We start from the raw sequence: 114,810 nt of genomic DNA, 5'->3' as shown, positions 1-114,810 counted from the left end.
GAAGCGAGTGAAAGTGATCCCCTCGCAAGGAGCCGACCACGCAGCAGTGCGAGGCGACAGTGCTGCGCCGATCGCGCAGAGCCCAAGTCGGTGGCGCAACCTTCAGCCTGGCTCCGTGGCGATCCTACCCAGAGCCTCGTAGATCCACGCTGAGAGAGCTCCGTGCCCAGCTCGTGCACCGCTCGTGCCAGGGAGACATCGACGCGACGGCCTGAATCGCCCAGTGCGGCGAGCTCCGCCTGAATGCAGCACGTGCGGGCTGGTCGGATTGCCGCGAGTTCATGACGGATTGAGGCGACGAGGTCCGCCTCTACCCGACTCATCGTGTGCGTCGAGGCTCGCGCAGTGGGAGGCGCAAGAGCGCGCGAGAGAGGAGGTTCGGCTCATGCAGGTGCGGCGTTCGCCGGGAGGCAATATCGCGAACGAAGAGTGGTGGACGCTTACGACCCTCCGCATCGGTGGTGTGGTGCAGCGTTGGCGCGATTGGCACGCCGCCGACCGCTCCAGCGCGGCGCGAACTTGCAGAGGTGGCGAGGATGCCGTCAATGAGGCCCGACGCTCCATGCGCCTCGAGTGCTGCAAGATGAGCATCAAGATCCATCCCCTCGGTCTCCCCCTCTTGCTCGTCAACGTTCGCAACCCACACCAGCGGCGCGCGCCGTGCCTGTAACGCTGCAAGAATTTCCGGAACAAGCAGATGTGGGATCACGCTGGTGTAGAGAGAGCCTGGGCCAAGCACGATTAGGTCGGCCTGCTGAATCGCCGTAATCGCTGACGGAGTTGCTCGCGCCCCTTCAGGTGTAATGCGCATGCGGTCGATGTGGCGTGTGCGTGCCAGTTGGGCCTGACCACGAACGGTTGCGCCGTCGGTCGTGGTGCCGACCAGCTCCAGCGCGACAGTTGTTCCAGGGATCACCTCTCCCCGAACATTCAGGATGCGATGTACACGCGCAACGCCACGCTCAAGGTCTCCCCCCTCTTGGTGGATCGCAGCGGCGAGCAAGAGATTGCCAATTGCGTGCCCGCGTGCTGCGCCAGGCTCAGCAGGGAGTCGAAAGCGCAGAAGATCGGCCGCTGTCGACTCCGAGTCCGAGAGTGCGACGAGGCAGTTCCGTAGGTCGCCCACGGGCGGGATTCCAAGTTGCTCTCGCAGAACACCCGAGGATCCGCCGTCATCCCCCATTGAAACGATCGCGGTGAGATGCGCGGTCTCAAGCTTCAGGCCACGAAGAGCAGTCCCTAGCCCCGTTCCTCCACCGAGCACCACCACGCGACGCCCGCGAGCCAGCCGACGACGGCGCTCGAGGAGCTCAAGCAGGGAGACCCCCGGTCGATCTGTGCGGTACGGCAGGATCGCTGCCCGCGCAAGCCCACCCAGCCCAACCCCCACCAGAAGCAGTCCTAGGGCGGCCGCAACGGCGCCACGAACCATCGGATCGAGATCGCGCAGGGCCATCGCTTCAGCGATTTGGACCAGTGGGTCTGGGAGCTGCGCCCCTGTGGCGAGTGCGCGGATCCCGCTCAGGACACCGAGCGCGATCGTCCCGGCACCGAGGAAGGCCAGGAGCAGCCAGCGCTTTACCCCAAGCCCAGGCTTCAGCCAGCCGAGTCGACCCACCGCTTAGGTGCGCTCCACATCGCGGTGGTGAACATGGACCGTGTGCGCTCCAGCCTGCGCCCGCAGTTTCGCAGCCAACGACTCGCTGATCGCCACCGAACGATGGCGGCCGCCTGTGCAGCCGATCGCGATGCTCAGACGACCACGACCATCACCGAGGTAGGTCTCTAGCGTGGCAACGACAAACGCCGCGATTGACGCCTCAAGGGACGCTCCGACTGGATCGTTCAACACGTAGGCGGCAACGTCGCCGTCACGACCATCCTTCGGCCGCAGCTCTGGGACCCAGTGCGGATTCGCTACCGATCGCACATCAAAGAGCAGATCTGAATCGAGAGGGATCCCATGCTTGTAGCCGAAACTGGTGAGGTGAATGGAGATTGACGCGTTGTCACCTAACACCTCTTGCACCAGCCGATCGCGCAACTCGCGGGCTGAGAGGTCGCTCGTATCAATCACGGCATCGGCAATCTCGCGTGACGCGCTGAGTAGGTCCCGCTCGGATCGGATGGCCCCTGCAACATCGCTTGGCGCATCAATTGGGCCGCCGAGAGGGTGACGATGCCGAGTCTCGCTGAAGCGCCGAATGAGCACATCGTCGCGCGAATCCAGGTAAATGACACGACTCTCAAGGCCAATTGCTGCGCTCGCATCTCGGACCGCATCAATGCTGGATCGCGGATCACCATCGCGGGCATCAATCACGAGGCAGAGGCGCGCGAACCGATAGGGCTGGAGTCGAATCCTTTCAAGAAGCGCAGGGATTAAATCGTTCGGCAAATTGTCGATCGTCCGAAATCCGACATCTTCTAGAGACTTCGTCGCGGTGCTCTTCCCCGCACCTGACAGCCCCGTAAGCAACACGATCTTGTGCGGCACGGCGGCGGTCGCCACTAGCGCCCCCCTGCCCGAACGAGCCAGATCGAGAGCTCATAGAGCACGTAGAGCACAACAGAGAGGACGATTGGGCTGACAAGATCAGTCCCCGGAGTGGCGAACGCGCCCACGACCACGGCGAGCACCAGCGCGTTCCGTCGCCAGCGGCTGAGCTTGGTCGAGGTGACGATGCCTACGCGCGAGAGGAAGACCAGGAGGATTGGGTACTCCGTTGCCAGCCCGAATACGAGCATGAGTGAACCGACAAATCCAAAGTAGCGATCAGCGGCAATGAGTGGGGTGAGATCGTCGGTAGCAAAGGAGAGGAGGAAGCTCACCGCAAACGGCAAGACGACCCAGGCCACCGCAACGCCAACGACAAAGAGGAGGAGCGCGAGCGGAATCCAGGGCCGCGCCGCACGACGCTCCGAGTCTGTAAGGCCTGGCCTTATAAACGCCCACGCCTGCCAGAGCCAGATCGGCATCGCCAGAGCCACGCCCCCGATGAGGCTGAGTTGCATGCGAATCCCAAATGCGTCGCCAATGCCGACGAAGTAGAGGGGGGTGCCACCGAGTGGTGTGCGCAGGAGTGCAATGAGGGCATCGCACCAGGCGAAGGTGAAGATTGCACCGACGACAACGGCGACAAGGGCGATACCGACACGGCGACGGAGCTCCTTGAGATGGTCGAGGAGCGGCGCAGGTGCGTCGCTTAACTCACGGGAGCGAGGCATGATCGGCTCGAACCGACGTTACGCCTTTCGCTTTGAGCGTGACGCCACGGCGCGCTTTGTCGCCTTCTTGGCACGTGGCTTGGCAGGCGCCGCGGAAGTTCCCGACGTTGCATCCTTGAATTCACGGAACGAGGTACCCACGGCCTTTCCAATCTCGGGGAGCTTTCCTGGTCCGAAGACCAAGAGTACGACGGCGAGGATTAGGATCAGCTCAGGGAATCCGACGTTTGGCATATGAAACCTCCTCGTAATGGGCTGGCGCCCTTAGGAGGGGAGTATAGCGAGGCGACGCCCCCGCGCGAGGGTAGGGCTGGACTCGCGAGCCGAAGGGGAACTAGGGCGAGGGGCTCCCACTCACACGTGCGGTATCCAGGCTTCCCCATGCGGGTCGCACATTGGGATCAACCGGATCGCGGAGGGGACTCAGGATCACTGGTGGATTAGGAATACCTGATGGTGAAACGCTAAATGAGGCGAGATTGAGACTCGCTAGGGTCCCGCTAGCCGATAGGTAGGCGAGCTGTGCACCCGTCGGTGACCAGGCTGGGGCCCACGACTTGCCCGTACGAGTGATCTCAAGCACGACCTCACCAGTCGCTGCCCTCAAAATCACCACATCGGTGCCGCGCGCCGAAATGCGCGTCGCCGCGATCCATCGGCCATCTGGACTGACCGCAGGCTGCACGAAACCCTTCGCGCCAATTTGTGTCGTGGTCTTCTTGGCGATGTTGTAGCGAATGATTCGCGACGACGAGGTCCCCTCAGCGAGGCCATTCTGAACGTAGTAGAGGGCGGTGCCGTCAGGGCTCCAGACGGGGTCCTGGTGACCGAATGGCGCAACGTGCGGAAGTGAAAGCGTCGAAATTGCTGACCCATCACTGCTCAAGACGCGAACGACCACATCGGTGCCAATGTCGCGGCCACGGTAATCCGTTGCGACGGCGATGCGACCATCACTGGCAAGGGCCGGTCCATACATGAAGCCAGACCAGTTTAGCGCAGGACGCGATCCGAGGATCAGACCATCAAAGATCACCTCTTCGCCGCCACCAAATGCCGAGAGGCGGAGGAGGGTGGGAACGTTCATCTCGTATTTCTGCACGCTTCCGCTTCCGAGAAAGCGACCGCCAGTTTCTGTCCGGTGTCGGATGGCATAGAGCCAGACGCCGTCGGTGCTCCAGGCAAGGTCTGAATCGGTGGCCGCGGTAGTGAGCTGACGCAGTCCGGCTCCGCTCACGCTCCAGACCGAGCCGCCACGACCGAAGGCAATCGTTCCAGCAACGGTGATACCTTCCGTCACCTCAGGCCCGCTATTGGGAATATCTGAGGGGGCTGGGGTACTCAGCGACAGGCCGACGAGGCTCCCGGCTGCAAGTAGCACGAGCAAGAGGGCCGCAACGATCGGAGCTGGGCTAGACGAACGCCGCTGCGCGCCGTCTCTACTCATCAAGTCGCGATTCGTTGGTGGCTTCGCGCCATGGAATGGCTGCGGGGCAGCACGGCGGGTGCGCGGCAGGGGGCGAAGCGATCGTTTCTCACTCATACGCTCTCCCCCAGCACAGCGGGCCGAAAATCTACAACGTGCACCTCAATCCGTGACGACCCACGATAGGTCCGTTGGGCTGTTCGCACGACAAGATCGATAGTGCTCCCCGCCAGCTGGTCGGCATCGGGCCGACCGAATGCCATCGCCTCGACTGCAAGGCCGTCCAGAGAGAGCGTCAGCCGTGCGTGGCGGCCATCCCCCACCAGGCGTACCGCGGTGAGTGGGATGCCCCGCAGGAGGAAGGTGGGCTCCGGGTTCCCCATCCCTGTCGGCGCGAGGTGATCCGCGAGCGCGGCAAGGTCGATTGGGGTGCGACCGCCGATGGGCGCCGCGAGGTCAACGGATAGCTCTGGTGTGCGCGCCTTCGCCTGTCCTGCACAGGTGGCGCTTAACCGAGGGAGGAGTCTCCCCCACACCTCGGCCACAAACGAGCAGCCACCCGCACCGTCGTGTCCACCGTGGCGAATCAAGGCGTCACTCGCCTCCTGCAGTGCCGCGGCGACAGCGAAGCCCTTCGGCGCGCGTACCGATGCACGCAGCGGTGCCCCACTTCCATCATCGTGCGCCACAAGTGCCGGTCGCCCCGTCTCTTCGCTTAGACGACCAGCGATCAAACCGATAAGCCCAACCGACCATGGGCCACGCACCGCGACGAGGCCATCTCCGAGAAAGGCACGATCCTCATCGCGTTCCGATCCCGGTACGAGTCCGAGGAGTGCCCGCGCCTCGTCAATTGCAACCTTCGTCAACTCTTTCCGTTCGAGGTTGATCCGCTCTAGCAGCGCCGCTAGTTCAGCAGCCTCGGCGGGATCATCGGTCGTGAGTAGCGCCAGGCCTGGAGCGGCGTCGCCGATGCGCCCCGCAGCATTGACGCGTGGCGAGATCGTGAAACCAGAAACCTCTGCACGATAGGGTGGCTCTGCGCCGGCCGCACGAAGGAGCGCTGCGATCCCGACAGGCATCGTGCCAGCGCCATTCATCACCTTCAGCGCAGAGCGCACAATCACCCTGAACTCATTGGCAACCGGAACCATATCGGCAATGCCACCAACCATTGCGAGCACGGAGAGCTCTGCCAAGATCTCACGGCGTTGCGGGTGATCGGCAAGTACTCCTTGGGCAATTTTGAAGGCGAGTCCGCTCCCCGCCAAAAATGGGAACGGATAGATTGAATCAGGTCGATTCGGATTCACCAGCCAAGCCGCCTGCGCCGGCTCAGGTGGCACCGCATGGTGATCGATGATGCCGACAAGAATCCCCGCTTCGAGTGCTTCCGCTACACGTGCGCGATCGGCAGTGCCGCAGTCCACCGCGAGGATCAGCTCAACTCCGTCTTCCAATGCGGCGGCGATCGCCCCTTCGGGAATGCCGTGACCATCGCCGTCGCGTTGTGGGATGTACCCCTCAGCGATCGCGCCGATCGCGCGGAGGGCTCGGATCATGATCGCCGCTCCAGTGAGTCCGTCTGCATCAAAATCGCCGACTACAAGGACAGGCTCCCCCTCGTCGCCGGCGGCGCGTAAGCGCGCAATCAACCCCGTTGCATCGGGGAGGAGGTGCGGATCATGCAAGGTGCGGTCGTTGCGATCTAAAAATTGGCGCGCATGGATCGGGTCAGCTAGGCCGCGGCTATGGAGGAGTGTCGCGAGCGAAAGGTGCAGGTTCTTGGGGATGAGCAGATCGGTAAAGAGTTGCAAGAGTTCTGGGCTTACCTGGAGTTCGCCGTCGGCGGCAGGGAGAAGGGTCGCGACCGGCTCAAGGCGCCACGCCCGCGCTGGCACCCTACGCCGTGCGGGTTCGCGCCGCTGCCGCCTTGCGCGCCTGAGCGCGCTCCTCCCACCAGACGAGCAGTGGGCTGGCGTTAAAGATCGACGAGTATGTGCCCGAGAGAATGCCGATAAAAAGGGCGAGCACAAAGGTGCGAATCGATCCCCCGGCAAAGACGAGCAGGGTGAGCAACGTGATCAAAACGGTCGCCGTGGTGTTGAACGAGCGGCCCAGCGTCTGCACGATCGAGTGGTTGACAATATCGCCGAACGGAGCGCCAGCATGGCGGACGAGGTTTTCGCGGATGCGGTCAAAGACCACAATTGTGTCGTGCACCGAGAAGCCGATGATCGTGAGCATGGCGGTCACAAAGAGGGCATCGATCTCAATCCCAGCAAAGGTGCCGGCGATGGCGAAGAAGCCGATCGTCACGATGACGTCGTGAAGGAGTGCCGTGAGGGCCGCGATTCCAAAGCGTAGATTGCGGAAGCGGTAGGTCATCCAGAGCAGGATTCCAATTGAGCCCAGCACGACGAGCAGGAGCGCCTGCTGCGTGAGGTCCTGGCTAATGACCGGGCCAACGGTGGAGACGGAACCCTCCTGGGCGATCGGCCCAACCGCCGCAATGACCGCCTCGCGAATCGCTTGGAGCTCCGCTCCAGCATTCTCAATCTGATCTTTGCCGGTCTGTAGGTCAAGAGGCTTCGTGCGCACAATCAGGAAGCCGGTTCCCGCCTCGGTCACCGTCGCCTCCTCGTGGCCAGCGCTGGCGACCGCCGCCTGCACCACCAGCGGATCAGCCGGGCTCTCTGGGCGGAACTCCCAAATCGTGCCGCCCGTGTAGTCGATGGAGAACTTCAGGCCAACCGCGCCGCCCGAGATTGGGGTCGCCAACGTAAAGAGGAGGCCGGGAACAGTGATGAGCAGGGAGAAGAGGAAGAACCAGCGCTTGCGCGCAATGATCTTATCCATTGATGGCCCCCCGATCGAGTGCGTCAAGGTCACCCTTCGCCACTCCGTAGAGGTACGGCGAGGAGAGGCGCTTCCGCGCGATTACGGCGCGCAAGATTAGACGCGTCACCGTTACGGCGGTGAAGAGCGAGCAGAGCACGCCGATAATCAGCACCAGCGCAAAGCCCTTGATCGTTGACGAGCCGAAGTAGAAGAGGATGAACGCAGTAATCAAGCTCGAGACGTTGGAGTCAAGGATTGAGTTCCAGGCTCGGCTGAATCCAGCCTCCACCGCCGGCGCAATCCCCTTCCCAATGCGAAGCTCCTCTTTCGTGCGCTCGAAGATCAAAATGTTCGCATCCACCGCCATGCCGATGGAGAGGACAAATCCAGCGATGCCGGCGAGGGTCAACGTGACAGGGACGAGGCGGAAGATCGCCAAGACGATCAGCACATAGAAGAGGAGGGCGACATTGGCCACCGCGCCTGCGAGCCGGTAGTGCAGGAGCATGAAGAGGAAGACCAGCAGGATGCCAACCGCACCAGCGAAGAGCGCCTGACCTAGAAAGGCGGCGCCAAGCGTTGCCTTCACATCGGTGACACCAATCTCTGCAATCGGGAATGGGAGGGAGCCGAACTTCAAGATGGTGACTAGGTTCGTCGCATCGTTAGCTGCGAAGCCGCTTGCGCCGCCTCCCGAGATCTGTGCCTCGCCACCAGTGATTGCGCTTTGAATGTAGGGGGCCGACTTCACAGCCCCGTCCAGAACGATCGCGAAGTAGGAGCCAATATTCGCCTTTGTCCAGGTGGCAAAGAGGTCCGAACCCTCAGCCTTTAGTTTGAACGAGACGACGCGCCTTCCTGAAGAGTCAATCTGCACGGCAGATGATTCAATCTGATCGCCCGAGAAGAGCGCCTTCAGGGTTGTGTCGCTAAGCGTTTCACCCTCGTTAGGTACCGGCTTTACCCCTTCGTGAGGCTGGCCTGTTGCGGCATCAAAATAGCCGTAGGCCTCACGCGGGAGTGGCACGAGGTCGAGGCGCCCGGTCGTACCCAACAGGGCGCGAATGGAATCGGGATTGGTGACACCAGGCAACTCGACCACGATGCGATCGGTCCCCTGCGTCTGCACGAGCGGCTCTGATACACCGGTGCTGTTGACCCGACGCTCGATGATATCGCGGATCGTGGCGAGGTCAGCAGCGGTGGCGCTGACGCCGCCGACTGGCTGCACTTGATACTCCACGCGCAGTCCGCCGCGCAGGTCGAGGCCGAGCTTGGTTTCGATTGGGCGCGTGCCACCGGCTGCTCCGCTGGCGGGGAGACTTAAATTTGGGAGTAGGTCAATAGCCAGCGCCAGAAGGGCTGTGGCCAGGATCAGGTACGGGGTGAACTTACGCATTGACGCGAATCCTAGCAGGGGTGCCCGTCAGCACCGTTCAGCCACGATCTGCACCAAGAGCCGCCAGTATTCGGGCGGCAAGGGCTTCATCTACCCCTGCGACCTCGGCGAGCGACGCAACGGGAGCGGCAGCGATCCCTGCGGCTGAGCCGAACCTGCGCAGGAGCGCCTTCCGCTTCGCTGGGCCGAGCCCTCGGATCCCGTCAAGGCGGCTCGCCGTCGCAGCCCGGCTACGGAGCGTCCGGTGATAGCCGACCGCAAATCGATGGGCCTCGTCGCGCAGTCGCTGCATGAGGCGCAGGCCAGGGTCGGTGGCGGGGAGAAGAATCGGCACCGTGGCGTCCCGCATCCAGAGCTCCTCGCGCTCCTTGGCGAGGCCAACGAGTGGGATCGTTAAGCCTGCAGCATCCAGGACGGCGGCTGCAGCGGAGACCTGCCCGCGACCACCGTCAATGACAAGAAGGTCGGGCAGACTCCAGGCACGTGACTCGGCCTCACCGCTCCGTTGCGTCCCATCCGCCACGGATCGGGCGAAGCGGCGGGTAAGCGCTTCGGCGTGTGCTGCAAAGTCATCCTGACCAGTCACTCCTTTGATGCGGAATCGGCGGTACTCCTTCGGCGCAAGTTGACCCTCTTGCGCGACGGTCAGCGACGAAACGGTGAATGCTCCCTGGATGGTGCTCACATCGACGCACTCAATGCGCGCTGGCGATGCATCGAGGCTGAGAGCGACGGCGAGCGCCGAGAGTGCCGCATCAGCACGCTCACGATCGGCATCCTCTTCGGCCTCGCGGCGAATGAGCCACTCCTCCGCATTGCGCTCGGCCAGCCGCAGGATCCGCGCGCGATCGCCACGCTGTGGCACGCGCATCTCGACGCGACCCTCACGACGCGCCGAGAGAAACTCGAGGATCTCCGGGTCACTCAGCTCGGCAGCGGTTGCAATTGAGGGTGGGATCTCCCCGGCGCGGGCATAGTAGCTTGCGGCGAACCCTGCGAGCAGCTCTGCATCGCCTGAATCTCCCGCCTCCACACGATGAACATCGCGTCCCACCAGCGCCGAATCACGAATCTGGAAACAGGCGATAGCAATATGGCGCCCATGGCGAGCGATACCCAGTACATCCTCATCGGCTCGCCCTGACGTCGGCACCTTCTGTTCGTCAAAAGTAGTCTCGAGGGAGAGCACAGCATCACGAATGCGCGCGGCGTCTTCGAAGGCTTCGCGCTCGGCTGCGGACTCCATGCGCGTGGTGAGCAAGGTGATGGCGGCACGGGCGCGGCCGCCGAGAAAGAGTTGCACCCCGTCAATCTCGCGCTGGTAGTCGGCCACCGGAATGTTGCCGAGGCACGGGCCCTGGCACCGCTTCAAGTCGTAGAGGAGGCAGGGGCGCTCGAGTGCGCGCTCCATTGGCTTGATTGCTATCTCGCAGGTTCGGAATTGAAAGAGGCGCCTGATCGCCTCCATTGCAGCGTTTACGGAACCGGGTGTGGTGTACGGCCCAAAGTAGCGTGAGCCATCACGAACCAGGCGGCGGGTACGCTCCACGCGCGGATACGGATCTGCGGTGACGCGAATGTAGGGGTAGCTGCGGTCGTCACGAAGACGAATGTTGTACTTCGGGAGATGTCTACGTACCAGTGTCGCCTCAAGGAGGAGCGCCTCTTTCGTGGAATCGGTGACCGTCCAGTCGAGTGTCGCAACTTCTGCGATCGCATCGCGAATGCGGTGTGCGCCTGGCTCCCCACCCGCCTGCCAGTAGCTGCGCACGCGCTGCGTGAGATGCGTCGCCTTGCCCACGTAGATAATCTTCCCTGCGCTATCCGAGAAGAGATAGACACCAGGCGCGTCGGGGAGAACCTTGAGCGCCGCCGCAATGACGCCAGGAACGCTCGGCGCTGGTAGCCGCTCAGGCGCCATCACGCGCCCCATTGTGACCACGAAGTGCATCTCGGCGATTCAGGATGCGCAGGATCTCGTCGAGCGCCTCGCGGAGCTCGACCACCGCCTCACCAGAGGCGACGTCTGCAAGGCCATCCCCTGGCCCAAGGGCGGCGCGCACGGCGACAACACCCTTGCGCAGGGCTGCACCGTGAGCATCGCGAAGCTGCGTCGTCCAGGCGCGGTACGGCAGAAATCTAGCGCGGGCACGCTCGTCACTCAGCTCATCAAGGATGCGCTCAAGGAGTTTTGCCGCACGGAGTCCGGCTTGGTCGAGCGCTGGATCGGCGTGTCGAGGGAGGTGCGGCTCAGCCATCGCTACTCCAGCGAGTGGATCGGCTCGCCCTTCAGCGCGAGGGCGAGATAGCGACCTGTGTGGCTGCGCTTCACCTTTGCAACCTGCTCAGGCGTCCCCTCTGCGATGAGTTCGCCACCGCGGCTCCCGCCGTCAGGTCCAAGATCGATCACCCAATCCGCCGTCTTAATCACATCAAGGTTGTGCTCGATGACGATGACGCTGTTGCCGCCATCAACAAGTCGATGCAGAACATGCAGCAGGCGATCGACATCGGCGAAGTGCAGCCCTGTGGTCGGCTCGTCGAGGATGTACATCGTGCGGCCAGTTGAGCGCCGGGCCAGCTCAGTGGCGAGCTTGATGCGCTGCGCCTCGCCGCCCGAGAGCGTCGTTGCCGCCTGTCCGAGACGGAGATATCCGAGGCCCACCTCGCTTAGCGTCTTCAGTCGATTACGAATCGCAGGCACCGCAGAGAAGCGCTCGAGGGCATCTTCCACCTGCAGCTCCAGTACATCAGCGATCGTCATCCCCTTCCAGGTCACCTCGAGCGCCTCGCGGTTGTAGCGCTTTCCCTGGCACGTTTCGCAGGGGACATACACGTCGGGGAGGAACTGCATCTCAATCTGCAAGATGCCGTCGCCAGAACAGGTCTCGCAGCGGCCCCCCTTTACGTTGAAGGAGAAGCGGCCCGCCGCATAGCCGCGGAGTCGCGCCTCTTGCGTGGCAGCGAAGAGCTCGCGAATTGGCGTGAAGAGTCCCACGTACGTCGCAGGATTCGAGCGCGGCGTACGGCCGATTGGGCTCTGGTCAATCTCGATCACCTTGTCGATCTCATCGAGGCCCGTGATGCGATCGTGCGCCCCTGGTCGATCTTTCGCGCCATGCAACCTGCGCGCAAGCGCCTTCTGCAGGATGTCGGTGACAAGGGTGCTCTTGCCGCTCCCCGAGACGCCAGTAATGGCAACGAATTCGCCGAGCGGGAAGGCAACATCAAGCTCGCGCAGGTTATGTTCACGCGCACCCTTGACGGTGATCGCCTTGCCACTCCCCTTGCGACGCGACTTCGGCACCGCCACCGAAAGGTCGCCACGGAGGTAGGCGCCCGTGATGGAGTCTTTCGCTGCGAGGAGCTCCTTGAACGTGCCGTTCGAAATCAAGCGGCCGCCATGTTCACCTGCACCAGGGCCGATATCTACGACCCAGTCGGCGGTGCGAATCGTCTCTTCGTCATGCTCAACCACGAGCACCGTATTGCCCAGGTCGCGCAGCCGAATCAGCGTGGCGATCAGGCGAGCGTTATCACGCTGGTGCAGGCCGATCGATGGCTCATCAAGGATGTAGAGGACGCCGACCAAACGTGAGCCGATCTGCGTCGCCAGGCGAATGCGCTGCGCCTCGCCACCAGAGAGCGTCGTTGCGGAGCGGTCGACGGTGAGGTAGTCAAGACCAACGTCAACGAGAAAGCCGGCGCGCTCGCTGATCTCCTTGATCACCGCCTTGGCGATCCTGCGTTCACGTTCACCGAGCGCCTTCGAGAGGGTGTTGATCCACGGCACCAGTTCGCCGATCGGCATGGAGGCCACCTCGGCGATGTTGCGCCCGTCCACGCGCACGGCGAGGATTTCGGGCTTCAGGCGGCGACCCTTGCAGTCGGGGCAGGGCCTGCTCACCATGTAGCGCTCAATCTCTACGCGCACCAGCTCAGAGTCCGTCTCTTTATGCCTGCGCTCAAGGTTCGCGATGATCCCCTCAAACGCAGCCTTATAGGTGTTGCTGTAGCTCGAGTTCTCGTAGGTGACCGTGTAGCGGTCCTCGCGCTCGGCGTGCAGCAGGTAGTCGAGTGCACCCTTCGGGAGATCGCCCAGCGGTGTCTTGGGATTCCACTTGTTCGCCTTCATCGCTGCAGTGACCACCTTCAAGTACCAGCTCCCCTCTGGTGAGCGAGACCACGGGATCAAACCGCCGGTGAGCACCGACTTCTCAGGGTCAATCACGCGCTCCTCATCGACCTCGAGGCGGAAGCCGAGGCCGGTGCAGGTTTCGCAGGCGCCATGCGGAGAGTTGAAGCTGAACGAACGCGGCTGCAGGTCGTCCACCACCGTACCGTCGTAGGCGCAGCCGAGCTTCTCGCTGAAGAGCCGCTCTTCGAAGGCTGGCTTCTCCTTCTCGGCAGGTGCTGGGGCAACAATGGCGAGTCCCTCTCCGAGCTTGATCGCCGTCTCTACAGAGTCGGCGAGTCGGCTGCGATCGGGGATCGGCAGAGGCTTCCCCTTCTCGTCAACCGGATGCTGCACCACGAATCGGTCGACGATCACCTCAATGGAGTGCCGCCTCTTCTTGTCAAGCTTCGGCAGGTCATCGGCACTGAGGTCGTACTGGACGCCATCAACGCGCACGCGGCTGAATCCGGACTTGCGGGCCTCCTCGTACATGCGCTCACCTTCGCTCTTACGATCGCGCAGGAGTGGGCCGAGCACTAGGATGCGCGTTCCGTCAGGGAGCTTGAGGATCTCTTCGACGATCTGGTCAAGTGAGACACGACTGATTGGACGGTCGCACTTTGGGCAGTGTGGGGTTCCGGCACGCGCGTAGAGGAGTCGAAAGTGGTCCCAGATCTCGGTGATCGTGCCGACGGTCGAACGCGGATTGCGCGACGAGCCCTTCTGGTCGATAGAGATGGCCGGCGACAGCCCATCGATGGAATCGACGTCTGGCTTCTCCATCTGCCCAAGGAACTGGCGTGCGTAGGCGGAGAGGCTCTCGACGTAACGGCGCTGACCCTCGGCGTAGATCGTGTCGAAGGCGAGGCTCGACTTGCCTGAGCCGGAGATGCCGGTGACAACGACAAGCTGGTCGCGGGGAATGTCGAGATCGATCCCCTTAAGGTTGTGCTCGCGGGCGCCGCGAACGGAGATCTTGTTCTGTCCCACGACTACCCCCTTCGCTTCGGCCGCTCGCCACGGCGCTTGATCACATTCGGCGTCACGCTCGGATCCCAGGTGCGTCGACGTACCGGCGCCTCAGCCACTGGGGGCGTACCCGCATCGGGGATCGTAGCGGTCTCCTCCTCATGCTCGTCGCGAAGGCCTGGGAGCCAGTCGGCGGCGGTATCAAGCGCAGGGGCGAGGAGCGTGCGGGCCGCGGCGCCGATCCCCTGGGCAGCTGTCTTTGCGTAGGCGCCACGTCGGCTTCCACCTTGCGCTTCGCGGGCTGCACGCTCTGCTGCGCGCTCAATCGCCGTCGCCGCATCCTCCTCGAGCACCGACGTTCGGAGCATGCGGATCTCATCGCGGATAGCCGCCGCGCGCTCAAACTCCAGCGCCTTGGAGGCGATCTTCATCTGTGCCTCAAGCTGCTTCACGAGCTTCTCGATCTCGCTGCGTCCAACCTCACTCAAGGCACCGCCGCGCTTCCCGCCGGCATAGGTGTCCGCCTTTTCGGCAACGCTCTTCAGCCGATCGTTCAGGTCTCGGATCGGCTTCGAGATGGTGGTGGCGGTGATGCCGTGATCAATATTCCACTGCTCCTGGATCGCACGTCGTCGATCCGTTTCGGAGATCGCCACCTTCATGGATTCAGTCATCTTGTCGGCGTAGAAGACGACCTCGCCCCCCGTATTGCGCGCCGCGCGTCCGACCGTTTGGATGAGCGCCCACGCTGAACGCAGGAAGCCCTCCTTGTCGGCATCCAGAATCGCCACCAGCGTCACTTCAGGAAGGTCGATCCCCTCGCGGAGTAGGTTGATGCCCACGATCACGTCAAAGACGCCGAGGCGCAGGTCGCGCAGGATCTCAATGCGCTCAAGCGTGTCAATCTCGCTATGGAGGTAGCGCACGCGGATCCCCGCCTCTTCGAGGTACGACGAGAGCTCCTCGGCCATGCGCTTCGTGAGTGTCGTAACGATCACGCGCTCCTTCTTCTTCACGCGACCTTGGATGCGCTCGAGAAGATCGTCGATCTGCCCCTTCGTCGGGAGCACCGTGATATGAGGGTCTACAACTCCTGTTGGCCGGATCAGCTGTTGCACAACCTTGTCGGCGCGCTCTCGTTCGTAGCTACCCGGAGTTGCGGAAACATAGATCGCTTGTCGCACGCTCGTCTCAAACTCCTCAAAGGTGAGTGGGCGATTGTCGAGAGCGCTCGGAAGTCGGAATCCGAAGTCTACGAGAATCTCTTTTCGCGAGCGGTCATTCTTGTACATGCCCACGACCTGCGGAATGCTCATGTGGCTTTCATCAACGACAAGGAGCCAATCAGCCGGGAAATAGTCCAATAGGGTCCACGGCCGGGAGCCAGGCTCGCGGCGTGAGAGGTGGCGCGAATAGTTTTCAATGCCAGAACAGAAGCCAACCTCACGCATCATCTCCAAGTCGAAAGTGGTGCGCTGGCGCAGGCGTGCCGCCTCCAAGACCTTACCTGTCGCCTCTAGTTCGCGGCAACGCCCCTCCATCTCCACCTCAATGTCGCGAATCGCCTCAGAGAGCTTCGCCGCTGGCGTCACATAGTGGGTGGCCGGATAGATCGTCATCTCGTTTCGCTCTGCAAGGATTTCTCCCGTCAGAGGATCCACTTCGGCGATGCGCTCCACCTCGTCACCGAAAAACTCCACACGCAGGATCGTCTCCTCACCAGCGGGCTGCACCTCGAGCGTGTCGCCGCGCACACGGAATTTGGCGCGACCGAGGGTGGCATCGTTGCGCTGGTACTGGAGGTCAACGAGGTGGCGGAGGATGGCATCGCGGCGATACTTCCCCGACTTACGCACTTTGAGCACGGTAGCGCCGTAGTCCACCGGTGCGCCGAGGCCGTAGATGCAGGAGACCGACGCCACGATGATCGTGTCGCGACGCTCGAAGAGCGCCTTGGTGGCCGCGTGTCGCAGCTGGTCGATCTCATCATTTCGGCTTGAATCCTTCTCAATGTAGGTGTCGGAGCGTGGTAGGTACGCCTCTGGTTGGTAGTAATCGAAGTATGAGACGAAATATTCGACGGCGTTTTCAGGGAAGAACTCCTTCAGCTCGGCATAGAGCTGAGCGGCGAGCGTCTTGTTATGCGCAAGGACGAGCGTCGGGCGCTGCACCTGTTGGATCACGTTGGCAATCGTGAAGGTCTTCCCTGTTCCTGTCGCTCCGAGGAGGACCTGGTGATGGAGGCCATCGGTGAGCCCTTGGACGAGTTCGACGATGGCGGTTGGCTGGTCGCCCGTTGGGACGAAGTCGGAGCGCAGGGCGAATGGGCGCCCCGCAGAGGGAGCCAGTTCCGCCGTGGGCTCAGTCGATGGATTCACCCTGCAAGCATAGGCGGCGAAGCACGAGGATCGCCGCGTGCACGGTCTCAGGCAGCGGGCCACTCCCGTCAATCGGAGCCGCCCCGATCCCCGCCATCTCCACAGGGATCCCCGCCTGTGCGGCGTTCCGCAGCTGGAAATCCTCCTCGTTGCCGCCACGGGTCACAAAGCGCTGGCGGCGGACCGCCTCAGCAACCTGAAGGTAGAGAACTCCGTCGAGCACCTCGGCGAGGCCAGAGCGCCCCAGCGCAATGGCCTCGACCAGCAAGAGGCGTACCCCCAACGCCTTCGCCGCTCGGCTAGCCTCACTGAGCGCTTCGCGGACGAGCGGCCACTGCAACTCTTCAAGGCGGCGCATGACTGCAGGATCGGCAAACGCCACGCCTGCGAGGGCCTTCGTGTCGAGGCTCCCGTCAGCGCGGCGCGCATCTGGTGCGGCGGTGAGGATGGCGTCGCGAAGTACTACATCGGACGAACGCGCTTCGCGAAGGAGCGCATCAACATCAAGATGCACAATCGCTCCGCCAATCGCCTCCTGCAACTCGGCACTCTCGCCGAGGGCTACGGCGAGACTGCTCTTCCCTGACGCGATGAGCCCACCAAGGCCAACGCGAACGAGTCCACCACTCACTTCGCCACCTCCCCCTCGAGAGCGAGCCATGCCTCTTCAGCCCCTTGGAGCGCCGCCGTCACGTCGGCTAGCTCGCTCGCCACCTTTGCTAGTTCGGTATACGAGGCGAGGACGTTCGGGTCAAGCATCGCGAGCTCCAGGTGTCCCTTCCGCAGTCCATGTCGCTCGAGGTCTGCCTCGATTGCGGAGCGACGTCGTCGCGCCTGCTCCTTGCTGAGACGCTGCGGCTTCGGTGCGGCACTCTTCTTCGGCGCGGGCGCGGCAACCTTTGGCTGAGGCTTGGTGAGAATCGTGTGCTGCGCAGTAAGGGCACTCGGTGAACCGAGGCGTCCAGCAACGAGAGCGTCGGCATCCTTTGTGCTCCAGCCGCCGGCCACCGCCTCTCGCCATGCGGTATACCCGCCGTCGAAGGCGGCGACGACGCCATCTTCAACGACCCAGAGCGATGTGCAGATGCGCTCAAGGAGTCGACGATCGTGGCTTACGACAAGGAGTGTTCGCTCGCCATCAAGAAGGAATCGCTCGAGCGATTCGCAGGCATCAATATCGAGGTGGTTCGTCGGCTCGTCGAGCAGGAGCAGGTTTGCCGGCATGAGACCGAGAATGGCAAGCTCCAGCCGGCTGCGCTCGCCGCCGGAGAGCACCGCGACCTCCTTCCCCACCGCATCACCGCGGAAGAGGAACTTCGCGAGATGTGCCCGCGCTTCGGAATCCTCGACAGGTACAGCGGTGCGTAACGCCTCGAGCACCGTAGCGCCATGGAGTCCTGCGGCGCGGACCTGGGCGAGATACCCAGGCACCACCCCACCGGCAATCTCCACGTTTCCGTCGAGGGCTGGAAGGAGGCCAGCGATTGTCTTCAGCAGCGTTGATTTGCCAGCGCCGTTGGGGCCCACGATCCCGACGCGCTCGCCGCGGCGAAGGGCGAGGCTGCGCGCACGGGTGATCTCAACCTGCGCCGGCTCTCGATACCCGATGGACGCCTCGCTAAGCCGCAGCGGCTCTGCAGGGCCACGCCCAGCTCCTTCCGCTGCAATTGAAAGCGAGATCGCCTTGCGCTCACGAACGACCGGTTCGATCGCAGCCAGACGGCGCTCATGCTCGTGCATCTTTGCGTACTTGCGATGGCTTCGATACGTCTGAATCAGCTCACGCTCGCGCGCGATCTCCTTCTCGCGACGATCTGCGTCGCGCTCGTCCCCCTCATCAGCGGCACCGCGCTGCTTCGAATAGGCGCTGTAGTCCCCACGGAAGCGCGTCACGTGACGGGCGCGGACCTCCCAGACTCGATTGATGACGGCATCAAGGAAGGCGCGATCGTGGCTGGCGACAATGAGCGCGCCGTTGCGTGCGCGCAGCGCCACCTCCAGCCACTCAATCGCCTGAATGTCGAGATGGTTGGTCGGCTCGTCGAGCAGAAGAAGATCTGGATCTGCGATCACGAGTCGCGCCAGGGCGACGCGGGTCTGCTCCCCTCCGGAGAGGCGCGCAGGGGCCTCGTCGTGCCGTGCCGTTGGGAAGCCGAGCCCTCGTAGCGCCGCACCCACCCGGTCTTCCAGGGCGTAGCCATCGGCGGCATCGAATTTCGTCCGCGCCTCGGCGTATTCGGTTGAGCCGGCACGACCATCAAGTTCCATCTCCCGAAGCGCAGCGGCGAGGGAGACGATCTCTGCAGCGCCCCCGATCACCGCGTCAATGAGCGTTGGGGCATTCAGTAGTTCAGGGTCCTGCGCCGACTCTTGCGCGAGAAGGTTGATGCGCAGACCCTTGGCATGCTGCACGCGACCATGGTCGGGAGACTCAAGCCCCGCGACCATCTTGAGAAGGGTTGTCTTCCCTGCCCCGTTCGGGCCGACCAGGCCGATGCGCTCCCCCGCGGCAACGCTGAGCGTCACCTCGTCGAGGATGACGGCGGCGCCAATCTCGCGACGAACATCGCTCAACGTGATGATGCTCATGCCGCCTCCCCCCGGCGCGCCGAACGCCGACGTGCTGCAGCACGCTCACTGCGCGTAGCACCAACCGTCTCTGGGGTCACTCGCTCACTCCAGCGGGGTCCGCGCACGGCACGCGACGCCACGGTGCGGCCCGCACCGCGAGGTGCGCGCTGACAGGTGCGGCAGACATGGGTGCCGCGACCCCCCACGACCGAGCGCTGAATTGCTGCACCACAACGGTGACATGGCTCACCGGTGCGCTGGTAGACATCAAGACGCTCCTGCATCTCGCCATCGCCATCTGGTGCGGTGTAGTCGTTGATCGAGGAGCCGCGCGCCGCAACGGCCTCGCTCAGCACGCCGACGATCGCGAGGTGCAGCGCGTCAATCTGAACGGGACGCAACGCGCTCGCAGGGGTGAGCGGATGGATCTTCGCGCGCCAGAGCGCCTCGTCGGCGTAGATGTTGCCGATCCCAACGATGCAGCGTTGGTCGAGGAGGAGGCTCTTGATGCGTGTTCCGCGATGCGCAATGAGTGCGCAAAGGGCGTCGGCGGTGAACGCCGCTGCGAGCGGCTCAACACCATGGTCGGCGAGAAGCGGCGGCGAGTGTGGGTCAAGGCTTGAGGCGGCCTCACCGTCGCTGCGTTCCGCGACGAGAGCAACGCGCCCAAACGCACGGACATCCCGGAAGCGAAGTTCACGACCATCGTCCAACGTGAGCGAGAGACGAATATAGGGATCCCGCTCTGCCACAGCGGGCAGTACCAACAGCTGCCCGGTCATACGTAGGTGAACGAGCAGCAGGAGCCCACCGGAGAGCTCCACGATGATCCACTTCGCGCGACGGCGCGTGCCGAGGATGCGCCGGCCACGAACCGCATCGGTGAACGAGGGGGCATCAGGCGTCGCAAGATTGCGCTCACGAAAGACGTTGACACTCGTAATAGTGGCGCCGCTGACGAGTCGCGCGAGATCGCGAACGACCGTCTCCACCTCAGGCAGCTCAGGCACGGTCGGACCACGGCGTCATCTCGTCCCATCGCGGACCACTCTTCACATCAACGGTAAGTGGCACATCCAGTGCGAGCGCACCCTCCATCGTGTCAACCAGGATTGGCACGAGGCGACCAACTTCACCGTTCGGTACCTCTAGCAGTAGTTCGTCGTGCACCTGCAGCACAAGTCGCGCCGTAAGGCCCGCCTCTGCAAGTCGTGGCGCCAAACGGATCATGGCGATCTTGATCACATCGGCCGCCGTTCCTTGGATTGGGTGGTTAATGGCGGCGCGCTCCCCCGCCGCCCGCAGCGCAGGGTTCCCCGCGCGGAGCTCAGGGATCGGCCGGCGGCGCCCGAGCTGCGTTGTGACGGAGCCGTTCGTTCGCGCCTCCTCCTTGATCGTGACGATGTAGCGACGAATCCCCGGATAGCGCTCGAAGTAGCCGGCGATGAAGGACTTCGCCGCATCTCGCGAGATGCCCGCCCGCGTGGCTAAGCCGAAGTCGCCCATGCCGTAGGCGATGCCGAAGTTCACCATCTTCGCCATGGCGCGCTCATCGGCGTCCACATCGGCGGCGGGCTTCTCGAGCACACGAGCGGCGGTCGCGCGGTGAATATCCTCTCCGGCGGCGAAGGCGGCGATCAGGTGTTCGTCACGCGTGACGTGCGCCAAGATGCGCAACTCGATCTGGCTGTAGTCCGCCGCCACCAGCGTGTTCCCCCTCTCCGCAATGAAGGCGTTGCGGATCTTGCGGCCGAGGGCGGTGCGAATCGGAATGTTCTGCAGGTTTGGATCCGTGGAGCTGAGTCGCCCAGTTGCCGCCACCGCCTGCTGGAAGGTGGTGTGCACACGGCCGTCACCCTCCACGAGCTTCGGCAGCGCCTCAGCGTAGGTGCTCTGCAGCTTCGAGACGGTGCGCCACTCCATGGCGATCCCAACGATCGGATGCTCCCCCTGGATCTCCTCCAGCACGCTCGCATCGGTCGACCAGGCGCCCGTCTTCGTCTTCTTCCCCTTCGGCAGGTTCAGCTCCACAAAGAGGAGTTCGCCGAGCTGCTTCGGCGAGCCGAGCGCAACAGGGTGACCGACGGCCTGCTCGGACTCCCGCTCGAGGCGCGCAATCTCTGCAGTGAATGCCGTGCTCAGCTCACTCAGCGCGGAGCGATCAACGGCGACGCCGGCGATCTCCATGCGCGCGAGTACTTCAACGAGTGGCAACTCGATCTCGCGATAGAGACGCAGCGTGCCGGCCTCGCGCAAATCTTCGGCGAGGGGGCCGCGCGACGCTCGCGTCACGAGTGCGGCGAGGACCGCCTCCTGCAGCGGCTCGAGCCGGTCAGGGAGATCGGCGCCAAGTCGCGCGGAGGCAACCTCCACCAGCCCAGGGTTGCGCATGGTGACATTCGCAATCCAGGTGGCCAGCGCTACGTCATCAATAAGGTGCGGCGAGGCGTCTGGCCGAATGCTCACCATGGCGCCAATCAGACCCTTCACGCCGAGGCCAGCAATCTCGCGGCCCGACCCTGCCAGAGATTCCAGCAGCGCATGCACCACGGCGCCATCATCGGCGGCGAGAATCGTTCCCGCGTCATCTACGATCGCGATCGCCAGCTCGGCCTCTGGGCCACGGCGGTCCGCACCCACACCGCCAATGGCGAGGTGCCCCTGCGGCGAAAGGCCGCGGAACGCATCTCGGGCCTCGTCAGCGGCGCGCAGGACGCGAATCCCCGCGGCGGCGAGATCGCCACGCTTCACCTGCTCAATCTTGGAGTGGGCATCCGATTCATCTGTAGCGCTGCTCGCCACGTGGGTCGATCGACCCGCAGCGGTATTCCCCGCCGTCACCGCATCAAAGTTGAATCCGAGCTGCAGGTCGCTCGCAGGGCTCGCCTTCGGCGCAACCTTTGTGACCAGCGCAGCAGAGCCTCGCAGCGCAGCACCCGCCGCTGCGGCGCTGACCGCAGCATTAGCGGCGACACGGTCTTCGCCGGCAAGTGGCGGCAGTCGCTGCGCGAGTGCGCGGAACTCCAGGTCGCGGAAGAGGGCGAGCGCCGCTTCGCGGTCATACACCCCAATCTCGCCGCCTGTTGCCGGCAGGGTGAGTGGCGCATCGCGATCGATGGTCATCAGCCCTTGGCCGGCGAATGCTGCGTCACGGTTCGCAGCGAGCGACCCTCGGATGCGCACAGACTCGACCTCATCCAAACGCGCGTAGAGCTGCTCTAGGGAGCCGAAGGTTGCAATCAACTTGGAGGCGGTCTTCTCGCCAACACCTGGAACGCCAGGAATGTTGTCGGAACTGTCTCCCTTGAGCGACTTAAAGTCCACCATCTGCTCTGGGGTGAGGCCGTACCGCGCGAAGACTCGCTCTGGATCGTATTCAACGATCGCATCAGCTCCACCCTTAGCGGTGTGCATCAGGTGAACCTTTTTGGTCACCAGCTGCAACATGTCGAGGTCCCCCGAGACGATGTGCACCTCCCAGCCATCGCGCTCCGCGGCGGTGGCGATGGTGCCGATCACGTCATCCGCCTCGTAGCCGGTCGCCTCCAGGAGCGGCAGCCCCAACGCCACCACAAGGTCTCGCACGATCGGCACCTGGGAGCGCAGCTCATCGGGCATCGACGGCCGCTGGGCCTTGTACGCGGGGAAGCGCTCATGTCGATAGGTGGTGCCTGGGGCATCAAAGGCCACGATGGCGCGCTCAGGATCGACGTCGGCCATCGTTCGCAGCAGGATGCTGGTGAATCCGTACGCCGCATTGGTCAGCTGGCCGCGGCTATTCGTCAGCGGTGGCAGCGCATGAAAGGCGCGATAGATCAGCCCATAGGCATCAACGAGGAGGAGTCGGCGCTTGGTTGGCATACCGCGAGGGTACCGCAGGAGTGCAGAGCCCTTCGGCTAGGCGCGACGCCTCCGCACGCTCACGAAGGCCACCGCAAGGCTCCCCGTCAGCAGAAGCAGAGCGGCTCCAGAGACGATCGTGGCGCCGTCTAGCGTCTCCGATGTGAAGAGCTCATTGCTCACGCCGTCCGCCTTCACCGCCATCGAGGCTTCGGGGGCCAAGCTCGATGCGAGGGGGTTGGCCCCAGCCTCCAGCCGAGCTGCGCTCTCGGTGCCACCCGCCAACTGGCCAGCAACGCCGCCAAGAAGGAGCGTTACGGAGAGTGCGGCGCCCGCAAGGGCACCACGCGGCGCGGCGCTCACCCAGCCAATTAGGGCGGAGCGCCAGCCGCTTGCAGCGCGCTGGGCTCGAGCCTCAGCGATCCGTGCAATCTCGCTGCGCAGGGCGGGGTTGGCGAAGGGGTCACGGGCACGGCGGGGCTCACCAGCGCGATAGGCGCTCAGCGGATCGTGCCCAGGGGTGCCGGCGGCGTTGCTCATCTCACTCTCCCAACGATAACGGTGCGCCAGCGGTTCCCGGCCGCAGGTCGGCAAGGAGGCGGCGCAGCTCTTCGCGCCCTCGGCTGATTCGGCTCTTGATGGTTCCCACCGATACCCCCGTCAGTTCCGCGATCTCTGCATAGTCATATCCATCGACGTCGTAGAGGAGGATCGCCCGGCGTCGTTCCTCGGGAATCGCCCCAAGAGCCTTCGCCAGGGCGACGGCGAGCTCGCTCGCCTCAGCACGCTGCGCCGGATCAGAGGCCGCCCCCGCCTGCGGCTCTGCCTCAACGCGCTCACGGTGCGCACCCTCCCCCGCCTCCTCGTGCGATTCGCTCGCGAACGGGAGTGTCGGGTGCCGGCGCTCACGTCGCATCAGGTCGCGCGCAGCGTTCTCCACGATCCGCACGAACCAGCCCCGAAGGTTGGTTGGCGCAACCCGGTCGAGGGAGCGGTATGCCGAGATCAGCCCCGCCTGCAGGGCGTCGTCGGCGCTCGCCTCGCTCCCCGTGATGCGCAGCGCCATCCGCCATGCAAGGTCAAGGTCAGGGGTGAAGAGGTCGCGGAAGGCGTCCTGAGAGCCCGCTCGTGCGGCGGCGAGCAGCGCCGTGCGCTCCGCCCCCTCGCCTCCGCCTGCTCTGCTGCCTCGTGTCATGTGCCTAGTGTGCCGCGCCGCTAGGATCTATGGGTGCCGAAGTGGCGAAATGGCAGACGCAACCGACTCAAAATCGGTCGACTGAAAGGTCATGTGGGTTCGACTCCCACCTTCGGTACCAAAGCCACCGCCCCGCTACGATAGAGGGGCCGAAGTGGCGAAATGGCAGACGCATCCGACTTAAAATCGGCCGGTCGATGAGATCATGCGGGTTCGAGTCCCGCCTTCGGCACCAACCACATCACAGGGAGGCAACATGAGCGAGAAGGCATTCACCCCGCGAGCCGATCGCCCTACCCTCATGCGCGAACACGGCGCCGCCCGCGCAAAACGCGCTGCTGCCGCTGCCGGCTCAACTGAATGGCGTACCGCCGCTGCGGAGGTCGCAGCAATCGAGGTAGAGCTTGCGAAGTTTGAGGCACTGCGCGTTGCGCCAGCCCGAGTAGCTCGACCCGAGGCGAAGGGTAAGTAGCTCTCCGTTGGCTTAGCGGCCGAGGATCGCCCCAACGACGAGCCCAACAAAGAGTGCTCCCATCGCGGGGCGCGATGCGAGGAAGGCCGCACCAACATGCCAGAGCGGCCAGAGCGGATAGCCCGCGGGCGGTGCCGACGGGCGGGGCGCAGCAACGATCTTCAGTGCTGGGAGCGCAGAGATCGCACCGAGTCCGGCGAGTGGCGCCACGAACCATGGGAAGATTCCGACTGCAGGGATCGCAAAGATCGCGATCCCCAGATAGCCAGCAGAGATCAGCACCGTTGTGAATACACGCGCACGGCGCTCACCGATGCGAACGACGAAGGTCTTCACGCCGCGCGAACCGTCTGCCTCGATCTTGTCGAGATGCTTGCCGAAGAGCACGGCGGTGACGAAGAGTGCCCATGGCAGCGTGGCGATCAACGCGATCGCATCAACGCGGCCAGTTGCTGCGAGGTAGGTTCCCCCTCCCATGAGCGGTCCCCACACGATGAAGGCGGAGAGCTCACCGAGACCGCGACGCTTGAGGCGCAGTGGTGGATCGGTATAGCCCCACGAAAGGATCAGGCCGGCGATCGCAAATGCGCCGATGAGTAGTTCGTTTCGGACGACCATGGTGAAGCCACCGAGGATTGCGGCCAGGGCGGTCAGCACGCCGATCGCAACAAGCAGTGTGCGGCTCGACATGGCGCCTGAGGCGATTGGATGCGGTGAGTAGTCGGCGCGTGGGTAGCCGGGTCGATCAAGGCCGTCGTGATAATCGCGCCAGTCATTCGCCAGGTTGTTCGCCGCGTGCGCGAGGTTCGCGCCAAAGAAGGCGGCGAAACCGAGGAGGATGCCGCTGACGGCGTTGCCACCGAACGAGGCGTCACTGATCTTGCCACTCCACCAGGCGAAGAGGAGGCCCTGCCCTGCGCCGAGAATCGTCAGCGGAAGGACCGAGGCGCGTGCGAGAAGTAGCGCTCGCGCAACAACCGACATGGTCCGCCAATCAACACCCTCTGGGGCGGACTGTCGCAGGAGAACGGATGCGTAATCTTTGCTGCTCACCCTCCTATTCTCCCCTCTTCTTAAGAATTCTGCAGGGCTGGATCTTCCTCAGGTTGCAGGTGAGATCAGCTCCAACTCAACCCCGTCGCCGCCCACGCGGTCACGCAGGATCGCGGGGAGGCCCGCATCCCATGCGACACCGTTGCGCTGCTCCATCGGCAAGAGCTGGGCGCCGCCCGCCTGTGGGATATGCACCACAACACGCGTTCCGCCAGGTCGTGCACGCAGCTCCCCCTTCACGATCTCCATGGCTCGGATCGTCTCCTCAACGGACTGGCGCGCCTTGAACTTGATATGCAGCACTGCGCCTGCAGGAATCTCGACCGGATCAGGATTCGACATGGCCCCGACGAGCGGCTCAGCGGGTGGCGCCTCGACCGCAACAGCCGCGTCAAATTCGGCGGGTGCGCGCTCCGGCATCAGTGGTGCGCCCGCCTCCATCCCTTCGGGGACCATGCCCGCTGGAATCCCACCGTGCGGGAGCGGCGCGACAGAGCGCTTTGCGAAGCGCCGCCCCCCGCTCGAAACGGTGAGTTTGGAGCGGACGGCCTCCGCGCTGAGGCGCGACGCCTCCTCCCACGGAACGACGGACTCAACGAGCAGCGACCACTCTTCGCCGCGCTGCTCGGCGCGACCGGCGATGAGGATCCCCTCACCCTCAATCCAGGAACTCTTCGTTGACTCCCACACCTGCGGGAAGACTACGACCTCCATGCTCCCGGTGAGATCCTCCACGGTGACGATCGCCATGGAGGCACCCTTCTTGGTGACCATCTGGCGAATGCTCAAGACAATGGCGCCGAGTGTCGCCGTCTCATCGCGGAACGACTCATCGCTAAAGTCGCCAACAAAGGTGCCAACATACGGCTGCATTGCTGGCGCGAGAGCATTCATTGGGTGATCACTCAGATAGACGCCCATTAGCTCGCGCTCCCAGCGCAGCCGTTCACGCGTTGAGGCCTCCGTGACGTGTGGGAGTGCGGGGATCCCCGCTCCGGCAAGCTCAGGCATTGCATCAAAGAGACCAACCTGGCCCGCCGCACGCTCGCGCTGCGCACTAGAGCCGCCGGAGATCGCGTCGTCGAGAGCGAGCAGGATCTGCGCCGGGTGGCCGAAGCGGCGGAGCGCCCCAACCTTCGCCAGCGCTTCAAGGACGCGCTTGTTCGCGAGTCGAAGATCAATCCGCTCGCAGAGCTCCTGCAGCGAGGCCGCCTGCTCCCCCGCCTCACGCGCCACAACGATGGACTCGGCGGCAGTAGCGCCAACATTCTTGACCCCTAAGAGGCCGAAGCGGATCGCCTCCCCCTCTGGCTCGAAGTCGAGATTTGAGAAGTCAACGTCTGGGGGGAGCACTGGGATGCCAAGGCGACGACACTCTGCGATTGCTGCTGCAACCTTCTCCTCCTTGCTTCGAAAGGCGTTCAACACGCTCGTCATGTACTCCACGGTGTAGTTCGCCTTGAGGTACGCGGTTTGGTAGGCGATCAGGCCGTAGCAGGTAGCGTGCGCCTTGTTGAATCCGTAGTTTGCGAACGGCTCAAATGCCTCGAACACCTTTTCGATCGTGGCGCGTGCGACCCCCCGCTCAGCGGCGCTCGTGATGAACTCTTGCTTCAAGCCCGCAAGGACATCCTCTTTCTTCTTGCGCACCGCGTATCCCAGCGTGTCCGCCTTCGGGCCCGAGAATCCACCGAGCGCAGAGGCCGCGGCCATGATGTCCTCCTGGTACACGAAGACGCCGTACGTTCGCTTGAGGAATGGCTCAAGGAGGGGGTGCAGATAGGTCACCGCCTCCTGGCCGTGCTTACGACGGATGTAGGTCGGGATGTTCGCCATTGGACCCGGTCGATAGAGGGCGACCATGGCGGCAAGGTCATAGACGCTCGTTGGTCGCAGCTCCTTGATATAGCGGCGCATGCCGGGCGACTCAAGCTGGAAGATTCCGGTCGTCTCGCCTGAGGCGAGCAAGGCGAACGTCTTCGCGTCGTCCAGCGGAATCTTGTCGAGGTCGATCTCAATGCCGCGTGTCTCTCGAATACGATCCACCGCCGTTCGGAGGATCGTGAGGTTTGCCAGGCCGAGGAAGTCAAACTTCAACAGGCCGAGCGCCTCCACCCCGTGCATCTCGATCTGCGTCATGACCCCCTCAGAGTTCGTCGCACGCTGGAGGGCCATGATCTCGGTCAGGGGCTCGCGACTGATCACCACGCCGGCCGCGTGGGTTGAGGCGTTTCGCACAACCCCTTCCAGCTGTTCGGCAAGGCCGATAAGTTGGCTGTACTCCGTGCCATCGGCGTACCCCGCAAACTCTGGAGACTTTCTTGCCTGGGCCAGGCTGATGTTCAGTTGCGCAGGCACGGACTTCGCAATGCGGTCAACTTCGCTGTAGCTCTTGCCAAGCACACGCCCAACGTCGCGGATGGAGGCGCGCGCCGCCATCGTGCCGAAGGTGATGATCTGGGCGACACGGTCTTCGCCATACTTTTGTGAGACGTAGCTGATCACCTCGTCACGGCGACCATCTTCAAAGTCAATATCAATATCTGGCATGGTGACGCGGTCTTGGTTCAAGAACCGCTCAAATGGCAGCTCATAGTGCAACGGATCCACGGGGGTAATGCCAAGCGCATAGGTCACGATAGACCCAGGGGCACTGCCTCGGCAGGTGGTGGCGATCCCCTGCTCTCGCGCAAATCGCACGAAGTCCGCAACGATAAGGAAGTAGGCTGCATAACCCATCTTGATGATCACATCGAGTTCGTAGGCGAGGCGCGCGCGCGCCGCGTCGCTTGGCGTGCCGAACCGGCGCGCAAGCCCTCGTTCGGCCTCTTTCGTCAACCAGCTCTCGACGTTCTCTCCTGCCGGCACCTCAATGTCCGGGACGCGCGTTGTGCCGAGCTCGAGGTTGAAGTCCACCATCTCAGCGATGAGACGTGTGTTCTTGAGCAGTTCCGGGCGATCGGGGAAGAGTGCCGCCATCTGCTCTGGTGACTTCAGGTAGAAATCGCCAGAGCCAAACTTCATGCGACCCGGTGTCTCGAGGTTGCTCGCCGTACCGATGCAGAGGAGCACATCGTGTGCATCGCGCTGATCTGCGCGCACGTAGTGCAGGTCATTTGTCAGCACGAGCGGGAGGCCAACTTCGGGGGCGAGGCGGAAGAGTTGCTCGTTCAGGCGACGCTGCTCGGGGAGGCCGTGATCTTGCACCTCGAGGAAGAAGCGCCCCTTCCCAAAGATTTCGCCGTACTTCCCGGCGAGGGCTCGCGCATGCTCCCAGTCATCAACCTCCAGTGCTCGGGCAATCTCGCCATTCAGGCATCCAGAAAGTCCGACAAGGCCCTCTGCATGCCGAGCAAGATGCTCGTGGTCGGTACGTGGCTTGTAGTAGAGCCCATCCAGATGCGCGTCCGTCACCACACGGCAAAGATTGCGATAGCCGGTTCCGCTCGTCGCAAGGGCGATCAGGTGAAACGGCTGCTGGTCAGCCTTCCCCTCTTTGTCCCGCATGCCACGGCGAGCGACATACGTCTCGACGCCGATGATCGGCTTGATCCCGTGCCTCTTCGCCGCCTGCACAAACTGAACCGCGCCATAGAGAGCCCCGTGGTCGGTGAGGGCAATGGAGTCCATCCCGAGGCGCTTCGTCTCCTCCATCAGCGCCTCCAGATTGCTCATGCCGTCGAGCAGGCTGAACTCGCTGTGGACGTGGAGGTGCGTAAAGTCAGGCTTGGCGCTCACGTGGGGCAGTCTAGCGATCGGCGTACTATCCCTCTATGGATGAGCAGGAACGCGCACGACTACGGGCAGCCATTGAGGCCGCCGAAGGGGGCGCCCCAGATCCCGCCGCAGTGGACGCGCTCATGCGCCGCATGCTGACGGAGAGTCGCACCATTGCGGTCGTCGGCGCCTCCCCGCGCCCAGACCGCCCCTCCCACGGCGTCCTGCGCACACTCGCCGCAGCTGGCTGGCAGATCCTCCCGATCAACCCAATGCCAGAGGCGCTGCGCGACGGGGTGGCGGGCCTCCCCTGCTTCCCAACGCTGAGTGCCGCTGCCGTCTCACTCCCAGTTGGCGAGCGGATCGATCTCGTTGATGTCTTTCGGCGCTCCGAGGAGTGCGAGGAGATTGCACGCGAGGCCGTCGCGATTGGTGCAGGTGGACTCTGGCTTCAGCTTGGAGTGATTAGCCCGGCCGCTGCGCAGATCGCCAACGAGGCATCCATGCTGTTCGTACAAGACCGTTGCCCCGCCATTGAGATGCCGCGTCTCGGCATCTCTGGCCCAAACACCCGAGCCTCGGCATGACCACCAATTGGGTAGCGCTCCTACCCGCAGAGACCGCAAAGCGCATGTCACAAATCTGGATCCCCGTCGGACTACCGGGATTCTCTGGCGCCGAGAAGGCTCGTTGGAACGCACTCCTCAACGAGCGCTTCGGCACAGATGGCTGGCGGATCTCGCACCTCGTGCGAGGCGAGATCGTGCCGCGAGCCGTAGCCATCCTCGAGTACGAAGAGGCATATCGACGCTACCTGCACGACCGGCCTGATCTGGTGAACTTCTTGGTAGAGGCTTGCGGCAACGTGTACGACGACAATCCGACCAACGTCTACGACAACGATTACGAGCAGCCGCACACCGCTATGAACCACTACCAAGACATTTCGGTGCGGCGCGTCATTGCCGAACTTGTTGACAATCCCGCCTGGCCAACGGTTACGGCAACACCAGATGAGACCGTAGAACTTCTCGATTTTGGCACCGGTGAGCGTGTGACCGCGCCGCGAGCCAGCGGCTTCCGCGGCGACGGGCTGCTGCAGATCCGTGATCCCCTCTCCCCTGGGTACCTACTCAACCCGGCGGTCGTGCCCGCGCACGATCCGGCACTGATCAGCTCAGTCCCTGGGCGACGCGAGTGGTATCACGACGAAGGATGTGGCCACCTCTCCATTGAGGCGTTCTGGCAGTCGAGCAAAGTTGTAGAGGTGCGCCTAGATCGGTTCCTCGCCTCTGGTGACGACCGATCCGCGCCGCTTGCGGGGCTGTGACAAGCATCCTCTTCGGCACCGCGAGTCGCGATCGCTATCTCGAGAGCGGCCGCACCCTCCCAGGTGGAGGAGTGTTGAACATGGCGTACCACTGGGCGGCTGCCGGCAAAGAGTTCCTCCTCCAGACGCGGATCGGCTCGAGCGACCAGGACCTGTTCGTGGAGTTCCTTCAGCGCAATGAGATTCCGCATCTCCCTGCGTCCCTCGTCGCGCCTGGAGAGAGCTCCTCCATCGATATCCGTATCGGAGCAGACCGCCAACCCCAGATGGACAACTACATTGAGGGCGTGTGGGAGTTGGTGCACTGCACCACAGAAGAGCTGGCCTCGCTTGCTACTGCAACCCATTGGCATACCGTCCTCGTCGAAGGAGCCATTGACGAGCTGGAACGCCTCTCATCGTCTGGGCACCTTGAACATGTGATGGTCAGTGCCGATTTCCTTGGGTTTCGCCATTACACGCCGGAGCGCTTCCGCGAGACGTTGGTGCACATTAATCTCGCCTTTATCGGCTGGCCCGGCGCACGCGAGGACGCGTCACTCGCAGAGGTGCGCCGCTTCGTTCTCGATGCTCGGAAGGTAGCCGTCGTGACACTTGGGGCGCAGGGGGTCCTAGTCGTTGACGGTGAGAAACAGACCGAGACGTTCTATCCCACCGTGGCAGTCCCTGTGGCGGGGAGCACCATCGGGTGTGGGGATGCCTTTATCGCAGCGTTCTTGTTGGCGCACCAGGCTGGTGCCTCATTAGGTGAGTCCGTCGCCGCCGGACAGGCGGCGGGGGCTGCCGCCACCGCGTGGAGCCTCCCGCTCCCTGACGCAGCGTACGGAGACTAGGTCAACAGGGCGAGCAGGATTCCTGCGGCCGCAGCAATGCCAACGCCCGTCAGGCGGCGCAGGCGATTGACGATGAGTTCACCCTCAAGACGATCGGCAAGATCGGGGCCGCTCCCGGGTGTGCCGCGCCACGCCTCATAGCGCGTTGCTGCGCCGACGCGGTTCGCCCACTCCGTTCGCGCTCGGAGCAGAGGTGGGAGTCGACGTGCCAGATAGAAAAACCCCGCGATACCAATGCCGCCCACGAAGAGTCGAACGAGGTCGAGCACTTAGGCGTCCAGCAGGTCCTTGAAGAGAGCTCCAAGTTGGGCTGCATCCCCACGCCCCTTGCTCGCCTTCATCGCCTGGCCAACCAAGAAGCCGATCGCCTGCTGCTTCCCCGCCTTCCAGTCGGCGAGCGCCTGCGGATTCGCGGCGAGTACCTCGGCTGCGAGCTTCTTCAATGCACCGTCGTCGCTAATCTGCCCGAGGCCGCGCTCGGCGATCGCCGCGCGCACATCGAAGCTGCCGCCGAGTAGTTCGGCAAAGAGCTCCTTCCCTGTGGTGCCGTTGATCTCCTTGTGCGAAACAGCCCCGATCAGCGCGGCGAACTGGACCGGATCTGGTTCGGCAGCCCCCTCGTTTGCTGCTCGGAGATACTCGCCCGTCACCCAATTTGCGAGCGTCTTCGCGTCGATCGTTGCGTCCGCAGCGCGTGACGCCTCGAAGAGCGCAGCGGCACGTGGCTCCCCAACAAGAACGGCGGCGTCATATTCGGAGAGCGCGAGCTGCTCCACATAGCGTGCTCGCCGCGCCGATGGGATCTCTGGGATGCTCGCAACAATGCCAGCCAACCAGGCTGGCTCGATCGAAAGTGGTGGCAGGTCAGGCTCAGGGAAGTAGCGATAGTCGTGCGAGTTCTCTTTCGCGCGCATCGTGTAGGTGCTGTCGCTCGACTCATCCCAGCCGCGCGTCTCTTGCGTGACCGTTCCGCCCGACTCAAGGACTTTGGCCTGCCGCGCAATCTCAAAGGCGATCGCCTTCTCCACCGACCGGAAAGAGTTCATGTTCTTCACCTCGGTGCGCGTGCCAAACGGTGCATCTTCGCTTGGGCGGATCGAGACGTTCGCCTCGACGCGCATCTGCCCGTTCTCCATCTCCGCATCGGCGGCACCGATCGTGCGGAGCAGGAGGCGCAGCTCTTCGGCGTAGCGTCGGGCCGTCTCCGCGTCGCGAATGTCTGGTTCGGTCACGATCTCAAGGAGCGCGACACCCGATCGGTTGTAGTCGATGAGGCTGGAGCGCTTCCCGTCACCCCCCTTTTCGTGACGCAAGCGCGCCGTATCCTCTTCCAGGTGGGCGCGGCGAATGCGCACGCGACTCGTTCCGGCGCTCGTCGTGACCTCAATGGTTCCATGCTCAGCGAGCGGGAAGTCAAGTTGACTGATCTGATACCCCTTCGGCAAATCTGGGTAGAAGTAGTTCTTGCGATCCCAGATCGTGGTGGCCGGCGCGGCGGCACCGATCGCGGCACCAACGGCAAGCACCTTCTCGATCGCGGCCCGGTTCGGCACTGGAAGTGCGCCAGGGAGCCCGAGACAGGTTGGGCAGGTCTTGCTGTTTGGCAGGTCGCCCTCGGCCGGAATCGCGCAGGGGCAGAACATCTTCGTCACCGTGCGGAGCTGCACGTGCACCTCAATGCCGATCACCGCATGCCAGGTCATACCGCCACCCCGCGTGCCTTGGCAACGAACCGACCGATGCGGACAAGTGCCTCGCGTAGGTTCTCTTCCGACGTGGCGTAACAGATGCGCACGTGGCCAACGCCGCTGGCCCCGAACGAGGAGCCTGGGATCACAGCAACGCGCTCCTCGGTGAGGAGGCGCTCGGCGAACTGTTCGTCGGTGAGCCCTGTGGAGCGAATGTCGGGGAAGGCGTAGAAGGCGCCCTGCGGTGCGCCCGTCGGCAGGTTTAGGGCGGCGAGGCCATCGAGCACGATGGTGCGACGTCGCGCGTAGGCGGCGCGCATCTCTTCGAGCGCTGGCTCGCCGTTCGTGAGCGCTTCAAGGGCTGCATCCTGCCCAATCGTTGGCGCGCTCATGATCGCGTACTGGTGGATCTTGACCAAGCCCGCAACGATCTCCTTTGGCGCACAGAGGAAGCCGACGCGCCACCCCGTCATGGCGTACGACTTCGAGAAGCCGCCGATCAGGATGGTGCGCTCGCGCATCCCTGGGTAGGCCGACATTGCGCGGTGCGCCGGCCCCTCGTAGACGAGTCGGTCATAGATTTCATCGCTAATCACCAGCAGATCACGTGCCACGGCGATCTTGGCGAGCGCCTCGCGGGTTGGCTCGTCGAGGGTGGCCCCCGTTGGGTTCGCCGGATAGCCGAGGAAGAGCGCCTTGGCGCTGGCCGCCGCGGAATCTACGGCATCGGGGTGCAGGCGCCAGTTGTCGCTGCCGCTCGTCGCCACCGGTACGGCGGTACCACCCGCAAAGACGACCGCAGGGAGGTAGGCAACGTACGAGGGCTCTGGCAGCACGATGCGATCGCCCGTACCGATGACCCCGCGAACGGCAAGATCGACAGCCTCAGAGGCGCCGACCGTGATGATGATCTCGCTCTCTGGGTCGTAGCTCACGCCTGAGCGCTCCTGAATCTTCGCGGCAATAGCGCGGCGAAGCTCAATCGTTCCGTAGTTCGAGGTGTAGTGGGTGCGTCCGGCGCGCAGGCTCGCCACAGCGGCCTCAATGATGTGCGGTGGGGTATCGAAGTCGGGCTCCCCCACGCCGAGGCTGATCACGTCGCTCATCGTTGCGGCGATGTCAAAAAAGCGTCGGATACCAGAGGGCGACACCGCGTGAACACGATCAGCAAGTGCGCGCTTTGCGAAATCACTCACGCCGCACCTCCACCGAGCTTGGCGAGATCATGCGGCGCCATCGCGCGCCATGCTGCTGTTGCCGTGAGCGCCTCATAGCCGGCCGAGATGCTGAGCAGTTCGGCTTCGGACCACGCCTTACCGATCAGCTGCAGCCCCACCGGAAGGTTCTCGGAGAGGCCGCACGGGATGCTCACCCCGGGAAGGCCTGCCATGTTCGCTGGCAGGGTGCAGGCGTCAGCGAGATACATGGAGACCGGATCGCTCATCTTGGCGCCGAACTTCCAGGCGACCTGTGGGCTCGTCGGCGCAACGATGGCGTCGAAGCCCGCCGCCCAGATGCGATCAAAGTCGCGCGCGATGAGGGTGCGCACCTTCTGCGCCTTCACGTAATAGGCGTCGTAGTAGCCGGCGGAGAGTGCGTAGGTGCCCAACATGATGCGTCGTCGTACCTCTGGGCCAAACCCACGGCCGCGCGTCTCGAGGTAGCCGTTCAGCAGATCTCCACCGCCGTGCGTTGATGCGCCGTAGCGAATGCCGTCGTAACGGGCAAGGTTTGCTGAAGCCTCTGCTGGCGCAACGATGTAGTAGGTCGCGAGCGCATGCTCCGTAGTTGGGAGACTGACCTCTTCGACGATCCCGCCTGCAGCCTCAAGCGCCGCAACCGCATCGCGCACAGCGCGTTCAACACCAGCCTCCATGCCAGTAACGAAGTACTCCTTCGGCAGGGCAAATCGCTTGCCGCGAATGGCGGACGCCGCAGCATCACCGCTCGGGAGGCTCAGCAGCGCCGCATCAAGCGGACTACGCGAGCTGGTGGCATCATGCGCATCGACACCAGCAATTGTGTGCAGCAGGAGCCCTGCATCCTGCGCCGTGCGCGCAAATGGCCCGACCTGATCGAGCGATGATGCAAAAGCAACGATGCCGTAGCGCGAAACACGACCGTAGGTCGGCTTCATGCCGACAATGCCGGTGAGGCTGGCGGGCTGACGAATGGAGCCACCCGTATCGGTGCCAATGGAGAGCGGGGCATGGAACGCGGCCACAGCGGCGGAGGATCCGCCCGACGATCCGCCCGGCACGCGATCAATGTCCCACGGATTCACCGTCTTCTTGTATGCCGAGAACTCGGTCGATGATCCCATCGCAAACTCGTCCATGTTGGTCTTGCCAAGAATCACTGCACCCGCCTCCTTCAGCCGCGCAGCGATGGTTGCGTCGTAGGGGCTGATGTACCCCTCCAGGATTCGCGAGCCCGCAGTGGTGGGCGTTCCGGTGAGGTTGACGAGATCTTTCAGTGCAACGGGGACGCCAAGGAGTGCCGGGAGTTCGTTGAGCGCCGCGGCACCAGCGGCACGTGCGGCTGCGTAGCGCGCATCAGCGCGATCGGCCTCCGCGCGCGCCTCTTCGTGCCGAAGATGGAGCCATGCGCCAAGGACGCCATCCTCTCGTTCAATGGCGGCAAAGAGTTCGTCGGTGGCGGCGCGCGAGGTTGCGGCACCCGATTGGAATCCGGCACGAAGCTCTGTTGCGGTTGCGCGGCGGAGGCCCTCCCCGCTCATCCGTCGGCCTCCTCGGAGAGAATCGCCTGCACGCGCACAAAGTCGCCGCTCCGCGCTGGTGCGTTCTGGAGGGCATCGTCAACGGGGAGAGAGGGCTCAGCGACGTCGTCACGCAGCGGCATCGCCTGGACCATCGTCTGTGCGCTTGGCGGCACGCTCGAGGTGTCAACGTCGGCGAGGTGCGCCCACTGCTCGAGGATCAGGTTCAGATCACCCTGAAGCTTCCCCAACTCATCGCTGGTGAGGCCGAGGCGTGCCAGTGCGGCGACGTGTTCTACTTCGGCACGGGTTAGGTCACTCATGCGGGAATCCTACCCGCCCGACGGCTCAACCCCTAGGAGCGCGACGAATCCCACCTCATCAACGATCCGAATGCCGAGCTTCTCAGCAGCGGCGCGCTTGGAGCCCGCCTTCTCCCCTGCCACGAGCAGCGTCGTCTTTGCAGTCACCGCATCGGCAACCGTACCCCCCGCCGACTCGATCCGATCCTGCGCCTCGCGACGGCTCCAGCCTGTCGCCGTGAGGGTTCCCGTTACGACCACCACCTCGCCTGCGAGCGGACCGCCCGTCACGGTTGGCGCGACCGCGGCGGGGTGGGCGACGAGCCCGGCGTCAAACAGGTCTTCGAGTGATTCGCCCGCTAAGCCTGTGGTGAACGCGGAGGCGATGCTCTCTGCGACAACCGCTCCGACGCCTGGGATTGCGGTGAACTCCTCGGCAGACATGGAGCGCAGGGCGGCGAGCACGGCGCGACCCCACGCTGACCCACTAATTGGGGGGACGCGGCGCTGGAGTTCCGCTGCGAGATCCTTCGCCGTCGCCTCACCAACATGGCGAATGCCAAGCGCAACCAGAACACGCCACAGCTCTCGGCTTCGTCGCGCTTCGATCGTGCCGAGAACGTTGCTGATGCGATTCGGCCCCTCGCGGCGAGACCCGTCACTCAAACTCCCCATGCGGTCCAGCCCATCGAGCTGTTCGGCGGTCAAGCGATAGAGATCGCCAATGCGGCGAACCACGCCACGCTCCACGAGTTGCGCAAGCAGCTTCTCGCCGACGCCCTCAAGATCGAGCGCGCCACGACCAACTGCATAGCGCAGCGTTTCGAAATTCTGCGCTGGGCAGGCGCGGTTCGGACAGCGATGGCGCACCTCGTCTCGAACCACCGCAGCGTTGCAGGATGGACAGTGCGTTGGCATGGTGAACTCTGGTAGAGGCGAGGTCCGGCGCTCAGCAAGCCCCCGCACCACCTCAGGGATTACATCGCCCGCCTTTTGCAGTACCACAATGTCCCCAACGCGAACATCCTTGCGGCGAATCTCATCGATGTTGTGCAACGTGGCTCGACGCACGGTTGATCCGGCAACCAGGACAGGCTCCATCTCCGCCACTGGAGTCAGATAACCGGTGCGCCCCACCTCCACACTGATGCCGAGGAGTCGCGCCGTTACCTGCTCCGGCGGGAACTTGTAGGCGATCGCCCACTTTGGTGAGCGCGCGATGTAGCCGAGCTGTTCCTGGTCGGCAACCGCATCGACCTTAAGTACTGCCCCATCCGTCTCGTACTCCAGGGTGCGGCGCTTCTCCACCCACTCAGCGAGGAACGATGCGGCACTCGCTCCAGTAAGGCCAGCGCGGGCGTTCTGCTCGGTGGGGAAGCCAAACTCATGGAGCCGGCGGAGCGCTGCACTCTGCGCGGATGAAGCTGGCTCTTCGAAGAGCTGATAGGCGAAGAACGAGAGATTGCGCTTGGCCGTGATCGCAGCATCTTTCTGCCGGAGTGATCCAGCAGCTGAGTTGCGCGGATTAGCATACAGAGGGAGATCGGCGGCAGCCCGCTCCGCATTCAGCGCGGCGAATGACGACTTAGGCATGTAGATCTCACCGCGGACTTCGCAGCTCACTGGCTTCTTAAGCGTTGCAGGAATCGCCCGAATCGTCCGCACGTTCGCCGTGACATCTTCTCCGGTGGTGCCGTCTCCGCGGGTTGCGGCACGCACGAGGGCGCCGCGCTCATAAATGAGGCTGATCGCAAGTCCATCGATCTTTAGTTCAGCGACGAGCTCGGGCTCACGTCCGCCGAGTCCCTTCGCCGCGCTGGCAGCGAAGTCGGCGACCCCTTCGGGCGAGAAGGCGTTCGAGAGGCTCAGCATCGGGCGCTCGTGACGTACCTCGGTCAGCTTCACGGCCAACTCCACCCGATCATCCGCACTCGCCCCAACACGCTGCGATGGCGAGTCTGGCGTAACGAGCTCGGGATGTGCCATCTCGAGGGCGTTGAGCTCAACGCGCAGCGCGTCGTATTCTGCGTCTGCGATCGTTGGCGCATCCTCAACGTAGTAGCGACGATCCGCCTCATCAATGGCCGCAACGAGTTCGCAGTAGCGTGCTGCTGGCGCGGGTACCTTGCCGCTCATCCCTGCACCTCCAGGTTCGCAATGCTTGCCGCAAGCGTCTTCACTCCGGACCCGGCGAAGGCGATCGTGACCTCCTCATCGTGACGGGTCAACTTCGACGTGACGACGATCCCCTCGCCGAACGTCCCGTGCAGCACGCGGTCACCATCACGGAAGTAGCGCTCACCCGGGATCCGCACGCGAACTGGCGCAGCGACGCGTGGCCGCAGTGGCGGGAGCACCGGCATGCCAGCCGCCTGCGGTGGAGCACTTGCTGCGCCACGACCCGTTGCCGCCCACGGGGGAATCCGACCGACCGGCTGAAGCAGCTCAGGCGCCTCGCCAATGAATTCGTCGTCATCCGGCGCATCGTCAATCCCATCGGTATCGGGCACGCGAAGCGAGCCGGAGCGCGCACCAGCGCTGTAGGCACGCCGCCGCGCCTCTAGGTCGCGCCCAGGGCGGAATGCGCCGCTCGGCGCACCCGGTGTGCCGCTCCCCTCGCGCCACGCCTCGCCGCCAGCGAATCCTGCACGCGCCGAGCGGAAGCCACGGCCGAACCGCGTCTCGCCGTCGGCACGTGGGTCGTCGTCGTTTGCCACATCGAGCAGCTCCTCCGGGATCTCCGCGAGAAAGCGCGACGGCGCACCGTCGCCATCACCCCATCCGCGACGGAGGGCGTACGAGAGATTGAGGCGACGCTTTGCGCGGGTGATGCCGACGTAGCAGAGGCGCCGCTCCTCCTCCATCTGCTCCTGGTCCATAAGAGAACGACTGTGCGGGAAGAGCCCTTCGGTCAACCCAGAGATAAAGACGGTTGGCCACTCGAGGCCCTTCGCCGCGTGCAGGGTGATCAGCGTCACGCGTTCCGCATCGCCATCAAAGGCATCCTGATCGGCGACCAGCGCCGTGTCCTCCACGAAACGGTCGAGTGCGTCGAGTGGGGCGAGCTCCATGAATCGCCCCGAGATGCCGCGGAGCTCAAGAAGGTTCGCCCAACGCTCCTCCCCCTCTACACCCTCCGAGGCGAGATGCGCACGCAGGCCGGACTCCGAATAAACCCCATCCAGCAGTTCCGGCAGCGTTACGGCGGCAATGCGATCGCGTAGTCGGCTGATCACATCGGCGATGCCCGCAAGGGAGTTCCGTGCGCGTGTGTTCACACCAGCCACTTCGCCTCGCCCAGCGGCAGCGATGACGTGTCCGTAGGGGGTTCCGTCGGGCGCACTGATGCTCGGCGCCGCAGCGGCGCGCAGCAGTTCTATCGTCCTATCACCGATTCCCCGTGGTGGCACATTGAGAATGCGCTCATACGAGATTCGGTCAGTGTCGCTGCGCAGCACGCGGAGCCAGGCGAGTGCATCCTTCACCTCGCGGCGCTGGTAGAAGCGTGTGCCGCCGATCAGCTGATACGGAATGCTCGAGCGCAGGAGTGCCTCTTCAATTGCGCGCGACTGTGCATTGGTGCGATACAGGATGGCGATGCCGTTCAGGCTGTCGGGCTCTGGTGCATCCGCGCGACGACCGGTCACCACGGCGGAAGCCTCTTCAATGCGCCGAACGATCCAGGCCGCCTCATCTTCGGGATCAAACGCGCCATAGACGGTGATCTGATCACCACCCTCAAGATCGGTCCAGAGTTTCTTCTTCTTGCGACCCTCGTTGTTCGAGACGACGCCGTGTGCTGCATCGAGGATTGTTTGCGTTGAGCGATAGTTCTGCTCAAGTGGAACAACTTCAGCCGTTGGCCAGTCACGTTCAAAGTCGAGAATGTTGCGAATGTCAGCCCCGCGCCAGCTGTAGATGGATTGATCGTCGTCTCCCACCACACAGAGGTTCCCGTGTTTAGCCGCAAGCTCGCGAACCCAGGTGTATTGGATGCGGTTGGTGTCCTGGTACTCATCAACGTGCAGGTACTCCCACTTCGCTCGATAGCGATCGGCCACGGCGGGTGCCTCCTGCAGCAGGCGCAGCCCTTCGAGGAGCAGGTCATCAAAGTCGACAGCGTCGAGGCGCTTCAGCTCGGCGGCATAGCGACGCGCAAATCGGGCGACGAGGCGCTCGTGATGGGTGATCGCACGATCCTCCATCTGGTCAGCGTTGAGGCCGTCATTCTTGGCGCGGCTGATTGCGCCAAGGATCAGGCTCGGCTTCGTCTCGCCGGTTGCGGGGAGGTCATCCTCTTTGAGGAACCCCTTGATCACCCGCGCCTGATCGTCGGCGTCGTAGATCGTGAAGCCCTTCGGCAGCCCGATCGCCTCGCCGTCGCGACGCAACATGCGGGCGCAGAGGCTGTGGAAGGTGCCCATCGCCACATCGCGCGCCGCCTCACCTATCATCTCGTGGAGGCGATCGCGCATCTCGGCGGCGGCCTTATTCGTAAAGGTCACCGCAAGGATCTTCCACGGGGCGACGCCCTCGTGCTGGATCAGCCAGGCGATGCGGTGCGTGATCACCCGCGTCTTCCCTGAGCCGGCGCCTGCGAGCACCAGCAGTGGGCCCGCAGTTGTCGTTACCGCGCGTCGCTGCGCCTCGTTCAGCGGGGCAAGGATCCGCTCCTGAACGGCGCTGAGGGCGGCCCCCGTCAGCTGGGCGCGACGCGGGAGGGAACGCTCCGCCGGCGATGGTTCACCCGTGGGATCAAGGGGGAGGTTCACCCGAGTATTCTACCGCCCGCCACCCTCCGCCCACGAAAAACGAAGAGGACCCTCGGCCCCGCCGAGAGTCCTCTTCACTAGGTGCGAGGTAGGTGCTAGAAGTCCATCTCGCCGCCGTGGGCGTGGCCACCTGGCGCGCCAGACTCCTTCTTCTCTGGGATGTCGCTGACGACCGCCTCGGTCGTGAGCACCATCGCGGCAACCGACGCGGCGTTCTGCAGGGCAGATCGTGTCACCTTCGCGGCGTCAACGATCCCCTTCTCGAACATGTCGACCATCGTGTCGGTCGACGCGTCGTAGCCGGTCCCCTTCTTCGCCTTCAGGATTGCCTCGATCACGACGTCGCCACGGGCGCCGGCGTTCTCTGCGATCTGACGGGCTGGAGCTTCAAGGGCGCGGCGGACGATGTCCACCCCGACCTGCTCGTCACCCTCGAGCTTGATCTTGTCGAGCGCACCGCGCGCCTGCAGGAGCGTGGTGCCACCACCGGCGACGATTCCCTCTTCAACGGCCGCGCGGGTCGTTGAGAGAGCATCCTCGATGCGGTGCTTCTTCTCCTTGAGCTCGACCTCGGTGGCGGCGCCAACCTTGATCACTGCGACGCCGCCCGAAAGCTTGGCGAGGCGCTCCTGGAGCTTCTCCTTGTCGTAGTCCGACGTGGTCTCCTCAACCTGCGCCTTGATCTGCGCCATGCGCGCCTTGATCTCGGCAGGCTTCCCCGCACCATCGACGATGGTCGAGTTGTCCTTTGTTGCGACGACGCGTCGTGCGGTGCCGAGGTCCTCGGCCGTCACGCTGTCGAGCTTGCGGCCAACCTCTTCCGAGATCACCGTTCCGCCGGTCAGCACCGCGATGTCGCGGAGCATCTCCTTGCGTCGGTCGCCGAAGCCTGGCGCCTTCACTGCAAGCACCTGTACGGTGCCGCGAATCTTGTTCACCACGAGCGTGGCGAGTGCCTCACCGTCAACATCCTCAGCGATGATCAGGAGTGGTCGACCGGTGCCGACCGCCTTCTCAAGGGCTGGGAGTGCATCGGCAACGGCCGAAATCTTCTTGTCGGTAATGAGGATCGCTGGATTGTCGAGCTGTGCCTCCATGCGATCCGAGTTCGTCACGAAGTAGGCAGAGATGTACCCGCGGTCGAACTGCATCCCCTCGGTGTACTCCTTGTCGAGTCCGAGTGACTGCCCCTCTTCCACGGTGATCACGCCGTCCTTGCCGACCTTCTCCATCACTTCGGCGATCAGCTCGCCGACGCTTGGATCAGCGGCAGAGATCGAGGCGACGGCAGCGATCTGCTCGCGCGTCTCGACCTTGCGTGATTGTGCCTTGATCTCGGCCACAACGGCGGCGACCGCCTTGTCGAGACCGCGCTTGATTACCATCGGGTTTGCACCGGCGGCAACGTTACGCAGGCCCTCAGTGACGAGCGCCTGTCCAAGCACGACGGCGGTGGTGGTGCCGTCACCAGCCACATCGTCTGTCTTCGTTGCGACTTCCTTTAGAAGCTGCGCGCCCATGTTCTCGAAGTGATCTTCCAACTCAATGTCACGTGCAATCGTGACGCCGTCGTTGGTGATGGTTGGTGCGCCAAACTTCTTGTCGAGCACCACGTTGCGACCCTTCGGGCCGATCGTGACCTTGACCGTGTCGGCGAGCTTGTCGATGCCGCGCTTGAGCGCTCGTCGTGCCGCCTCATCAAATACCACCTGCTTTGCCATTGGGTCTCTCCTTCTCTATCTACGTTGGGTTACTTGGGCCTTCGTGGAATTAGTCGATGACGGCCAAGATGTCCTTGGCGCCAACGATGAGGAACTCATCGCCATCGATCTTGAATTCGGTGCCGGCATACTTTGCGTGCAGGACGCGGTCGCCCACCATCACGTCAATCGGCTCGCGCTTCCCGTCATCAAGAATGCGGCCTGGTCCAACAGCGACGACTTCGCCCTCCTGTGGCTTCTCCTGCACCGTGTCGGGCAGGATGATGCCGCTGGCAGTCTTCTCATCGCGGGGGACTGGCTTCACGACGACGCGGTCGCCGAGGGGTCGGAGTGCTGCCTTCTTGGCCATCGGTAGAACCTCCTTGTGGGCGGGTGTGCCGCCCCTGAACACTTGTGCCTGCGCGCGAGGCACGTGCGGAGATGTTAGCACTCGAGGGCTTAGAGTGCCAACTCCAAGCGTGGAGGAGCGCCGCTCCCGCGTGGAAAAATGCGGTCGAAGTTCTCCGCAATGGCACGAGCGAGCGGCTCAATCGGCTCGCCGCGACGCTCCGCGATCCACGCCAACGTCAGGGCAACGTTCGCCGGCTCATTGCGGTGCGGATCTGGTGCCCCCGGCATGGTCAGCCACGGCGCGTCGGTTTCGGTCAGAAGTCGATCGCGTGGGATCAGCGTGACCCACTCCCCCGTCGCCGACTCCTCGGGGCGGAAGGCGAGCCCCGAGATGGAGATGGCCCCGCCAAGCGCGAGTGCCTCCTCTACATAGGCGGCGCTCCCTGAGGCGCTGTGCAAAACAAATGGAGCGCGACCACCGAACGCCGTCACGCCACCAGGCGCGCCGATCGCTGAGCGCTTGAGCGTTGCCAGGAGCTCGCGCTGTGCCTCGTCACCATCACCGAGCGATCGGCAGTGCAGGATCAGCGGCTTGCCCAGTGCCGCTGCAGCATCGATGTGCGCCTCGAGGTTTTCGATCTGATCCGCGAGCGGCGCGAAGTCACGCTTCGTGTCGAGACCAGTCTCGCCAATGGCCACCACGCGAGGGTCGGTCGCCCGCGCGAGCAGCGCTGCTCGCCCTGGAGCATCGGTAACGGCGGTGTACGGATGAATGCCAATCGCAAGATCTGCCCACGGCAGATCTGGAGCGATCCGAAAGGCACCCACAGAGCTCTCGATGCCGTACGACGGAATCAGGAGTCGGACCACTCCCGCATCGCGTGCGCGCTCAGATACCTGCTGGTAGTCATCGTTAAAGCGATCGGCCTGCAAGTGCCCGTGTGCGTCAGTCAGCAGCGGCATCGAGCGCATCAGCCTCTAGTCGTGGGAAGAGTGGCTCTGGTGCGCCGAGTGGTCCAGTCGCGCCTAGTGCCCCCCAGGCGCCGATCTCATCGAGCGACGGACCGTTGTGCCCGTTCGCGTCGTACGGCCAGCTGCGACCAAGCAGCGTCCAGATCTTTGCGGCGATAGAGGGCATCACCGGCCCTGCATAGAGGGAGATAAGGCGACACGACTCGAGTAGATCGCCAAGCACGCCGCGGAGTTTCTCCTCAGCGGCGGCGTCACCCAGCTTTGCTGCCTTCGCGAGCTCCCACGGCTTTTCGGTATCGACGAACTTGTTTGCCACGCCGACGAAGCCCCAGAGCGCACCGAGCCACTCATGCAGTGCATTGCGCTCGAGCGCCGCGATCGCCTCGCGTCGCGTCTCCTCCCAAGCAGCACCGAGGGTTGATGCGGCAGCCGGGCGCGGGAGCGGCGCATCGGTGAAGGCGCGGCTCGCCAGCGTCGTCGCGCGATTGACTAAGTTCCCAAAATCATTGGCGAGTTCGGAGTTGTAGCGACGAATGATGGAGTCCCAGCTCACGTCGCCGTCGCGATCAAAGGGCACCTCGCGCAGCGCAACGAAGCGTGCCCCGTCAGCGCCAAGTGCAGCGACCGCATCATCTGGATCGAGGAAGTTGCCGCGGCTCTTGCTCATGCGCTCGCCGCTGGAGAGGAGCCAACCGTGCACCCAGATCTTCTTCGGCGCCTCAAGCCCGGCGCTCCACAACATCGCCGGCCAGAACACGGAGTGGAATCGATTGATGTCCTTGCCGATAATGTGTAGATCGGCCGGCCACCATGGCGACCCAGCAGGCTCCGCCGGGAAGCCAGCACCAGTGAGGTAGTTGATCAGCGCGTCGTACCAGACGTAGATGGTCCCCGCCGTTGGATCGCCTTCGCCAGTCGCGCTCAGTGCGCTACTCCCATCTTCGTAGATTGGGAATGGGATCCCCCACGTTGCCCCTTCGCGGCTAATCGAGAAATCTTCCAGCCCCTGTCGCACGAAGCCGAGCATCTCGTTGCGACGATATTCGGGCTGAACTGGCGATGGATCCTGCGTCAACCAGGCCTCAAGACGCTCCTGGTAGGCGCTGAGTTTAAAGAACCAGTTGCGCTCGGTGAGCCACTGCAGCGGGATGCCTGGATGGTTGGGGCAGACGGTCTTGTCGCCCTCCTTCACCACGTCATCGGCGTTGCGGAACCCTTCGTTCGGGCAGTACCAGCCTTCATAGCTGCCGACGTAGATATCTCCTGCGGCAAACGAGCGTCGGACCATCTCCTGCGCGGCGAGGGTGTGGTCGGCGTCGGTGGTGCGAATGAATCGGTCGGGGCTAATCAGCAGCTGCGCCTCGCTCGCCTGGAAGAGGGCAACCTTGGCGTCAACGAAGGCCTTCGGTGTCACCCCCTCTTCTGCGGCGCGGGCGGCGATGTTGACCGAGTACTCGTCCGTGCCCGTCAGGAAGCGCACCTCGTCGCCGCGCATGCGGCGCCAACGGGCGATGGCATCGGCGCCGATCACCTCATAGAGCGTGTGCAGGCCAGGCTTGTTATTGGCATACGCGATGGCCGTTGTTAGGAAGTACCGCATCGTCGGCGATTGTCGCAGAAGAGCGCGACCCCAGCGCGATACGCCCGCAGTATCCGCACCGTGGGAGGGTGCCAGAGCAGGCGTACGGCTCCTGCGGGTCACGTGATCCGGGCCGCCGCCGCACAAGGAGGCGCAATGAACAAGGTCATGCTCGCTGGCAGGATCACCAAGCCCGTCGAATTGAAAACGCTCCCCTCAGGCTCCAAGGTCGCGGTGGGGAGCGTCGCAACCCATGACTTCCGCGGCGGCGAGGAGCGCACGGAGTTCCATCGCCTCGTCTTCTGGGAGAAGCTCGCTGAGATTGCCGCCGCCCATCTGCAGGCCGGCTCGCTGGTGAGCATCGACGGCCGCCTTAAGACCCACGAGTGGGAGAGCGAAGGGTCGCGCCGCTGGATGACCGAGGTGATCGTTAATCGCCTGGAATTCCTCGGTCCAAAGCCGCAGTCCGGTGACCCGGTGGCACAAGGGTCAGAGCCGACTGATCTCGGTGAGGCCGAGTACGGCGAGGAGATCGCGCCAGTTCGCGCCTAGCGCTCGTCGTCGACGCTCTCTGGCGCCGCGTCGTCATGGGCGAGGTTCCAGAGGCGTCGACGCTCAAGCCCCCACAGAGTGGCGATACGTCGGATCGCCGCGCTGCGCGACTCACCCGCCTTCACAGCGCGCCCCACAAGTTCGAGTGCTGCCGCATAAGGGCCCTCGGGATCATTGGTGCTAAGTAGATCCGCAGCCGCCTGCGCACCGACAACTATGACGAACTCACCGCGCGCATCAATCTCTCCAGCGCTCACCGCCGCTGCGAGCTCGCCGAGGGTGCCACGGCGAATCTCCTCATGCAACTTGGTGAGCTCTCGACAGATTGCTCCCACGCGGTCGTCGCCGCACACGCGCGCCAGATCGACCAGTGTCGCGGCCACACGCGGCCCCGCTTCATAGATCACGGTGCCGCGCTCATCAGCCGCAATCGCACCGAGTACCTTCGTGCGGTCAACGCCACTGCGCGGCAGGAAACCTTCAAATGACCAGCGTGGGGAGGTGACGCCCACTGCGACGACCGCCGCGAGTAGTGCGGATGCGCCGGGGATAGGGATCACGCGGATCCCTGCAGCGACGGCAGCGGCAACGAGCGTTCCCCCTGGGTCACTAATTAGTGGCGTGCCAGCGTCGCTGATGAGCGCGACAGCGGTGCCAGACTGCAGCCGGGCGATGATCGGCGCAACTCGGTCGGCCTCATCAAAACCTGGAAGGGCCGTCACCTCTGTCTGGACGCCAATGCTAGCGAGGAGCGGGCGAGAGACACGCGTGTCTTCGGCAACGATCAGTCCAACCTCGCGAAGCACTGCCGCTGCGCGCGGCGTGAGATCGGCGAGATTACCGATCGGGGTGGAGACGATATGCAACGCCCCAAGCGTTGCGCCGCCGCCGCGCAGGTCGTCAGTCAATCTTCGGGCGCCGCCGAGGGTAGAGATAGTCGCTCCCACTGCTCCGCCCCCCAACCTTTGCGATTGGCGGCATCTGGCGCTTGAACTCCGATTGACGAATCATCTCACTCACCCGTAAGACAAATTCGCGATCAAAGCCCTCCGCAATCACGTCCTCAAGCGGAAGGCGACGGTCAACGATGCGGTAGAGCACGCGATCAAGGGTTGGGTAATCAAATCCACCCTCACCCTCGTCGGTCTGACCCGGCCAAAGATCGGCGCTCGGTGCCTTCTCAATGATCTGCGTCGGTACGCCGAGGTGGCGTGATAGCTCGCGCACCTGCGCCTTGTACAGATCGCCGATTGGGTTGAATGCCGAGGCGGCATCGCCGAAGATCGTGGAGTAGCCGATCAGCATCTCGCTCTTGTTCCCCGTGCCGACCACTACCCCACGGTGCACGGCGGAGCGGTCATACAGCGTGATCATTCGCAATCGCGCCGCTATATTCCCCCGACGCACTGGGGTTACGCTCTCGCCCGCGGGCAGGTTCGCGATGAGTGCCGCCAACGGAGCCTCAATCGAGATCAGTTCGCTCTGGCAGCCGAGGTCGCTCACGATCGCCTCCGCATCAGCCCTCGAGTTGGGCGATGACGCCGCGGTTGGCATCAGCACAGCCACCAGACGATCTGCGCCGATGGCTGCGGCGGTCAGGTAGGCAACCAGCGCGGAATCAATGCCGCCGGAGAGGCCGAGGAGAACTCGCTCGGCGCCGGTGCTCGCCACGTGCGAGGTGATGAAGGAGCGGCACATGGCCGCGACCATTTCGGGGTCAATCGCGAGTTCGTCGTGAGGTGCACTACCGCTCTCGCCTCTCATTAGGTTGCCTATGCCTCCTCGAGGCCGGCGCGGGTGGCGATGATGCGGTCGTATTCGCGGCGCGTCAGCTCCAGACGCTCATCACGCAGGAGTGGGAGTGCGCTGCGGGCGCGTGCCACCTCGTCAAGATCGATCTCGGCCAAGAGGAGCGCCTCTTCGAAGAGCGGCGCCTCTGCGAGCACGACACCGTCGGGCCCGATCACGCGCGAGCCACCCCAGAAGATAAGTGACTCGTCGACGCCGACCCGGTTGGTGAAGGCAACATAGGAGGTCGTGAGCGCCGCGGTCGCACGAAGCAGGGTGCCCCAGGATGCTGCGGAGCCGAGCCCCTGATCGGCATCCACGCTCGCACCGCGCGCTGGCCCCGCCGCCACGTTGATGAGGAGCTCGGCTCCGTCCTGCGCAAGGATTGACGGCAGCGTTGGATGCCAGAAGTCCTCGCAGACGCCGATGCCGATTCCGACATCGCCCTGAACCGCTGATCCACCAAGGGTCACCCGGGTCGCGCGGATTGCGTCGCCCGCCGCGAGGAAACGCCGCTCATCAAAGAGTCCGTACGTTGGTAGATAGCACTTGCGCGCCACATGTCGCACCTCACCACCCTCTAGTAGGGCGGCGGCGGCGAAGAGTCGATGGTCATCGGTCGACTCAACAAATGAGACAACCGCAGAGGGGCCGCCGCTCGTCAGCGCCGCCAGCTCCTGCAGTCGCGGATCGCTGCGTCGCATCGCAACCTCAGGTGCGAGGTCTTGCAGTTGATACCCGGTAAGGCTGAGCTCAGGGAAGATCACAATGTCGGCGCCCTCCGCACGGCCCTCTGCGATTTTCGCTTGATGCACGGCGAAGTTGTGCACGAGGTCACCAAGCGCTGGGGCAATTTGCGCGAGGGCGAGCACTCTGCGTCTCATCGGCTGCTACTTTTGCAAGTCCCACGTCTGGATTGCCCACGCGTATAACGGGCTTTGCACATCTGCTGTTTTAGTCGCCCAGGTGAAGCGGTTCCGAAGCAGCGCATAAGAGGGATCCCCCCAGAGGAGGAGATACGGTCGCTCACTCCGTCGAAGCGCTTGAAGGGTGGCGTAGATACCAACGCGAGCGCTAACGCTCCCAGCTGATAATCCTTGGGCCAGGAGCTGATCGACGCCCGAGCTCGACCAGCACACGAAGTTCTTCCCAGCAGGTGCCCCTTCGGTTGGGCAGGCGCTGGAGGCGAAGATATCCGAGTCATCGGGATCAAGGCTCCACTGCCACGCGCCGAGATAAAGATCAAAGTCGTTTGGGTAGCGCAGCCTTGGCGCGATGTCCGTGGTGAACGGAAGTTCGGCGACGGTGAGTGCGATACCGCACTCAGCAACCTGGTCAACGATCAGTTGGGCCGCACGGGTTCGCATAACCTGACCCTCACGAACGATGATTTCCGCCTCAAGTCGCGTACCACCGCGAGCGAAGACTCCATCCTGACCTGCGACCCATCCATCGGCGATAAGTGCGGCGCGCGCACCAGGAACATCGCGCGTGGCCTCTGCTGCGGCAGGGTTCTCAGCCGCCCACGAGGTAGGCGCCACGGTGCTAGAGATCTTGATCCCTGTCTCATCTGTTGCGCCTGTGATGATTGCTGGCAGGTCGACGCACGAGGCGAGGGCTCGGCGGGTAACGCTGCTGGCGAAGAGGCGCCCTTCTCGTGTGTTGAACGCAAGGTAGTTGTAGCCGCGGAGCGACGCTGTATGGAGCAGCGTGGCATCGTCGCTGACGTTCAGGCCAGCTACATCTGCGGCTCGAAGGTCAGGGGCCCAATCAATCGAGCTCCCCTGAAAGGCCTTCACCACACCGGCGGGCGATGCGAAGACCGTCAGTGTCATGCCCGACATGGGCGGCGCGCCAAGGGCGAACCCCTTGAAAGCGGCGAGCTGCACGAAGGCACCGGGCACGCGCTCCACGAATTCGTACGGTCCCGCGCCGACAGGTGAGCTCTGTACGTCAAGAAGTGGGAACGCGGCGCCGAGTTGCCCCTCAGTTGGTGCGAGGAGGAGTCCCTCCAGCGCAGCCAGCCGCACGTAGAGCGCTCGTGCGTACTGTTCGTCGTCGCGGCTCCCCGTCGGCTCGCCAGCGCTGCTGAGTTGCGGATAGCCGCGTGGGTCTGGCAGATCGAGGCCAGCGTCGGCAAGGGTGCGCTCCAACTCGGTAACGCGCGATGCATAAGTGCAGTTTGCCCCCCCCGAGGCGGCGCATCCGCCGCCGTCAATATCGGCGGCAATGTTCTCGCGGGTCAGGGAGACCGCATTGCGATCTGCCGTTTGCACCTTGGCTTGGAGTCGTGCCAGTGATGCGGTGAGGGTGGCCTTGGGGAGGATGGGGATGGTGAGTCCGCGCGTCTGCCAGGGTGCCCAAGGCGACTTCAAGGTGAACGTGAGCGCACCATCGGCCCCCGCCTCCACTGAGGCCAGGTGATTCCCAACCACGGCGCAAATGTCGCTCACAAGCGGACAGCGCGTGGAGGCTGCAAGTTCATAGCTAAAGATCACATCATCGGTGGTAAGTGGCGATCCATCGTGAAAGGTGAGCCCTGAGCGCAGGGTGACGCGCCACTTCGTGCCGCCTGCCGCACTCGAAGCGTCGCCATCGGCGAGCACTGGGGTTGGCGCGAACGCAGCATCGGCGCGGTAAAGGCCAACGTGGACCATGGAGCCAACGAGGGCGGACGCATCGTCGGAATAGGCGAGCTCTAGGCCGGCGGGCTCACCGACGATTCCAACCTGCAGGGTGCGACCGGAGATGATCGCGCAGCCGGATAACAGGGTTGCCGCCAAGAGAGCTGCCGCAAGGATCTTCAGGCTTCGATGCATCGGCATCTCCCCTCTCACACTCTCGTGGATCGGCGGGTGCCGATCTCCCCACAGGATAAGGGTTTGCCGTGCACTTTTGTGGCGGAGCCACCCGCCCGCACGGATCGCCTATGCGGCGAGGGCCGCGTAGGCGCGCTCGACAAGGCCGCACTCTGTTTGAAAGTCCAGGAGGGCAATCGCCTCCTCCATCGGTACCCAGCGCACCTCATCGAACTCGTGATCCCACTGATCGAACGAACCGCCGATCGCTTCCATCAGGTAGTAGTGCACCGTTTTGTCGATGCGCTCCCCGCCGCGCGTGAACGAGTAGTGAATCGCATCAAAATACGAGAGAATCTGCACCTCAAGGCCCGTCTCTTCGCGCACCTCGCGAAGCGCCGTATCCTCCCGGGTCTCACCCTCTTCAGGGGTCCCCTTCGGGAGTGACCAGATGAAGCCGTCGCGCTCTCGACGACGGCGCCCAATCACGATCTCTGGTCTACCCCCCACACCCCTAATGACGAGGCCCCCAGCCGACATTGCGCTGCGGCGTGTCACTCCCATGCGCTGCTCCCTCACCTAACCGATGGGCGGGCGGCCGGGGCCGTACCCGCAGTGGAGCCGATGGTAGCCTCCGCAGCGGCGGCGCGCTGCCCAAGCGCGGGGGCGCTACCCTAATGCCACGTGTGGCGACGCAGCAGCGGCCGCGCGCAATAGAGGGGAGGGCCCGTGGCAGACCACTTTTCGGCACGACGCTCGCTCGGTGCAGGCCTCCCTGACCGCATCGCCCTTGAGCTCCTCCCGCAGCCTGCAACCCCATGGGGGCAACTCCCGCTGGTACTGAAGATCCTGATCGAAGGTGCCGCCCGGCGCACTGGCGACGGTTTTGTGCAACCAGAGGACCTACACGCCTACCTGGCATGGCGGCCAGGTGCCGCCGCATCGGCGACGGGCGATGAGCGAGAGGTTCCCTTCTCCCCCGCGCGCGTGGTGCTGCAGGACTTCACCGGTGTGCCCGCCGTCGTTGACCTTGCCGCTCTCCGCAACGCAGCGGCTGAGCTGGGCATTGATCCGCATCGCATCAATCCGCAGGTTCCCGCCGACCTGGTGATCGACCACTCGGTGCAGGTTGATCGCTGGGCAACGCGCGAGGCACTCGAGCAGAACGTTGCCAAGGAGTACGAGCGCAACACCGAGCGTTATCAACTCCTACGGTGGGCGCAGGGTGCCTTCGATAAGTTCCGCGTCGTTCCGCCCGGAGCGGGCATCGTGCACCAGGTCAACCTGGAGAACCTCGCCACCGTTGTTCGCGTTGAAGAGGTTGACGGTACGCCACTCGCCTTCCCTGACACCTGCGTCGGCACCGACTCGCACACCACCATGATCTCGGGCCTCGGCGTGCTCGGCTTCGGCGTCGGTGGCATCGAAGCCGAGGCAGTCCTGCTTGGCGAACCACTCTTCTCGCCCATCCCCACCATCGTGGGCCTACGACTCACTGGGCGGCTCCCAGCGGGAACCACGGCGACAGATCTCGTTCTTACCGTGACCGAGCGACTCCGCGGGCACGGCGTGGTTGGTGCCTACGTTGAAGCGTTCGGCGACGGCCTTGCAGCGATCTCCCTTGCTGATCGCGCAACGATCGCCAACATGTCGCCAGAGTTCGGCGCAACGACAACACTCTTTCCGATCGACGAGATCACCCTCGACTATCTAACAACAACTGGTCGCAGTAGCGAGAGCATCGCCCTTGTTGAAACGTACGCCAAGGCGCAGGGCTTGTGGCGCACCGCTGGCGCCGAGCCGCTCTACGACGCAATTGTTCATGTCGATCTTGGCGGGGTGGTTCCGTCGTTGGCTGGACCAAGACGTCCGCAAGATCGCGTAGATCTGCCGAATCTCGGGGCGAGCTTCGCCGCCGCCTACCCGGATCGTGCCGGCGCAGGTGCACATCACGCCACTGCAGCGGCCACAAGCGGCAACTACGAGCTGCATGATGGCGCGGTGGCCATTGCCGCGATCACCTCATGTACGAACACCTCAAACCCATCGGTGATGATCGCCGCCGGCCTCCTCGCCCAGCGTGCCGTTGCGCGCGGCATGCAGGTGCCAGCATGGGTGAAGACGAGCCTGGCGCCAGGCTCCAAGGTGGTGACCGCCTATCTCGAACGCGCGGGGCTCCTTGCACCACTAGAGACACTCGGCTTCAATGTCGCTGGCTACGGCTGCACCACCTGTATCGGTAACTCCGGCCCACTCGACACGGGGGTCTCTGCCGCCATTGAGTCAGGTGACCTCACCGTTGCCGCCGTCCTCTCAGGGAACCGCAACTTCGAAGGGCGCATTCACCCATCGGTACGCGCCGCCTACCTCGCCTCCCCGCCACTCGTGGTGGCACTCGCACTCGCCGGGCGCGTGACGCTTGACCTCACCCAAGAGCCGATCGGTAACAACAAGAGCGGCACCCCCGTCTTCCTGCGCGACCTCTGGCCAAGCGATGACGAGATCGGCACCGCTGTTGCAGCCGCGGCCGACGCTTCGCTCTACCGCAGCAGTTACAAGGATCTCTTCGCGGGCGACGATCGCTGGCGCAACCTTGCGAGCCCAACAGGCGAAACCTACGCATGGGATGCCAGCTCCACGTACGTCTCGCGACCAGCGTTCACAGAGGGGATCACCCCCGAGCCGCAGCCGATTGCCAACATCAGCGACGCACGCGCACTGCTGCTCTTGAGTGACTCCGTGACGACCGACCACATCTCCCCCGCTGGATCGATCCGCATCGACTCCCCCGCAGGCCGCTGGCTCATTGAGCACGGCGTCGCCGCTGGCGACTTCAACTCCTACGGCGCACGACGCGGCCACGACGAGGTGATGATGCGCGGCACCTTCGCCAACATTCGCCTCCGTAACGTACTCGCCGGCGGCAAGGAGGGCCCAATCACGCGCCATCACCCATCGGGCGAGATCCTCGCCGTCGCCGATGCTGCCGCGCGCTACCAGAGCGAAGGGTGCGACCTGATCATCCTCGCTGGGAAGGAGTACGGTTCAGGCTCGTCGCGTGACTGGGCCGCCAAGGGGACGCGCATGCTCGGCGTACGCGCCGTAATCGCACAGTCCTACGAGCGCATCCACCGCTCCAACCTCATCGGCATGGGCGTTCTGCCGATGCAGTTCTTGCCTGGCGAGAGCGCCGAGACACTGGGTCTCACCGGCACCGAGCGCTTCGATATCGCCCGTATTGGCAGCTGCACCGCACGCTCAGAGATTCGAATCACCGCACAGCCCGTCGACAGCACCGATGCACCAACCGGTTCTGCGAAGGAGTTCTCGGCGCTCGTGCGCCTCGACGGCCCCAACGAGGTGAACACCTACCGCAACGGAGGGATCCTGCCAGCGGTGCTGCGAAGGATGGCGAAGAGCAGCTAACTGCTACTCGAATTGTCCGATCACATCCACGAGCAGGTCCGCAAAACGAGCAGAGTCAACCCCTATGGCTACGTCGACTGAGGCGGCGCGTCCACGATCACGTAGCCGATCGGGGAACCAATCCACCACTGTCCTGCCGCGCTGAAGGTCAGCGAGTTCGATGTCAACGGCGGCGTGCACTACGGCAACGAGTTCAGGGTCTACCAGGTGCGCCACTGCAACCGCGTCGTGGATTGCGCAGTAATCCCATCCATAACGCTCTTGATAAAACACCTCAAAGAAGCCAAGCAGATCAGAGAAGACGCGCCCGGCCCGGTTTCCAGTCGCCTCAAGGCGCGCCCGCTCGGCGGCCCCCATCTTGGCAAGATGGGTGGCATCAAGACCGACCATGGTGATCGGGATCCCGCTTGCGAATACGACAGCGGCAGCATCTGGATCGACGTAGACGTTGAACTCTGCCGCGCTCGTAACGTTCCCTTCGCCGATCGCCCCACCCATCCACGAGATATGCGCAATCTTTGATACCAGCTCATGGTGCGCCTGGATGAACAGGGCAACATTCGTAAGCGGCCCGAGCGGCGCTAAGACAACTGGATCTGGTGCAGCAGCAAGGAGCGTTGCAATCAGATCGACTGCGCCAGCCTCGTGCAAGCGGCCTGCGGGTTCTGGAAGGTCTGCCCCCTCAAGGCCCGACTCCCCGTGAACATATGCCGCGGTGAAGAGCGGTCGCACAAGCGGCACGGCAGCACCGGCCGCAACAGGCATATCGTGGGCGCCCAACAACGCGAGTACCCGCCGGGTATTCAGGAAGGTGTTCGGCAGGGTTGAGTTCCCCGCAACTACCGTGACGCCAAGCAGATTCAGTTCAGGTCGAGCAATGGCGATCGCGATGGCCATGGCATCATCGTGCCCGGGGTCGCAATCAATGATGAGAGGAAGCGGCTTTGCACGAGTACCGAGTGGCGCGCGACGTGGCGAGTCGGGATACGGCGTGGAGAGTGGCATCGGATTCGGCGTTAGTGGGCTCACGCTCGGACTATACAACTTGGGTGGTGGGCGATACTGGACTCGAACCAGTGACCTCACGGATGTGAACCGTGCGCTCTAACCAACTGAGCTAATCGCCCTCGGGCGCAGATTCTACTAGGTTCGCTCCTACAGGTTCGAGACGATCACGTCGCGGAGTAGGTTCAGCACGATCATGGTGGCGAGTGGCGACCAGTCCACGCCACCGAATGTCGGCAGGATGCGTCGGGCTGGGGCGAGAATTGGCTCACTCATGTCATAGAGGATGCGCGAGAGTCGACCGTTGGCTGCCGGGTCAAACCACGAGATCAGCACGCGTCCTAAGATCACCCACCAAAGGGTCTGGAAGACCAGGTCAACGGCGGTGATCAACGAAAACGGCATGCTTATAGCCTACCCGCGCGGGCCAAAGAGCGCGCTCCCCACCCGCACCTCGGTAGAACCCTCACTGATCGCCACCTCGAAATCGCCGCTCATCCCAGCGGAACGCAGCGGCCCAAGGGCAAGGCCGAGGGCCTGCGCGTTGGCGTCGACTTCTGCTGCGAGTGTTCGGAATTGGGCGAAGGTTGGGCGAGCCGCCTCCCCGCCCGCAGTGAACCTCCCCACCGTGAAGAGCCCGGCCAAGCGGATCGGGGCGCCTTTGACGGTTGCGGCGATGGCGGGAAGTGCCGCTCGCAGGCCCTCGGGGGTGAAACCAGATTTGGCCGGATCCTCGTCCACATTCACTTGGAGCGCGATCTCGATCGTCTTGGCTCGCTCGGTGGCGAGTGCGGCGATGCGCTCCAAAAGGTCAACGCTCCCCACGGTGGCGATGCGGTCCGCAGCCTCCATCGCGCGTCGTGCCTTGTTTGACTGCAGCGGGCCGATCAGCACCCAAATGAGATTCGCAGTGGGTCGCAGAGCCGCAACGGCGGCGCGCTTCGCTTCAAGCTCTTGCACGCGATTCTCACCGAAGAGGGTGCATCCAGCGTCTACGACAACCGCGATCTGCTCAGCGGCAACACCCTTCGTGACCACCATGAGTTCGGCAGGACCGGCGACGAGCACGCGCGCCAATAGCTCGCGATAGCGGGTGGTGAGGTCGGCGCCGCTCAGCATCGCCTGGGGTTACCCCCAGCAACTAGGAGTTGCGGTTGCGCGAACGCAGGAAGGCCGGGATTTCAAGATCGCTTAAGTCGACCTCTTCTGGCTGCGGAGCGACTGGCAGAGGTGCCTGGTCGGCCTCGTCACGGCCAACTGGGGTCGCCTCAGGTGTGGGGGTGTACGTGAGGCTCCCTGTCGGAGCCTCCTGCACGGCGACGCCGTCGTCACGCAGGCTCCAGGCGCCACTATCGGTCGCTCGGTATGGGGCGCGCGGGCTGGAGGTCGAACTCTGTCGATCCGCTGAGAATCCTGTTGCGATCACGGTGATCTGAATCTCATCGCCGAGCGACTCGTCGAGCGAAGTACCGAAGATGATGTTCGCCTCGTCGTCTGCGCGCGCGGTGATGTGGTTGATCGCCTCGTTGACTTCGTGGAGTGTGACGGTGGCCGAAGCGGCAACGTTGATCAGCACGCCCGTAGCGCCCTGAATGTCGACCTCGAGGAGTGGTGATGCAATGGCGATCTCGGCTGCAGAGGTGGCTCGGTTCTCGCCGCTGGCACGACCGATACCCATGAGTGCGGATCCAGCGTCGCGCATGATCGAGCGCACATCGGCGAAGTCGAGGTTGATGATTCCGGGCACCGTGATGACATCGCTGACGCCCTTGACCGCCTGGCGAAGCACATCGTCGGCAATGCGGAATGAATCTTCCATCGAGGTCTGGCGGCTCACGACACTCAGGAGTCGCTCGTTTGGAATGACGATGAGCGTGTCGACATGCTTGCGCAGCTCGTTGGCGGCCGCCTCAGCAACTGCGGCACGTCGCTTCCCCTCAAAGACGAACGGCTTGGTGACGATGCCGATCGTGAGGGCCCCCATCTCCTTGGCGATCTTCGCAACAACAGGGGCTGCACCCGAGCCGGTGCCACCGCCCATTCCGGCGGTCACAAAGACGAGATCAGAGCCCTCAAGGGCGGCGCGCAGGTTTTCAATGTCTTCTTGGGCGGCACGCTCGCCTACAGCAGAGTCGCCGCCGGCGCCGAGGCCACGAGAGATCCCATCACCAATACGGATGCGGGTTGGGGCGTGAGACTTCACCAACGCCTGGGCATCGGTGTTCACGGCGATGAATTCCACGCCAAGGAGCTCGGCGCGAATCATGCGGTTGACGGCGTTGGACCCTGCGCCGCCGACACCGACGACACGAATGAGCGCGAAATTCTCAGTTTGCGCTGCCATCGACTCCATGCCCTCCGGACCTGTTGCCTCGACTCTGCGCCGCCCGGGGCAAGCCCCGTTCAGACGACGCCCTCCCGCCGAACCCGCGAAGTGTAGCAGCGCCCCGCCCGCAATTCACGGCGGGTTGGGTTACCCCCGAATGCGACCAACTAGGTTGCGCGCCCCACCGAACAGGCGCCCTACGAATCCTGCTTCTGGCTCCTCGGCAATCCCCGCCTCATCCAGGCCGCGAGCGACCCACGAGAAGAGGCCGAGCACGGCTGCCTGGCCAGGCCCGCGAAACTCGTCGAGGATCCCCAGAATTGGACCAGTTGGCGATGCAACGCGAACGGGCGCGTTCAGGATCTCACGCCCAAGAGCCTCGACGCCTTGAAGCAGCGCCCCGCCGCCGGTCAAGACAACGCCTGCGCTGGTCACCTCTTGACCCGCCTTGGCGATCACGCCAGCGACCAGACCAAAGATCTCGCTCATGCGTGGCTCGATGATGTAGGCGAGCTCGAGTCGGCCAATGCGCCGACCGGCTGGCTCGTCGGGAACGTTGTATTGCTCCGCGTCACTGGCGGTGCGCGGGTCGCAGGTGCCATAGGTCATCTTCAGCTCTTCGGCGGCAAGGAGGCTCGTCTTGAGCCCAATCGCCACGTCACGAGTAATGAATGCGCCGCCGATTGGCAGGACCGCCGTATAGACCACAGCGTTCTGGTGGAAGATCGCGATATCGCAGGTCTCTGCGCCGATATCAACGAGGACTGTCCCCAGCTCGCGCTCCGTTTCGGTCAACGTCAGTTCGGCGGCTGCGAGTGAGGCGGGGACGTAGTCGTCAACGGCGATGCCGGCAGCCTGCACGCACTTCTCAAGATTCTGCACTGCGGTGCTGCCCGCGGTGATGAGGTGGGCACGTGCCTCAAGTCGGTAGGCGATCATGCCACGAGGCTGCTGGATCCCCTCTTGGCCATCCACGATGTACGACGAGGGAAGCACGTTGAGCAGCATGCGGGAGTTTGGCACCTCGATCGCACGGCAGACTTCAAGGACACGGTCGACATCGTCATCGCGAATCTCACGATCGGGGTTGGCGACAGCAACCTGGCCGCTCGTGTTCTGGCCGAGCACATGGGCACCAGAGATCGTAATGGTGGCGTGTTCAATGTGATATCCGGAGAGGCGCTCGGCGGCGTCAACAGCGGCGCGGATTGCGGCGCCCGTCTTTTCGATGTCGGTGACAACTCCCTTGCGCATCCCTTGGTTCGCGTAGGTCCCTTTACCAATGACGCTGATGGAGCCATTCTCGCCACCAATGTGCGCAATTGCGCACGAAACCTTCGAAGTGCCGATATCAATCGCGGCGATCGTTGTGTAGCGCTCTTCTGCCATTTAGTTGCCCCCTCCACACTGTGCGCTCATCTTGCTCATCATACCCCTGCTCACCCGAACGCCACGCCATATCTGCACCATCACGGGCTCACCGTGGGGGCTGCGGGGCTTGGCGATGGATCAGGGGGGGTCGAGCTGGGGCTAGTGCTAGGGCTGGGACTTGGACCCACGGATGGTGGCGGCGGTCGCACACCCTTCGCTGTGTAGGTACCAGCCTGGTCGTCGGCGAGGATCACCCAACCGATCCGCGTCTCCCGTCCGGCGAGCAGGCTGCGCAACAGTCGAACCTGGCCCGGGATCATGCTGGTTGGGCGAATGGTGGCGGAGTAGATGCCGAAGACTGCATGCCACTCAATTGATGGCCCGACGGCCTCCACCACGAAGCCGAAATCGCTGATGAGGCGGAGGGTCAGGGTGGTGGCACCAGTGCCAAGGTCCGCCGGCGTCAGGGAGGCGAGGCGCGTGGCCACATCGAGCTCAGTTGCCGTGAGTTGCCGAACCGTAAGGAGTGAGCTTTGCACGCGATCGTCGTAGAGAAGAGGGGCCGCCGCAAGTTCGGCTGCCGCCGTCGGCGCCAGATCGAGCGTGTCAATGCTCCCAAGGAGTTCGCCGCTATCGGTGACGGCGTAGGCCAGTTCGCCAATCTGCCAGCGCAGCAGGAGCGACTTCTCGCGCACTCGAATCTGAATCCCATCAGGAAGCCCAGCGCTGACCCGCACAGCAGCGACGAGCGGCAGCGCCGCCACCGCCTCCTCTGCGGCGCGGAGGTTCACGCCAAGGAGGCTGCTGCCGATCGGGATGTTTGCAGCCGCGATCACCGCCTCGGGATCAAGGAGCAGGGCGCCGACGACTGAGATGTGACCGACCGTCGTGAGGCTGGCGCGCGCAACCACCGGAGGTAGGAGGAACGCCGCCACCAAGAGTGCGCCGAGGGCAATCGGGCGCAGCCGAGCCGCTGCCCCTGGGGTGAGAATTGGACCTCGCCCCGACGTCGCGCCAGGCTCTTCGTTCGGGTGCCGATTCGCGGAGCCTCTGACTGGCGTCACGCCAGCGCGCCGACGGCTTCCGCCAAGCCCAGGGCGTAGGCCGGGCGGCGCCTCACCGGGAGCGAATGGTCGTGCGCCTGCACCGCGATGCTGCCCGCGATCCCCTGTCGATGATCTGCGATCGCTCATTGCGCGCTACGCGAGGCAGGACGCGCCGCCGCCGCAGCGACAAGCTCAACGCACAACTCCGTAAAGCTCGAGCCACCCGCCATTACTAGTGCGGGGAAGAGCGAGATCGGCGTGAAGCCAGGGAAGGTATTCACCTCTGAGAGGTACCAGTGGCCGGCGCGTTCGCCGCTCCGCGCCATCAAGAAGTCCATGCGTGCGAGGCCACGACTATGGGCGGCGGTGAAGAGCGCAACGGCGGCGGCGCGCATCTCATCTGCCAGAGCCGGTGGCAGGTCGCTTGACGTCGTGGTGCGCGAGACACCTGGCGCATACTTGGCGTCGTAATCGTAAAACTCACGGCCGGGGAACACCTCGCCAGGGCCGAATGCCTGCACCGATCCGTTCGTGCGCTCGAGAATAGCAATCTCTAGCTCGCGGGCACGCTCAAGGTACGGCTCGAGCATCGCGCGATCGCCAAAGCACAACGCCTCGTCAATCGCATCTGCCCAATCGGCTGACGTGGGCGCGATCTTCATGCCGATGGATGACCCGTGTGCGACAGGCTTACCGATCAGTGCCCCCGACGATGTGTGCTCTTCTGCAAATGCAGCGACGGTGCGGAGTACGCGCTCCCGTTCTGATGACCATTCGCGTTGGGCGATGACGAGCTCAGGGAGCGTCGCTACTCCGCCTTCGCGCGCGAGCGCCTTGAAGCGCGGCTTGTCCATGCCGAGGGCGGCGACTGCGGGGGTGTCACCGACATAGTTCAGCCCCGCCGCCGCAGCCGCTGCGGCGATCGTGCCATCTTCATCGCCCGGTCCATGCAGCGCAGGGACAACGATCGTTGATGGTGCCGATGCGGTAACGCTCTCAAGATACGTAGCGAGCGCCATTGGCTGTGTGCCACGGAGTGCTGGCGCGGTGAGATCCGTATATGCGCCACCAGAGAGTTCGCCGCGACGATGTCCCGCCGGGAGCGGGCGGAGCGAACCATCTTGTGCGATATGTGCCTGGGTGACTGTTAGGCCGGCATCGAGCAGCGCGGCGGCGATCGCGGTTCCAGAGATCGTGGAGATATCTGACTCCGCACTCCTCCCGCCGAAGAGCACAAGGACTGGTGGGAGCTCACTGTGGCTACTCATGCGGCGGATTCCCCGATGAAGGCGATCTCGGTGGCGAGGGTGATCCCGCACTGTGCATGAACCGTATCGCGGCAGGTGTCGTGCAGCGCGCGGATCTCGGCTGCGGTTGCTCCCCCGCGGTTGAGGATCCAGTTGGCGTGCATCTCGGAGATCTCTGCACCGCCAACTCGCACCCCCTTCATCCCCGCAGCCTCAATGAGTGCGCCTGCGCTCAGCTCGCCTGGGGGATTGCGGAAGACGCTGCCAGCGCTCGGGATGCCGAGCGGCTGATGCTCACGACGCCAGCGGCGGATCTCCTCGAGGTGCGACTTGATCAGCTCTGGCTCGCCTGGTGTCAGGGCGACCCTCGCCCCCAGGATCACTTCGCCGCTCCCCTCTGGACGCTTGAATCTCGACTCGCGGTAGCTGAACGCGGCGTCAGCGATAGAGATCTCCGCTTCAGAACCATCTGCGCGAAGGAGCGTGATGGAGGAGGTGATCGCGGCCATCTCGCCGCCGTGCGCACCTGCATTGGCCCAGATTGCACCGCCGATGTTCCCAGGGATGGCGAGGGCGAACTCAAGCCCGGTGAGCCCCGCCTCGGCGGCAATCGTCGACGCCTTCGCCATGGGGACCCCTGAATCGAAGGAGATCGTCCCCGCAGCCTGATCGACGTCGTACCCCGCGCTGCGATTGAGGGCAACGATGCCACGCATGCCAGCGTCCCCCACCACCACATTGCTCCCGCGCCCAAGGATGCGCAGTGGCCAGCCGCGTGACGCAGCGAGGCGAACCAGCCCGCGCAGGGCGAAGCGATCGCGAATGGTGACCATGAGGTCGGCGGGGCCACCGACACGCATCGTGGTGTGTTCGGCGAGTGGCTCGTTGCGCAGCACCTTCAAGCTGAGTCGACGCTCCAGCTCTCGGGCGGCAACCTCGGCATCGGCCCACGTCTGATGCGTGTGCACCTCGCTCATCCCCGACCGCCCAGCTGCAACAGTTTGTGTGCAATCACCGCTGCGGCGTCAGGGTGCGCCAGTGTTGTAGCGGCACGCGCCGCTGCAGCGCGCTGTGCTGGAGTCGCATAGTCGGCAACCGCCGCGAGGAGGCGTTCGGAGGTCAAATCCTCATCGTTGATGAGGGTTACAGCACCAGCCGCTGCGGCGGCCTCTGCATTCGCGCGTTGATGGCCGCCGGCAAATGGGTACGGAACGATGATGGCAGGGAGCCCAGTGGCGGCAGCCTCAGCAATGCTCGATGCACCGGCGCGTCCGAGCATCAAATCTGCGGAGACGAGTGCCGCCTCCATTTCTCCCCCGCCCAGGAATTCGACGGGCAGGTAGCGGCCACGAAGCTCCGCAGGGAGGCTCGCTCGCCGGCGCTCCGCATCGGGGAGGCCATCCATAACCACATGTAGGACGCTCCAGCCGGTGAGCAGCGTTGATAGCGCACCGTCGAGGGCCGTCTCAAAGCGACGAACGCGCTGCGAGCCGCCAAACACCAAGAGGAGTTGACCGCTCTCGGTAAGCCCGCGTGCGGTTCGGGCTATCGTGCGATCAATGGTTAATTCGCGCGTCGGCGTGCCGGTCACCGTTGTCTCACTGCCGTTCCATGGTGCGCGCTCCGCAGTTTTTCTCCAGGCAACGGCACGATGCGTGGCAAGCGGCGCTACGAGAGTGTTCGATCGGCCTGCCTGCACGTTCCCCTCCCAGAGGAGGCTCGGCGTGCGCGTGAGCCACGCGGCGATCAACGTAGGAATGGCGATGTAGCCGCCAGTCGAGAAGATCACGTCGGGTCGCACGCGACGGATCAGGCGAATCGCTTGTGGGATCGACCAGAGCAGCTTGGCGGCATCACGCGCGGTCGCAACCAGACCGGCGCCGCTTGGTCGCAGACTTGGGGCGGCCAAGAGCGTCAACGGGTATCCCGCCTCTGGAACAAGGCGCGACTCGACGCCACGTGCGCCGCCGAGCCAGCTGATCTCAGCGTCGGAGTGGAGCTGGCGAACCGTACGAGCTACGGCGAACGCGGGGAAGAGATGCCCCCCCGTTCCGCCACCCGCGATTAGCACGCGCATCACTACCTCCTGCTTGGCTTGGATCCATCGTCTCACGCGACACCGAGAGGAGCAGCCCAATTGCTGCCATCAGCACTATGAGTGAAGAGCCACCCTGGGAGACCAGCGGGAGCGGCACGCCGGTCACTGGGAGCAGGGCAAGCACTACCGCGATATTCACGAACGCCTGCCCAGAGATCCAGACCACGATGCCCGTTGCCAGCAGTGCGCCGTAGGTGTCGGGGGCGCGACGTGCCGTGCGCAGGCCGCGGAGGGCGATCGCCAAGAAGGCCGCGATCACTATGAGCATGCCGAGCAGGCCAGCCTCCTCGCCAATCACCGCAAAGATGTAGTCGTTCCAGGCATACGGAATATTGATCCCACCCAGCTGCTGAGAAGAGCCGAGCCCCGAGCCGAGTGGCCCGCCGACTGCCATCGCGATCAAGCCTTGCAGCGTCTGATAGGTGGTGCCGGTTGGATCAGAGAACGGGTCGCTGAACCCGCCGAGGCGGGCGGCCTGATATCCATTAGCGAACATCAGGGCGATGGCGAACGCTGCCGCCCCAACCCCCGGCACCAGCACCCAGCGCAGTGGGACGCCCCCGACAAAGAGCAGCGAGAACCCGACCAGGCCGAGAATCGACGCGGTGCCGAGATCTGGCTCGACAAGTACCAAGCCGACAGAGAGCGCGATCGCCAAGAGTGGCGAGAGCATCATCTCGAACTTCTTTCCGACCTCGTGACCTCGCCGAGCGAGAAAATCAGCCAGGAAGATGATCAGGGAGAACTTCGCCGCCTCAGCGACGTGGATGCTGATCGGTCCGACTGAAAGCGAGCGTCGAAGGCCAGCCTCGGTGGGAACTCCAGGGATCATCACAGCGATCAGGAGGACAATCGAGATGATCATGGCGAGTGGCGCGAATGAGCGCCAGCGACGGTAATCGGCAGCAGAGAAGAAATACATAAAGCAAAAGCCGATGATTGCGTAGACGAACTGCTTGCCACCCGCACCGTACGCATCGTCATTGGTGATCAGGCTATTCATCGCCGAGGCGGAGAAGACCATCAACACCCCAATCCCCACGAGGACCACTGCGGGGAAGAGGATCGCCATATCTTCGCCCGGACGTTCAATCCGTAGCGCGCTCGCGATGCGTTGGCGCGCAGAGCCGATTCGCTGTGGTGCCCCGCCGTTAGCCGGGCGAGCTCCAGGGGTGCACATTACGCCCGGCTGTCGCACGAGTCGGCTCATGGTGCGACCTCAACCTGCGCAAGGACCGCGGAGCGGAACGCCTCTCCACGTGCGCCGAAGGGGTTGTTATACATATCAAAGCTTGAACCGATCGGGCTCAGCAGCAGCGTTGCGCAAATCCCATCTGTGCTCGGGGTGCCGATCTCGTGCGCCAGGCCGGTTCCCACCTCTACCGCGCTCTCCACACTCGTCGCGCGCTCAATGCGCTGGAGGCCTGCACTGCGGAAGAGGGCCTCGAGCTCATCGGCAAGTTCACCCATCACCACGACGGCGGAGCAGCGTTCGGCAACAATCGGCGCCAGGTCAGTCAGGTCGAGCCCCTTGCTTCGCCCGCCAGCAATGAGGACCAGGGGCTTTGGGAACGATCGAACTGCAGCGGCAACCGCGTCTGGCTGCGTCGCCTGTGAATCGTTCACGTAGCGAATGCCGTTGACCACGGCAACCGTCTCGAGTCGGTGCGGAATGCCGGTAAACGATCCTACTGCGCTCCGGATTGCGTCTGGTGCCACCCCCGCAATGAGTGCCACGCTGACGGCGGCGAGCACATTGCTCACGCTATGTTCGCCGGGGAGTGCAATCTCGCCGACCGGCATGATGCGCCCACCAGGACCGGTCGCAGCAACGCCGCCACCAAATTGCGGGGCGCGCAGAACCCCAGCGGCAACGATCCAGCCACCAACAATCCCGACCCCGCCTGGGATTGGGCTGCTGAGGCGATACCCGACCATCTCAACGCGTCCGATTCCTCCATACGCGGCGACCACTGGGTCATCAAGGTTAACGACCATGACGCCGTCATCAGCGATGCGATCTGCGAGGAGTCGCTTGACACTGCGGTACGCACCAACGCTGCCATGCCGATCGAGGTGATCAACGGTCACGTTCGTGAACACACCAACATCAACAGCCGAGTGGAGCGATGGGAGCTGCAGCTCTGACAGCTCGATCACGACACGTGTATCCGCTGGGAGTGTTGCCGCGCGTCCGATCAGTGGCTTCCCGTTGTTTCCGCCGAGTTCTACCGGGTGTGAAGGGTCTCGCGCCAGAATCGTCGCGATCAGGTTGCTGGTGGTGCTCTTCCCCTTCGTCCCCGTCACGCCAACACGCCAACGGTTGCCCAAGAGGCGAAGTGCCCACTCCGGCTCACTGATCAGCACTGGACCACGAATGCCACTCTCTCCGACGAGCGGGATCGACCCAGCTGCAAAGGCGCGAAGGTCGCGCTCAATGGCGGGGTGCACCGTAGGGAATCCGAGCGTTACCGCGGGGCTATGCACAACGAGATCCGCCTCGGCGAGCAGCGGCGCCAGGTTCTCGGCATCGCCGAACGAGGTACGAATTGCGCTGCCAGCGAAAGCCTCGGCAGCGCCGACCACTCGTTCCATGGTGTCTGTGTCGTGGACCGTCACACTCGCACCCGCTCCAGCGGCAAATGCGGCAGCTGCTTGGCCAGTGCGCCCGCCGCCAAGGATCAGCACGTTTCGCTCGCGCAGGCTCCCCGCCGCAATGGCTGGCGCCTCAAGATCGTTCAGGGTGAGGCCGTCGCCACTCATCCTTGCGCTCGTGTAGCAAGGAAGGTGACAATGCCGAGGATGCCACCAATCGCACCGATGATCCAGAAGCGGAAGGTGATCTGCGTCTCCGCCCAGCCGAGCCGCTCGAAGTGGTGGTGGATCGGCGTGAACAAGAAGATGCGCTTGCCGGTGAGCTTGACGCTCGCCACCTGCAGGATGACTGAGCCGGTCTCAACCACAAAGATGATGCCGATGAGCGGCAGGAGCAGCACGTGGCCGGTCACCAGCCCTGTGACTGCGAGTGCGGCGCCGAATCCGAGTGCGCCAGCATCACCAATGATCACGCTCGCTGGATGCACATTGAACCAGAGGAAGCCAACCAGCGCGCCCGCGATCAGTGCGCAGACGATCGCAAGATTAACCTGTCCTGGAGCGTTGAGGAGCGCGATCACCATATAGCTGATCCATGCGAAGGTCATGGTTCCACCAGAAAGCCCGTCGAGGCCGTCGGTGAGGTTCACGCCGTTGCTTGTCGCGACGATGGCAACCACGGCGACGGCGATCCACAGGATTGGTGCGATCGGTACCTCGCCAACAAAGGGCACGACGAGTGACGAGAAGGCGAAGTGCTGCTGAAGATAGATGGCCGAGATGATTGCCACCCCAGTCTGCCAGAGTACCTTCTGTCGCGCTGAGATGCCATCGCCGGTGCGCGCATTCAGCCAATCATCAAACGCGCCCAGAAGGGTGACTCCAAGCAGTGCAAGAAGGACGGCGTAGGTAGAGGCGTCAACTACATCGAGGAGGAGCGCGAGCACGATTACAATTCCAGTGAGCAGGAGCCCACCCATCGTCGGTGTCCCCTCTTTGACGATGTGCCACTCAGGGCCAAACTCTCGTCGAACGCGTTTGCCAAACCCTGCGTACTTCAAGATGCGAAGGTAAGCCGGCATCAGCACGAAGACACAGGCGAATGCGAGCACGAGCGCCTGAACAATGGCAATCACTTCGCCTCCTCAATCCAGCGGGTGGCGAGCCCACCGATTAATCGCTCCAGCTCTACCGAGCGCGATGCCTTTACCAAGATAGTGTCGCCCGACGCCGCCATGTCGCCCAAGAGTCCAACGGCGGCGGTAATGCCAGCTTCGTCACTACTCAGGCGCATGATCTTCTCGATCGGCATACCGCCCGCCCGCGCCCCTTCGGCAATGCCATCAGCCTCGGCTCCAAACACGATCAACAGTTCAAGCCCGCTCGTTGCAGCGGCGTGTCCAACGGCGTTATGGGCGTCGCCAGAATATGCCCCGAGCTCCCCCATGGCACCCAGCGCCGCAAAGCGGTGTGGGCGGCAGGCTGCAAGCGTTGTCAGCGCCGCTGCCATGCTGGTGGGTGCAGCGTTGTACGCATCATCAATCACTCGAATGCCCGACATCATCCGTACCGTGGCGCGCCCAGATGGAAGCTGCACGGTGGCGAGACGGGCCGCAGCCTCACCTGGGGCGATCCCGCAGAGATCTGCAACGGCGATAGCGAGCGCCGCCGCTTTGGCGAAGTGAAGCCCAAAGAGCGGCAGATCAACGCGTACCGATTCAGTGCGGATCTGCAACGTGACAGCGGTGTGGCCCGACGCTTCATCGAGTACCGCATCAACGATACGAACATCGGCGGTCGCAGCGTGGCCGGCCGTAACGCTACGCGCCGATGTTCGCGTGGCGAGACGAGCGACACGGAGGTCGTCGGCGGCGAGTACAGCCCAGCCCTCAGGGGGGAGTGCCTCAACGAGCTCACCCTTGCCGCGCTCGATGGCATCAAGGTCCCCTGCCCGTTCGGCGTGCACGGCATCAATGGCGGTCACCACACCGATGCGGGGGCGCGCCAGGGTGCAGAGCGCCCGGATATCACCCTCGACGTACATCCCCATCTCGGCGACGTAACGCACAGTTCCGTCGGGGAGATTGAGCAGCGACATGGGCAGCCCGATCTCGTTGTTGGCGTTCCCTGGGGTGGCGGCGCAGCCGGCCGACTCACCCCCAAGGGCGGCGGCGATAAGCTGCTTTGTCGTGGTCTTCCCCACAGAGCCAGTCACTCCGATCACCTCGAGCGTGAAGCGGTTGCGCCACTCCGTTGCCGCACGGCTGAGGGCAACACGCCCCTCCTCGACACTGATCAGCGAAGCACCCGTCGCTCGTACCGCCAGCTCAACCTCGGCCAAAATCTGTCGACTTTCTGAAGTTGCCTCTCCCCCCTCAAGGACAATGGCTGTCGCGCCCGCGCGCAGCGCCTCACTTGCATGGTGGAGACCGTGCGTTCGTTCACCCGGGAGGGCGAGGAACAGTTGACCTGCAGTGGCAAGGCGCGAATCGACCGCGCAGCCGCGGATCGCCTGCGTGCCATCAGCGATCAGCGTGCCGCCCAGGATGCTGGCAAGTTCGTGGCCCGATGTGGCGAGGGGCCCGCTAACCGTTCGTGCTGCTGCTGAAAGACCCATCAGCCACGCCTCACGCTGCGGAAGGTTGGTAGATCCCCACCCACCGCCGGCATAACCGGAGCGGAGGGTTCCGGCGCGCCGGGGTGGGTGGGGGGAGTCAAGCCGCCAGCTGCAGCCGCAACGGCGGGGGGAATGTTGTACACGGAGATGAGGTCTTGCGCTACTCGGCGAAAGAGCTCAAAGGACTCGATGCGATTCACGATCGCACCTTGTCGCTGTGTGACCGGAGTTCCTCGGCGAATGGAGATTGCGATGACGTACTCCGGCGCAGTCTTGCCGACCCAACCAACGAAGGTGAAGTTGTAATGCTCAAAGTCCCACGCACCCTTACCACCGTCGGCGTCCTTCAGCCAGATCTGCGCGGTTCCAGTTTTCCCGCCGTGGGCGTACCCATCCATGCGGGTCAACTTGGCGTAGAAGGGCACGCTCTTCGTAACTTGGCTCGTCATGCGCACCATCTGCGCCGAAACATCAGGGGTGGTCGCCGTTCCGCGAACGGTGATTGGGATGGTGACACCGTCTACAGATTCCACGAGACGTGGGCGCACCAGCACACCGCCGTTCACGAGCGCCGAATAGGCAACAGCAAGCTGCATGAGCGTCGTTCCAACACCCTGTCCGAACGAGGCATTTGCGACATCAATCTCGCGCCATCGACGATCGGCTGGATCGTTCACCAAGCCCTGGCTCTCTCCCACAACGTCAATCCCGGTCTTGCCACCGAATCCAAACCGCAGCCACGTGCCGTAGAGACGCGCAGCAGCCTCACGTGCGTTGCTGCCGAGTGAGAGGCCAACCTTGCTAAAGATGATGTTGCGGCTCCAAGCGAGCGCCGCGGTGAGCGTCATGGAGCCTTTTGACTTGTGGTCAGAGTTACGCACCTTGGTCGCACCATTGTCGAGCGTGAGTAGCGCATCGTCTTGAATGGTGGTCGTCGGCGTATAAAGGCCTGACTCCAATGCAGCGACAGAGGTGATCGCCTTCATCACCGATCCAGGCTCATAGACACTAGTCGTTGCTGGATTAAGGAAGCGGCTTGGGTCGCGCGCGGCGGTCACGCCGAAGCTGTTGGCATCGTAGGAGGGCCATGAGGCTGAGGAGATGATCGCGCCTGTATACGGATTCATCACGATCGCGCTTACTGATTCGGCATCATCGGCGATCCCAGCCGTCGCAACCTCCTGCTCAACCAGGGTTTGCAACGTGGCGTCAATGCAGAGCTGCAGGTTTGATGGGGTTCGACCTGTGGTTACCTGCGTCGTTACTAGCTGACCATCGGTGCCGCGTACCGTTGTGCTGACGCTCGCTGCACCGGCGAGCTGCTCGTTGTAATACTCCTCAAGGCCGTACTGACCACTCCCATCTGAATTGACGAATCCGAGGATGTGGCTCGCAAGCGTCGTACCCACACCGCCGCCTGGCTGAGGATAGAGGCGAACCCGAACCTCTTCGAGGGTTACCCCGCGCACGCGATCCGCTGCGATCTCCCCTCGCACGATGTCCGTCTGAGCATCATCGAGCGCTGGGAGGAGCACGGCCCACTTACGACCAGACTCAAGCACGGCGCGCACCTTTGTGGCGTTCGACGGGCTCAAGGCGAGTGCCGTAGCCAGCGCGTCAGCGGTCGATGCCCGATCTGCCGCTGAGCGAGCCGCCCCTTGGGAGAGGATGCGGTGGCGCAGCACCGTTGTGGCCAGCACGACGGCACCGGTGCGGTCCGTGATGGTGCCCCGAATGGGCTCGTTTGTGACGGTGGTCCGCAACTGGGCGGCACCCGCATCAAGCAGTCGATCGCGAGCAACAACCTGCCAATAGCCGAGTCGTGCGACACAGACGGTAGCAATCAGAATAAGTACGAGCGTGACGAAATTGGCACGGAGGCGCGAGTCGGTTCGCACGGTCCGCGGATCGGGCGCCATCTAGCGGACCTCCACAACAAGTGGGTCCGCTAGTTGCACAACGCCGAGGCTGGTCACGCGTCGGCGTACCGCTGGCTCACGACCGAGTCGGCTCATATCTGTCTCGCCGACGCGAATCTCCTCCATGAGCCGCGTCTGCTCATCGATCAGGGTGGTCACCTTGGCGCTCGACGTCGCGATCTCGATTGATAGGATGGTCAAAAAAAAGAAGGCGCCAAAGAGGACGGCGGTCGGCATGAGCCACGAGCCGAGCTTGGCGCTGAGGCCACCGTGGCGTTCCACCGCGTTCCATGAAGAGACGCCGATGCGCCCACGCGGAGCGGCACCCGGGATCACCGCCGTACGCGCTACGGGCGTTCCTGGGGCGGGCCGCGTGCCGACGCGAATTGAGCCAGTTCCTACGGCGGCGCTCATCGGTCGGAAGGCGTTTTGAATTGCGATACGCTGTCGCACCGCAGCGGCGGCTCGGCTGTCGGAGATTCGTGGCTGATACGGTGGTGTCACTAACTGTGCGCCCCGGATTGAGCGGCCGATCGTGGTCATGCTGCACGCTCTAGTCGCTCTGCCGCTCGAAGCTTAGCGCTGCGACTTCGTGGGTTTGCAGCAATCTCCTCTTCACTTGCGGTGATGGGGTGCTTGTTAATGAGGCGCAGCGTTGCCTGGCTTGCGCAAGTGCAGACGGGAACACGCGGCGGGCAGATGCAGACGCGCGCCGCGGCAGCAAACGCCTGCTTCACAATGCGATCTTCAAGGGAGTGATACGTAAGGACAACAATACGCCCACCGACGCAAAGTGCGGCGATCGCTGCGGCAAGCGCCGTGCTGAGGGCGGTGAGTTCGTCGTTGACCGCAATGCGCAGCGCCTGAAAGACGCGCGTCGCTGGATGAATCCGTGATGGTGGGCCGTAGCGCTTTGGCACACTCTGCTCCACGAGTGCGGCGAGTCCCTCTGCGGTGGTGATCGGCGCACTCACACGCGTTGCAACGATGGCCCGCGAAATCTTCGCCGCGTGAGGCTCTTCACCATAGTCGCGGAAGATTTGCTCAAGCTCGGCCGCGCTCGCCTGTGCAACCAGCTCAGCCGCCGATTCACCGGTGCGTGTGTCGAAGCGCAGGTCAAGGAGGCCACCCGCGCGAATGCCGAATCCGCGTTCGCGGTCAACGAGCTGATCGGAGGAGAGCCCGAGATCGAAGTAGACGCCGTCAACCTCGCTGAAGCCGGCATCGGTAACGGCACGCGCGAGGTGTGTGCTGCTCCCGTGGAATGTGGAGAGGCGGTCGCCGAAGCGAGCGAGTCGCACCCGACTCATCGCGATCGCGCCACCATCCGCATCAATACCGAGAAGGAGTCCGCGTGGCCCGGAGGCTTCAAGCACCGCTTCGGCGTGTCCGCCACCACCGAGGTTGGCGTCGACATAGGTGCCGTTTGGGCGCACCGCCAGCGCGCCGCGCAGTTCAGTCAGTAAGACGGGGCGATGGAGGGTCGCACCCGTTGCCATTAGAAGCCGAGCTCCTCGAGTTGCGCGGCGAGAGCGTCAGAAGACTCCATGCCGCCGCGATACGAATCCCAGCGCTTCGGTGTCCAGATTTCGGCGTGATCGCGTGCGCCAACGACCATCGCTTCAGCGTCGAGCTGCCCCCAGGTTCGCAACGTTGCAGGCAGGAGGAGGCGGCCCTGCGCGTCGAGCTCTACTTCAAAGGCGCTGCCGAAGAGGAAGCGGGCGAATTCACGGGCGGTGGCGTTGCCGGTTGGCAGGGCGGCGACGCGAGCGGCGAGGTCATCCCACGCGGCGCGCGGGAAGATCGCGAGGCAGTTGTCGAGCCAACGGGAGACGAAGGCCCCCTCATCGAGCTGCGCTCGGAAGCGCGCGGGGACGGCAACGCGTCCCTTCCCATCGATGGCATGACGATATTCGCCGGTAAACACCAGTACACCCTCCGCCGCGGCCCAATGGGAGGTGTTACCCCACCTTCCCCCACTTAGAACCACTTGAGTACATCTTGCCCCCACCATTCGCCCCTGTCAAGGGGGCCCATGGGCAGGTCTGACGTGAGAGGGTTTGAGGGCGGCCAAGCACGAATCGAGCACGGGTAGGAGTCCGGCGAGATGGCCTGTAAGCCGGGTTCTGTCCCCCTTGCGGGGGGACGGCCATCCATCTCGACCCCCGATTGCTCGGGGGCTCTAGCGGTCAACCCGGAGGTCCCGGCGGTGCGCCGGTCCAGCCGCAAGCGACTGGAATGCCTCCCTATTCGACCTTGCTCCAGGCAGAGTTTGCCGCGTTTCACCCCACCGCTGAGCCGAAGCTCTGCGGTGGACTCGTCTCTGTGGCACTAGTCCGCGCCTTACGGCGGACGGGCGTTACCCGCTGCCTTTACACCTCGGAGCCCGGACTTTCCTCGACGCCCCCGAAGGGGCGACGCGGCCGTCCGGCCATCTCGCCGGATCGGCAGTCTAGCGCGCCGGAACCTCTACGACGAGCCCGTCAAAGGCGGGGGCAACCCCAGCAGGGAGGCGGGCCGCCAGATCCTCAAAGTCGAGGTCGTGATCAAGGTGGGTGAGGAGCGCCCGACGTGGGGCAACCGCTCGAATCAGCTCCAACGCCTCGTCCACGGTCTGGTGCGTTGGGTGCGGCAGATCGCGCAGCGCCGAAACGATCAGTAGGTCAAGGTCGCCCAGAAGGTCGCGCGATGCCGCCGGAACCGAGCTAACGTCGGTCAGATAGGCGAATCCCCCACTCCGCCAACCGTGAGCCGGGCGCTTCCCGTGAACGATGTGGATCGCCTGAAATGAGCGGCCCGCGATCGTTACCTCGCGATCCGACGCAACGAGTTGCAGCGCAGGGATTCCCGAGCCAGGTGCCGTTCGTCCATCAACCGCGTACTCCCAGCGCTTTCGCAGCTCATCCGCGGTCGCTTCGCCTGCGCCGATCGGCAGTACAACATCTTGCGCATCGGTATAGGCGCGCAACTCGTCAATCCCACCGCTGTGGTCAACATGAATGTGGGTGACCAGCGCACCATCAAGTCGAGTGACACCATGGCGCAGCGCCTGCAGGCGCAGGTCCATCCCGGGATCAATGATGACGCCGCGCTCAGTGACACCGTCGAGCCACTCCACGAGTACCGAGCTGCGCAGACGGCGGTTGCGCTGATCGCGTGAAAGACAGACCCCGCAGCGACAACCGACACGCGGCACGCCACGGCTCGCCCCTGAACCGAGCACGGTGATACGCGTCGCCGCAGTAGCAGAAGAATCGGAGCCAGGGATAGCAGTCGCCGTGGCGGGGACTAAGTCTTGCGGACGGCGAGCGACCCAGGCTGGCCCGCCGCGCAGCGCGCGATCAAGCGCCTCATTAGCGAGTGAATCGGCACGACCGTTCAGTGCGCGCGGCACATGGCGTGCACTCCAATGCGCAAAGCGCGTCAGCCCCCTTAGGGCCTCATCGCAGAGCGGGGCGAGCTTGGCGTCTCGCACACGCCAGCGACCCTGGAGCTGCTCAACCACGAGCTTGCTATCCAGGAGTAGATCAATTTCACGCGCGCCGAGCTCGGCAGCGAAGTCAATCGCAGCCACCACGGCACGCCACTCTGCGACGTTATTCGTAGTTGTGCCGATCGCTGCAGAGATCGAGGCGATGGGCATTGCGTCAGGATCATCGGACCCCGGTAGCGAAGCGTCATAGAGAGCCACACCGATAGATGCTGGCCCAGGGTTCCCCCGACACGCTCCATCGGTACGAATGATGTACGACCGAATCGACAACGTTACCGCCGTGCGCTAATTGCGGAGGAAACCTCAAGAATCGCCTTCGTGATATTGATGCCGCGTGGGCAAGCTTCCACGCAATTGAAGGTGGTGCGGCAACGCCACACGCCATTTTCGTCAGACAAGATGTCCAAGCGTGTATCGGCGTTCTCATCACGCGAGTCAAAGATAAAACGGTGCGCGTTCACGATCGCCGCGGGGCCAACGTACTCTGGTTGCGCCCAGAAACTTGGGCACGAAGTTGTACATGCCGCACAGAGGATGCACTTGGTCGTATCGTCATAGCGATCGCGCTGCTCTTCACTCTGAATCCGCTCACCGTCACCCTCAACTGGTGCTGCCACAAGATACGGCTGTACGGAGCGGAATTTTTCAAAGAACTCCTCCATATCAACGACTAGGTCCTTGACGATCGGCAGGCCTGGGAGTGGGGCCACCGTGATCGTTCGCCCCAACGCTTCTACTCGCAACTTACAGGCGAGCCGATTACGACCATTAATCAGCAGAGCGTCAGAGCCGCAGACACCGTGCGCGCAAGAGCGACGGAAGGTGATTGAGCCATCGAAGAGCTCTTTTGCCCGCGTGAGCAGATCAAGCACGCGATCCATAGGCTCCACCGGAACCGTCAGCGTTTGCCAGTGCGGCTCACTGTCGCGCTCCGGATCATATCGCTGGATCTTGAGCTCAACCTGTGTAGCAGAAGCCATTTAGTAAACCCTCGCCTTCGGCTCAAACTTGGTAATCGTGACGGGTTTGTAGTCTAGCTTCGTGGCTGGTGCACCATTGCTCCCCTGCCAGACCAGAGTGTGCGCTAGGAACTTAGCGTCGTTTCGCTCTGGAAAGTCTTCACGGCTGTGCGCACCACGTGACTCTGTTCGTGCGTAGGCGGAGACGGCTGTCGCCTCCGCGGTGTCTAGCAGGTAGCCGAGCTCGCGCGCCTCAAGGAGGTCGGTATTAAAGACGCTCCCGGTGTCCTCCACGCGCACGTTGGCGTACTCCCCCTTCAACTTGGCGATCCCCATTACCGCGGCGCCAAGGAGGGCCTCGTCGCGATAGACGCCGACGTTGTCCATCATCAGGGCGGCGAGTTCACGGCGAATCTCCGCCGGGCGCACCCCAGATGGGCGCGTGCTCAGGGCGAGGAGCTCTTCGCGGACGGCTCGCTCGGCCCCGCTTGTTGAGCCGGGCATCGGGGTGCTCTTGCAAACTTGGGCCATACGGATCCCGGCACGTTTGCCGAACACCAACAGGTCGACGAGGGAGTTGGTCCCCAGGCGATTCGCCCCGTGCACGCTTACGCAGGCGACTTCGCCGGCGGCAAAGAGCCCAGGCACAACGTTGCCACGAGCATCGGCGAGCACCTCAGTCTCAAGATTTGTCGGAACGCCTCCCATGGCGTAATGCGCGGTTGGCTGAACCGGGACTGGCTCGCTGATCGGTTCTACGCCCTGATAGATGCGAGCAAGTTCGGTGATGTCGGGGAGCTTCTCTTCAATCACCTTTCGACCGAGGTGTCTCACGTCAAGATGGATGTAGTCTTTTCCCCCGATCCCTCGACCCTCACGGATCTCCTGATAGATCGCACGTGAGATCATGTCGCGCGGCGCAAGCTCCATCAACTTCGGAGCGTAAGACTCCATAAATCGCTGCCCTGCATCATTGATGAGGTAGCCTCCCTCACCTCGCGCCGCCTCGCTCAAGAGAATTCCCGTACCGACAATGCCGGTCGGATGAAACTGGTAGAACTCCATATCCTGGAGTGGCACGCCATGCCGCCAAGCGAGTGCCATCCCATCACCGGTCAATGAGTGTGCGTTTGACGTTACGCGCCACGCGCGACCGTACCCACCTGTGGCGAGCAGCACCGCCTTCGCACGAAACACATGGAGCGAACCGTCGGCGATCTTGTACCCAACAACCCCAGAGCAGCGCCCTCCCTTGTCCGCCTCGCCCCCTTCGAAGACCAGATCGACAACGTGATACTCGTCATAAAACTTGACCCCCGCCTTGATGCACTGCTGGTAGAGCGTTTGCAGGATCATGTGCCCAGTGCGGTCTGCGGCGTAGCAGCTACGACGCACCGGTCCCTCGCCGTAATTGCGTGTATGTCCTCCAAATCGACGCTGATCAATCTTGCCGTCAGGAGTGCGATTAAACGGAAGGCCCATGCGCTCCAGTTCAATCACCGCGGGGATCGCCTCACGCGCGAGCACTTCGGCCGCATCCTGATCGGCGAGGTAGTCGCCACCCTTGATCGTGTCAAACATGTGCCACTCCCAGTGGTCCTCTTCAACGTTGCCGAGTGCCGCGCAGACCCCACCTTGCGCAGCACCGGTATGCGAGCGGGTCGGATAGAGCTTGGTCAGTACGGCGGTTGGAATTCCTTCGCGTGCAAGCTCAAGCGCGGCCCAAAGGCCAGCGCCACCCGCGCCGACCACGATCGCGTCAACGTCAATCTGCCCAACCTCTGCTCGTAGCGCACTAGCCATATGTCCCCCTAACGCATCGGTAGGGTCGCAATGACCTGGGTGCCAAGTACGAATAGCAGAAGCGCAATGACGTAAAGGCCGATGAGCGACCCCCGCCTAATGCGCGAGGGGACGTAGTCCTGCATGACCGTTCGCATGCCAAGGAACCCATGCACCAACACAGTCATCAACATGCCCCAGTCCAGCACACGGAGGGGGATCGAGTTCCAACGAGTCTGGCGGACCCACTCTGCACTCTGGTCACCAACCTCGTAGACGAAGTGCGTGATCGAGAAGTGCGCAAGCGCCAATACAAAGAGCGCAATTGAAGTGATTCGCACCGCCCGCCAGACGTAGAGATCAGCGCGCGACCCTGTCGGGCGCGGACGGCCGGAGAGTGAATACTTTTGAGCGCTCATGATGCCATCTCCCAGATAGGCTTCAGGATGATGTACGCGCCAGGTAGGCCAAAGATAAAGAAGGTGACCCAAACAGCTCGCCACAGTCCACGGTGAAAGATCGTCAGCGCAGGCCAGAAGTCCATGACGACGATGCGCATGCCGTTGAGGGCGTGATAAAACAACGCCGCTCCTAGGAGGGTCTCCATCACACGGCCAGGCGCGCTTGAATAAATTTTGCCCAGTTGGTCATAGAGCGCGGGATTAGCCCCAATCAACCAAATGTCAAATACGTGCAAGACGATGAAGGCCCATACGCCAATGCCTGAGATTCGATGGAAGGCCCAGGCGACCATCCCCTCCCCGCCGCGATATGCTGGGTAGTTTCGAAGCTTCTGCGGAGAGGCGAGTGGGCTAGATCCTTGGGTCATGTGTAAACCCCTCCTTACTCCCAATCAGGGCGTTGAAATCCTGACGATTGTGCCCCCCAAATCCTAGCCGCAACGCTTGAAGTCTGCCCGCGTACACTACCCCCTGTTACAGCGGGGAGGAACCCACCACGGACCATGCGGAGGCGAAGTGAAGCTACACGAGGCTGAAGCCCGAGAACTCTTATTTCGAGCCGGCCTCCCCGTCCCCGATGCCGACGTGGCCACTACCGCCGCGGGCGCCCGCGCCATCGCTGAGCGCCTCATCGCCTCTGGGGTCGCACAGGTCGTGGTTAAGGCCCAGGTCCTCGTCGGCGGACGAGGGAAGGCGGGCGGGGTCAAGCTCGCCGCGAGCGCGGCAGAGGCCGAGGCCACCGCCGCAGCAATTCTCGCCCTCACGATCAAGGACCTTCCCGTGCGACGCGTGCTCGTTGCGCCAGCCTCCACGATCATCCGCGAGATCTATCTCGCCGCACTGATCGATCGCACTACGCGCGGCGTTCTCGTCATGGCATCCGCCGCTGGTGGCATGGAGATCGAAGAGGTCGCCGCAAAGGATCCGGCCGCGATCGTTCGAGAAGTTGCGCACCCACACGGTGGCCTGCTCCCGTTCCAAGCGCGCCGCCTCGGATTCGGCATTGGTCTGCGCGGTGAACTGCTGAAGCAGTTCTGCGTGATCGCCGCCGGGCTCGTAAAGATTGCACGTGAGAGCGACGCCGATCTCGTCGAGGTGAATCCGCTCGCCGTGGTACCAGCGCCCGAGCTTCCAGGCGGTGAGCAACTTGTCTGCCTCGACGCCAAGATGACGTTGGATGATTCCGCACTCGATCGTCACCCTGACCTTGCCGCATGGCGCGATGCCGACAGCGAGGATCCGATCGACCGCGAGGCGCGCGAGCAGGGGATCTCCTACATCCGACTTGATGGCAGCATCGGCTGCATGGTGAACGGCGCCGGACTCGCCATGACGACGCTCGACCTCGTGACCCGTGCTGGAGGCACGCCAGCAAACTTCCTCGACATTGGTGGCGGTGCTCGCGCCGATAAGGTTGCGGCCGCAATGCGCATCATCCTTGCCGATGCGGGAGTGAAAGCAATCCTTGTGAACATCTTTGGCGGCATCACGCGCGGCGACGAGGTCGCGAAGGGACTCATCGAGGCGCGCGCGCAACAGGAGCGCATCGTGCCGATGGTCGTGCGCATCGTTGGCACGAATGCGGCAGAGGCCGCCGTACTGCTACGTGAAGGCGGATTTGAAACTGCAGCAAGCCTCGACGAGGCGGCCGAGAAGGCTGTGGCCCTTGCCACAGCAGGAGGCGGCAAGTGAGCATTCTCGTTGATCAGCACACCCGACTCGTAGTGCAAGGCCTCACCGGACGTGAGGGCGGCTTCCACGCCGGTCAGATGGCCGCTTATGGCACCAAGATCGTTGCGGGCGTCACGCCAGGTCGCGGCGGCGAGCTCGGCCTCGACGGCACCGTTCCCGTCTTTGACACCGTTCGCGAAGCGGTCGAGAAGACCGGCGCAAACACCAGCTGCATCTTCGTTCCTGCGGCGGGCGCTGCAGATGCCATCGCCGAAGCAGCCGCTTCTGGCATCAAGACGATCTTCTGCATTACCGAGGGGATCCCGGTGCACGACATGGTCGGCGCCCTCGCTGTGGTGCAGCAGCATGGCGCGCGACTGATCGGACCGAACTGCCCAGGCGCAACAACGCCAGGCGTGAACGGGCTTGGCGCAAAGATCGGCATCATCCCCGCCTCCATTCACTTACCTGGTGACGTTGGCGTGGTGAGCCGCTCCGGAACGCTGACCTACGAGGCGGTGCAGTCGATGACCGATGCTGGCATCGGTCAGTCCACCTGCCTCGGCATCGGTGGCGATCCGATCATCGGCACCACCTTCCGTGACGCACTTGAGCTCTTCGCTGCGGATCCTGCGACGCGCGCACTCGTACTAATCGGCGAGATCGGCGGATCCGCGGAGGAGGAGGCCGCCGCATGGGCGGGCGAACACCTGAAGCACCTGCCACGTGTCGCCTTCATCGCCGGACGCGCCGCACCTGAGGGTCGCCGCATGGGGCACGCCGGGGCGATCGTCTCTGGCGCATCGGGCCGAGCGATCGACAAGATCGCTGCACTGGAGGCCGCCGGGTTCAAGGTGGCCGCCTCGCCGACCGAACTGCCACGACTCTTGATTGAGGCCGGGTACACGAAGCGCTAAGCGCTAGCGAATCCGCAGCTCCCCTGGAGCGCCGAATCCGAGCCTCGTCCACGCAGGGCCGCCAGGCGCTTCGATCAACTCAATCAGCACACCGTTGCAGCTCTTCGGATGCAAGAAGGCGACTGGTCCCTCAACGCCAGCGACCGCCTCTGCGTTGATCATTTGAACCCCCGCAGCGGCAAGTGTGGTGAGCTCCGCAGCGATGTCAGAAACTTCTAAACAGAGATGATGGAACCCCTCCCCCTTCGACTCGAGGAAGCGCGCGACGCCGCTCGTCTCATTCGTTGGCGAGACGAGTTCAATCTTGGAGTCACCTGCGGTGAGGAAGGCGATGCGCACCTCTTGCGATGGCACCTCGGCAACCTGCTCGAGCCCCAGCCCGAGCACGCGCGTATGGAAGTCAATCGCTGCGTCAATGTCGCGAACTACCGAGGCGACGTGGTGAATGCGACCGCGCACGGGGAGACTCATAGGACCATCGCCTCGCGGTGCTCGCCCCACACGCTGCGTAGGGCGGCGCTGATCTCACCAACGGTGCAGCCGGCCTTCACGGCGGCCAGGATCGGCGGCATCATGTTGGCGCTCCCTTTCGCCGTGGCGATCACCTCGGCGATGGCGGCGGTTGCGGTCGCGGCATCACGCCCCGCGCGGAATGCCTGGAGCTCAGCAACCTGCTCCCGCTCGCGGGCCGGGTCAATGCGGGCAATGGCTGGCGTCTCGACCTCTTCGTCGACGAATCGATTCACGCCCACGATCACGCGCTCGCCGCTCTCAATTTCTCGTTGATAGGCGTACGCCGAATCTTGAATCGCGCGTTGCGGGAAGCCTGCGGCAACCGCGGCGACCATGCCGCCGAGACGGTCAACCTCGGCGATGAGGGCGAGGGCGTCGCGCTCAACCTGATCGGTGAGCGCCTCCACGGCGTAGCTGCCACCGAGCGGATCAACGGTTCCTGCGACGCCAGCCTCGTGGGCGAGCACCTGCTGCGTGCGCAGGGCGAGGCGCGCCGACGCTTCGGTCGGGAGGGCGAGGGCCTCATCTTTGCCGTTGACATGCAGGCTCTGCGCGCCGCCAAGCACGGCAGCGAGGGCTTGATACGCAGCGCGAACAACATTGTTGTCAATGGACTGTGCCGTGAGGGTGGAGCCGGCGGTCTGCACATGGAAGCGACAGAGGAGCGACTTCTCACTCGTTGCGCCGTAGCGATCGCGCATGATGCGTGCCCAGATTCGGCGTGCGGCGCGGAACTTCGCCACCTCTTCGAGGATGTCGGTCCAGGCGGCGAAGAAGAAGGAGAGGCGCGGCGCAATGGCGTCAACCTCAAGGCCACGTGCGATCGCTGCGTCGACATAGGCGATCGCGTCGGCGAAGGTGAAGGCAAGCTCTTGCGCGGCGGTCGCCCCCGCCTCGCGCATGTGATAACCCGAGATGCTGATCGTGTTCCACTTCGGCAGCTCGGTGGCGCACCACTCAAAGACGTCAGTGATCAGTCGCAGCGATGGCTCGGGCGGGAAGATGTAGGTTCCGCGAGCGATGTACTCCTTGAGGAGATCGTTCTGCGTCGTTCCCGAGAGCTCGGCGCGTGACACCCCCTGTCGCTCGGCAATCGCTACGTAGAGCGCCAGCAGGATCGGCGCGGTGGAGTTGATCGTCATCGAGGTTGAGACCTTGTCGAGTGGGATCCCCTGGAAGAGCGTCTCCATGTCGGCGATGGAGTCGATCGCAACACCCACGCGACCGACCTCGCCCTCCGCCTCTGGCGCGTCGGAGTCGTAGCCCATCTGCGTCGGTAGATCGAAGGCGACCGAGAGTCCCGTTTGGCCCTGCTCCAGGAGGTAGCGATATCGCTCGTTGGATTCGCGTGCCGTCGAGAAGCCGGCGTACTGGCGCATCGTCCAGAGGCGGCCGCGGTACATCGTCTCTTGCACGCCGCGCGTGTACGGGAAGTAGCCTGGTGCACCGATCTCTGCGGCGGCGTCGCGGGATGGGTTTGGACCGTAGGTGGCATCAAGGGGTGCGCCTGAGGTGGTCGTGTGGCGCGCGGCGTCGCGCCCCTGCTCCTTACCCACGCTCACCTCCCTTACCTGGCCCGTTCCGGGCACTTCGCTCCGCACGATTCTCCCACACCGCTCGCGCGGTACGATGCGGCGAAACGGTGAGCCGCAAGGCGCACGAAGCGAACAGAGGAGGCAGCATGCCGAAAGGGAAGCAGCCAACGGGCGGCTCCGAGGCCAGCGGGCAGGAGTTTGACGACGCCATTCTCTCGCTCCTCCCACCCGAGGGCGCCCACGGTGACCGCTCGGTGCGACAGATCGCGGTCGATCGCGTGACGGTCAACGCTAAGCAGCCCCGCCTCGCACTCCCTCCACTGGCGATCGATGAGCTCACCGCCAGCATTCGTGAGCATGGGGTGCTGCAGCCAATCATCGTGCGCCCAACCGAGCCGGGCTCCTACGAGATTGTCGCCGGCGAACGTCGCTGGCGCGCCGTGCTCTCACTCGGACTGCCGATGATTCCTGCAATCGTTGAGGCGATGAGCGATGAGATCGCCCTTGAGGTTGCAATCATCGAGAACCTGCAGCGTGAGGATCTCTCCCCACTCGATGAGGCGGCGATCTTCGCGCGCATGACGAGCGAACTCGGTTACAGCATTCGCAAGCTGGCCGAACGCATCGGCAAGGACAAGGGCTACGTCGAAAATCGGCTCCGCCTGATGCATGCACCGGCCGACATCCGCGCCCTCGTCGCGGAGCGCTCCGACACGATCAGCCACGCCTATGAGTTGATGAAGATCACCGATCCGGCACGACGAAGTGAACTGGCGGCACAGGTGATGCGCGGCGAGCTCTCCCTCGCCCGCCTCAAGAGTGTTGTCCGCGACGAACGCCCCGAGCCATCCCCCGCACCAGAGGTCGTCGCACCGTCGATCTTCCCGTTTGCCTCACCAAACGAGCGGCCGATCATTGCCGCGGCGAAGCAGCCCGTGGCGAGCGCCTCGGCGCCAGTCTCCACACAAGCGGCAGCCATCGCGTCAGCGTCAGACGCGGCGTTAACTAACGCCCGCGACAGCCTCGCAAGTTCAATCGACGCGCTCGCGTTGGTTCTGCATGAGATTGATCAGCCAGAGTTGGGGACTCCACTCAGTGAAACGGATCGCGCCAACATGGCGAAGTGGCTGCTGATCGCGCGCAATAAGCTCGATAACCTCGCCGCGATCTTGCGCCAGAAGTCGGAGTAGCCGACCAAAGTTAGATGTAGACGACCTCTTCGAAGGTCGCTACGAGGAAGGCGACGAGTCGCTCACGACTCCCCTTCGGATCTACCGTGCGCAGGCCGGGGACGAGGCACCAGAGGCCCACCGCAGGGAGAAGGAGTTGCCCCTCAGCGTCACGCCCCATCGTTGCGGCCGGGCCGCCACCGAGCGTGTATGCGCCAGCAAGACCATCTTCATCGAGATGTGCCGAGTGGGAGAACTCGCGGATGACGGCGACGATCCCCTTGCGCTTCGCCATGTCACGCAGCGAGCCGGTGGCCCAGGCATCGATCTTGCTGTCGCTCTGCTCAAGCAACTTCGTACGGTAGGCCTGAGGGCTCTCGCTGAGTCCGGTTGCAACCATTCGCGCCCTCCACTCTCCCGTTAGGTGCTGGCTCCGGCGGTAGGATTCGAACCTACGACATGGCGGTTAACAGCCGCCCGCTCTACCACTGAGCTACGCCGGAATGACCGCGGCCTCTGCCGCGAGCGGAATATTAGCAGGGAGGGCCGCGGCTCCTCCCCGCCGCACGATCCCCCTAGTCGAGGTAGTCGCGCAGCTTGCGTGCTCGCGATGGGTGGCGCAGCTTGCGCAGCGCCTTCGCCTCGATCTGGCGGATGCGTTCGCGCGTCACGTTGAACTCCGCTCCGACCTCCTCCAGGGTGCGCTGCCGCCCATCCTCCAGGCCGAAGCGCAACTTGAGCACCCGCTGCTCGCGGAGGCTGAGCGACTCCAGCGTGGCGACGATCTGCTCGGAGAGCAGCTGGCTGTTCGCCGCCTCGTCCGGCTTCTTCGCCGACTTGTCCTCGATGAAGTCGCCGAGATGGCTGTCCTCCTCTTCGCCGATCGGCGTCTCGAGGGAGACCGGCTCCTGGCTCACCTTGCGCATCTCGCGCACGCGCTCTGCGGTCACCTCCGACTCGGTGACCTTGGTGAGCTCCTTGGCGATCTCATCATCCGTCGCTTCGCGGCCAAGCTCCTGGAAGAGCTGGCGCTGGACGCGGGTGAGGCGATTCAGCTGCTCATACATATGCACCGGGATGCGGATCGTTCGCGCCTGATCGGCGATCGCTCGCGTGATCGCCTGGCGGATCCACCACGTTGCATAGGTCGAGAACTTGAAGCCCTTGATGTACTCAAACTTCTCAACGGCGCGAATCAGTCCGATGTTCCCCTCCTGGATCAGGTCTAAGAAGCTCATGCCGCGACCGATGTACTTCTTGGCGATGGAGACGACGAGGCGCAGGTTCGCCTTGGTCAGCTCCTCGCGTCCGCGCCAGCCGAGCTGCACGACGTAGCCTTCACGTCCGCGCAGCTTGCCGAGTGCTGGATTCTCGGGATCCCAACCCGCCTCGCGGATCCAGTCCTTCCCATCCGTGGCGATGTGCTTCCCTTGGGCAATCCAGGTCTCCAGCGCTGGCCAGGCGATCTCGTCGCGGGCCCAGAGGAAGAGCTTCTGGAGCACACCGTTGTCACGGCTCTCCATGTCGCCAGTTCCCACTGTTTGGAAGGCAAAGTCGATCATCTCCGCCGTCTTTGCTGCAAGGTTTCGTCGGTTCGGCTCATTGAACGACTTCACGAGGCTCTTCGCAATCATCAGATTCTTCTTGGCGGTCTCGCCCGCCACTTCTCGCGAGGCCTTATCAAATCCGGTGACCTTGCACTCGTGCACGTGATGCCCCTTAACCCACGCACCGATCGCTTCGGCATTGGTGGCGTGCGCCTTCGCAGCGAGCGCCGGATCAAGTCGGTACCACTCCTTCTTCTTGCGCGTCTTGAGTTCCGTCTCGTGATAGGTCCACTGATGCAGGTTGTAGACAGCCTTCCACGGCTCATCGGCCATCTGCTCGCCGAGCTCAATCATCTTGGCGAGAACGACCTCCTCTTCGGCGGTGAGTAGCCCAACGCGACCAATCTCCTTGAGGTACATGCGCACCGGATCGTCAACGCCTGTTGACTCCGCAACTGGCTCAGCAACTTCAGGCTTCGGTGCCTCTGGGGCAACCTCAGCAACAAGGAGTGCAGCGGCCGCCTCTGGGCTGAGCATCTCGACGCCATCAACCTCAATCTCGGCGAGATCGGCCGCGCCAGGCTCAGCGACGCCGTCAAGCTTTGCAGTTGGGCCGGCCGCCGCCTTCCCCTTTGCGAGTTTTCCCTGCGCCTTTGCGGGGGCGGCTGCTCCGGCAGGTGCCAGCTTCTCGCTCTTAGTCTTCTCTGCCTTTGGCTTTTCGCCCTTCGACTTCGCAGTTGACGCAGGTGATGCCGCGAGTGAAGCGCGTGCAACGGTCCTGCCCTTCGCAACGACTACGACAACGGGCTTCTTCCCATTCGCTGGCGCAGCCTTAGCGACCGGCTTTGCCTTGGCGATCGGCGCAGCGGTTTTTTTCGCCGCTGGCTTGATTGAACTCTTCGCGACGGCCTTTGTTGGCACGGACTTCTTCGGAGCCGGTTTTGCAGCAGGCTTTGGGGCGGCCTTGGCGACTGACTTTGCAGCGGGCTTTGAAGTTGTGAGAGTTCCGCGCTTTGCAACCGGCTTGGCGGCGGGCTTCGCGGCGACCTTCGCCGTCGGCTTTACGACGGGCTTTGGGGCGACCTTAGCGACGGGCTTTGCAGCGGCCTTCACTGGCGTCGCCTTTACGGGCGTGCCCACGGTCACCTTGCTTACCTGCTTCGCCTTCGTCACTTGCTCCCCCCCTTTGCCGCTGTGAGCACTCCCGACGCCAAGAAGCGTCGGTCGAGCGCCTTCCGCATTTGTCCTAGATCTCGCTCTGCCTCCATGAGGGCCCGAACACGAGCGGCATCGCCCTCTCGCTCCGCCTCGGCAATCTCACTGCGCGACCAGGCCATCGCCTCTTCAAGGCGATCAGCCTCCAGCCGCAAGACGGTCTGATCAATACCGATCCGGATTCGCGTGAACTCAACGGTGGCCCCAAGGCGTTCGGAGAGTGCCTGGGCCAGACGGCGCTCTTCGCCCTCAATCGTAACGGGTAGCCGTTCCAGAGCATCAACGGCCGCCCCCGCCTCCAGCGCACTGTCGAGTGCCGCACGGAGTCCGCGCCAGAGTGAGCGCGCCAATCCGCTCGTGAAGAGCTGGTCGACAAGCACGTCGCGCACACGGAGCCGCTCGGCAGGCGCCGCAATAAGGAGTCGGAGCAGCTCGGCCTCGGGGGGCGTTACCCCGGCAAGGATGGAGTCGATGTCACCGTCCGCGTCGGCGGCGCGCACGCTATCCGCCGAGATGCGGCTCTCTGCGCGGGCCGTCTCAGCGCCGCGCTGGATCATCGCCTCACGAATTGAGTTCTCGTCGACGCCGATGCGCCGTGCAGCCGCAGAGATGTAGCCATCGCGAACAATTGGGTCACGAAGGCTACGAAGGATTGGCTTGATCCCGTCGATAGCACGCTTGCGACCGCCAAGGTCTTTTAAGTCATGTGCCTGAGCGTGGGTGTCGATGAGGTACTCCACCACCGGAATCGGCTGCTCCGTTGCGGCGCGCCACGCTTCTGGTTGGTCGCGAACGACTTCGTCGGGATCTTTCCCGTCAGGGAGGCGCACGATCCCCACATCAACGAGCGATGGTCCGCCATCGGCGCTACCAAGCTCGGTCACGAGTCGCAGCAGTTCGGTAGCTCCGAATGCGCCCGCCTTCGCTCCAGCAGCATCAACGTCGTACGCCAAGAGAATCTTCGATCCGTAGCGCAGGAGGAGCGCGACCTGCGCAGGAGTCAGTGCCGTTCCCATGCTCGCGACAACGTTTGTGAAGCCAGACTGATGCGCCATCAGTGCGTCGGTATATCCCTCAACGAGCACCGCGGTGCCGCTCCTGCGCATCGCGGGCTTCGCCTTATCGATGAGATAGAGGGTGCGCGACTTGTCGAAGAGTTCCGTCGCTGCGCTGTTTAAATACTTCGGACCGCGGTCGCCGCGCTTGTCATCTTCGGGGAGGAGGCGACCACCGAGTCCGGTTATCTTCCCATTCGCGTCGCGGATCGGAAAGATCACGCGCGCGCGAAAGCGGTCATAGGCGCCACGACCACCATCGCGTTCGGTGGTGAGGCCGACGGCGGCAAGCTCGGCGGGTGTTGCACCGCGCTTCGCAGCGAGCGCCTTCGAGCAGGCGTCCCAAGAATCTGGTGACCAGCCGAGTCGCTGCGCCTCGATCGTCTCGTCGGTGAATCCACGCGAATGCAAGTAGTCGAGTGCAGGGCGTCCGAGCTCGTGCACGGTGAGGATGGCGTGATAGAAGCTCACTGCACCCTCAAGCACATCGCGGAGTCGCACCTTGCGCGCATCCTCGGCGCGACTGCGATCGTCGATCGTCACGCCAGCCTTGGCGGCGAGTTGGGTCAACGCTTCGCCGAACGGCAGGCTGTCGCGTTCCATGACGAAGGTGAAGATGTCGCCCCCCTTGCCGCAGCCGAAGCACTTCCAGGTTTCACGGGCAGGTGTGACAACGAATGAGGGGGTCTTCTCGCCATGAAACGGGCAGAGGCCCTTGAAGGCAGCGCCCGCTTTGCGCAGCACGACCGTCTCGCCAACGACGTCGGCGACGGCGAGTCGGCTCTTGATCTCAGCAACGCTCCCGGAAGCCATCGGTGGGGAGACCTCCTCTGTGATTTCGTGATCGGGCAAAGCAGTTGCCCGTGAGTGTCAAGCGCTATTGGTCGCAGAATAGCAGCCAGCCCCTCCCCAGCGCCAAGGCACCCGCACGCCCCCTCCCCTACACTTCCATGCAACGGCGACGCTCATCGTCGCACCAACCGTGAGGAGGCCCCATGGCAGAGACGGCAGCTACCCCCTCCTCGTTCGGCATCCTTGCCGACGACCCCACCTATAACGCCACCCTCGCGGCACGTATCGACGACACCGACACGCTCGCCCGCGTCTGGATCAAGCCCGACGGGGTGCCAACCCCATTTGAGCCCGGCCAGTACGTGACGATCGGTGTGAAAGTGGGCGAGAAGTTCGTGCAGCGCCCCTACTCCGTTGCCTCCTCGGCCCGCGCAATCGATGGAGGCTATGAACTCTACCTCCGCTACGTGCGTGGTGGCGCGTTCACCCCGCTCGTCTTCGCCCTACCGGTGGGGCATCGACTGCGCGTGCTCGCGCCGAAGGGGAAGTTCACGATGGAGTCTGCCGACACGCGCCTGCAGATCTACGTCTCATCGGGAACAGGGATCGCGCCCTTCGTCAGCATGGCGCGCACCCTCGCCGACGACGGTGCCCCACGACGTGCGATCTACCTCAATGGTGTGAGCTATGTCAGCGACATCGGCTACCGCGAGTTGATTGAGGGGTGGGAGAAGAGTGGGTCGTATCCGGCCACCTACGTTCCAACAATCTCGCGACCCGCGGACCCGCTCAATGCTGGCTGGACTGGCCTCACCGGCCGCGTCGAGAGCATCATTCAGTCCGCGCTGCGCGATCGTGGCGTCAACGCAAGTCAGGCGGTTGCCTATCTCTGCGGAAATCCCGAGATGATCGTGGCAGCCGAGCTTGAGCTTGCAGCCTACGGCCTACCTGAAGGGGCGATCCATAAGGAGCTCTACTGGCCGGCCGGCAAGCAGCCAACCGGTTCGACTGAGGTTTAAGGGCGCGAGGCGCGCAACTTCGCGAGGAAGAACTCCTCAAGTCGATCGGCGCTGACGCGCTCCTGCTCCATCGTGTCGCGATCGCGCACCGTCACGGCGTGGTCATCCATGGAGTCAACGTCGACACAGATGCACCACGGCGTGCCGATCTCATCTTGCCGGCGATACAGCTTACCGATGGCGGCGGTGTCGTCGTAGACGGCGGTGAACTCACGAGAGAGGCCGTCACGGATGCGATGTGCCATCTCAACGAGGTCGTCGCGCTTCTTAAGGAGCGGCAGCACCGCCACCTTGTATGGCGCCAGCCCTGGATGCAGCGAGAGGACGACGCGCTTCTCGTCACGCACCATCTCTTCGCGGTAGGCGTCGATCAGGAATGTGAAGGCGGCGCGGTCTGCGCCTGCTGCGGCCTCAACCACCCATGGGGTGAATGAGGTCTCGGTAGCAGGGTCAAAGTAGTCGAGGCTCTCGCCGCTCTCAGCGGCGTGGCGCGAGAGGTCGAAGTCACCACGGTTGTGGATCCCCTCCAGCTCCTTCCAGCCGAACGGGAAGCGGTATTCGACGTCAATGGCGCGCTTGGCGTAGTGGGCCAGCTCGTCGGGGGCATGCTCGCGCACGCGCAGTCGCTCTGGCGAAACGCCGTAGGACTTGTACCACTCAAGTCGTCGGGGCAGCCACTCCTCGAATGCCGCAGTGGCGGCCTCGTCGGGGCGTACGAACATCTGCAGCTCCATCTGCTCGAACTCGCGCATGCGGAAGACGAAGTTTCCTGGGCTGATCTCGTTACGGAATGACTTGCCGATCTGTGCGATGCCGAACGGGATCTTCTTGCGCGACGAATCGCGAACGTTCTTGTGCTGCACGTAGGCGCCCTGCGCCGTCTCGGGGCGAAGGTAGACAACCGCGGCCTTATCCTCCACAGGGCCCATAAAGGTCTTGAACATCAGGTTGAATCGGCGCGGGGCCGTCAGCGAGCCGTCGCAATCGGGGCACTTCAGGCCCATCTTGCTAACGATCTCGGCATCGGCGAGCTGGGTGGTCGTGAGGTCGCCGGTTCCTGGGAGTTCGTCGAGGCGGTAGCGACGCTTGCAGGCGGTGCACTCAACGAGTGGATCGCTGAAAGAGCCGACGTGGCCGGAGGTCTTCCACACCTGTGGGTGCATCAGGATGCCAGCATCAAGCCCGACCACCTCATGGCGCTGCTGCACCACGCTGCGCCACCAGGCTCGCTTCACATTGTTCTTCAGCTCTACGCCGAGAGGGCCGTAGTCCCACACCGCGTTGATGCCGCCGTAGATCTCGGAGCTCGGGTAGACAAAGCCGCGGCGCTTCGCTAGCGAGACGATGGTGTCGAGTTCTGCAACGGCTGGGGTCGCGTCAGCGGCGGGAGTGCCAGCAAGGGTTCGCGAGGAGTCAGCGTTGATACTCATTGCGAGGAAGCCTACCCGATTAGGGAGATCGCTTACTTCGCGTCGCCCTTTGGGGCTGGGGCTGGCGTGCTCGCAGGCGCATCCGAGGAGCCCGAGCCACCCGAGCCACCCGAGCCACCGCTGCGGCGATCGAGTTTGGCCCAGCCGCTCCCCTTGAAGTGCACGCTCGCCGCAGAGAATTGTCGCTCGAGCGTCCCGCCACAATCTTCGTGGGTCCGAGCCTGCTGCTCATCAAGGCCGTGCAGCACCTCAACGGTGGCGCCGCACTTCGCGCAGAGGTAGTCGTAGAACGGCATTAGGAGCCTCGCTCCAGGCGCGCGATCTCGTCGCGCAGTTCGGCAACGCGGCGCTCTGCGCCTGCGACCACGGCAGCTGGCGCCTTCCCCGTAAATGACGGATCGGCGAGGCGGGCCTCCGCGGCCGCCAGTTGTGCCTGCGCGGCGACAAGGTCGCGCTCGCGTCGGGCGCGATCGGCATCAAGCGCTGCGGCATCGGCCTGCGGCGGCTCAAGTCGCGCGGTGAGTGTGCCCGCCACAACGAGGAGTCCCTCACCCTCGGTCGGAAGTACAGCCTGAATGGTGAGTGGTCGCACGCGCGCCAGCCGCTCAATCGCGGAGCGCAGCCCCTCGCCCGATGTCGCGAGTGGTGGTGGTGCTGCAACAGTCAGTGGGATCCACGCACCAGCGGGAAGCTTTGCGATGGTGCGCGCCGCGCGTACCTCGCGCACGAGGTCGAGCCACTGGTCAATGCTGCTCACTGCGCTGCTCGAAGCGGCATGCCGCGCCGGCCAGGCCGCTGTCGCCAAGAGTCCAGGATCGTTTGCGCGTCGCGGGAGCGCCTCCCAGATCCCTTCCGTAATGAATGGCGCAATAGGGTGCAGCAGGCGCAAGAGATCATCGAGCGAGTCGACGAGCGTCCACCAGACGGCGGTGCGCTCCGCCGCCGGTCGCGTCTCGTCGGCGAGTGTCACCTTGGCAATCTCAATCGCCTGGTCGCAATACTCCGCCCAGATTGCGTCGTAGATGCGCTGCGACGCTTCAGAGAAGCCGTACTGCCCAAGGGCACGGTCGACGTCATCCACCGCGGCGCTGAGGCGCGTCACCATCCAGGTGCCGAACTCCCCCGCCGCTGCATGCGCATCGGCAGCCGAGGGCCGCTCTCCCGTTGCCTCAACGGGTCGCGCGCCAAGCACGTAGCGTGCGGCGTTCCAGAGTTTGTTCATGAAGTTGCGCGCGTTCTCTAACTTCTCTGGTGCCAGACGCTGGTCGGCCCCTGGTGCGGTCCCCGATACGAGAGCGAAGCGCAGCGCGTCGGCACCGATCTCGTCAATCACCGAGAGCGGGTCAACAACGTTCCCCTTCGTCTTCGACATCTTCTGCCCCTCAGGATCGCGAACCATGCCGTGCAAATAAATCGTTTCAAACGGCGGGGTGCCCATCAGCTCAATGCCGAGCATCATCATGCGCGCAACCCAGAAGAAGAGGATGTCGTGGCCCGTCTCCATCACCTGTGATGGGTAGTAGCGCGCGAGGTCTGGCGTCTTGTCGGGCCAGCCGAGTGTGCTGAACGGCCAGAGACCGCTACTAAACCAGGTGTCAAAGATGTCGGTCTCCTGCTGCAGTGTGTTGGACTCCGAGCCGCAGGTGCCACAACCCGCTGGACCCTCTTCGCGATCGGTCACGCTGATGTGGCCATCGGCGCAGTACCAGGCAGGGATACGGTGTCCCCACCAGAGCTGACGGCTCACATTCCAATCGCGAATCTCGGTTAGCCAGTGCTCCCAGGTCTTCTCAAAGTGCGCAGGAACAATCTGTGTTGCGCCAGAGCGTGTCGCGGCGAGCGCCTTCTCGGCGAGCGGCTTGGCGCGAATGAACCACTGCGTGCGCAGGCGTGGCTCCAAGATGTCGTTGCTGCGCTGGCAGTGCGCCGGGTTCGCTGTATGCGGCTTGACCGACACCAGGAGGCCACGCTCTTCAAGTGCGGCGACGATCGCCTTGCGCGCCTTAAAGCGATCCATCCCAGCGAACGGTGCTGGGGCATCGGCAACGATGCGCGCCGACTCATCGAGGATGGTTGGCGCTGGCAGGTTGTGGCGTAGGCCAACCTCGCGGTCGTTCGGGTCATGCGCCGGAGTGACCTTTACTGCACCCGTTCCGAAGCTCATCTCGACAAACGCATCGGCAACCACTGGTACGGCGCGATTGACGAACGGCACCATCACGCGCTTCCCAACGAGTGCGGTGTAGCGCGGATCGTCGGGGTGCACGGCAACGCCCGTGTCGCCAAGGAGCGTCTCTGGGCGCGTCGTCGCCACAACAACACCGCTCGTGGCGTCGCCCCCCTCTAGTGGGTAGCGAATCTCCCAGATGCTCCCCTGCTCTTCGGTCGCCACCGACTCAAGGTCAGAGACGCTCGTCTTGCAGCCTGGGCACCAGTTGACGAGCGCCTCGCCACGATAGGCAAGGCCGCGCTCGTAGAGGGTCGCGAAGGCGGTGCGCACGGCGCGACTCGACACCACGTCCATGGTGAAGCGGGTGCGGCTCCAGTCGGCCGAAGCGCCGAGGCGCTGGAACTGCGCAAGGATGGTGTTCCGCGTCTCGTCCATGAATTTGTGCATGCGCTCGAGGTAGCGCTCGCGACCCAAATCGGCGCGGCTGATCCCCTCCTTCTCCACGATGCGATCGAGCACGTACTGGGCGGCGATCGAGGCGTGGTCGACGCCGGGGAGCCAGAGCGCGGCTCGCCCCTGCATGCGCGCTCGGCGCACCATCAGGTCTTCGAGCGTCACGAAGAGCGCGTGGCCTACATGTAAACCGCCGGTGACGTTCGGCGGCGGCATGATGATCGTGAACGGTGGAAGGGTCTCGCGTCCGTCGGCATCACGTGTCTCGCGTCCGTCGGGGCTGCCGTAATCGGTTGCCGCCCAGCGGGCTGCAACGCTTCGCTCTACCTCAGCGGCGCTGTAAGAGGGGCCGAGCTCGCGTGCCGCCGTCACGCTGATGCGCGAGGGGTGGCCGTGCGCGTGCGAGGTGCGCGTCGGCTCGCAGGCTGGCTCACGGCAATCTCGCGCTCGGTGAGCATGAGTGGCGATGCGCCTGCGCTAATCGTCTCTTCGGTCACAACACAACGACGCACGTCGGGTCGGTCTGGCAGGTCATACATCGTTGAGAGGAGTGCCTCTTCCAGCACCGCGCGCAGTGCGCGGGCGCCGGTCTTACGCAGCAGTGCTTTATCCGCAACCGCATGCAGAGCAGCTGGCGTGAACTGCAGATCAACATGGTGCATTTGGAAGAGGCGCTGATACTGCTTCACCAGGGCGTTCTTCGGCGCGACCAGGATCTCAACCAGGTCGTCAAGGGTGAGCTGATCCAGCGCAACGATCATCGGTAGGCGTCCGATGAACTCCGGGATGAGGCCGTAGCGCAGCAGGTCGTCGGGCATCAGCTGCTCTAGCACGCGGGTTCGCTCATCTTTGCTTGCCGGGGTGTCGGAGCCGAAGCCGATGCCCCGTCGTCCGACTCGGTCAGCAACGATCTTCTCAAGCCCCTCGAATGCACCGCCGCAGATGAAGAGGATGTTCGTCGTATCGATCTGGAGGTACTCTTGGTGTGGATGCTTGCGACCGCCCTGCGGTGGCACGTTCGCCACCGTGCCTTCAATGATCTTGAGGAGCGCCTGCTGCACCCCCTCGCCCGAGACGTCGCGCGTGATCGACGGGTTATCGGATTTGCGGGTGATCTTGTCGATCTCGTCGATGTAGATGATGCCGCGCTGCGCGCGTTCAATGTCGCCATCAGCAGCCTGGATCAGGCGAAGGAGAATGTTCTCGACATCCTCACCAACGTATCCAGCCTCCGTCAGGCTTGTGGCGTCGGCGATGCAGAACGGCACATCAAGGAATCGGGCAAGCGTCTGTGCGAGCAGCGTCTTGCCAGAGCCGGTCGGTCCAACGAGCAGGATGTTCGACTTTGCGATCTCAACGCCGTCAGCGACGTTTGGTGCGCCAACGCGCTGGTAGTGGTTATGCACGCCAACGGCGAGTGAGCGCTTCGCGCGCTCTTGGCTGACCACATGCTCGTTGAGGGCCGCGTGAATCATGCGCGGGGTTGGCGTGACACCACCGAATGACTTGCGCTGCGGCGCCAATGGTGACTGCTCGGCGGCAATCTCGGAGCAGAGGGCCACGCACTCGTCGCAGATGTAGACGCCCTGGCCAGCGATCAACTTGCGCACCTGCTCCTGCGTCTTGCGGCAGAAGGAGCAGCGATAGGGGCCACTCCCTGCGCTGCGTGGGCCGCGCGTCTTACCGCCCCCAGACTCTCCGGATCCTGCTCCTCCGCTCATGCGGCGCGCCTCACTTCCCCTTAGGCGGGACGACGGCAGGGAGCTTGTAGACCTCGTCGATGATGCCGTACTCCACCGCCTGCTCTGGCGAGAGGAAGAGGTCGCGGTCCGTATCCTTGACGACCTTCTCCATCGGCTGACCCGTATGGGCGGCGAGGATCTCTTGGGTCGTTCGCACGAGCTGTTCCATCTCCTTCACCTGAATGAAGACGTCGGGCGTGTTGCCACGGAATCCGCCGGAGCCCTGGTGGATCATGATCCTGCTGTGCGGCAGGGCGAAGCGTCGACCTGGTGCGCCAGCGGCGAGGAGCACCGCACCCATTGACATGGCGATGCCGGTGCAGATCGTGCTCACAGGGGCGCGCACGTAGCGCATCGTGTCGTAGATCGCGAGGCCGGAGGTGATCACGCCCCCTGGGCTGTTGATGTAGAGCGAGATCTCCTTCTCGGGATCCTCTGAATCAAGGAAGAGGAGCTGCGCGATGATCAGGTTGGCGATGTCGTCTTCGACAGGGCCGCCCAAAAAGATGATGCGCTCCTTGAGTAGGCGTGACCAGATGTCGTAGGCGCGTTCACCCTTACTGGAAGACTCAATCACCATCGGTACGAGCATTAGTCACCCCCTACATGTGAACCCGCTCTCTGCGGGAGGCTGAGTTTACTTGGCGGAAGCCTTCGCGGCGGTAGGCGTCGCTGGGCGCTCAGGAGCCCAGGCTGGCCAGACCTTCGGATGAGCGTCAAACCACTCGTCGACGAGCCACTCAACCACAAGGGAGCGGCGCAGGGAGGCGCGGATTGCTCGGCGACCGCGCTCCGACGAGAGGTAGGCCTCGAGCTTGCGCTGCCCCTGGGTCTGCGGGCGGGCGCGCTCCACCTCTTCGTCGATCAGCTCCTCTGGGACCTCGACCCCTTCGGCGCCGGCGACTGCACTTAACACCAGGAGGGTTCGCGCGCGGCGCTCGCCGCGCTCACGCATCTCAGCGCGAATCTCTTCAACGCTCTTGCCAGCGGCGCCGATGTACTGCTCAAAGGTCAACCCTTGGCGAGCGATGCCGCGCGCCAACTCGTCGACGAGTCCGTCAATCTCCTCCTCGATCAGTGGATCGGGGATCTCAACGGTAGCGCCATCCATGGCGAACTCAACGATCTTGTCGGCGAACTCGTGTCGACCGCGGTCAACGGCGCTCGCCTTGAGGCGCATCAGGATCTCGGCGCGTAGACCAGCCACATCGGTGACGTTCGCGACCTGTGCGGCGAAGGCATCATCGAGCGGCGGCGGGATACGCGCGCGCAGATCGCTGATGACCACATCGAATCGTGCCGGCACGCCCTGCAGTGCCGCCTCTTGATAGTCCTCGGGGAAGGTCACCTCAACGGTGGTGGCATCGCCAACCTTCGCGCCGACGAGCTGCGCCTCAAATCCCGGAATGAGTCGGTCGGATCCGATCACGATCGGCATGCGCTCCGAAGAGGCGCCTTCGATTGCGAGGCCGCTGTCAACGCGATAGCCATCGAAGGCGATGATCGCGTAGTCCCCCATCTCCGCGCCACGATCTGTGACGGCGGTGAGCGTTGCATAGCTGTCGCGCAGGTCGTTGACGACCGCTTCAACCTTCGCCTCGTCAGGCTCCTCGAACGTCGGCTCGAACGTATAGCCGCGATAGTCGCCGAGCTTCACCTCAGGCGGCACGGGGATGAGTGCGGCGAAGGTGTAGGCCACGCCCTCGACGATCGGCTTCGCGTCAATCTTCGGGCTGGTGAGCGGAACGATGTCTGACTTCATGATTGCATCGCGATAGCCGCGCTCGATTAGGATCTCGGTCGCCTCGTCGAGAATGCGGTTGATGCCAGCGAAGCGCTCAACGATGGAGCGCGGCGCCTTCCCTGGGCGGAAGCCCGGAATACGGCTTTGGCCCGCCACGTGGCGAACTCCCTCGGCGATTGCCGCGGCCACCTCTGCGACCGCGAGGGTGACCTCGAGTCGGACGGTGCTCTTCTCTGCAGGAGTGGTCGTAAATTCCATGAGGGGACAGGGTAGCCGAGGACCCCTGATCTGGTGGGCGAGGTGAGACTCGAACTCACACGTCGTTGCCGACACCGGCTCCTAAGGCCGGCGCGTCTACCGTTTCGCCACTCGCCCCCGAGCATCATCGTCGCCCACGGGGGTTCCGTCCACCGCAGGTCGTCCATCGATCAACGCATCAATCACCGCGCGTCCGCCACGCTGGGCCGCAGCCGCCACGACCCCACTGACAAAGGCACTCCCCGCTCCCCCGCCACGGCTCGCTGAGCCGCCCGACCGTGAGCCGAACCAACGGACGAGAAGGAGGGCCAGGATCCCGAGCAGCCCGAGCGCACGGAGGGGGCGATCACGGAGCTCTTTGCCTAGCCCGCCGCTAGGGCGCAGTCGACCGCCAATCGCCCGAACACGCACGAGCGACGCATCTCGAGAGTGGCGTACGACTGAGAGGCGATCGGCCACCGCAGGTCGGCTCACGGCGAGGGCCTCCACCCGCTTCGCGCGAAGATCTCGTTCGTTCGTCTGGTCAGGCATCGTCACCCTCGTCGCCGGCCCCACGTCGCTCGCGCAGTCGATCGGCGATACCGCGCAGCACATCAGCGGCGGCGCGGACCACCTTACGGGCCGGCGCAACAGCGGCATCGGCGGCGCCTACCGCACCACCAACCTCTTCAGCAAAGGCGGATGCCGCCTCGTCGCGGAGATCATCCATCGCGTCGATCGTGGCTCGCAACTCATGCTCTGTGGCGAGCGGGCGGAAGCGATCGGTAAAGCGCTGCATATCAAAGGTTGCGAGGCCCACCAGCAGGTCCACCAGCAAGAAACTCAGTGCGAAGAGGAGCGACGCAGCTGTTGCCGGGCCGGCTGATCCGCTGAAAACGAAGAGCACGAGCAACGCACCGATCGCGCCGCCAACGACCGCGAATAGAAACGAACGCGCGCGTCGCGGTGCCGTGATCTGCAGGATTGCCGAGGTGATCGCTGCCGCGACGACAAGTAGCAGGAGCGTAACGTGTGCTGCGCCCCAGATCATGGAGCCGAATAAGGCGGCGCCGAGCAACATGAAGAGTGCGATCAGCAGCGCAAGCAACGCTGCCGTAACGAGCGTAATCACGGCGATCGCGCCGATCAACACGCCAACTGCATCACGAGAGATCGCACCGATCTCGGCACGGAAGAGATCCCAGTGTCCGCCAATGAGCGCGCGCACCGCAATGATCAGCTGCTGGATGTCGTCGCTGAAGCCTTCGCGCTCCGTCGGCCCGCCAGGTGCTTCGGTCATTAATCTAGGCGACGGTCAACGTCGGTGCCGTCTCGTTTGCGGCGCGCACTGCGAGTCGCGCGGCAACCTGCCCGGCCAACTCCTTGAGAGCCACCGCAGCTGGACCCTCTTCGCGTTGTGCAACGGCGGGAATCCCCGCATCGCCACCCTGTCGCACCGCCATCTCCAGCGGAATGCGGCCTAGGTTGTCGAGCCCCTCCTCTTTTGCGAGACGCTCTGCGCCACCGCGTCCGAAGATTTCTGTGAGTTCGCCGCAGTGCGGGCAGGCAAACGCCGACATGTTTTCGACGATGCCGAGGATTGGCACATTCATCCGCCGGAACATTGCCAGCGCCTTGGTGACATCGGAGAGGGCCACGTCCTGTGGCGTGGTCACAAGGACACATCCAGCAATTGGCACCGCCTGCGCCAGCGTGAGTTGTGCATCAGAGGTTCCAGGCGGCAGGTCAACGACGAGATAGTCGAGGTCGCCCCACTCAACGTCGCGAAGGAACTGCTGGATTGCGCCGCCGATGAGGGGCCCGCGCCAGACGATCGGCTGGCCCTCAGGAACGAAGAACTGAATGGAGATGACCTTGACGCCGTGGCGCTCGATCGGCTCGATCTTGCCGCCCGCGCTGGACTTCGGGGTGCCGGTCGCCCCCATCATCTGGGGAATGTTCGGCCCGGTGATGTCAGCGTCGAGGAGGCCGACACGGGCGCCGCTCTGGGCCAGGGCCACGGCGAGGTTGACCGAGACGGTGCTCTTGCCGACCCCGCCCTTCCCTGAGGCGACGGCCACAATGTTACGAATGCCGGGGAGGAGGCGCTCCTGGGTCGAGGAGGAGGCGCGACGGACCTTCGAGCCCCAGCGGAGCTCGGCAACTGTGACACCGATCCCATCGAGGGCGGCGCGGATGTCACGCTCAATGACGTCCTTCAAAGGGCAGGCAGGGGTGGTGAGTTCGATCATGAAGCTGGCCTGGTCACCGTTCAGGGTGATCTCCTTGACCATCTCCAATGTAACAATGTCACGGCCCAGCTCGGGCTCCTGAACGCCAGAGAGGGCCTGGAGGACGGCTGCTTCGGTAGTGGCCACGGATCCCCTTTCGCCCCGTTCGGGGCTCACGGTGGCGCCCCACGGGCGCGTCTCCCCCATCCTACCTGCAACGGCGTTTGACCCCACCCCCCGTGGGTCATAGTCTTCGCACGTCCTCACTTGAGGGGCAGAGACAGGGCTGGAGTCCGCGGAGGTGAAACCGAGGGTGGCAGACGTCGACGTTCGCCTGGTCAACGTGACCAAGATGTTCGGAGATCAGACCGCAGTAGACGGCATCACACTTGATGTCTCCGACGGCGAGTTCTTCACCCTCCTCGGCCCGTCCGGCTGCGGCAAGACCACCACGCTGCGCATGATCGGCGGTTTCGAACAGCCAACGAGCGGCCTCATCGAATTGAAAGGCGTAGACGTCACCTTCCTCCCAGCCCACGAGCGCGACGTCAACACCGTCTTCCAGAGCTACGCGCTCTTCCCACATCTCACCATCTTTGAAAACGTTGCCTTCGGCCTTCGCCGCTCTGGCATCAAGGGTGACGAGGTCACACGTCGCGTCGGCGAGGCGCTCGAACTGGTGCAGCTGATCGGCTATGAGAAGCGCAAGCCGGCGCAACTCTCCGGCGGCCAGGCGCAGCGCGTTGCGCTTGCTCGAGCACTCGTGAATCGCCCTGCAGTCCTCCTCCTCGATGAGCCGCTCGGCGCTCTCGACTTAAAACTGCGCAAGCAGATGGGCCTCGAGCTCAAGCGCATCCAGCGCGAAGTCGGCATCACCTTCATCTATGTCACCCACGACCAGGAAGAGGCGATGACAATGTCCGATCGCATCGCCGTAATGAACAAGGGTCGCTACGAACAGCTCGCCGGACCAGAGACACTGTATGAACGTCCAACAACACGATTCGTCGCGAGCTTTGTCGGCGCAAGCAATCTCCTGGAAGGGAAGATCGGCAGCGATGGCGACATGTGGACGGTAACGCTCCCCTCTGGCGATGTTGTGCGCGCGCCCAAAAACCTCGGCGACATCGGCGCCGCCGGCGCGATCGGCGTACGCCCAGAGAAGCTCATGCTGCTCGAGCCCGGCCAAGAGTCAAAGGGGAATCGCCTGGATGGCACGGTCGTTGATACGAGCTACCTCGGCGTACTGACGCAGTACACCGTGGAAGGGGCAAATGGCCTACGGCTGTTGGTCAGCGAGCAAAACGTTGACCGCACAATGCGCAGTGATACCTGGCGACCCGGTGAACGTGTCGCCCTCACATGGAAACCCGAGCACGGCTTCGTGGTCGGCGATTCGAAGAGCGCCTAAGGCGTAGAAGGAGGGCACGATGAACAACGAGAAGAGCGCCGAGATGCTGGTAAGCCGACGAACCGTTCTCAAGGTTGGAGCGGCCGCCGCGGGCACCGCCGCCTTCCTCGCCGCGTGCGGCACCTCTGGCAGCTCAACCGCGCCGAGCCCAAAGCCGTCGCAGTCAGACACGATCTCTGACGTGGTGAACGTTGCGAACTGGACCCTTTACATTGACCTGAGCAACGACGAGTTAACACGACCCACGGTGACCGCCTTTGAGGCGGAATACGGAACCAAGGTCAACTACGTCGAAGCGATCAACGACAACGACTCTTTCTTCGGCACGATCCAAGCGCCACTCAAGGCCGGCGAAGATGCGGGCTGGGACATCGCCACGCTGACCGACTGGATGGCCGCACGCATCTTGCGTCTGGGATGGGCAGAGAAGCTGAATACCTCGCACATGAGCAACTTCACCGCGAACCTCCTCGACGTATACAAGGGGCGCAGCTTTGATCCAAACGTCGAATACCTGGCGCCCTGGTCCGGCATCGTTGCCGGCATTGCGGCGCACAAGACGACCGCCGGATTCGTGAAGGGATTCAAGGACCTCTTTGACCCACGCCTCAAGGGGAAGGTTTCACTGCTCACCGAGATGCGCGACACCATTGGACTCGCCATGCTCGCCAACGGTGATGACCCTGCGAAGGCGGACCGTGCCTCATTTGATCGCGCCATTGCACTGATTGAGCCGAGCGTCAACGACGGCACGGTCCGAGCCTTTACCGGCAACGACTACAAAGAGCTCATCGTGAAGGGCGATGTGGCGGCCTGCGTCGCGTGGCGCGGTGACACGGTGCAGATCGGCCACGAGGATGCGGACATCGTTTGGGTCACACCGACCGATGGCTGCACCTTTTCGTCAGACAACATGCTGATCCCGCTCGGCGCGGCGCACAAGTTCACCGCTGAGAAGTGGATGGACTGGTATTACAAGCCAGAGATCGCCGCTCAGCTAACCGCCTACGTGCAGTACGTTTCACCAGTAAAGGGGACGAAGGAAGCGCTTGCAAAGATCGACGCAACGCTCGCAAATGACCCGTTCATCTTCCCTGACGCAGCCCTCGAGGCGAAGCTTCATGTGTTCGCTGGCCTCTCCGAGGACGACGAGATCTACATGAACGACGCCTTCAGCGCCCTTCAGGGCAACTAGGCCGGCGAACCGGGCCCCTTAAATAATGATCGCGTTCCTGCGTCGGCGACCGGGTCTGCTGCCTCTGTTCTTGCTCGGGCCCGCGATCGCCTGGCTGGTGGCGTTCTACGTCTATCCAGCCGTTCAGATGCTGCAGGCAAGCCTGTGGAGCGGCACCCTCGAGACGGGGTTCGCCTTCTCATGGGCGAATGCGGCCACCTACTCAACCGCGCTCGGTCGCTACTCCGACCAATTTCTGCGCTCGATCTTGTATGCGGCGGTGTCAACGGTGGTCTGTCTTGCCCTCGCCTTCCCGCTGGCATACACCATCGCCTATCGAGCTGGTCGCTATCGCACCTTGCTCCTCTTCATTGTGATCGCGCCGTTCTTCACCTCGTTCTTGTTGCGCGTGCTCGCCTGGAAGACCGTGCTCGCCGACGACGGATTCATCCTTGGGCCGCTGAGGTCGATCGGTTTCCTCCCCGAGGAGTTCCGCATCCTTGCCACACCGATCGCTGTGATCTTTGGGATCTCGTACAACTTCTTCCCCTTCATGGTGCTACCGATCTATGTCTCGCTCGAGAAGATTGACCGCCGGCTCGTTGAGGCGGCGAAGGATTTGTACGCTGGACCGGCACGCGCATTCCAGCGCATCACGCTCCCCCTGGCACTCCCTGGGGTCTTCGCCGGCTCGCTGCTCGTCTTTATTCCCGCGATGGGCGACTTCGTCAATGCGGAGCTACTCGGAAGCGTGCAGACACGCCTCATCGGTAATGTGATTCAGAGTCGCTTCCTCGTAAACAACGACTACCCAACCGCCGCGGCACTGAGCTTCATGTTGATGGCCGGCATTCTGACCGCCGTCTTTATCTATGCCCGCGTGCTGGGCACCGACGAGCTTGAGACTGGCATCGGCTGATGCTGCGTTGGCTTGGTCGCAACGCGCTGCGTGCCTATACGGGGCTCGCCCTGGTCTACCTGTTGCTCCCGATCTTCATCGTTGCCCTCTTTAGCTTCAACGACCCAGTAGGAAAGACCAACTACACCTGGGTTGGCTTCACCTTCGATCACTGGGTCAATCTCTTCGCGATCCCTGGCCTGCTCGATTCGGTAGTGATCAGCATTCGCATCGCGTTCATCTCTACGCTCATTGCCACAACGCTCGGCACGCTCGCTGCACTGGCGCTGGTGCGTTATCAATTCCGTGGGCGACCAGCGACCAGCCTCTTCATCTTCTTGCCACTCGCGACGCCAGAGATCATCCTTGGCGCATCGCTCCTGACGCTCTTCGTGGCGATCGGCAAGCCCCCCTTCTTCCCACTAAACGAATTCACAATCCTGATCGCGCACATCACCTTCAACATCAGCTACGTGATCGTCACCGTGCGCGCACGACTCGCCGGCTTTGATCGCCGCCTCGAGGAGGCGTCGGCCGACCTCGGTGCCGATGGATGGCAGACCTTCTGGCGCGTCACCTTCCCACTGATACTCCCTGGCATTGCGGCGGCCGCCCTGCTCGCCTTCAGCCTCTCCATTGACGACTTCGTGATCACCAACTTCACCGCAGGGCGAACCACCACTTTCCCAATGTTCGTGTGGGGCTCGGCGCGCGTCGGCGTTCCGCCGCAGGTCAACGCCATTGGCACGATCTTCTTTGTTGCTGCGGTGAGCGCTGTGGCATTCGGCTCGTTCCTGCAGCGGAGGCGCGCATGAGCAGTGAACGTGGCCCAATCCCGCCGCACAGCGTGATCTCTTCAGTGTGGGGTCGTGCCGCCAACGTTGACGTTGAGCGAGGTGAGGGCTCCTGGCTGATCGATCGCAGCGGCGAGCGATGGCTCGATTACACCTCGGGGATCGGCGTGGTGAACACGGGGCATGCGCATCCGAAGGTGGCCGCCGCCATCGCCGAGCAGGCCACCAAGTTGATCCACGGCCAGCAAAACATCGTCTTCCATGAGCCGGGGCTGCGACTACACGAGCGACTCAGCAAGGTGCTTGACGGTGGGCCGTGGGGCGTCTTCCTCTCAAACTCAGGAGCCGAGGCGGTCGAGGCGGCGGTGAAGCTGGCGCGGCGCGCCACGAAGCGTCGCGTGATCCTCACCTTCCGCGGCGGCTATCACGGTCGCACTGCGCAGACGATGGCTATGACCACGGCAAAGAACGTCTACCGCGGCCACTTTGAGCCGCTCCCCGGTTCGGTCTACAGCACCGCATTCCCGTCGTGCTTCCGCGCCCCTGTGGTCGCACGCGACCCTGCCGTTGCCGGTTCCCCAGGCGCCTGCGCTGGGTGCAGCTGCCGCTGGGAGGAGGAGTGGGATCTCACCCTGCACACCCTCGCCAGTGCCGAGGATGTTGCCGCCGTCATCGTTGAGCCGATCCTGGGCGAGGGTGGCTACGTTGTGCCGCCGGCCGGCTTCCTACCGCGCCTACGCGAACTCACCCGCGAGCTCGGCATTCTGCTGATCGCCGACGAGGTGCAGACCGGCTACGGGCGCACCGGCAAGATGTTCGCCGTGCAGCACCAGAACGTTGAACCCGACATCCTCGTGATGGCGAAGGGGATCGCCTCTGGTCTCCCCCTCTCGGGAATCATCGCCCGCAAGGAGCTCCTTGATACGTGGGCGCCGGGCACACACGGCGGCACCTACGGCGGTAACGTCGTCGCCTGCGCAGCTGCCCTCGCCACACTCGACGTGATCGAAGAGGAGGGGCTCGTTGCGAATGCGGCGGCACGCGGCACGCAGATGCTCGACGGCCTACGCAAGATCGCCGCCGGTCGCCCTGGCATTGGCGACGTGCGCGGCCTCGGTCTGATGATCGCCCTCGAGTTTGTGCAGCCTGGCGCTGGTGACGGCCGCACACCTGACCCCGCCGCAGTGAAGCGCGTCATCGCCGAGGCGAACAAGCGCAAGCTGCTCCTGCTAACGGCTGGAACCTACGTCCAAGTGATTCGCATCATTCCGCCACTGGTCACAACCGCGGCAGAGATTGACCTCGCCCTGAAGATTATGGAAGAGTCGCTCGACGCCGCCGGGGTAACCCGCAGCTAACTGCCGGCTCGGCTCCCCCGCCTAGCTCAGTAGGTCGGTCGGCGCAGGTGGCAGCGGATCCGAAGTCTCAGTTACGTAGCGCTCCACGAGGGTGCGTGATCCACCAACGCCAAGCTGCGAGAAGAGCGACTGGAACTTCGCACGCTGTGCCTCGAGAATCTCTGGCGTACCCGCCGCCTCCCAGAGCGCCTGCTTGAAAGGTCCGAGCGCCTTCTTCCTTGTGCGATAGAGGAACTGCTCGTCACTATCACCAGGCTTCGCCTCATCGGCGGCGTTGGTGCGGAGCCACGCGGTGATCTCGGCACGAAGCCCGGCATCGAGAGCCGGGTGATCGAGCAGGATGTTCTGGAAGCCGGTCGCAAGATGGATCTCTGCGGCGCCAACCTCTGGGAAGCGATGGAATAGATCCTCGGGGAGCGTTGATGCACCATGCTGCACCGCACCGGCGAGGCCACGAGCGCGGGCCAGTTCGCCGAGCTCCTGCAGCACGGTGAAGTCGAGGGCGACCTCTGCGACGCCGCCGCCGGGAAGCGGCACGCCGCCGTGACTCGTTCCGGTCTGCACCGAGACCTTGCGCAGACCACGCGCACCAGCACTGCGACTGGCGAGGGCGACATCGAACTCGTCGAGATAGGCGGCCAGCTCTTCGGCGGTGGAGTTCTTGTTCCCCACCTCACCGATCTCGCCACCCATGCTGATCTCAATCCCAGCAGGCTCCAGTTCACGAACGAGGGCGACCGCTTCGGCGGTGCGCACCGCATTCACGCGCTGCTGCTCCTGCACCGTTGGCAGGGCGAGGTCAACGAGTGTGGAGGCATCGATGTCGATGTTGCGATAGCCAGCGTCAACGGCGAGTCGGCAGGCGCGTGCGATCTCGGCGGCGACCCCTTCAGGGTCGGTTGGGTACTTCTTGGCGACGAATTGGTAGTGGTCGCCCTGAATGAATATTGGCCCGCGCCAGCCGGCAGCAATCGCGCCGCAGAGGATGCTCGTGGCGTAATCGGCGGGGCGCTGGAAGGTATAGGTCTGCTCGGAGCGCGCCAACTCAAAGATGAGTGCTGCGCCGTCCATGGCGGCGGCGACTTGGAGTGCCGTGCGTGACATCTCAAACACCTGGCTGCGCAGGTTCAGCGCAGGAACGGTAAGGCCCTCGTACGCGCCGTTCGCCCGTGCGGCATAAATCGGCGCGATGCTGGCGCTCTGGATCCCTGCAGCCGCTGCGGCTGCGCGAGCAAGCCACTGCGCCGCAGCAACGGTCGCCTCGTCGGTGGAGAAGGCGGCGGTCCAAGCGATCGTCGCGGCACCGCTCTGGCGCAGCTGCGCCGCATCAAGAATCTCGACGACGCCCGAAGGCGTAACGCGCAGCGCGGAGCTGAGAAGTTGGCGTAGGACTGCGGGCGAGGTGGCGATGCGACTCATGGCGGAATCGTAGCGCGAATTAGAACGCGCTTCGTTTTAGGGGGTGGCAAGCTCCCGCTCACGTGCCGCCAACTGGCTGCTGTACGCGGCCTGCGTTACGCCAACCCGAGCCGCGAGTTCTGGGAGAGCCGCCCACGAGAAATCATCCCAACCGCCCCTGCCGTCCCAGGTTGCGAGCAGCGCCGGCGGGCGTCGCGCCCCCCCATCCAGTGCAGGTGCACGCAGTAGGTGTGCCGATTCCACTTGGCTCTGACCCGCAGCGCCATCACCGAGCACGGTCACGAGGCCGAGTCGGTGCAGGTCATCTTCTGGCACGCGCAGGTTCGCGCCGCGCAGTAGATCAAGCAGTTCAGCCAGGTCGTGGCCGGGTGCCGTTGCGATGAGCGGGAAGCCGCGAACCAGTGCGCGAACTACGGTTTTCGTCGTCACCGCGCTCAGGCGCTCGGTGAGGCCATAGGCGATGAGTCGCGTCGAGCGCGGAGCGCGCGGCGCACCGCCAGCACCAGCGACGAGGCAGCCGACTCCCGCTGGATCGGTGAGCCATACGAACGCTTCGTCGGGAGCGATCTTGATCTCGGCACTCTCGGCGCCAGCCGGGAGTGGCGAGGCGGCGGCGATTGCCTCGGCGAGCGCGTCGCGGCGCTCAGGTGCGGCACTACCCGCCACAACAATGGAGACGCCCGCGTCGGCGAGGAGGGTAATCTGCGCGGCCAGCGTTGCGCTGAGCTGCCCACCGGCCACCAAGTTGCGCAGTGCTTCGTGGCTCATGCGCGCTCCGCCGTCAATACCTTAGTGCGAATGGAGTTGTCGACCCATGCGGCTTCGGTGCTGATCATCGTCTCTCGTCCATGCCCTGGAATCACACGGGTCGCGGGGTCAAGCCCCCGCAGCCTCGCAAGTGAGTCGAGCATCGCTGCCGCGTCACCGCCAGGAAGATCGGTCCTGCCCCATCCACCAAAGAAGAGGGTGTCGCCACTCAGCAGTAGTCCAGCGCTCGCATCAAACAGCGAGATTGACCCTTCGGTGTGGCCAGGCGTGTGCAGCACCGTGAAGTTGATGCTCCCCGCGGTGATTCGATCCCCGTCATTAAGGTCGCGTGTTGGCACGACCGCGGGGATCGGAAAGGGTGCGGCGAGTGGCTGTGGTTCGATGAGGCGATGGCGATCGAGCGGGTGTACACCAATCGGCAGCTCCTCATGATGGTGAGTTGCGTGGTGTGCTGCGAGCGCCGCCATCTCCCCCATGTGGTCCCAGTGACCATGGGTCGCCAGGGCCAAGACGAGACGCCAGCCGCGCTCGACGAGCTGCGTGGTCAGTGTGGCGAGAGATGGGATCGCCGGGTCGACGACGATCGCCTCACGACGATCAGGATCGCCAACGAGCACCACGTTCGTGCGCAGCGGCCCGATAGGGAGAACCTGCACCTCGATCATCGGCGTGGCCGTTCAATGGGCTGAAAGGCACGCGAGTCAAGTTCGGCACGAAGTGTCTCCTCGCTCGCCGAAGAGAGTTGGACGACCCGCTCCAGTAGTGCGATCCGCCGTGCAGCCTCTTGAGCATCCAAGCGCGCGTTCGGGGTGGAGAGCATGCCCGCCACACCAACACGATCGAGGCCCCGTCCGCCAAGCGACGCGGCGTAACGCACCGCCCAGAGGAGGATCTCCATCGGTTCAGTGGCCTCGTCACCCGGAGCAGGAACGAGCGCGAGGATCAGGCCGCGAGTACCTGGCCAGGTTGCGGCGGCGCGCCACGACTCGGGGTTGCGAATCGGATTGATCACCAGGCTCTCAGCTGGAATCTGCAGCCACTCTTCACGACTCATACCCACGAGCTCTCCGCCGATAGGGAGCAGCGCGCGATGCACCCCCGCGAGTGCAGTCAGACGTTCAGCGAGGTGCTCGCATGATGAGAGCGTGGCCCCCGTTAGCTCTGGGCACTCGACGAAGTGAATCGCAGGGTTTAGGCCGGATTCAACATTGAATGCAGCCGGGTCCAGAAGTGTGGCGAACACGCGTTAGAACGGGAGCTGTAGGCGCAAATTGGCAAGCTCGCGCCAGTTGATATAGATCGCGACAAGCCCAATGAGCACCACAAGACTCAACACTAGGTCTCCACCACGCCAGGTCGCAACTGCAGCAGTCCAGCGACGTCGCATCGACTCTGCTCGTGTCGGCTGAATCAACACCCCGAGAATGAGGCCAGTGGCCAGACCACCAATATGAGCCGAATTGTCAATGCCGCCGCCAATGAACCCAGCCCCGAAGCCGAGCACAATGTTGATGAGGAGGAGGCCACCGACACGACCGAGCGCCTCGCGCATGCCGCGCTCAACAAGCGGGCGATGCGCCCACTCTGCGCCGAGAGCGATACCGAAGAGGGCGAACACCCCACCAGACGCGCCGACCGAATATCCAATGGGAGTCCATATTGAACTTAGGAGCGACGCGCCAATGACGCCGAGGAAGTACCAGCCGATCAGGCGCTTCGCGCCATAAAGGCGATAGACGAGCTGAGCGGCGATGTCGAGCGCGATCGCGTTGAAGCCGAGGTGGAGCGCCCACGACTGCCAGTCTGGATTGATACCGCCGTGAACGAACGCCACGGTCACAAGGCGCCATGGACTGCCCGAGAGATAATCAAATCCGTCAGGCGAAAGCTTTATGAGTGAAAAAAGCTCGGCAAGCGCCGGGTCAAGTTTCGTCAGCACCGAGAGGACGATGGTGACCATGAGTAGCGCACGTGGCACCCACGAGCCAGCAGGTATGCCACGGGCGCGGCGGAATGCCGCCTGAGAGCGGAGTGACGAGCCGCCCGTCTCTTTGGTGAGCCAGCCGATGCGCGAGGCGATCTCGGCGCGGGCAGCGCTGGTAGGGGCGCTCCCCTCTGCTTCGCGGTAAGTGGCAAGGGCGGCGGGGAGTTCGCCGCGGCGAACCTCCTCCATAGCGCGTCGGCGGAGGGCGAGGAAGCGCAGCTCTTGGTCCGCGGAGTTGGCGGCGATCTCGAGGTACTCAGCTGCCTCGTCGTCGCGCTCTAGGCGCAGCAGCGCCTCCGCGGCACCATAGGCGGCGCGCTCAGCAAGGATGCGATCGTCACTTGGCGTCGCCCCTGCAACGGCGGCGGCGAAGGCGAGAGCGGCACCCTCCGCGTCACCGCGGTCAAGGGCGTCCACGCCGAGCTCCATGCGGCTCGGCAGGTCGGTCGCTTCAGAGGGTGGGCGCAGCGCTTCACTCATCTGTAGCAGCGTACGCGATGCGCTATCAGGCGGCAGGCGACTCGCGATCAGGCAGGAGGAGCGCCACCAAGAGGTCGGTGACGGCGGCCGGATCACCCGCTGGGCGCTCAACCTCCAGCGGCGGCGGAGCGTCGCCACGCTCACCCGTTGGGACTCCTGCAGGGGTCGACCCTTCCGGCCTCGTTACGACGAGCCGTGCACCAACATAGGCGCACGCGTCGAGCACTGTGGCGACGACCGAATCATCAGTCGGGTCAACTAAGAGCACCGCATCGAAGCTCGTGAGGTAGCGCAACGCCAGCTCCAGGTCGGCGGCATCCATCTCGAGCGAACTCGCCCCATCAACAGCGGTCGCCAACGCACCATCACGAATGAGCGCCACGTGGCCGATCCCTGCGGCTGCAAGTTGCGTGATGACCGCCTCACTCGCTCCATCAACGCCGATCTTGCTCACCATCTCAACAGGTTCGCCTGCGGCGGCGAGGGCGAGTGCCACGGTCGCCGCATAGCTGCCAAGGGCATAGGTTGATCCTTCTGCCCGCGCGCTCACGGTGCCGATCACCACGATCATGCCGAGGCCGCACCGTCTGCTTCGACCTGCACGGTAAATCCTTCAGCCTCAATCGGGCCAGTGATCGCAGCGGCATCGCCGACGATCACGATCTGCTCCGCAGAGGTGGCCAACTCGTCGGCGATTAGGGCGATCGCAGCGCGGTCGACGGCGGCGACGCGTTCACGGAAGTGATCTGGCTCGTCGGGCGAGAGCCCGAGTACGGTGAGTGCCGCGGCCATGCTGGCAACTGGTGTGGCGGTGCCAAAGCGCAGCGGGAAGGTGCCACAGAGATAGTCGCGCGCCTCGGTCAGCTCTTCGTCGGTTGGTGGTGCGCTCTGCATTGTGGCGAGCTGGCGGCGCGCCTCGGCGAGTGCAGGGGCAGTCACACCAGTCTCCACCGCGGTCCCCGCCATGAATGGTCCACGCCCGCGCCGCAGATCGAATCGTGCGCCAGCACCGTAGGTGTAGCCCTTCTCTTCACGCAGCACGCGATTGAGCCGGGAGCCGAAGAGTCCGCCAATGATCTCGGCGTACACGAGTGAAGCGTGGTGGTTCGCATCAAGTCGCGAGCGACCGATACGGCCGATGCGAATCTCCGACTGCACTGAGCCGGGTCGGTCCAACACCTTCACGAGTGGCGTGGCACTTGCCGCAGAGGGAGCCGGCGCGGCGCGATCTGGCTCACCGCGGCCCCAGGTGCCGCCACCTGCGCTGATCTCGCTGAGGCGGCTCGCCTCAATTAGTGCGAAGGCCGCATCAGCATCAATCTCGCCCGCAAGAACGAGCGTTGGCGTGCCGATGCGCAGAATCTCTTGGTGTCGCGCAACGATCTGGTCGCGCGTCAGCCGTGCGACGCCGTCGGCGGTTCCAGCAAAGGGTCGACTGTAGGCGGCCTCTGGTGCGTAGAGGGCCGCCGAGAGCGCATCAACGGCACGGCTCCGTGGGCTCGCATGCGCCTGCTTGATCGCAGCGAGACGCAACGCCTTCAGTCGCTCCACGTCGGCTTCGGGGATACGCGGGGTCAGCGCGATCTCGGCCATCAGATCGAGGACGCCAGCGAGGCGCGAGACTGGTGCCCCAGCGCCAATGGTGAGGCTCTCCCAGCCCGACTCAGCCCCAATCGATGCGCCGAGCAACTCTCCCGCCTCGATCAGCCCGTCGGCGTCGTGGTGCTCTGTCCCCTCGGTGAGGAGGCGTGCCAGCAGGGCAGAGAGTCCCGACTCCTCTGGGCGCTCCCCTGCGGCACCGCCGCCGAAGAGCATCTGAACTGAGGCGATCGGGCGTGATGGCATCGGCAGCAGGATCACCCGCATCCCAGCGCGGGTCTCTCGCTCAATGGCACGTGGGAAGCGCCAGGTGCGCGGCGCCCCTGGGCCTGGACGGGCTGCCGTCTTGCTCATGACTGACCCTCAGGCACGTACCAGAGCACGATGCGATTCTCCTTGGCGAAGAGCTTCGCCGCCGTCTGCACCTGGTCCGCCGTCACCGCAAGGGCAAGGTCGAGATCGCGATTGATGCGACCTGGATCATTCAGCAGGGTGGCGTACATGCCGACCGCATCGGCGAGCTCCTCTGGATCGGATCGCGCCAGCAACTCTTCGGACTCCGTCAGCGCCTTAGCGCGCTCGAGCTCTGCCGACGTTGGCCCCTCGGCGGCGAGACGCTCCAACTCTTCGACGAAGGCGCGCTCCACCGCCTCATTTGACGCACCAGGGCGAACTGTGGCCGCGCCAACGATGATCGATGCCCCGCCAACAAACGGGAGGAGCGAGAGGCTCATATCCTGAGCCACCTGCTCATCGCGAACGAGGCGTCGGTAGAGGCGACTCCCCTTCCCGCCGGCGAGGATCTGCGTGGCGATCTCAATCGCTGGAATCAGTGGCGCACTCAGCACCGGAGCGCGGAAGGCGAAGTGCACGCGCGCCTCAGGAACCTTGTCGTGGATCGTCTTGCGGATCTCGCCACCGAGCGGCGCACTCAACGCAAGATCCGGGTGCGCCGGAAGTGCAGGGTTGGCGGGGATCGCACCGAAGTGTCGCTCTACGGCGGCGATGATCTCCTCTTCATCAATGTCGCCGACAACGGTAAGTACCGCATTATTCGGTGCGTACCAGGTGGTGAAGAAGTCGCGCACATCCTCGAGTGAGGCAGCATCAAGGTCGTCCATAGAGCCGATCGTGGGGTGATGGTACGGATGCCCCTTCGGATACGCGAGCGCGAAGAGTTCGATGTAGGCACCGCCGTACGGCTGGTTGTCGTAGCTGGAGCGCTTCTCGTTCTTCACCACGTCGCGCTGGTTGTCGAGGTTCGCCTGATCGAGCGCGGTGAGGAGTGTGCCGAGCCGATCGGCCTCCATCCAGAGGATCAGCTCCACCCATTCCGCTGGCACGGTGGCGAAGTAGTTGGTGCGGTCGAGCCAGGTTGTGGCGTTCCCCTCTCCGCCGATTGATTCCACGAGGGTGAGGTGCTCCGCCTTCGTGACGTTCTCGGAGCCTTGGAACATCAGGTGCTCAAATAGGTGCGCGAATCCGGTGCGCCCGGCACGTTCGTCTTTTGAGCCGACGTGATACCAGATGTTGACGGCGGCGATCGGTGCCGTGCGGTCAACGATCAAGAAGAGGCGCAAGCCATTGGCGAGCCGATGTTCGCGGATCGGCAACGGCGGCGTCGCCGTGCGCGTCGTCATCCTAGTTCTGGATGGCGATTGGAAGTACTAAGAAGAGGAGTGCGCCACCAACGCCGATAGCAAGGCCCTGCGCTGCAATGATCAGTGCAGTTCGGCGATCGGCGGCGAGTGCGACCTGGTCACTCACACGGCTCATCTCACCAATCTTGCCGAGGTTAAAGGTGCCGGCGAGGCCATACGCCATGCAGAAGCGTCGACGTGCCTGAATCCAGCCGATTGCTGCGCCCGTAAGAGGCAGTGCAACGAGGAGGCGCGCCGAGTCACTGGGAGCCGAACCGAACGCGATCAGCGCGACTGCGAGGCCGATGCTGGCGACGAGGCCCGCAGCTGCAGCCTTGCGGCGGCGCGCGATCTCATCGGGTCCAATGTTGCAGGCGCCAGGTGCGTAGGTCAGTTCCATACGCTCATCGTAGCGGCTTAGGGCAAAAAGTGAGTCGCTTTGCGCCAGTGAGCAGATGGGCAACAACTACGAAGAGGCACAAGCCTTCTTGGTGAGCCGGGTGGGATTCGAACCCACGACCTAGTGATTAAGAGTCACTTGCTCTACCGCTGAGCTACCGGCCCACGGCGGAGAATAGATGAGCGGGGCGTAGCGTGCTACGGCGCTACCGGCGCGCGGCGGCTCCCTCGGTAACAAGGGCATCCAGAAGCGCGGAGAGTCGAGCTGCCAAGGCGGCGTGGCCCGCCGCATTCGGGTGGAACGGGATCTCGCCATCCCTCCCCCACTGGTAGGGCTCGGGATCGCAGAGGCGATGGCCGAGGAAGGCGTCGGCGAGGTCGGCAACACGGAGTCGCGGGTCGTTGACGGTGGCGATCGCTCCGCGGACGCGGTCGGCGATGTTGCTCCCCCACCCTGCGAGCACGCCCAGGTCGGCGTCAGAGATGCTGTCTCCTGGCGCCCGCAAGCCGGAGCATGCGTCGAGGCCGGGGGTGCCCGCCGCAGGGAGCGAGTCGGCGTACATGACCACAACGACGATGGCATTCGGCGCCTTGGCGAGCACCGTGCGATAGAGGCGCACTAGGGTGCCGCTCAGGGCCGCTGCCTGGGGCTTCATGCGCTCGCCCGCGGCGACGCAGGCGGCCGCATCCTCGGTGCGACAGGCGGCGAAGACCTCAGAGAAGCCGGCGTCGTTCCCGCCGATGCCGAGCATGACGATGTCGGTCTCGGCGCTGAGCGCCTGCACCTGCAAGATCTCCCCTGCGCGCATGCGGCGATCGACCAGATCTGCGACAACGGCGCCGCTGCACGAGACGTGGGTCAGCGAGAGGCGCATACTCGTTGGCATCAAGAGGCGCGGCCAGGCTGGCCCACGGGCGCAGACACTCGGCGCACCAAGCACTTGCAGCGTGCCGCGATCAAACGGGAGCGCCGCCGAGGCGTAGCTGTCGCCAAGCACGACGAGGTTCAGCGTTGGTAGCGATGCATCGCTCGGGCCGACCAGGATCGGTGCGGGGATCGGCGCATCGAAGCGCAGCGCTGGTCCACCGACCCCACCGAGGGCAGCAACGATCAGACCAGCGAGCGCGCCAGCAGCCAGACGCTTACGCATCAGGCGTCTCGCTGATGCCGAAGAGCGCGGTGAGCGATCCAGTCAACGATTGAGTACCGACAACGATCTGCTCGGCGCGCGTGGTGAGTGCACCACTCGCCCGTGCCTCGCGCACCTGCGCGTCAACGTGTGATTCGGCAGCGGCAACAAGGTGCGCCTCAATGCGGCGAATGCGACCGCGCACGCTGCGACCCGCACCCACTTCGTCGATGCTAGCCAGGAGTTCACTGATCCCAGCACCAGCGGTGGCAGAGACGAGGGCGAGCTCTGGCGCGCCGGCGCCGAGGGCGAGTCCACTACGCAAGCGATTGAAGGCCGCCTGTGCGCCCGGTCGATCCGACTTGTTCACCGCAACGATGTCGGCAACCTCAAGGATTCCCGCCTTCATCGCCTGCACCTCGTCGCCACCCTCGGGCCCTTCCACAACGAGCAACACATCGCCGAGTCGCGCAATGCCGATCTCGGCCTGTCCGGCGCCAACGGTCTCTACAAAGATCAGATCGAAGCCAGCCGCCTCCACTAGGATCGTGGCCGCAGCCGCAACGTGGGCGAGCGATCGACCGCTGCCGCGCGTGGCGATCGATCGAGTGAAGCGACCGTCATCGTCGGGATGCTCGTCAATGCGCACGCGATCGCCAAGTAGTGCACCTCCGCTCTCGTGAGAACTCGGATCAATCGCGAGGATGGCAACGCGGCGACCGCCAGCACGCGCCACATCGGCGAGAGCCGCGGCAAGAGAACTCTTCCCTGCTCCTGGCGCGCCTGTCAGCCCCACCACAAGAGCGTTGCGCACGTGGGCCGCCGATGCGGCGAGCGCCTCTTGAATGCGCTGATTTGCTGCGGGGCCGGGTCGCTCTACCGCGCTGATCCCCTGTGCCAACTCGCGACGCGCCGCGAGATGCTTAGCGTCGGCGGGCATTCGCTCGTAGGAAGGTGGCAACCTCGGCGATCGTAGTTCCTGGCCCAAATATTCCCGAGATGCCAGCCTGCTCCATTTCTGGGCGATCAGCCTCGGGGATGATGCCGCCCGCAACTACCAGCACATCGCTTGCCCCAGATGCGCGGAGGCTTGCGACCAACTTCGGCAGCAGGGTTGCGTGGGCGCCCGAGAGAATCGAGCAGCCGACCACATCCACGTCCTCTTCGATGGCGGCAGCAACAATCGCATCAACGGTGCGACGTAGCCCGGTGTAGATCACCTCAAATCCTTCGTCGCGCAGTCCACGCGCCAGCACCTTCGCGCCACGGTCGTGGCCGTCGAGGCCAGGCTTAGCGATCAACACCCGAATTGGCGTCGTTC

Annotated in this window: 99 protein-coding genes, 6 tRNA genes, 1 other RNA gene and 2 pseudogenes (1 of these 108 only partly in view); 17 read left to right on the top strand and 91 right to left on the bottom strand. The window is 63.9% G+C overall.

The genetic code is table 11. From position 1 onward, the window contains the following. The 19 genes and pseudogenes from whiA to AC3LCN_RS01200 form a co-directional block, all read right to left on the bottom strand. A protein-coding gene (gene whiA / locus AC3LCN_RS01290; RefSeq protein ID WP_488648282.1) for a DNA-binding protein WhiA crosses the window boundary here: on the bottom strand, window positions 1–323 show its beginning. The gene continues 517 nt to the left of window position 1, outside the view; 323 of the gene's 840 nt are visible here — the first part of the coding sequence; the start codon lies at window positions 321–323; its stop codon lies off the left edge, out of view. Further along, window positions 320–1,618, bottom strand: coding sequence for a gluconeogenesis factor YvcK family protein (locus AC3LCN_RS01285; RefSeq protein WP_488648281.1), 1,299 nt, complete (start codon window positions 1,616–1,618; stop codon window positions 320–322). The genes whiA and AC3LCN_RS01285 overlap by 4 nt, the downstream gene beginning before the upstream one ends. 3 nt (window positions 1,619–1,621) lie before the next feature. Then, window positions 1,622–2,512 carry an RNase adapter RapZ gene (rapZ, locus tag AC3LCN_RS01280; RefSeq protein ID WP_488648280.1) on the bottom strand — a complete coding sequence of 297 codons (891 nt, stop codon included), beginning with the start codon at window positions 2,510–2,512 and terminating at the stop codon, window positions 1,622–1,624. Next, window positions 2,512–3,228 carry a twin-arginine translocase subunit TatC gene (tatC, locus tag AC3LCN_RS01275; RefSeq protein WP_488648279.1) on the bottom strand — a complete coding sequence of 239 codons (717 nt, stop codon included), beginning with the start codon at window positions 3,226–3,228 and terminating at the stop codon, window positions 2,512–2,514. The genes rapZ and tatC overlap by 1 nt, the downstream gene beginning before the upstream one ends. An 18-nt stretch (window positions 3,229–3,246) precedes the next feature. Continuing rightward, a complete protein-coding gene (tatA, locus tag AC3LCN_RS01270; protein ID WP_488648278.1) occupies window positions 3,247–3,462 on the bottom strand; it encodes a twin-arginine translocase TatA/TatE family subunit in 216 nt (71 codons plus the stop codon). 100 nt (window positions 3,463–3,562) lie between these two features. Continuing rightward, the gene (locus tag AC3LCN_RS01265) at window positions 3,563–4,771 is read right to left on the bottom strand and encodes a TolB family protein (protein WP_488648277.1); all 1,209 of its coding nucleotides are present in this window, start codon (window positions 4,769–4,771) and stop codon (window positions 3,563–3,565) included. Further along, window positions 4,768–6,555 carry a single-stranded-DNA-specific exonuclease RecJ gene (locus tag AC3LCN_RS01260; protein WP_488648276.1) on the bottom strand — a complete coding sequence of 596 codons (1,788 nt, stop codon included), beginning with the start codon at window positions 6,553–6,555 and terminating at the stop codon, window positions 4,768–4,770. Before AC3LCN_RS01260 ends, AC3LCN_RS01265 begins: the two co-directional genes overlap by 4 nt. Window position 6,556: 1 nt before the next feature. Beyond that, complete coding sequence (gene secF / locus AC3LCN_RS01255; RefSeq protein WP_488648275.1) at window positions 6,557–7,513, bottom strand: protein translocase subunit SecF; 957 nt, start codon at window positions 7,511–7,513, stop codon at window positions 6,557–6,559. Continuing rightward, window positions 7,506–8,894: a protein translocase subunit SecD gene (gene secD, locus AC3LCN_RS01250; RefSeq protein ID WP_488648274.1), complete on the bottom strand. Its 1,389-nt coding sequence runs from the start codon at window positions 8,892–8,894 to the stop codon at window positions 7,506–7,508. The genes secF and secD overlap by 8 nt, the downstream gene beginning before the upstream one ends. Window positions 8,895–8,931: 37 nt before the next feature. Next, window positions 8,932–10,815 (bottom strand): excinuclease ABC subunit UvrC, encoded by a 1,884-nt coding sequence (uvrC, locus tag AC3LCN_RS01245; protein ID WP_488648273.1) that lies wholly within the window; start codon window positions 10,813–10,815, stop codon window positions 8,932–8,934. Next, on the bottom strand, window positions 10,805–11,152 hold the full coding sequence (locus AC3LCN_RS01240; protein ID WP_488648272.1) for a hypothetical protein: 348 nt from the start codon (window positions 11,150–11,152) through the stop codon (window positions 10,805–10,807). Before AC3LCN_RS01240 ends, uvrC begins: the two co-directional genes overlap by 11 nt. Before the next feature lie 2 nt (window positions 11,153–11,154). Then, window positions 11,155–14,061, bottom strand: coding sequence for an excinuclease ABC subunit UvrA (gene uvrA / locus AC3LCN_RS01235; protein ID WP_488648271.1), 2,907 nt, complete (start codon window positions 14,059–14,061; stop codon window positions 11,155–11,157). A gap of 329 nt (window positions 14,062–14,390) precedes the next feature. Further along, window positions 14,391–16,388 (bottom strand): annotated as a pseudogene (gene uvrB, locus AC3LCN_RS01230) (excinuclease ABC subunit UvrB); the annotation flags it as partial. A 13-nt stretch (window positions 16,389–16,401) separates the two neighbouring features. Then, complete coding sequence (locus AC3LCN_RS01225) at window positions 16,402–17,079, bottom strand: dephospho-CoA kinase (protein ID WP_488648270.1); 678 nt, start codon at window positions 17,077–17,079, stop codon at window positions 16,402–16,404. Further along, entirely contained in the window at window positions 17,046–19,007 is a 1,962-nt protein-coding gene (locus AC3LCN_RS01220) for an ABC-F family ATP-binding cassette domain-containing protein (protein WP_488648269.1), read from the bottom strand. Before AC3LCN_RS01220 ends, AC3LCN_RS01225 begins: the two co-directional genes overlap by 34 nt. Then, entirely contained in the window at window positions 19,004–19,999 is a 996-nt protein-coding gene (gene mutM / locus AC3LCN_RS01215) for a bifunctional DNA-formamidopyrimidine glycosylase/DNA-(apurinic or apyrimidinic site) lyase (protein ID WP_488648268.1), read from the bottom strand. The genes AC3LCN_RS01220 and mutM overlap by 4 nt, the downstream gene beginning before the upstream one ends. Then, window positions 19,992–22,850, bottom strand: a complete 2,859-nt coding sequence (gene polA / locus AC3LCN_RS01210) for a DNA polymerase I (RefSeq protein ID WP_488648267.1) — start codon at window positions 22,848–22,850, stop codon at window positions 19,992–19,994. Before polA ends, mutM begins: the two co-directional genes overlap by 8 nt. A 36-nt stretch (window positions 22,851–22,886) precedes the next feature. Further along, window positions 22,887–23,369, bottom strand: coding sequence for a hypothetical protein (locus tag AC3LCN_RS01205; protein WP_488648266.1), 483 nt, complete (start codon window positions 23,367–23,369; stop codon window positions 22,887–22,889). A gap of 1 nt (window position 23,370) precedes the next feature. Then, window positions 23,371–24,024: an RNA polymerase sigma factor gene (locus AC3LCN_RS01200; protein ID WP_488648265.1), complete on the bottom strand. Its 654-nt coding sequence runs from the start codon at window positions 24,022–24,024 to the stop codon at window positions 23,371–23,373. Window positions 24,025–24,059: 35 nt separating this feature from the next. Between AC3LCN_RS01200 and AC3LCN_RS01195 the strand changes: the two genes are divergently transcribed. The 3 genes from AC3LCN_RS01195 (at window position 24,060) to AC3LCN_RS01185 (ending at window position 24,496) form a co-directional block, all read left to right on the top strand. Further along, window positions 24,060–24,145 (top strand) — tRNA-Leu (locus AC3LCN_RS01195). A gap of 27 nt (window positions 24,146–24,172) precedes the next feature. Then, window positions 24,173–24,259, top strand: a tRNA-Leu gene (locus tag AC3LCN_RS01190). Window positions 24,260–24,280: 21 nt separating this feature from the next. Then, the gene (locus AC3LCN_RS01185) at window positions 24,281–24,496 is read left to right on the top strand and encodes a hypothetical protein (protein ID WP_488648264.1); all 216 of its coding nucleotides are present in this window, start codon (window positions 24,281–24,283) and stop codon (window positions 24,494–24,496) included. Window positions 24,497–24,508: 12 nt separating this feature from the next. On the opposite strand, the gene AC3LCN_RS01180 is transcribed toward AC3LCN_RS01185, so the two are convergent. Both AC3LCN_RS01180 and AC3LCN_RS01175 read right to left on the bottom strand, forming a co-directional pair. Beyond that, window positions 24,509–25,549: a prenyltransferase gene (locus AC3LCN_RS01180; protein ID WP_488648263.1), complete on the bottom strand. Its 1,041-nt coding sequence runs from the start codon at window positions 25,547–25,549 to the stop codon at window positions 24,509–24,511. Between the two features lie 48 nt (window positions 25,550–25,597). Next, window positions 25,598–29,287, bottom strand: a complete 3,690-nt coding sequence (locus AC3LCN_RS01175) for a DNA polymerase III subunit alpha (RefSeq protein WP_488648262.1) — start codon at window positions 29,285–29,287, stop codon at window positions 25,598–25,600. A 35-nt stretch (window positions 29,288–29,322) separates the two neighbouring features. Here AC3LCN_RS01175 and AC3LCN_RS01170 point away from each other — a divergent pair, with 35 nt between their 5' ends. From AC3LCN_RS01170 to AC3LCN_RS01160, 3 genes are read left to right on the top strand one after another with little or no spacing between them, the layout of a single operon-like run. Further along, window positions 29,323–29,853 (top strand): CoA-binding protein, encoded by a 531-nt coding sequence (locus tag AC3LCN_RS01170; RefSeq protein WP_488648261.1) that lies wholly within the window; start codon window positions 29,323–29,325, stop codon window positions 29,851–29,853. Then, a complete protein-coding gene (locus tag AC3LCN_RS01165; RefSeq protein ID WP_488648260.1) occupies window positions 29,850–30,596 on the top strand; it encodes a hypothetical protein in 747 nt (248 codons plus the stop codon). The genes AC3LCN_RS01170 and AC3LCN_RS01165 overlap by 4 nt, the downstream gene beginning before the upstream one ends. After that, entirely contained in the window at window positions 30,593–31,429 is an 837-nt protein-coding gene (locus AC3LCN_RS01160; RefSeq protein WP_488648259.1) for a PfkB family carbohydrate kinase, read from the top strand. Before AC3LCN_RS01165 ends, AC3LCN_RS01160 begins: the two co-directional genes overlap by 4 nt. On the opposite strand, the gene AC3LCN_RS01155 is transcribed toward AC3LCN_RS01160, so the two are convergent. The 11 genes from AC3LCN_RS01155 to metG all read right to left on the bottom strand — a co-directional run bounded on the left by AC3LCN_RS01155 (window position 31,426) and on the right by metG (window position 45,533). Next, window positions 31,426–31,698 (bottom strand): hypothetical protein, encoded by a 273-nt coding sequence (locus AC3LCN_RS01155; RefSeq protein WP_488648258.1) that lies wholly within the window; start codon window positions 31,696–31,698, stop codon window positions 31,426–31,428. The two genes, AC3LCN_RS01160 and AC3LCN_RS01155, sit on opposite strands and share 4 nt — an antisense overlap. Beyond that, window positions 31,699–33,132, bottom strand: a complete 1,434-nt coding sequence (gatB, locus tag AC3LCN_RS01150; RefSeq protein WP_488648257.1) for an Asp-tRNA(Asn)/Glu-tRNA(Gln) amidotransferase subunit GatB — start codon at window positions 33,130–33,132, stop codon at window positions 31,699–31,701. Next, a complete protein-coding gene (locus AC3LCN_RS01145; protein ID WP_488648256.1) occupies window positions 33,129–34,313 on the bottom strand; it encodes an aminotransferase class I/II-fold pyridoxal phosphate-dependent enzyme in 1,185 nt (394 codons plus the stop codon). Before AC3LCN_RS01145 ends, gatB begins: the two co-directional genes overlap by 4 nt. Continuing rightward, window positions 34,310–35,857, bottom strand: coding sequence for an Asp-tRNA(Asn)/Glu-tRNA(Gln) amidotransferase subunit GatA (gene gatA, locus AC3LCN_RS01140; RefSeq protein WP_488648255.1), 1,548 nt, complete (start codon window positions 35,855–35,857; stop codon window positions 34,310–34,312). Before gatA ends, AC3LCN_RS01145 begins: the two co-directional genes overlap by 4 nt. Further along, window positions 35,854–36,159: an Asp-tRNA(Asn)/Glu-tRNA(Gln) amidotransferase subunit GatC gene (gene gatC, locus AC3LCN_RS01135; protein ID WP_488648254.1), complete on the bottom strand. Its 306-nt coding sequence runs from the start codon at window positions 36,157–36,159 to the stop codon at window positions 35,854–35,856. Before gatC ends, gatA begins: the two co-directional genes overlap by 4 nt. 9 nt (window positions 36,160–36,168) lie before the next feature. Further along, window positions 36,169–38,274: an NAD-dependent DNA ligase LigA gene (ligA, locus tag AC3LCN_RS01130; protein WP_488648253.1), complete on the bottom strand. Its 2,106-nt coding sequence runs from the start codon at window positions 38,272–38,274 to the stop codon at window positions 36,169–36,171. Then, complete coding sequence (locus AC3LCN_RS01125; RefSeq protein WP_488648252.1) at window positions 38,271–40,910, bottom strand: ATP-dependent helicase; 2,640 nt, start codon at window positions 40,908–40,910, stop codon at window positions 38,271–38,273. Before AC3LCN_RS01125 ends, ligA begins: the two co-directional genes overlap by 4 nt. A gap of 95 nt (window positions 40,911–41,005) precedes the next feature. Continuing rightward, complete coding sequence (gene groL / locus AC3LCN_RS01120) at window positions 41,006–42,631, bottom strand: chaperonin GroEL (RefSeq protein WP_488648251.1); 1,626 nt, start codon at window positions 42,629–42,631, stop codon at window positions 41,006–41,008. A gap of 49 nt (window positions 42,632–42,680) precedes the next feature. Beyond that, window positions 42,681–42,980 (bottom strand): co-chaperone GroES, encoded by a 300-nt coding sequence (groES, locus tag AC3LCN_RS01115; protein ID WP_488648250.1) that lies wholly within the window; start codon window positions 42,978–42,980, stop codon window positions 42,681–42,683. Window positions 42,981–43,069: 89 nt separating this feature from the next. Next, on the bottom strand, window positions 43,070–43,924 hold the full coding sequence (locus AC3LCN_RS01110) for a TatD family hydrolase (RefSeq protein ID WP_488648249.1): 855 nt from the start codon (window positions 43,922–43,924) through the stop codon (window positions 43,070–43,072). Beyond that, window positions 43,908–45,533, bottom strand: coding sequence for a methionine--tRNA ligase (gene metG, locus AC3LCN_RS01105; protein WP_488648248.1), 1,626 nt, complete (start codon window positions 45,531–45,533; stop codon window positions 43,908–43,910). The genes AC3LCN_RS01110 and metG overlap by 17 nt, the downstream gene beginning before the upstream one ends. A 135-nt stretch (window positions 45,534–45,668) precedes the next feature. Between metG and AC3LCN_RS01100 the strand changes: the two genes are divergently transcribed. Next, window positions 45,669–46,064 carry a single-stranded DNA-binding protein gene (locus AC3LCN_RS01100; protein ID WP_488648247.1) on the top strand — a complete coding sequence of 132 codons (396 nt, stop codon included), beginning with the start codon at window positions 45,669–45,671 and terminating at the stop codon, window positions 46,062–46,064. On the opposite strand, the gene rsmI is transcribed toward AC3LCN_RS01100, so the two are convergent. From rsmI to AC3LCN_RS01075, 5 genes are all read right to left on the bottom strand, one after another. Continuing rightward, the gene (rsmI, locus tag AC3LCN_RS01095) at window positions 46,061–46,972 is read right to left on the bottom strand and encodes a 16S rRNA (cytidine(1402)-2'-O)-methyltransferase (protein ID WP_488648246.1); all 912 of its coding nucleotides are present in this window, start codon (window positions 46,970–46,972) and stop codon (window positions 46,061–46,063) included. The genes AC3LCN_RS01100 and rsmI overlap by 4 nt on opposite strands. Continuing rightward, window positions 46,965–47,828, bottom strand: coding sequence for an NAD+ synthase (locus tag AC3LCN_RS01090; RefSeq protein WP_488648245.1), 864 nt, complete (start codon window positions 47,826–47,828; stop codon window positions 46,965–46,967). Before AC3LCN_RS01090 ends, rsmI begins: the two co-directional genes overlap by 8 nt. Window positions 47,829–47,836: 8 nt before the next feature. Further along, entirely contained in the window at window positions 47,837–48,736 is a 900-nt protein-coding gene (locus tag AC3LCN_RS01085; RefSeq protein WP_488648244.1) for a nitrilase-related carbon-nitrogen hydrolase, read from the bottom strand. 6 nt (window positions 48,737–48,742) lie between these two features. Then, the gene (locus AC3LCN_RS01080; RefSeq protein WP_488648243.1) at window positions 48,743–50,677 is read right to left on the bottom strand and encodes an ABC transporter substrate-binding protein; all 1,935 of its coding nucleotides are present in this window, start codon (window positions 50,675–50,677) and stop codon (window positions 48,743–48,745) included. Window positions 50,678–50,779: 102 nt separating this feature from the next. Continuing rightward, window positions 50,780–51,214: an NUDIX hydrolase gene (locus AC3LCN_RS01075; protein ID WP_488648242.1), complete on the bottom strand. Its 435-nt coding sequence runs from the start codon at window positions 51,212–51,214 to the stop codon at window positions 50,780–50,782. A gap of 165 nt (window positions 51,215–51,379) precedes the next feature. On the opposite strand from AC3LCN_RS01075, the gene acnA reads away from it, so the two are divergent. Next, the gene (gene acnA / locus AC3LCN_RS01070; RefSeq protein WP_488648241.1) at window positions 51,380–54,076 is read left to right on the top strand and encodes an aconitate hydratase AcnA; all 2,697 of its coding nucleotides are present in this window, start codon (window positions 51,380–51,382) and stop codon (window positions 54,074–54,076) included. 3 nt (window positions 54,077–54,079) lie between these two features. Here acnA and AC3LCN_RS01065 read toward each other — a convergent pair whose 3' ends face one another. The 24 genes from AC3LCN_RS01065 to sdhC form a co-directional block, all read right to left on the bottom strand. Beyond that, complete coding sequence (locus tag AC3LCN_RS01065; RefSeq protein ID WP_488648240.1) at window positions 54,080–55,105, bottom strand: nucleoside hydrolase; 1,026 nt, start codon at window positions 55,103–55,105, stop codon at window positions 54,080–54,082. Window positions 55,106–55,126: 21 nt separating this feature from the next. Beyond that, window positions 55,127–55,203 (bottom strand) — tRNA-Val (locus tag AC3LCN_RS01060). A 28-nt stretch (window positions 55,204–55,231) separates the two neighbouring features. Beyond that, a complete protein-coding gene (locus tag AC3LCN_RS01055; protein ID WP_488648239.1) occupies window positions 55,232–55,486 on the bottom strand; it encodes a YggT family protein in 255 nt (84 codons plus the stop codon). A gap of 9 nt (window positions 55,487–55,495) precedes the next feature. Next, window positions 55,496–56,200, bottom strand: coding sequence for a YggS family pyridoxal phosphate-dependent enzyme (locus AC3LCN_RS01050; RefSeq protein WP_488648238.1), 705 nt, complete (start codon window positions 56,198–56,200; stop codon window positions 55,496–55,498). 22 nt (window positions 56,201–56,222) lie between these two features. Then, window positions 56,223–57,425, bottom strand: coding sequence for a cell division protein FtsZ (gene ftsZ, locus AC3LCN_RS01045; protein ID WP_488648237.1), 1,203 nt, complete (start codon window positions 57,423–57,425; stop codon window positions 56,223–56,225). Between the two features lie 129 nt (window positions 57,426–57,554). Then, window positions 57,555–58,796 (bottom strand): cell division protein FtsA, encoded by a 1,242-nt coding sequence (gene ftsA, locus AC3LCN_RS01040; RefSeq protein WP_488648236.1) that lies wholly within the window; start codon window positions 58,794–58,796, stop codon window positions 57,555–57,557. 80 nt (window positions 58,797–58,876) lie between these two features. After that, window positions 58,877–59,971 carry a cell division protein FtsQ/DivIB gene (locus AC3LCN_RS01035; RefSeq protein WP_488648235.1) on the bottom strand — a complete coding sequence of 365 codons (1,095 nt, stop codon included), beginning with the start codon at window positions 59,969–59,971 and terminating at the stop codon, window positions 58,877–58,879. Beyond that, window positions 59,968–61,092, bottom strand: a complete 1,125-nt coding sequence (locus tag AC3LCN_RS01030; protein WP_488648234.1) for a D-alanine--D-alanine ligase family protein — start codon at window positions 61,090–61,092, stop codon at window positions 59,968–59,970. The genes AC3LCN_RS01035 and AC3LCN_RS01030 overlap by 4 nt, the downstream gene beginning before the upstream one ends. Beyond that, a complete protein-coding gene (gene murB / locus AC3LCN_RS01025) occupies window positions 61,089–62,048 on the bottom strand; it encodes a UDP-N-acetylmuramate dehydrogenase (protein ID WP_488648233.1) in 960 nt (319 codons plus the stop codon). Before murB ends, AC3LCN_RS01030 begins: the two co-directional genes overlap by 4 nt. Beyond that, window positions 62,045–63,148 carry a UDP-N-acetylglucosamine--N-acetylmuramyl-(pentapeptide) pyrophosphoryl-undecaprenol N-acetylglucosamine transferase gene (locus tag AC3LCN_RS01020; protein ID WP_488648232.1) on the bottom strand — a complete coding sequence of 368 codons (1,104 nt, stop codon included), beginning with the start codon at window positions 63,146–63,148 and terminating at the stop codon, window positions 62,045–62,047. Before AC3LCN_RS01020 ends, murB begins: the two co-directional genes overlap by 4 nt. Beyond that, on the bottom strand, window positions 63,054–64,379 hold the full coding sequence (locus AC3LCN_RS01015; protein WP_488648231.1) for an FtsW/RodA/SpoVE family cell cycle protein: 1,326 nt from the start codon (window positions 64,377–64,379) through the stop codon (window positions 63,054–63,056). The genes AC3LCN_RS01020 and AC3LCN_RS01015 overlap by 95 nt, the downstream gene beginning before the upstream one ends. After that, complete coding sequence (murD, locus tag AC3LCN_RS01010; RefSeq protein WP_488648230.1) at window positions 64,376–65,932, bottom strand: UDP-N-acetylmuramoyl-L-alanine--D-glutamate ligase; 1,557 nt, start codon at window positions 65,930–65,932, stop codon at window positions 64,376–64,378. Before murD ends, AC3LCN_RS01015 begins: the two co-directional genes overlap by 4 nt. After that, a complete protein-coding gene (gene mraY, locus AC3LCN_RS01005; RefSeq protein ID WP_488648229.1) occupies window positions 65,929–66,900 on the bottom strand; it encodes a phospho-N-acetylmuramoyl-pentapeptide-transferase in 972 nt (323 codons plus the stop codon). Before mraY ends, murD begins: the two co-directional genes overlap by 4 nt. Beyond that, window positions 66,897–68,381 (bottom strand): UDP-N-acetylmuramoyl-tripeptide--D-alanyl-D-alanine ligase, encoded by a 1,485-nt coding sequence (locus tag AC3LCN_RS01000; protein WP_488648228.1) that lies wholly within the window; start codon window positions 68,379–68,381, stop codon window positions 66,897–66,899. The genes mraY and AC3LCN_RS01000 overlap by 4 nt, the downstream gene beginning before the upstream one ends. Further along, window positions 68,381–70,300, bottom strand: coding sequence for a peptidoglycan D,D-transpeptidase FtsI family protein (locus AC3LCN_RS00995; RefSeq protein ID WP_488648227.1), 1,920 nt, complete (start codon window positions 70,298–70,300; stop codon window positions 68,381–68,383). The genes AC3LCN_RS01000 and AC3LCN_RS00995 overlap by 1 nt, the downstream gene beginning before the upstream one ends. Then, a complete protein-coding gene (locus AC3LCN_RS00990; protein ID WP_488648226.1) occupies window positions 70,301–70,804 on the bottom strand; it encodes a hypothetical protein in 504 nt (167 codons plus the stop codon). It lies immediately after the preceding gene. Between the two features lie 35 nt (window positions 70,805–70,839). Further along, the gene (gene rsmH / locus AC3LCN_RS00985) at window positions 70,840–71,799 is read right to left on the bottom strand and encodes a 16S rRNA (cytosine(1402)-N(4))-methyltransferase RsmH (protein ID WP_488648225.1); all 960 of its coding nucleotides are present in this window, start codon (window positions 71,797–71,799) and stop codon (window positions 70,840–70,842) included. Next, on the bottom strand, window positions 71,799–72,227 hold the full coding sequence (mraZ, locus tag AC3LCN_RS00980; RefSeq protein WP_488648224.1) for a division/cell wall cluster transcriptional repressor MraZ: 429 nt from the start codon (window positions 72,225–72,227) through the stop codon (window positions 71,799–71,801). Before mraZ ends, rsmH begins: the two co-directional genes overlap by 1 nt. Window positions 72,228–72,399: 172 nt before the next feature. After that, window positions 72,400–72,739: RNase P RNA component class A (gene rnpB, locus AC3LCN_RS00975), an RNA gene on the bottom strand. A 13-nt stretch (window positions 72,740–72,752) separates the two neighbouring features. Next, a complete protein-coding gene (locus AC3LCN_RS00970) occupies window positions 72,753–74,063 on the bottom strand; it encodes an MBL fold metallo-hydrolase (RefSeq protein WP_488648223.1) in 1,311 nt (436 codons plus the stop codon). 2 nt (window positions 74,064–74,065) lie between these two features. Continuing rightward, a complete protein-coding gene (locus AC3LCN_RS00965) occupies window positions 74,066–74,773 on the bottom strand; it encodes a succinate dehydrogenase iron-sulfur subunit (protein ID WP_488648222.1) in 708 nt (235 codons plus the stop codon). Next, window positions 74,774–76,555: a succinate dehydrogenase flavoprotein subunit gene (gene sdhA / locus AC3LCN_RS00960; protein ID WP_488648221.1), complete on the bottom strand. Its 1,782-nt coding sequence runs from the start codon at window positions 76,553–76,555 to the stop codon at window positions 74,774–74,776. It lies immediately after the preceding gene. Window positions 76,556–76,563: 8 nt separating this feature from the next. After that, window positions 76,564–76,953 carry a succinate dehydrogenase/fumarate reductase transmembrane subunit gene (locus tag AC3LCN_RS00955; protein WP_488648220.1) on the bottom strand — a complete coding sequence of 130 codons (390 nt, stop codon included), beginning with the start codon at window positions 76,951–76,953 and terminating at the stop codon, window positions 76,564–76,566. Next, complete coding sequence (sdhC, locus tag AC3LCN_RS00950) at window positions 76,950–77,363, bottom strand: succinate dehydrogenase, cytochrome b556 subunit (RefSeq protein ID WP_488648219.1); 414 nt, start codon at window positions 77,361–77,363, stop codon at window positions 76,950–76,952. Before sdhC ends, AC3LCN_RS00955 begins: the two co-directional genes overlap by 4 nt. A 148-nt stretch (window positions 77,364–77,511) precedes the next feature. Here sdhC and sucC point away from each other — a divergent pair, with 148 nt between their 5' ends. Both sucC and sucD read left to right on the top strand, forming a co-directional pair. After that, window positions 77,512–78,687 carry an ADP-forming succinate--CoA ligase subunit beta gene (gene sucC / locus AC3LCN_RS00945; RefSeq protein ID WP_488648218.1) on the top strand — a complete coding sequence of 392 codons (1,176 nt, stop codon included), beginning with the start codon at window positions 77,512–77,514 and terminating at the stop codon, window positions 78,685–78,687. Further along, window positions 78,684–79,583 (top strand): succinate--CoA ligase subunit alpha, encoded by a 900-nt coding sequence (gene sucD, locus AC3LCN_RS00940; RefSeq protein ID WP_488648217.1) that lies wholly within the window; start codon window positions 78,684–78,686, stop codon window positions 79,581–79,583. The genes sucC and sucD overlap by 4 nt, the downstream gene beginning before the upstream one ends. 3 nt (window positions 79,584–79,586) lie before the next feature. Here sucD and mce read toward each other — a convergent pair whose 3' ends face one another. Further along, window positions 79,587–80,054 (bottom strand): methylmalonyl-CoA epimerase, encoded by a 468-nt coding sequence (gene mce / locus AC3LCN_RS00935; RefSeq protein WP_488648216.1) that lies wholly within the window; start codon window positions 80,052–80,054, stop codon window positions 79,587–79,589. Then, a complete protein-coding gene (locus tag AC3LCN_RS00930; RefSeq protein WP_488648215.1) occupies window positions 80,051–81,652 on the bottom strand; it encodes an acyl-CoA mutase large subunit family protein in 1,602 nt (533 codons plus the stop codon). The genes mce and AC3LCN_RS00930 overlap by 4 nt, the downstream gene beginning before the upstream one ends. Window positions 81,653–81,777: 125 nt before the next feature. On the opposite strand from AC3LCN_RS00930, the gene AC3LCN_RS00925 reads away from it, so the two are divergent. Continuing rightward, window positions 81,778–82,821, top strand: a complete 1,044-nt coding sequence (locus AC3LCN_RS00925; protein ID WP_488648214.1) for a ParB/RepB/Spo0J family partition protein — start codon at window positions 81,778–81,780, stop codon at window positions 82,819–82,821. A 10-nt stretch (window positions 82,822–82,831) separates the two neighbouring features. On the opposite strand, the gene AC3LCN_RS00920 is transcribed toward AC3LCN_RS00925, so the two are convergent. From AC3LCN_RS00920 to dnaG, 5 genes and pseudogenes are all read right to left on the bottom strand, one after another. Further along, entirely contained in the window at window positions 82,832–83,200 is a 369-nt protein-coding gene (locus AC3LCN_RS00920) for a hypothetical protein (RefSeq protein ID WP_488648213.1), read from the bottom strand. A gap of 28 nt (window positions 83,201–83,228) precedes the next feature. Next, window positions 83,229–83,303, bottom strand: a tRNA-Asn gene (locus AC3LCN_RS00915). Between the two features lie 72 nt (window positions 83,304–83,375). Further along, entirely contained in the window at window positions 83,376–84,434 is a 1,059-nt protein-coding gene (rpoD, locus tag AC3LCN_RS00910; RefSeq protein WP_488648287.1) for an RNA polymerase sigma factor RpoD, read from the bottom strand. A gap of 258 nt (window positions 84,435–84,692) precedes the next feature. Beyond that, window positions 84,693–84,767, bottom strand: a pseudogene (locus tag AC3LCN_RS00905) (sigma-70 factor domain-containing protein); the annotation flags it as partial. 749 nt (window positions 84,768–85,516) lie between these two features. Continuing rightward, complete coding sequence (gene dnaG / locus AC3LCN_RS00900; RefSeq protein WP_488648212.1) at window positions 85,517–87,430, bottom strand: DNA primase; 1,914 nt, start codon at window positions 87,428–87,430, stop codon at window positions 85,517–85,519. A 182-nt stretch (window positions 87,431–87,612) separates the two neighbouring features. Here dnaG and AC3LCN_RS00895 point away from each other — a divergent pair, with 182 nt between their 5' ends. Beyond that, window positions 87,613–88,428 carry an FAD-binding oxidoreductase gene (locus AC3LCN_RS00895; protein ID WP_488648211.1) on the top strand — a complete coding sequence of 272 codons (816 nt, stop codon included), beginning with the start codon at window positions 87,613–87,615 and terminating at the stop codon, window positions 88,426–88,428. On the opposite strand, the gene AC3LCN_RS00890 is transcribed toward AC3LCN_RS00895, so the two are convergent. From AC3LCN_RS00890 to AC3LCN_RS00845, 10 genes are all read right to left on the bottom strand, one after another. Further along, window positions 88,425–89,858, bottom strand: coding sequence for a glycine--tRNA ligase (locus AC3LCN_RS00890; protein WP_488648210.1), 1,434 nt, complete (start codon window positions 89,856–89,858; stop codon window positions 88,425–88,427). The two genes, AC3LCN_RS00895 and AC3LCN_RS00890, sit on opposite strands and share 4 nt — an antisense overlap. A 32-nt stretch (window positions 89,859–89,890) precedes the next feature. Further along, entirely contained in the window at window positions 89,891–90,154 is a 264-nt protein-coding gene (locus tag AC3LCN_RS00885) for an FmdB family zinc ribbon protein (RefSeq protein WP_488648209.1), read from the bottom strand. After that, window positions 90,154–92,853: a valine--tRNA ligase gene (locus tag AC3LCN_RS00880; RefSeq protein WP_488648208.1), complete on the bottom strand. Its 2,700-nt coding sequence runs from the start codon at window positions 92,851–92,853 to the stop codon at window positions 90,154–90,156. Before AC3LCN_RS00880 ends, AC3LCN_RS00885 begins: the two co-directional genes overlap by 1 nt. Beyond that, entirely contained in the window at window positions 92,850–94,202 is a 1,353-nt protein-coding gene (gene clpX / locus AC3LCN_RS00875) for an ATP-dependent Clp protease ATP-binding subunit ClpX (protein WP_488648207.1), read from the bottom strand. The genes AC3LCN_RS00880 and clpX overlap by 4 nt, the downstream gene beginning before the upstream one ends. 10 nt (window positions 94,203–94,212) lie before the next feature. Continuing rightward, window positions 94,213–94,803, bottom strand: a complete 591-nt coding sequence (locus tag AC3LCN_RS00870; protein WP_488648206.1) for an ATP-dependent Clp protease proteolytic subunit — start codon at window positions 94,801–94,803, stop codon at window positions 94,213–94,215. Between the two features lie 57 nt (window positions 94,804–94,860). Then, on the bottom strand, window positions 94,861–96,225 hold the full coding sequence (gene tig, locus AC3LCN_RS00865; protein ID WP_488648205.1) for a trigger factor: 1,365 nt from the start codon (window positions 96,223–96,225) through the stop codon (window positions 94,861–94,863). Between the two features lie 31 nt (window positions 96,226–96,256). Then, a tRNA-Leu gene (locus AC3LCN_RS00860) sits at window positions 96,257–96,342 on the bottom strand. Continuing rightward, a complete protein-coding gene (locus AC3LCN_RS00855; RefSeq protein ID WP_488648204.1) occupies window positions 96,322–96,756 on the bottom strand; it encodes a hypothetical protein in 435 nt (144 codons plus the stop codon). Before AC3LCN_RS00855 ends, AC3LCN_RS00860 begins: the two co-directional genes overlap by 21 nt. Then, window positions 96,749–97,504, bottom strand: coding sequence for a hypothetical protein (locus AC3LCN_RS00850; protein ID WP_488648203.1), 756 nt, complete (start codon window positions 97,502–97,504; stop codon window positions 96,749–96,751). The genes AC3LCN_RS00855 and AC3LCN_RS00850 overlap by 8 nt, the downstream gene beginning before the upstream one ends. Before the next feature lie 4 nt (window positions 97,505–97,508). Continuing rightward, window positions 97,509–98,582: an Mrp/NBP35 family ATP-binding protein gene (locus AC3LCN_RS00845; RefSeq protein ID WP_488648202.1), complete on the bottom strand. Its 1,074-nt coding sequence runs from the start codon at window positions 98,580–98,582 to the stop codon at window positions 97,509–97,511. Window positions 98,583–98,748: 166 nt separating this feature from the next. Between AC3LCN_RS00845 and AC3LCN_RS00840 the strand changes: the two genes are divergently transcribed. From AC3LCN_RS00840 to AC3LCN_RS00820, 5 genes are all read left to right on the top strand, one after another. Next, window positions 98,749–99,846, top strand: a complete 1,098-nt coding sequence (locus tag AC3LCN_RS00840; RefSeq protein ID WP_488648201.1) for an ABC transporter ATP-binding protein — start codon at window positions 98,749–98,751, stop codon at window positions 99,844–99,846. A 19-nt stretch (window positions 99,847–99,865) separates the two neighbouring features. Continuing rightward, window positions 99,866–101,041 carry a polyamine ABC transporter substrate-binding protein gene (locus AC3LCN_RS00835; RefSeq protein ID WP_488648200.1) on the top strand — a complete coding sequence of 392 codons (1,176 nt, stop codon included), beginning with the start codon at window positions 99,866–99,868 and terminating at the stop codon, window positions 101,039–101,041. Between the two features lie 70 nt (window positions 101,042–101,111). After that, window positions 101,112–101,939, top strand: coding sequence for an ABC transporter permease (locus tag AC3LCN_RS00830; RefSeq protein WP_488648199.1), 828 nt, complete (start codon window positions 101,112–101,114; stop codon window positions 101,937–101,939). Further along, entirely contained in the window at window positions 101,939–102,733 is a 795-nt protein-coding gene (locus tag AC3LCN_RS00825; protein ID WP_488648198.1) for an ABC transporter permease, read from the top strand. The genes AC3LCN_RS00830 and AC3LCN_RS00825 overlap by 1 nt, the downstream gene beginning before the upstream one ends. Beyond that, a complete protein-coding gene (locus tag AC3LCN_RS00820; RefSeq protein WP_488648197.1) occupies window positions 102,730–104,070 on the top strand; it encodes an aspartate aminotransferase family protein in 1,341 nt (446 codons plus the stop codon). The genes AC3LCN_RS00825 and AC3LCN_RS00820 overlap by 4 nt, the downstream gene beginning before the upstream one ends. 21 nt (window positions 104,071–104,091) lie before the next feature. On the opposite strand, the gene AC3LCN_RS00815 is transcribed toward AC3LCN_RS00820, so the two are convergent. The 13 genes from AC3LCN_RS00815 to AC3LCN_RS00755 form a co-directional block, all read right to left on the bottom strand. Then, window positions 104,092–105,489, bottom strand: coding sequence for a class II fructose-bisphosphate aldolase (locus AC3LCN_RS00815; protein ID WP_488648196.1), 1,398 nt, complete (start codon window positions 105,487–105,489; stop codon window positions 104,092–104,094). Window positions 105,490–105,525: 36 nt separating this feature from the next. Continuing rightward, window positions 105,526–106,257, bottom strand: a complete 732-nt coding sequence (locus AC3LCN_RS00810) for a hypothetical protein (protein ID WP_488648195.1) — start codon at window positions 106,255–106,257, stop codon at window positions 105,526–105,528. Next, entirely contained in the window at window positions 106,254–106,922 is a 669-nt protein-coding gene (locus tag AC3LCN_RS00805; protein ID WP_488648194.1) for an MBL fold metallo-hydrolase, read from the bottom strand. The genes AC3LCN_RS00810 and AC3LCN_RS00805 overlap by 4 nt, the downstream gene beginning before the upstream one ends. Then, window positions 106,919–107,500 carry a hypothetical protein gene (locus tag AC3LCN_RS00800; protein ID WP_488648193.1) on the bottom strand — a complete coding sequence of 194 codons (582 nt, stop codon included), beginning with the start codon at window positions 107,498–107,500 and terminating at the stop codon, window positions 106,919–106,921. Before AC3LCN_RS00800 ends, AC3LCN_RS00805 begins: the two co-directional genes overlap by 4 nt. A gap of 3 nt (window positions 107,501–107,503) precedes the next feature. Beyond that, the gene (locus tag AC3LCN_RS00795; RefSeq protein WP_488648192.1) at window positions 107,504–108,721 is read right to left on the bottom strand and encodes a rhomboid family intramembrane serine protease; all 1,218 of its coding nucleotides are present in this window, start codon (window positions 108,719–108,721) and stop codon (window positions 107,504–107,506) included. Between the two features lie 25 nt (window positions 108,722–108,746). Continuing rightward, window positions 108,747–109,271, bottom strand: coding sequence for a hypothetical protein (locus tag AC3LCN_RS00790; protein WP_488648191.1), 525 nt, complete (start codon window positions 109,269–109,271; stop codon window positions 108,747–108,749). A 17-nt stretch (window positions 109,272–109,288) separates the two neighbouring features. Continuing rightward, a complete protein-coding gene (locus AC3LCN_RS00785; RefSeq protein WP_488648190.1) occupies window positions 109,289–110,674 on the bottom strand; it encodes a M16 family metallopeptidase in 1,386 nt (461 codons plus the stop codon). After that, a complete protein-coding gene (locus AC3LCN_RS00780; protein ID WP_488648189.1) occupies window positions 110,671–111,960 on the bottom strand; it encodes a M16 family metallopeptidase in 1,290 nt (429 codons plus the stop codon). The genes AC3LCN_RS00785 and AC3LCN_RS00780 overlap by 4 nt, the downstream gene beginning before the upstream one ends. Before the next feature lies 1 nt (window position 111,961). Beyond that, window positions 111,962–112,360 carry a hypothetical protein gene (locus AC3LCN_RS00775; RefSeq protein ID WP_488648188.1) on the bottom strand — a complete coding sequence of 133 codons (399 nt, stop codon included), beginning with the start codon at window positions 112,358–112,360 and terminating at the stop codon, window positions 111,962–111,964. An 89-nt stretch (window positions 112,361–112,449) separates the two neighbouring features. Continuing rightward, a tRNA-Lys gene (locus tag AC3LCN_RS00770) sits at window positions 112,450–112,524 on the bottom strand. 41 nt (window positions 112,525–112,565) lie between these two features. Beyond that, entirely contained in the window at window positions 112,566–113,510 is a 945-nt protein-coding gene (locus AC3LCN_RS00765) for an SGNH/GDSL hydrolase family protein (RefSeq protein WP_488648187.1), read from the bottom strand. Next, a complete protein-coding gene (locus tag AC3LCN_RS00760) occupies window positions 113,503–114,429 on the bottom strand; it encodes an ArgK/MeaB family GTPase (protein ID WP_488648186.1) in 927 nt (308 codons plus the stop codon). Before AC3LCN_RS00760 ends, AC3LCN_RS00765 begins: the two co-directional genes overlap by 8 nt. Continuing rightward, window positions 114,413–114,810, bottom strand: a 398-nt coding sequence (locus AC3LCN_RS00755) for a cobalamin B12-binding domain-containing protein (RefSeq protein WP_488648185.1), incomplete at its 5' end; no start/stop codon positions are given. The genes AC3LCN_RS00760 and AC3LCN_RS00755, both read right to left, overlap by 17 nt.

The sequence above is a fragment of the Candidatus Limnocylindrus sp. genome, assembly GCF_040397215.1.
Lineage (GTDB): Bacteria > Chloroflexota > Limnocylindria > Limnocylindrales > Limnocylindraceae > Limnocylindrus.
This window is presented reverse-complemented; position numbering and strand designations above follow the sequence as displayed.

What these genes read in the sequence shown, in the direction of transcription:
- AC3LCN_RS00765 (WP_488648187.1), bottom strand. Translation starts at nt 113,510, where the DNA reads ATGCGTAAGCGTCTGGCTGCTGGCGCGCTCGCTGGTCTGATCGTTGCT.
- secD (WP_488648274.1), bottom strand. Translation starts at nt 8,894, where the DNA reads ATGCGTAAGTTCACCCCGTACCTGATCCTGGCCACAGCCCTTCTGGCG.
- AC3LCN_RS00995 (WP_488648227.1), bottom strand. Translation starts at nt 70,300, where the DNA reads ATGGCGCCCGATCCGCGGACCGTGCGAACCGACTCGCGCCTCCGTGCC.
- AC3LCN_RS01080 (WP_488648243.1), bottom strand. Translation starts at nt 50,677, where the DNA reads ATGCCGATGCATCGAAGCCTGAAGATCCTTGCGGCAGCTCTCTTGGCG.
- AC3LCN_RS01205 (WP_488648266.1), bottom strand. Translation starts at nt 23,369, where the DNA reads ATGAGCAACGCCGCCGGCACCCCTGGGCACGATCCGCTGAGCGCCTAT.
- AC3LCN_RS00855 (WP_488648204.1), bottom strand. Translation starts at nt 96,756, where the DNA reads ATGCCTGACCAGACGAACGAACGAGATCTTCGCGCGAAGCGGGTGGAG.
- AC3LCN_RS00850 (WP_488648203.1), bottom strand. Translation starts at nt 97,504, where the DNA reads ATGACCGAAGCACCTGGCGGGCCGACGGAGCGCGAAGGCTTCAGCGAC.
- AC3LCN_RS01100 (WP_488648247.1), top strand. Translation starts at nt 45,669, where the DNA reads ATGAACAAGGTCATGCTCGCTGGCAGGATCACCAAGCCCGTCGAATTG.
- AC3LCN_RS00885 (WP_488648209.1), bottom strand. Translation starts at nt 90,154, where the DNA reads ATGCCGTTCTACGACTACCTCTGCGCGAAGTGCGGCGCCACCGTTGAG.
- AC3LCN_RS00820 (WP_488648197.1), top strand. Translation starts at nt 102,730, where the DNA reads ATGAGCAGTGAACGTGGCCCAATCCCGCCGCACAGCGTGATCTCTTCA.
- ftsA (WP_488648236.1), bottom strand. Translation starts at nt 58,796, where the DNA reads ATGGCAGAAGAGCGCTACACAACGATCGCCGCGATTGATATCGGCACT.
- AC3LCN_RS01220 (WP_488648269.1), bottom strand. Translation starts at nt 19,007, where the DNA reads ATGAGCATCATCACGTTGAGCGATGTTCGTCGCGAGATTGGCGCCGCC.
- AC3LCN_RS01200 (WP_488648265.1), bottom strand. Translation starts at nt 24,024, where the DNA reads ATGACACGAGGCAGCAGAGCAGGCGGAGGCGAGGGGGCGGAGCGCACG.
- AC3LCN_RS00825 (WP_488648198.1), top strand. Translation starts at nt 101,939, where the DNA reads ATGCTGCGTTGGCTTGGTCGCAACGCGCTGCGTGCCTATACGGGGCTC.
- AC3LCN_RS01055 (WP_488648239.1), bottom strand. Translation starts at nt 55,486, where the DNA reads ATGCCGTTTTCGTTGATCACCGCCGTTGACCTGGTCTTCCAGACCCTT.
- AC3LCN_RS00890 (WP_488648210.1), bottom strand. Translation starts at nt 89,858, where the DNA reads ATGAGTATCAACGCTGACTCCTCGCGAACCCTTGCTGGCACTCCCGCC.
- AC3LCN_RS00775 (WP_488648188.1), bottom strand. Translation starts at nt 112,360, where the DNA reads ATGGAACTGACCTACGCACCTGGCGCCTGCAACATTGGACCCGATGAG.
- AC3LCN_RS01165 (WP_488648260.1), top strand. Translation starts at nt 29,850, where the DNA reads ATGACCACCAATTGGGTAGCGCTCCTACCCGCAGAGACCGCAAAGCGC.
- tatC (WP_488648279.1), bottom strand. Translation starts at nt 3,228, where the DNA reads ATGCCTCGCTCCCGTGAGTTAAGCGACGCACCTGCGCCGCTCCTCGAC.
- AC3LCN_RS01000 (WP_488648228.1), bottom strand. Translation starts at nt 68,381, where the DNA reads ATGGGTCTTTCAGCAGCAGCACGAACGGTTAGCGGGCCCCTCGCCACA.
- AC3LCN_RS00925 (WP_488648214.1), top strand. Translation starts at nt 81,778, where the DNA reads ATGCCGAAAGGGAAGCAGCCAACGGGCGGCTCCGAGGCCAGCGGGCAG.
- AC3LCN_RS00815 (WP_488648196.1), bottom strand. Translation starts at nt 105,489, where the DNA reads ATGAGTCGCATCGCCACCTCGCCCGCAGTCCTACGCCAACTTCTCAGC.
- AC3LCN_RS00870 (WP_488648206.1), bottom strand. Translation starts at nt 94,803, where the DNA reads ATGGTGATTGAGTCTTCCAGTAAGGGTGAACGCGCCTACGACATCTGG.
- uvrC (WP_488648273.1), bottom strand. Translation starts at nt 10,815, where the DNA reads ATGGCGCCTGAGCGGCTACCAGCGCCGAGCGTTCCTGGCGTCATTGCG.
- AC3LCN_RS01170 (WP_488648261.1), top strand. Translation starts at nt 29,323, where the DNA reads ATGGATGAGCAGGAACGCGCACGACTACGGGCAGCCATTGAGGCCGCC.
- AC3LCN_RS01020 (WP_488648232.1), bottom strand. Translation starts at nt 63,148, where the DNA reads ATGCGCGTGCTAATCGCGGGTGGCGGAACGGGGGGGCATCTCTTCCCC.
- tig (WP_488648205.1), bottom strand. Translation starts at nt 96,225, where the DNA reads ATGGAATTTACGACCACTCCTGCAGAGAAGAGCACCGTCCGACTCGAG.
- AC3LCN_RS01035 (WP_488648235.1), bottom strand. Translation starts at nt 59,971, where the DNA reads ATGAGCGATCGCAGATCATCGACAGGGGATCGCGGGCAGCATCGCGGT.
- ligA (WP_488648253.1), bottom strand. Translation starts at nt 38,274, where the DNA reads ATGAGCGGCAAGGTACCCGCGCCAGCAGCACGCTACTGCGAACTCGTT.
- AC3LCN_RS01030 (WP_488648234.1), bottom strand. Translation starts at nt 61,092, where the DNA reads ATGAGTAGCCACAGTGAGCTCCCACCAGTCCTTGTGCTCTTCGGCGGG.
- murB (WP_488648233.1), bottom strand. Translation starts at nt 62,048, where the DNA reads ATGAGCGAGGTGCACACGCATCAGACGTGGGCCGATGCCGAGGTTGCC.
- AC3LCN_RS01240 (WP_488648272.1), bottom strand. Translation starts at nt 11,152, where the DNA reads ATGGCTGAGCCGCACCTCCCTCGACACGCCGATCCAGCGCTCGACCAA.
- AC3LCN_RS01075 (WP_488648242.1), bottom strand. Translation starts at nt 51,214, where the DNA reads ATGGGAGTGACACGCCGCAGCGCAATGTCGGCTGGGGGCCTCGTCATT.
- polA (WP_488648267.1), bottom strand. Translation starts at nt 22,850, where the DNA reads ATGCCAACCAAGCGCCGACTCCTCCTCGTTGATGCCTATGGGCTGATC.
- AC3LCN_RS01225 (WP_488648270.1), bottom strand. Translation starts at nt 17,079, where the DNA reads ATGGCTCGCTCTCGAGGGGGAGGTGGCGAAGTGAGTGGTGGACTCGTT.
- sdhC (WP_488648219.1), bottom strand. Translation starts at nt 77,363, where the DNA reads ATGACCCAAGGATCTAGCCCACTCGCCTCTCCGCAGAAGCTTCGAAAC.
- AC3LCN_RS00835 (WP_488648200.1), top strand. Translation starts at nt 99,866, where the DNA reads ATGAACAACGAGAAGAGCGCCGAGATGCTGGTAAGCCGACGAACCGTT.
- ftsZ (WP_488648237.1), bottom strand. Translation starts at nt 57,425, where the DNA reads ATGGCAGCGCAAACTGAGAATTTCGCGCTCATTCGTGTCGTCGGTGTC.
- secF (WP_488648275.1), bottom strand. Translation starts at nt 7,513, where the DNA reads ATGGATAAGATCATTGCGCGCAAGCGCTGGTTCTTCCTCTTCTCCCTG.
- AC3LCN_RS01050 (WP_488648238.1), bottom strand. Translation starts at nt 56,200, where the DNA reads ATGCTGAGCGGCGCCGACCTCACCACCCGCTATCGCGAGCTATTGGCG.
- dnaG (WP_488648212.1), bottom strand. Translation starts at nt 87,430, where the DNA reads ATGGCTTCCGGGAGCGTTGCTGAGATCAAGAGCCGACTCGCCGTCGCC.
- clpX (WP_488648207.1), bottom strand. Translation starts at nt 94,202, where the DNA reads ATGAGCGGAGGAGCAGGATCCGGAGAGTCTGGGGGCGGTAAGACGCGC.
- AC3LCN_RS01085 (WP_488648244.1), bottom strand. Translation starts at nt 48,736, where the DNA reads ATGAGACGCAGAGTGCTCGCCCTCGCGCAAATTGCCCCAGCGCTTGGT.
- AC3LCN_RS00795 (WP_488648192.1), bottom strand. Translation starts at nt 108,721, where the DNA reads ATGAGTGAAGCGCTGCGCCCACCCTCTGAAGCGACCGACCTGCCGAGC.
- gatB (WP_488648257.1), bottom strand. Translation starts at nt 33,132, where the DNA reads ATGACCTGGCATGCGGTGATCGGCATTGAGGTGCACGTGCAGCTCCGC.
- mce (WP_488648216.1), bottom strand. Translation starts at nt 80,054, where the DNA reads ATGAGTCTCCCCGTGCGCGGTCGCATTCACCACGTCGCCTCGGTAGTT.
- rsmH (WP_488648225.1), bottom strand. Translation starts at nt 71,799, where the DNA reads ATGGCAACGGGTGCGACCCTCCATCGCCCCGTCTTACTGACTGAACTG.
- AC3LCN_RS01090 (WP_488648245.1), bottom strand. Translation starts at nt 47,828, where the DNA reads ATGAGAGGCGAGAGCGGTAGTGCACCTCACGACGAACTCGCGATTGAC.
- AC3LCN_RS00760 (WP_488648186.1), bottom strand. Translation starts at nt 114,429, where the DNA reads ATGCCCGCCGACGCTAAGCATCTCGCGGCGCGTCGCGAGTTGGCACAG.
- AC3LCN_RS00810 (WP_488648195.1), bottom strand. Translation starts at nt 106,257, where the DNA reads ATGAGCCACGAAGCACTGCGCAACTTGGTGGCCGGTGGGCAGCTCAGC.
- groL (WP_488648251.1), bottom strand. Translation starts at nt 42,631, where the DNA reads ATGGCAAAGCAGGTGGTATTTGATGAGGCGGCACGACGAGCGCTCAAG.
- AC3LCN_RS01015 (WP_488648231.1), bottom strand. Translation starts at nt 64,379, where the DNA reads ATGAGCCGACTCGTGCGACAGCCGGGCGTAATGTGCACCCCTGGAGCT.
- AC3LCN_RS00785 (WP_488648190.1), bottom strand. Translation starts at nt 110,674, where the DNA reads ATGAGCAAGACGGCAGCCCGTCCAGGCCCAGGGGCGCCGCGCACCTGG.
- gatA (WP_488648255.1), bottom strand. Translation starts at nt 35,857, where the DNA reads ATGAGCGGGGAGGGCCTCCGCCGCGCAACCGCAACAGAGCTTCGTGCC.
- AC3LCN_RS00805 (WP_488648194.1), bottom strand. Translation starts at nt 106,922, where the DNA reads ATGATCGAGGTGCAGGTTCTCCCTATCGGGCCGCTGCGCACGAACGTG.
- sdhA (WP_488648221.1), bottom strand. Translation starts at nt 76,555, where the DNA reads ATGGCTAGTGCGCTACGAGCAGAGGTTGGGCAGATTGACGTTGACGCG.
- rpoD (WP_488648287.1), bottom strand. Translation starts at nt 84,434, where the DNA reads ATGATTGCGAAGAGCCTCGTGAAGTCGTTCAATGAGCCGAACCGACGA.
- AC3LCN_RS01110 (WP_488648249.1), bottom strand. Translation starts at nt 43,924, where the DNA reads ATGCCGCTGCTGACTGACGCACACGGGCACTTGCAGGCCGATCGCTTT.
- gatC (WP_488648254.1), bottom strand. Translation starts at nt 36,159, where the DNA reads ATGAGTGACCTAACCCGTGCCGAAGTAGAACACGTCGCCGCACTGGCA.
- AC3LCN_RS00780 (WP_488648189.1), bottom strand. Translation starts at nt 111,960, where the DNA reads ATGACGACGCGCACGGCGACGCCGCCGTTGCCGATCCGCGAACATCGG.
- AC3LCN_RS01185 (WP_488648264.1), top strand. Translation starts at nt 24,281, where the DNA reads ATGAGCGAGAAGGCATTCACCCCGCGAGCCGATCGCCCTACCCTCATG.
- murD (WP_488648230.1), bottom strand. Translation starts at nt 65,932, where the DNA reads ATGAGTGGCGACGGCCTCACCCTGAACGATCTTGAGGCGCCAGCCATT.
- AC3LCN_RS01265 (WP_488648277.1), bottom strand. Translation starts at nt 4,771, where the DNA reads ATGAGTGAGAAACGATCGCTTCGCCCCCTGCCGCGCACCCGCCGTGCT.
- AC3LCN_RS00955 (WP_488648220.1), bottom strand. Translation starts at nt 76,953, where the DNA reads ATGAGCGCTCAAAAGTATTCACTCTCCGGCCGTCCGCGCCCGACAGGG.
- metG (WP_488648248.1), bottom strand. Translation starts at nt 45,533, where the DNA reads ATGCGGTACTTCCTAACAACGGCCATCGCGTATGCCAATAACAAGCCT.
- groES (WP_488648250.1), bottom strand. Translation starts at nt 42,980, where the DNA reads ATGGCCAAGAAGGCAGCACTCCGACCCCTCGGCGACCGCGTCGTCGTG.
- AC3LCN_RS00965 (WP_488648222.1), bottom strand. Translation starts at nt 74,773, where the DNA reads ATGGCTTCTGCTACACAGGTTGAGCTCAAGATCCAGCGATATGATCCG.
- AC3LCN_RS00895 (WP_488648211.1), top strand. Translation starts at nt 87,613, where the DNA reads ATGGCAGAGACGGCAGCTACCCCCTCCTCGTTCGGCATCCTTGCCGAC.
- tatA (WP_488648278.1), bottom strand. Translation starts at nt 3,462, where the DNA reads ATGCCAAACGTCGGATTCCCTGAGCTGATCCTAATCCTCGCCGTCGTA.
- AC3LCN_RS00920 (WP_488648213.1), bottom strand. Translation starts at nt 83,200, where the DNA reads ATGGTTGCAACCGGACTCAGCGAGAGCCCTCAGGCCTACCGTACGAAG.